We start from the raw sequence: 109,253 nt of genomic DNA, 5'->3' as shown, positions 1-109,253 counted from the left end.
AGGGTAACGAACCGAGGCCCAGGCCGTTGCCTGGCGCAGCCCCCTCCACGATGTCGCGCGACGAACCGCGCCCCGAGCGTCAGAGCCGCCGACCGGCCGCCTCGTGCGCCAGCAGCCAGCGCTTGCGCTCCAGCCCGCCGGCATAGCCTGTCAGCGTCCCGTTTGCGCCGATCACCCGGTGGCAGGGCACGATCACGCCCACGGGATTGGCCCCGTTGGCCAGACCCACCGCCCTCACGGCCCGGGGCGCGCCGATCGCCGTCGCCAACTGGCCATAGGTGCGGGTCTCGCCCGCCGGAATATCGCGCAGGGCCTTCCACACCGCGCGCTGAAACGGCGTGCCGCCGGTCTTCACAGGCAGGCCATCCAATGCGCCCAGATCGCCCGCGAACCAGGCCGCCAGGGCGTCGCGCACCGCTTCGGGCGCCCGCCCCTCCGTCATATCGACCGCGCCGTAGTGGCGGATCAGCAGCCGGCGCAGACGCGCCTCATAATCGTGAAAGTCCAGCGCCCGCACCACGCCGTCCGCGTCGGTGGCGATCAGCACCTCCCCCACCGGCGAGCCGATCCGGTCCAGCGTCAGCCGCATCGGCGGGGCCTCAGGCGGCCTGGTCATCGTACTGTTCCTTCGTCCTGGTCCAGTAAAGCGCGCCATAGGCCCGCCAGGGGCGCCACCGCTCGGCCCGCGCCGTCGTCGTCGCATCGCCTGAGGGCAGACGGTCGCTGGGAGCCGTCTCATGGCTGTCGATCCAGTCGCCGGGCGGTCTCAGACCGGGCCAGGCCGCCAGGGCCGCCCTCAGGGCCGGATCGGCCGACAGGTCGCGGGCGATGGCCTCCGGGTCGGCGGCCAGGTCGAACACCCGCCGCACGCGGGCCAGGACGCCGGGCAGGGCCTTCAACACGCCGATCCGCACCTCGACCGCCGCGCGGCCGGGTCCGCCGGACCGAACCGCGACCGCCCCCTCCGTCCCGTCGATCCCGGCGCGCAGACGCCGGGTCCAGACGCCGTCGACGACCTTTTCATCGTCCACGTCTCGCGCGGCCAGGGCTTGCATCATCGCCGGCCAGTCGTAGGGCGGACGATAGGCCAGCCCCAGCCGGATCGTCCCGCCCGCCTCGGCCTCGCCCCTGCGTCGACGCAGGTCCGACGGCGGGCGGCCGTACAGGGCCAGGAAGGTCTCGTTGAAGCGCCGCACGCTGCCGAACCCCGCCGCCAGGGCGACATCGGCCATCGCCAGATCGGTCTCGTGGATCAACTGCTTGGCCAGCAGCACGCGCCGGGTCTGGGCCACGCTGACGGGGGCGGCGCCCAGATGCTGGCGGAACAGGCGGCGCAACTGGCGTTCCCCCAGGCCCAGGCGCGCGGCCAGCGCCTCGGTGTCCGCCGTGTCCAGCGCCCCCGCCTCGATCAGGGCCAGGGCGCGGCTGACGGTGTTGGCGGTGCCCCGCCAGGCGCCCCCGCGCGGCGCCTCGCCCCGCCAGCCGGCGAAATCGGGCGCCGTCTCGGGCCGGCAGCGCAGACACGCCCTGAGACCCGCCGCCTCTGCCGCCGCCGCCGTGCGGTGAAAGACCACATTCTCCCGCTTGGGCGTGCGCGCCGGGCAGACCGGGCGGCAGTAGACGCCGGTCGAGACGACGCCGGTGAAGAAACGCCCGTCGAACCGGGCGTCCCTGGCCGTCACCGCCCGCCAGCAGGCGTCCTGATCCAAAACCGTATCCATGCGGCCGAGGATGCCCGGCCCGCCCCGCGATGTCTCGCGGTTTTCGGACATGGATTGCGTCTCAGTCCTTCAGGAAGAACAGCGCCTCCACCGTCGTCTCCAGCGCCCGCGCCAGGTCCAGGGCCAGCAGGGTCGATGGAATGAAGACGCCGTTCTCGACCGTGTTGATCGTCTTGCGCGACACCCCGGCCTTGTCGGCCAATCCCTGCTGCGTCAGGCCGGCGGCGGTGCGGACCTCCTTCAGACGCGAGCCCAGTCGGGGATCACCCATCGCGGCCGGCCTCCCGGTCCAGCCAGGCGAAGCGCAGGCCCGCCGAGGCTCCGCCCAGGGCCAGCACATAGGGCAGCGCCATCACCCCATAGTCGGCGCGCCACAGCCCCAGGCCCAGGGCGGCAGTCACGCCCCCCATCAGCACCACGAAGGCCAGGATCATCGACTTCGCCCGCATGACCTGGGTCAGTTCGTCCTCCAGCAGGCGGCGGTTGCGCCGCGCGTGCAGGTCCCACCCCATGACCAGGACCGGGATCAGCCAGCCGTAGAGGACCGGCAGCAGGATCTGCACATAGGCCCCGACATTATGATCCCCGCCCAACACCCGCTGCATTCCGCCCTGCGCCTGGGCCATGAACATCAGCAGCACCAGCGGGAACAGCACCAGCTGTCGCGTCCGCTCGCGTTGAAGCTTTTCGCGGCGGGAGCCGTCGCGACTGGCGGCGACGTCGACGGGCCGACCGGGCCGCCCCCACCAGGCCATCAGCCCGCCCAGCAGCATGAAGGCCAGGCCCATGCCCGCCGCCACACCGGCGACCGTGGCCCGGTCGCCCTCCGCCCCGGTCAGGACGGCGAACCCCGACCCGCCGATCAGTCCGGCGGCGCCGACGGCCGCCAGGGCCAGGCCGCCGAGCCAGCATCGGCTCCGCTCCGCCTTCGCGCGCTGGACCATGTGCGTTTCGTCTTCGATCATTGCAACCTCCTGAAGTCACCCTGAGGTTACATATCACCTATAGGTTACACCCCGTCAAGCGGTTTAGCCTCGCCCCCGACGATCAGCCGCGCGACCGCCCGCACGATGCGCGCCACCTCCACCGCGAAGGCCCAGACCACGACCACCATCAATATGGTCGCCACGCCGCCGGCATGGTCGCCGTCGCGTTCGAACAGCAGGCGCACCCGTTCGAAGAACGCCGTGGCCGTGCCGACCCAGACGACCGGCGACAGGGCCGACCAGAACCAGACCCAAAGCACGCCCCAAGCGGCGGCCAGGCCGAACAGGATGTCCCCCAGGGCCGTCAACCGCACAGAACCGCCCGAGGCTGCGCGCATCAGGTCGAAACCGATGCGGCACACGGCGAACAGGGTGACGGGCCAGTAGGCGGCGGCGACCATCCGACCCAGGATGCGGCCGTAATCGACGCCATCCACCACCCCGGCCAGTTCCTCGGGCCGCAGGGGCCAGGCCTGCAACAGGCCGGTCCACCACAGCAGCACCACGGTCCAGCCGATGGCGCTGGCCACGGCGCGGGCGACGGGCGACATCTGCGCGCCCTTGCGCACCTCGCGCCCCGATTTCGACGGGCGCGCGCGGCCCCGGCCGAACCAGTCCTCCTGCGCGATCTTCCGGCCCCAGCGTTCGGCGTCGAAGTCGCTGGCCAATTCGAACACGCCCAGGTCCTTGACCCGCCATTTGGCGATGAAGTCCGGCTTCTTCTCCTGCCGCTCCAAGATGAAGCCGGCGAGGGTCAGCAGGCCGACCACGGTCACGGCGCCGCTGAACAGGCTGGCGATGGCCTGGCCTATGGCCTGGCCCGGATAGACGTCGCCGACCAGCACCCGCACCGCCAGTCCGACCAGGGTGACGGCGGCCATGACGACCAGGCCGACCTTGGCCCCGAACAGCCACCAGGGATAAAGCGCCGGTCCGATCAGCGCCTGCGGCCCCGGCCGATATCGGGCGGCGACGCTCAGCGGATGGCCCACTTCGCGCAGCAGGGTCTCGACCTCGTCGTCGGTCGCCGGCCGGCCCAGACGCGCCTCCAGCGCCTCCAGCCGCCCCATGATCTCGTCGCGCAGCTCGGCGACGATGTCTTCGCGAACGTCCTTGGGCAGCTGCGCCGCCACGGCGTTCAGATAGCGTTCCATCAGGTCCATCCCGGCCCCTCCTTCCATCGCATTGTTCACAGCATCGTCTCCAGCGATCTCGACAGACCGCGCCACTCGGCCGCCAGCCGCGTCAGCATCGCCTCGCCCTTCGCCGACAAGCGGTAGAACCGCTTCTTTCGCCGATCCTCCTCGCGCCACTCGCTGTCCAGCAACCCCTGGCCTTCAAGCCGGCGCAGCAGCGGATAGAGGGTGCTCTCCTCCATCTCGACGCCCGCCTCACCCAGGGCCACCCGCAGCGAATAGCCGTATTGCTCGCGCCTCAGACTGGCCAGCACGGCCAAGATCAACGACCCCCGCCGCAACTCCAGCCGCAGGCTGTCGAACAGCAATTCCTCTTCGTTCTGGCTCAAGCGTCAGCCTCCGTGCGCCACATAGTGTGTGACGCACAGTGTATGGGACATACTGTGTGTGGGAGTCAAGAGAACCCTGCTCACGATTTCTTCGCCCCCGCCTTGCAACCGTTCCGCGATCAGGGCGAAGTGGGCGCTTTACTCGGGGGGACGGCTTTGGACGTCGATGCGTTCATCGAACGGTGGAGCCAGGCGCGCGGCGGCGCCGAGCGCGCCAACTATCAGATGTTCCTGACCGAACTCTGCGCCTCCTTAGGCCTGCCGCGCCCCGACCCCGCCAGCGACGACACCCGGGCCAACGACTATGTGTTCGAGCGAGGCGTTAAGCGGCGCGAGTCGGAAGGCCTCGCCTCGACCCTGCGCATCGACCTATACAAGCGCGGCTGTTTCATCCTGGAGGCCAAGCAGTCGCGGGCCGACCACCGCGACCACGGCCAGGCTTCGCTGTTCAAGGCTGACGAAACCGCTTCCACCGCCGCGTCCCAGGGCAAGTGGGACGTGCTGATGCGCAACGCCCGGCGTCAGGCCGAGGACTATGTCTTCCGCCTGCCCGCCGACCATCCAGCCCCGCCCTTCATCGTCGTCTGCGACGTCGGCTATGTGCTGGAGATTTACGCCGACTTTTCGGGCAGCGGCCGCGCCTACTCCCACTTTCCCGACCGCAAGGGCTTCCGCATCCGCCTGGAGGATCTGCGCGACGACAGGATCGTCCAACGGCTCAAGGCCATCTGGACCGAGCCGCTTTCGTTGGACCCCACGCGCGAATCCGCCCGCGTCACGCGCCAGATCGCCGAACGTCTCGCCGAGGTCTCCAAACGGCTGGAGAAGAAGCACCCGCCGGAAGAGGTCGCCCATTTCCTGATGCGCTGCATCTTCACCATGTTCGCCGAGGATGTGGACCTGTTGCCGCGCGGCCGCTTCACAGCCCTGCTGAAGGACCAGCTCGACCATCCCGACAGCTTCGCCCCCATGCTTCAGGCTCTGTGGCGCAGCATGGATGCGCCCGACTACGACAACCGCTTCTACGCCGGGTTCGGCCTGCACCTGAAACATTTCAACGGCAGCCTGTTCAAGGACGCGAAGGCCTTTCCGATGGGGCGAGAGGAGATCGGCGAACTGCTGGCCGCCTCCACCCATGACTGGCGCTATGTCGAACCCGCCATCTTCGGCACGCTTGTCGAACAGGCGCTGGAGCCCGGCGAACGCCGCAAACTGGGCGCCCACTACACCCCCCGTTCCTACGTCGAACGCCTCGTCGAGGTCACGGTGATGGAGCCGCTGCGCGACGACTGGAACACAGCCCAGATCAAGGCTGCGGACGCACGCGAGCGCGGCGAAGCCGCGCACTCAAGTAGCGCGGAGCGCGATAGTGCAAATAAGGAGGCCGTCGCCGCCGTCCGTGCCTTCCATCACCAGCTCTGCACCACCCGCGTGCTGGACCCCGCCTGCGGCACCGGCAACTTCCTCTATGTCTCGCTGGAGCTGATGAAGCGGCTGGAGGGCGAGGTGCTGGAGGCCCTGGCCGAACTGGGCGAAACCGAAGGCATCGGTTTCGAAACCGTCGACCCGCACCAGTTCCTGGGCATCGAACTGAACGTCCGCGCCGCCGCCATCGCCGAGCTGGTGCTGTGGATCGGCTATCTGCAACAGCACTACCGCAACCGCGCCGAACACCCGGCCGAACCCATCCTGAAAGCCTTCGGCAACATCGAGCAGAAGGACGCGGTTCTGGAATGGGATGAAGTCGCTGCTTCGGTCGCAGAGCGACCGAATCCGTCGATCCGTCGATCCGTCGATCCGTCGATCCGTCGATCCGTCGATCCGTCGATCCGTCGATCTTACAGCGATTCGCGCAGGCCGGAATGGCCGGGTGCAGAATTTATCGTTGGAAATCCGCCATTTATAGGCGGAAAGGACCTTCGGTCACGCATGGCGCCCGGCTATGCCGAGGCCCTCTGGCGCGCCCATCCGCAAATGAATGAGAGCGCCGACTTCGTCATGTACTGGTGGGATCACGCGGCTGAGCTGCTGACCCGCAAGAAGACGACGCTCCGCCGCTTCGGCTTCGTCACCACCAACTCGATCAGCCAGGTCTTCCAGCGCCGCGTGATGGAGCGGCATCTGAACGCCAAGGCGCCGATCTCGATCATCTTCGCCGTGCCCGATCACCCGTGGACCAAGGCGACCAAGGACAGCGCGGCGGTTCGGATCGCCATGACGGCGGCGCGCGCCGGGGTCCATGAAGGAGAACTGCGCGAAGTGGTGGCCGAGGCGGGATTGGACACCGATGATCCGAAGCTGGTGTTTGCATCCCAAACAGGGAAGATCAATTCTGATTTGACGGTGGGAGTTGATCTGACAAAAGCCGTCCCGCTTACGGCGACGCAAGGCTTGTGTTCTCGCGGCGTGGCATTACACGGCTTAGGGTTTCTCGTACCCCGTAGCGACCTCGCCAGTGTGGGGTATTTGGCCGATCCCGCCCTAGCTACTGTAGTCAAACCCTATCAGAATGGCCGTGACGTGATGGCAAAGTCTCGCGGCCTTTATGTTATTGACTTTCAGGGATTATCCGCCCCGGAGGCACGTCGCAAATTCCCCGCGGCCTTTCAGTGGGTTCTTGAGCGTGTGAAGCCGGAACGCGACGCAAATAACGAGCCCTACCGCCGAGAGCACTGGTGGCTCTTCGGCCGTACCCATCAGGATCTTCGCGATTTTCTTCAAGGAACGGGCCGTTACATCCTGACAGTAGAAACTCAGCGAAACCGTGTGTTCACCTTTGAGGCCGAAGGGGTCCTTTCCGATAACAAATGCGTCTGCATCGGTTTGAACTCCGGTGATGCCCTGGCAACCCTCTCATCTAGGATTCACATAACTTGGGCGACGAATAAGGGGAGTTGGCTTGGTGTCGGAAATGACCCAGTCTACGTTAAGTCTTCTTGCTTCGACCCCTTCCCCTTCCCCGACCCGTCTGAGGCCCTCCGCGCCCGTCTCCGCGACCTCGGCGAGGAACTCGACGCCACGCGCAAGACGGTGCAGGCCGAGCATCCCGACCTGACCCTGACCGGCCTCTACAATGTGCTGGAGAAGGTCCGTGCCGGGACGCCGCTCGATGCGAATGACAAGGACGTTAAGGATCGCGGCCGGGTGCTGATCCTCAAGGATCTGCACGACCAGATCGACCGGGCGACGATGCAGGCCTATGGCTGGGACGATCTGATCCCCCTACTTTCGTCATCTGAGAATGACGAAGGTAAAAAACTAGATGAGATCATTCTGGAACGCCTCGTCGCCCTGAACGCCGAACGCGCGACGGAAGAGGCGGCGGGCCATGTGCGCTGGCTGCGCCCCGACTATCAGATTCCACGCTTCGCCAAGGGCGCCGCCGCCAAATCCGGTCAACTGGACCTGGGCGAGACGGTGGTCGCCATCGACAAGAACCTGCCGGTCTTTCCCAAGGACAAGGGTGAACAGGCCATGGCGATCCACGCCGTCCTGGAGGCGGCGCACCGTCCGATGGACGCCGCCGCCGTGTCGCGCGCCTTCAAGGGCGGCGGCAAGCGGATCGAACAGCGGGTGGTTCAAGCCCTGTCCACCCTGGTCCGCTATGGCTGGATCACCGCCCTGCCGGGCGGAACCTATGCCGCGCGCCGCGCGGCCTGACCGGCGGGAGCAACCCTTGCGGTCGTGCGGCGCTATGGCGGGAGACGCCCGCACCCACTAAGTTCTGTTCATGAACCGTTCTTCGACGCCGAAGCCCGCCGCGGCCAAGACCGCCAAGCCCGTCCACGTGCCCGACCCCGGCGTTCGCGAGGCGGCGACAGCCTTCATCCGCGACACAGGGAAAATGCCGATGTTCGCGCCGGTGTCCGGCCCGCGTCTGACGCCGGAGGAGGCCCCGGCCGCGCCCGCCGACTGGACGCCGCACCGCCCCTCGCGCGAGGGGGCCAAGAAGGGCGGCAAGTTCCGTCTGGAAACCAAATACAGCCCCGCCGGCGACCAGCCCGCCGCCATCGCCGAACTTGTGGCTCAGGCCCAGGCGGGCGACCGGGACCAGGTGCTGCTGGGCGTCACCGGCTCGGGCAAGACCTTCACCATGGCCAAGGTGATCGAACAGACCCAGCGGCCGGCGCTCATCCTTGCGCCCAACAAGACTCTAGCGGCCCAGCTCTATTCCGAATTCAAGGCGTTCTTCCCGGATAACGCAGTCGAATATTTCGTCAGCTATTACGACTATTATCAGCCTGAAGCTTACGTCCCCCGGACCGACACCTATATCGAAAAGGATTCTTCGATCAATGAGCAGATCGACCGGATGCGGCACTCTGCGACGCGGGCTATACTAGAACGCGATGACGTCATTGTTGTGGCGTCGGTCAGCTGCATCTACGGCATCGGGTCGGTCGAGACCTATACGGCGATGACGTTCACGCTGAAGGTCGGGGACCAGATCGACGAGGCGAAACTGCGGGCCGATCTGATCGCGCTGCAGTACAAGCGCAACGACGTGCATTTCGAACGCGGGATGTTCAGGAAGCGCGGGGACGTGATCGAAATCTTCCCCGTCCACCTTGAGGACCGGGCCTGGCGCATCAGCCTGTTCGGGGACGAACTGGAGGCGATCCAGGAGTTCGATCCGCTGACGGGCAAGAAGACCGCCGACCTGAACGAGATCACCGTCTATGCGGCCAGCCACTATGTCACCCCGCGCCCGACGCTGAACCAGGCGACCCAGGGCATCAAGGCGGAACTGAAGGAGACGCTGGACTGGATGGTCGAGAACGGGAAACTGCTGGAGGCCCAGCGGCTGGAGCAACGCACCCGATTCGACCTGGAGATGATGGAGGCCACCGGCTCCTGCGCCGGCATCGAGAACTATTCCCGGTGGCTGACCGGCCGCGCGCCGGGCGAGCCGCCGCCGACCTTCTTCGAATACATCCCCGACAACGCCCTGCTGTTCGTGGACGAGAGCCACGTCACCATCGGCCAGATCAACGGCATGTTCCGGGGCGACTACCGCCGCAAATCCACGCTTGCGGAATACGGCTTCCGCCTGCCCTCCTGCATCGACAACAGACCCCTCAAGTTCGAGGAATGGGACGCCATGCGCCCCCAGACGGTGCACGTCTCGGCCACCCCCGGCCCCTGGGAGATGGAGCGCGCCGGCGGCGTCTTCGTGGAGCAGGTGATCCGCCCCACCGGCCTGATCGACCCGCCGGTGGACATCCGCCCCGTCTCGGGCAAGACCCGCAACCAGGTCGACGACGTCATCGACGAGGTCAAGGCGACGACGGCCAAGGGCTATCGCAGCCTGGTCACGACCCTGACCAAGAAGATGGCCGAGGACCTGACCGAATATATGCATGAACAGGGCGTCCGCGTCCGCTACATGCACTCCGACGTCGACACGCTGGAGCGGATCGAGATCCTGCGCGACCTGCGGCTGGGCGCCTTCGACTGCCTGATCGGCATCAACCTGCTGCGCGAGGGTCTGGACATCCCCGAATGCGGCCTGGTCGCCATCCTGGATGCGGACAAGGAGGGCTTCCTGCGCTCCGAGACCAGCCTGATCCAGACCATCGGCCGCGCCGCCCGCAATGTGGACGGCCGCGTCATCCTGTACGCCGACCGCATGACCGGCAGCATGGAGCGCGCCATCGCCGAGACGGACCGTAGGCGAGAACGGCAGATGGCCTACAACCTCGAACACGGCATCACGCCCGAAAGCGTCAAGCGCGACATCAAGGAAATCCTCGACAGCCCCTATGAGTCCCGCGAACTGGACCGCCTGACCCGTCCGGGCGTGGCCGAGACCGCCAAACCCTTCGTCGGCTCCAACTTCCAGGCCGCCCTGCGCGACCTGGAAGGCCGCATGCGCGAGGCCGCCTCCAACCTGGAATTCGAGGAAGCCGCCCGCCTGCGCGACGAGATCAAGCGCATGAAGCTGATGGACCTGGAGTTCGCCAACGAAGCCCTGACCGGGGCGGGGGAAGAGGTGGACCGGTCAGCGCCGAAGCGGTGGCGTGCGGAAGCGGCGGCGGAGGCGCAGGAGCGGTTCAGGAAGGGGCGGCTGTAGCCAACTTTCCCTTCTCCCCTTGCGGGAGAAGGTGGCCGAGCGAAGCGAGGTCGGATGAGGGGTGTTGCGGTCTTGGCTTCACTTTGCCGCCCCGTAATCCCAACACGCCGCGCCTGCGAGCCACTTCGTAATGGCTATTCAGCGACCAGACGCTTCTCGGAACCTTCCAACTCTTGGATACGACTCTCTATCAGGCTCGACAGTTGGTAAATGTCAGTCAAATCCCCGATTAGATGTCGCGTTTCGCCCTTCTCAGCAAATGTGCCGACATATTTCTTGGTCACGCCATTGAAATGAAGGCGAGCGATGGTTTTCCGATTGTTGTCATCTAGCAATATCGCGCAATAAGACTGCGCATCGCGCATTGCGATACGCCTAGGCTTCACAATTTTCGAGGCGATAGCTTGGACAATATGGAAACCGGACAACTCTTCCTCAGTTGTGACAATTACTTCCGGGTCGCTTGACGAAGCCTCTTCCTCGTCAACCATCGAGGGCCCAGTCGCATTAAGAGCGGTGGACAGTCGGTCGTTGACCTTGTCGCGGATGATCGACGAGAATGTAGAAACAACCATCTTGCCGAAATTCTCGCGCACTTGAGACGTGATGCGCCCCTCGTGAACGCGAGCCGCCATCATCCGTACGAACTCCTCTGACGGCTCGGCCATCTCCTTTTCGAGTTCCTTACGAAGCAGGGACTGGAGCTTTAGAAGACCCGCTTCCTGAACGATTTTGTCGATATCAAACGAGGCTTTGGTGAACTTCTCGACTGTGCGCGCGTCGGTGGGCTTCAACGCGTCCATACTAAATGTGAAAAACGGCTTGTCATCCATCTTGTTGGACGCTTCGACGTCTGAATAGAACTGATAGACGACACCATTTGTCAGAATGGCAAGTCTGGCATCAGTCACTGAAAAATACCGAAACAACTGGCTTGCGTGATTGACATTTAAGGCCACATTGCTCGGCTTACATTCTATAAGAATTCGAACCTTACCTCCGTCACAGATAGCATAATCTACTTTTTCGCCCTTCTTTGTGCCGACATCCGCCGTGTACTCTGGAATAACTTCTGACGGATTGAATACGTCGTACCCAAGAGCTTGTATGAAGGGCATGACCAATGCTGTCTTCGCCGCCTCTTCAGTCAATAAGACTTCGCGATGCTCCATCGTTCGCTTTTGAAGTTCGACGAGTTTTGTTTGGATGTCCAAGGCTTCCCCCCCATTTGGCACCGACAGCTAATCCGCAACCATACAGCGAGTCTAGGGACGTCCAAAAGTTTAGTGAGAGCCAAAGTGTCGTCGGGCGGCCCCGAGTTTGCGACCCCTCATCCGCCTCCTGCGGAGCAACCTTCTCCCGCAAGGGGAGAAGGAACGTGGCGGTGGGGTTGCAATCGAGGCGGATGCGCGAAACAACTCAAGCATGGATGACTGGCTGCATTCTCGCGCCAAGGCGATGCGTCGCGAGCCCGTTCTGTATGAGCGACGGTTGTGGGCGATCTTGCGGGATCGGGGCTTGGCGGGGCTGAAGTTTCGTCGGCAGGTGGTGATGGGGCGGTATATCGCCGACTTCGTCTGTCTGAGGCATCGGCTGATCGTCGAAGCGGACGGGCCGCAGCATGAGGATCGGGTGGAGGACGCCGAGCGGGATGCGTGGTTTCGCGAGCAGGGGTTTCGGGTGCTGCGGTTTCCCAATCAGATGATCGAGAACCATCGAGAGAAGGTGCTGGCGGCGATTGTGGCGGCGACGCGGCAGGGGTTGGTGGGGGATTAGAGGGCTGTCGGTTGGCGGTTGCGCGCCCCCTCATCCGACCTCGCTTCGCTCGGCCACCTTCTCCCGCAAGGGGAGAAGGATCAGGCGTTAAAGCTCATCCAGCGTCTTCTCCCATTCCTCCATCGACACGATCTTGCGCAAGGGCCCCAGGTAGAGGTCGAGGCCCTGGGAGATGCGGCGGTCCTGTTCGCGTTCGATGACGGGGTCGAGGCCGGCGGCGCGGATTTGGTCCTCGAGCGCGGCGATGCGGCGGTCCAGCTGGACGCGGCGGGCCAGTTGGGCGTGGCCCCATTCGTTGTCGGCGCGCTCCAGCTTCTGCTTGGCCTGCCAGTATTGGCCGCGCAGCTCCCAGTCGCTCTTGTCGCTGGTGTTCATGGCGAAGCGGTCCTCGGCCTCGCCCGGATTGGTCAGGATGTCGTAGACCAGTTGCAGGGGCGCGGTCTTTATCGTCAGGCGGGCGGCGCGGCCGGGGCCGTCGCGGTCGGCCAGTTTGCGATAGGTCTCGGCCAGGGCCGCCAGGGCGCGGGCCTGGGCGAAGTCCTGGGCGTGCAGGGCGCGGCCCGAGGCCTGGGCGGCGGCGCGGGCCAGGTCGGCGGGGTCGTGGCCGCCCGTCTCGTCCGGCGGAGGGGCGAGCGTCTCTCGCGCCAGGGCGGCCGCTTCCCGGGGCGACAGGGTCCGGGTGCGCGGATGGCGCGACCAGCCCTGTTTGGTCGCCCGGGCGCGCAGGGCGTCGACGGTGACGCCGTGGCGGGCGGCGACGGTCTTGGCGTCCTGGCCCGACAGATAGTCCTGGCGGACCTGGGCCCAGACTTCGGGCGGCTGGATCTTGTAGGTGCGTTTTGTCATGGCGACAGTATGGGGCCGTCGCCGACCCAGGCCGGTCGATCGGCGAATTTCGCACCTAGAGATTTGATTCTCCATAGGTGGAGATGATGGGTTGGACGCCTCAGCCATCCTATTCGGCCCCGCAGCGACAGCGGGGGCGGCGGGGGCGACGGGGAGCGGGCGACGACCGATCCTGACGCAAGGCCGGCTTACGACCGGGGCCATGAGCCAGGGCATACATCGCAAGATCCGGCCGGACGCCGTCTGGGCCGAGGTTCGCAAGGCGTGGGAGGACGGCGAGACCGCGCGCTCGGTCGCCAAACGCTATGACGTGGGGGTGCACGCCCTGTGGAAGCGGCGCGAGGCGGAGGGCTGGAAACGGCCCGAGCCGACGCTGGGGCCGATCGAGCCGGCGGAAGGGTGGGACCGTCACATCCAGGCGCGGCGCGACGCCTTTTACGCCCAGCTGGAGGACGCGCGGGCGCTGGCGGAATGTCTGGCGGCGGCGATGCGGGACGAGCGGCTGACGGCCGGGCCGAACTGGCATATTCCGTGGCTGTACCACTGGCGGGCGACGCATCTGGGGCCGGAGGCGGCGGAGCGGGACCGGGCGCGGGCGCTGGAGGCGGACCTGCCGTGGGCCGGGCGGTTCTGGGACGCGCAAGGGCGGCTGAAGCCGCTGCCGCAACTGGATCTGGAGATGGCGCGGCTGCATCCCGAGGACTGGCGCGCGGCGGTCGGCCTGCCCGACGGACTGCCCGAGACGGCGACCCGATACGCGCCCTGACGGCGGCGGCGGTTGACTTATCGGCGATAAGCGTCCATTTGCACGGCGTCGCACATTCGCGATCTCCGGCGTCTCCAGCGCGTGTGGGTCCGTTTCGGACCTGTCTGTAGCAGCCGCCGGTTCCTCATATCCATTGGCCGCCCGGACACGCGGGGCGGCGCCCGATCCACCCCGCAGGCCCGCTGTCGCAGGCCCCGTCGGGACTGGCGGTGCGCGGCCCGACGGCGTCATGCCGTGCTCGCTTTCGCATCCGCCGCTACGCGAAAGACATTGCTGTGAGCACCACCTTCGATTCCATGGGCCTGAACAAGGCCCTGCTGCAGGCCCTGGCCTCGACCGGCTATGTGAAGCCGACGCCGATCCAGGAAAAGGCCATCCCCGACGTCATGCTGGGCAAGGACCTGCTGGGCATCGCCCAGACCGGCACCGGCAAGACCGCCGCCTTCGCCCTGCCGATCCTGCACCGGCTGGCCGAGAACCGCACCCCGCCCGCGCCCCGCACCACCCGCGCCCTGATCCTGAGCCCCACGCGCGAGCTGGCGACCCAGATCGGCGACAGCTTCAAGGCCTATGGCGCCCATCTGGGCTTCCGGGTCGCGGTCATCTTCGGCGGCGTGAAATACGGCGCCCAGGAGCGGGCCCTGCAACAGGGTCTGGACATCCTGGTCGCCGCGCCGGGCCGCCTGCTGGACCACATCCAGCAGAAGACGCTGGACCTGTCGTCGACCGAGATCTTCGTGCTGGACGAGGCCGACCAGATGCTGGACCTGGGCTTCATCAAGCCGATCCGCCAGATCGTCAGCCGGATGCCGGCGCGCCGCCAGAACCTGTTCTTCTCGGCCACCATGCCGACCGAGATCGGCAAACTGGCGGGCGAACTGCTGAAGGACCCGGTCAAGGTCCAGGTCACGCCGCAATCGACCACCGTCCAGCGAATCGCCCAGTCGGTCGTCTATATCGAACAGGGCAAGAAGCGCGCCCTGCTGACCGAGATGTTCAGCGACCCGGAATACAAGCGCTGCCTGGTCTTCACCAAGACCAAGCACGGCGCCGACAAGGTCGCGGCCTACCTGGAGACGGGCGGCGTCGAGGCCGGGGCCATCCACGGCAACAAGTCCCAGCCCCAGCGCGAACGCACGCTGGAAGCCTTCAAGAAGGGCAAGCTGCGGGTGCTGGTCGCCACCGACATCGCCGCGCGCGGCATCGACGTGGACGGCGTCTCGCACGTCGTGAACTTCGAACTGCCGCACGTGCCGGAAAGCTATGTCCACCGCATCGGCCGCACCGCGCGGGCGGGCAAGGACGGCACGGCCGTCAGCTTCGTCGCCGGCGACGAGATGAAGCTGCTGCGCGACATCGAAAAGGTCACGCGCCAGAAGATCCCGGCCGCGGATCGCCGCAACGATAAGCAGCTGGCGGCGCTGGACGCCTCCATCATGGCCGCCGGCGTGGCCAAGAAGGCGACCCTGCCGGAACGCGAGGGCGGCGAGCGCAACGACGGCGGTCGCGGGGGTCGCGGTCGTCGGGTTCCACACCGCGACGGCGTGCGCCCGGAAGGCGGCGGCCAGCCGCACCGCCAGCGCCGCAACCGCCCCGGCGGAGAGGCGGCGGCGGCGCGTCCCGAAAAGACCTACAACCCCATGGCCGGCGAAAAGACCACGCCGCGCGAACCTCGCCCGGAAGGCGAGATGAAGCGCCGCCCCCGCCGCCGCCCCTCGAACGGCGGCAAGGGCTACGGCGCCGCCAAGGGCTGATCTAAGTCCTCCCCCGCGATGGAGGAACAAAAAAACGGCGGCGCCTGCGAGGGCGCCGCCGTTCTCATGTCAGGCGTATGCAGACCTTAGAAGTTCCAGGTCGCGCCCAGCGAGAAGCCGACGCCGGAGCCCTTGGCCTCGCCGCGCAGGTTCGAGATGACCAGGCCGTTGCCATAGACGTCGCGCGTGTCGTTGATCGTCGCCGTGTCGATGTCGATGTAGGTCACGGCGCCGTCGAAGGTCATCGAACCCATCGTCTTGGACAGGCCGGCGGCGTAGAGCCAGCGGTCGCCGTCCGGGATGCGGGCGGTGCGGTGATCGTCCGAAGTCGGGGTCGGGTCGTAGCCCAGGCCGGCGCGGAAGGTCATGGACGGATCGATCTTGTAGTCGAAGCCGATCGCTCCGGTGGTGACGTCGTCATAGTCCTGGACGATGGTCGAACGACCGTTCGGGCCATAGGTCACGCGGATGGCGTCGAACTCGCTCCATCCGATCTGGTTGACCTGGGCGTTCAGGGTCAGGCGGTCGTTGACGGCGTAGCGGGCCGAAACGGTGGCGTACCAGGGGGTGTTGAAGCTGGCGACGCCGTCGGCCGACACATTGGCCGCAGCCAGAGCGCCGGTCAGGCCCGAGATGTTCACCGTGCCCTCAAGCTCATGCTCGATCTTGGAGCGGTACGACAGACCCAGGTCCAGTTTGCCGAAGTGCATCTGGGCGCCGGCGTTCCATCCGTAATCCCAGCCATCGCCTTCCAGCTGGTTGCGGCCGTCCGTGGCCGACGGGATCAGCACCAGGGGCGCGACGCCGGCGACGGTCGGCAGGTTCGGCAGGGCCGAGGACAGGGTCGCCTTGGCGTACTGGGCGTCGAAGCCGGCGCCGACGTCCAGCCAGTCCGTAACCTTGGCGGCGACGACCAGGCTGACGTTGGCCGAGCGCAGCTCGGACGTCAGGGCGTCGTAACGGGCGAAGTCGGGCTGCTCGTATTTGGTGGTGAAGTTGTACGGCGCCTGGACGGCCAGGCCGACGTTGAAGCGGTCGCCGATCGGCGTGGAGATGGCGAAGTTAGGCACGATGCCGCTTTCGACCACGTCATGGACGTGCGGGTCGCCAGCTACAACGGTGGAGCCGCTGAGGATCGTGCCGGCCGGGAACGGCGGGGTCGGCGCAGGCAGATTGTAGCCAAGCGTGGAGCCGCGATTGTCGACGTCGGAATCCAGCAGCAGGCCGTGCAGGCCCGTATAGACTTCGCGCTGGGTCCCGGCGATGGCGGCGGGGTTCCACCACAGCGACTGGACGCCCTTGTCGGCGCCGACGCCGGCGTTGGCGCGGCCCTGGCCGCGGGTCGATTGTTCCTGGACGTAGAAGGAGCCGGCCATGGCGGGCGCGGCGACGCCGGCCAGCAGAGCCGTGGACAGCGCAAGGCCGCCCATGCGAGCGAAATTCCTGGGAGTCATATGCCATTCCTAAGTAAGCCCCCGCCATCAAACGCGGCGGTGGGGTGTCGGGGAGAGACGCTGGCGCAGCGCTTTCGGCGAGAAAGCGTTGCGCACATGGCCGCTCTCCGCCTCGATCCGGGCGAAACTGTGTCACGAAAGCTGCACAAGATCACACCCGCGCGAGGTTCCCTAACGGCAAGAAGCCGTCGCCAATCACGGACTTACGCGGCGGAAACCGCGCCGGAAAGCCGACGGGCGGATTTCCATGCCTGCCCGCGCCGCCCCAAGATCGCCTTGTGCATCCGTGATATAAGGGCCATCTGCATCGCGCGCCGGCATTTCGCCATGCCCCAAGCCTGATCGAAGCCCCCATGGAAGTCCCCATGTACGAAACGCCCGAATTGGAAACCGACGTCCTGGTCCGATCCAGCGCCATCCGCATCCACGCGCCCGAGGATTTCGAGGGGATGCGCAAGGCCGGCCGCCTGGTCGCCGAGGCCCTGGACATGATCGCCGCCCATGTGAAGCCGGGCGTGACGACCGGCGCGATCGACGACCTGGTGCGCGAGTTCACCCTGGACAACGGCGGCCTGCCCGCCTGCCTGGGCTACAAGGGCTACGAGAAGACGGTCTGCACCTCGATAAACCACGTCGTCTGCCACGGCATTCCCGGCGACCGGGTGCTGAAGGACGGCGACATCGTCAACATCGACCACACCGTCATCGTCGACGGCTGGCACGGCGATTCCAGCCGCATGTATGCGGTGGGCGAGATCAATGCCCGGGCCAGAAAGCTGATCGACGTGACCTACCAGTCGCTGGAGATCGGGCTGGAGCAGGTCAAGCCCGGCAATACGTTCGGCGACATCGGTTACGCCATCCAGAAGTTCGTCGAGGCCCAGCGCATGAGCGTGGTGCGCGACTTCTGCGGCCACGGCATCGGCCGGGTGTTCCACGACAGCCCCAACGTCCTGCACTACGGCCGTCGCGGCGAGGGCGCGGTGCTGACGCCGGGAATGTTCTTCACCGTCGAGCCGATGGTGAACCTGGGCAAGCCGCAGGTGAAGGTGCTGTCCGACGGCTGGACCGCCGTGACCCGCGACAAGTCCCTGTCGGCCCAGTGCGAACACAGCATCGGCGTGACGGAAGACGGTCTGGAAATCTTCACGGCGTCGCCGGCGGGTCTGTTTAGGCCGAACTGACGGGCGGCGGATGGGGGTTTGCATGAAACAGGCTGCGATCCCGCTGTTTCTTCTCTTCGCCAGTTGCGCGCCAAAGCTCGACCAGGCCGGAACGCTGGTTCAACTGAATACCGGCTACAGCCAGATTCCGATCCCGTCGGAGGAGAGGCCCGCCGCTCAGCTTTCGTCTTATTCCACTAGAGATCTGGCGCTTTGGCTCGCGCCTGAACGCGCTGATGACATCGAGACGGGGTCCGTTTCGTCATCAGCGCCGTTAGGCAATGTCGTGATCGAGCTTGTCGAAATACCGCAAGCGCGCGCGAAAAACGTATGCGAAACAGCATCAAACAGCTTCATCGGGACGGACCAATCGGTTCAAGGCAAGCCGTTGGTCAACGTATTCAGCGGGTATCGCCAAGTCCTCTATCGCACCGCTGATGCAGGCGGCGGCTGTCGCCAAGAGACAGGCGCACCCCTTGGATTTGCAGCGTCATCATCCGACGTCGCTGCAGACATGCTGCGCGCCTATCGAGACGCTGTGCAAGCCCTGCGGGAGAGAGATCGCGTATCGGATCCATCGACAGATTTTCTTTCGCCCAGTCGGATCGTGTCGGCGACGCCTTGCGTGGGCGAAGCGAAATGTCTGTCCTTCAGGCTAGCTCCATCTCAGGCTGCCCCTCATGGTTGGGACATTACATACCGATATGGCCTGTCACGGCGGACCAGCCTAAGCGCCGTATCGCCACCTCCGGCGTTCTAGCTCGGACATGGCGGCACACCCTTGATCATCCTTCTAATTCCGCACAGGTTGCGTTGAGCGGGAGGGATCATGCTTGACGACAAGACGTCCGAAGTCGGGGACAAGCCCAAGCCGCGCCACAGCGGCCATCGCGAGCGGCTGCGCGAACGGGCGGCGAAGGGGGGGTTGGGCGCCCTGCCCGACTACGAGCTGCTGGAGCTGCTGCTTTTCCGCAGCGTGCCGTACAAGGACACCAAGCCGCTGGCCAAGGATCTTTTGGCGCGGTTCGGCGGGCTGGAAGGGATCGGAGCGGCCAGCCATGAAGCCGTCGAGGATCAGGTCGCGCGGTCGCTGGGCTATGTCGCCGGAAAGGCGACGCGGGCGGTGGCGCTGGACCTTCAGCTGATCTTCGACGTGACGCGGCGGATCGCGCGCGAGCCGACGGCGAAACGGCCGGTGATCTCGTCCTGGACGGCGCTCTTGGCCTATGTGCGCGTCGCCTTGCAGCACGAGCCGCGCGAGCAGTTCCGGGTGCTTTACCTGGACAAGAAGAACCAGCTGATCCTGGACGAGGTGCAGAACCGGGGCACGGTCGACCATGCGCCGGTCTATCCGCGCGAGGTGGTGCGGCGCGCGCTGGAGCTGTCGGCCAGCGCCCTGATCCTGGTGCACAACCACCCCTCGGGCGACCCGACCCCCAGCCGCGCCGACGTGGAGATGACGAAACAGGTTGTGCAGGCCGGGCGCGCCCTTAATGTCGAGGTGCACGATCATCTGGTCGTCGGCCGCGACGGGGTGGCCAGCCTGAAGCAGCTGGGACTGATGTGAACGACGCCATTCTGACCACCGGGCGGCTGGTGCTGACGCCCGTGGCCGTGACGGACTTCGACGATCTGGCCGGGCTTTGGGCCGACGAAGCCTTCACCCGGCACATCACCGGCCGCGCCATGACAAGCGAGGAGGTCTGGTTCCGGCTGCTGCGCGACCTGGGCCAGTGGAGCGTGGCGGGATACGGCGGCTGGACGATCCGCCTGGCCGACGGCGGCGCCTATGCGGGCAATGTGTCGATCCTGGATCACCGGCGGCTGATCGATCCGCCCCTGACCGATCCCGAACTGGGCTGGGGCCTGGCGCCCGCCTTCCAGAACCGGGGGATCGCCGCCGAGGCGGTGACGGCCGCCCTGGCCTGGGCCGACGCCCGTCTGCCGGCCGCGCGAACCGTGTGCATGATCGCGCCGCGGAACCTCGCCTCGATCCGGCTGGCCGAACGGGTCGGCTATCGCCCCTATGCGCAGGCGCGATACCGGGACGAGGCCGTGCAGCTGTTCGAACGGCCGCGCGCGGCGTAGCCTGCCATTAAGGTTTATAGGGCAGTCTGGCGGCGAAGGTTGCGAGAGTCCGCCATGCCCATGTCCGTCGAAACGCTGCGCCAGCATCTGGCCGACGCCTTTCCCGGCGCCGAGATCGCCATCGAGGATCTGGCCGGCGACGGCGACCACTATCGCGCGCGCATCGTGTCGAGCGCCTTCGCCGGCCTGGCGCGCGTGCGCCAGCACCAGCTGGTCTATGCGGCGCTGAAGGGAAAGATGGGCGGCGAACTGCACGCCCTGGCTCTGGAGACCTCCGCGCCGTCCGAGGCGGGGCAAGGCTGATGCGCTATCGCCCGTTCGGCGTCTCCGGCTCCGCGATCTCGAACCTGACGCTCAGTTTCGGGGCGGAGGCGCTGGCGCGCGGGCGCGAGGCGGGGCTGGACCTGCTGTATTCGGCGCTGGAGGCGGGGATCAACAGCTATCGGCTGGAGACCGCCGATCCGGTGGCCGCCGAGGTGCTGGGCGAGGCCCTGTCGCACGTGGACCGCAAGCTGGTCTATGTCAGCGTCACCCTGGGGACCGGCGAGGCGCGCGACTTCTCCGCCGAAGGGATGACCGCCGCCATCGACCGGGTGCTGCACTTTTCCGGCCTGGGCTGGATCGACATGGCCGTGCTGCACGAGCCGGGCGAGACGGAGCTGGCGCAGGCGTCGCTGGCGGCGCTGAAGGCGCTGAGGAAGACCGGGCGCATCCGCCTGCTGGGCATCGCCGGCGGCGGGCCGGTGATGGACGCCTATGTCTCCACCGGCGCGTTCGACGCCCTGTTGACGCCGTTCGACATCAACGCCGGCTGGCCGATCCGCAACCGCATCCGCTCGGCGCGCGAGCAGGACATGGCCGTCTTCGCCTACGACTTCTACATCGACCGGCGCACGCGCGCGCCCGACGCCCCGGTGTTCAAGAAGGGGCTTTTCGGCCTGGGCGGCGGCAAGCGCCCCCCCGACACGCCCAAGAAGGACGCCTTCGGCTTCCTGTATCGCACGCCCAACTGGACGGCCGAGGCCATCTGCCTGTCCTACGTCCTGACCGATCCGTCGGTGTCCAGCGTGATCGTGACGCCGACCGGCGCGGACCGGCTGGCGGTGCTGGCCGCCGCGCCCGAGCGGGACATGCCGCCAGGTCTGGCCGCCCAGATCGAGATGGCCCGCGTGACGGCCAACGCCGCCTGACCAGGACGGCCGATCGTCGCGCACGCCTTGACCGCGCGCCTCGCGCTCCCTAGCTGACGGGCTTCACGAAAGGCCCTTCCCGTGACCGACACCGCTCAAGCCGATCCCGTCCACGCCTTCATCGGCGACACCGTCGCCCAGCACGACGTGGTGCTGTTCATGAAGGGCACGCCCGACCAGCCGCGCTGCGGCTTCTCGTCCCTGGCGGTGCAGATCCTGGACCATGTCGGCGCGCCCTTCGTGGGCGTGGACGTGTTGCAGGACGAGGCCCTGCGCGAAGGCATCAAGCGCTTCACCGACTGGCCCACCATTCCCCAGCTCTATGTGAAGGGCGAATTCGTCGGCGGCTCGGACATCATCCGCGAGATGTTCCAGGCCGGCGAGCTTCAGGCCCTGATGGCCGAAAAGGGCGTGCCGCTGGACGGCGGGAGTGCGGGCGAGGCCTGATGGCGCGCAAGACCCTGACCCCGCGCGAGGACCGCGAGGTCTTCGTCCTGCCGCTGGAGGTGCGGCCCGAGCACATCGACGCCAACGGTCACGTCAACAACGTCGTCTATGTCGGCTGGCTGCAGGACGCAGGCACAGCCCACTGGAACGCGCGGTTCGACGCGGCGGCGCGGGCGAAATGGTCCTGGGTCGCGACCCGGCACGAGATCGACTATCTGCGCGGCATCGCGCCGGGGGCTCAAGGCGTCGTCGCCCGGACCTGGGTCGGAGAGCCGCAGGGGCCGCGCTTCAACCGCTATGTCCGCATCGAGGACGCCGAGGGCCGCGTCTGCGCCCAGGGCGTCACCGAATGGGTGCTGGTCGACGCCGGGACCCTGAGGCCCCAGCGCATTCCGCCCGAGATGCTGGGCGTGTTCGAGGTGCCTATTTCAGCGGATTGAGGATGCGGGCGGGCGCGCCCGGCTCCAGCCCCAGGTCGCCGTAGGTCCAGCGCAGTTCCACCCCGTCGGGGACCAGGGCCTTGCACAGGTCCGCCTTGGTGCGGCGCAGGGTGATCTCGGCGGGGGTGTTGTCCGCCACCGCCACCTCGAAGTCCGAGGCCTGGGTGCAGCCGTTGGAATCGACGCGCACCACCAGGGCGCCGTCGGCGAAGCGGGCCTCGCGGATGGCCTCGGCCGGCGGGGCGTCGTTGCGGGTGACGGCGACCGAAACGTTCTCGCCCGCCTCGCTGTCGTAGATGACGCAGGCGGACAGCAGCGGCGCGGCCAGGGCCGCCGCCGCCAATCCCTTGACCAGGCCGCGCATCATTGGCCCGCCGGGGCGGTGACGACGCGCGTGGTCGGCTTCTCGGTCGAGACGATGATGCAGCCCGACAGCAGGGGCGCGGCGATGGCGATGGCGAGAGCAAGACGAAGCATTGGTGTTCCCCATTGAAAGCTTGACCCTTTGTGCCAAGCCGCCCGGCCCGGCACACGTGAATAATCGGCAAGCTGGATGAACAATCGGAAAGGCCGGGGTTGAACCCCTTTGTTCCAGCCATAGGTGATGGGCTCCTTCCCCCACGCCGGACGCCTGTCATGAGCCTGTTGTTCTCCCCCCTGACCGTGGGGCCGCTGACGTTGAAGAACCGGGTGGTGATCGCCCCCATGTGCCAGTATTCGGCCGTCGAGGGCGTTCCCCGACCCTGGCACGTCCAGCATCTGGGCCGCCTGGCCATCTCGGGCGCGGCCGCCGTGATCGTGGAGGCGACCGGGGTCGAGGCGGCGGGCCGGATCACGCCTGACGACACCGGCCTGTGGAACGACGCCCAGGAAGCCGCCTTCGCCGCGATCATCCGCGACATCCGCACCTATAGCGACACGCCGATCGGCGTTCAGCTGGGTCATGCGGGACGCAAGGCCTCGACCAGCGCGCCATGGAAGGGCGGGCGCGCGCTGGGCGGCGACGAAGGCGCCTGGGAGACTTTCGCCCCCTCGGCCCTGCCGTTCAAGGCCGACTGGCACACGCCGACCGAGATGACCGAAGCCGACATGGACCGGGTGGCGCGCGCGTTCGAGGACGCGGCGCGGCGCGCCGACCGGGCCGGCTTCGACCTGGTGGAGCTGCACGCCGCCCACGGCTATCTGCTGAGCGAGTTCCTGTCGCCGCTCTCGAACCGGCGGACCGACGCCTATGGCGGCACGGCCGAGAACCGGGCGCGGTTTCCGCTGCGGGTCGCCAAGGCCCTGCGCGACGCCTGGCCGCGGGAGAAGGCGCTCGGCGCACGGTTCAACGGCTCGGACTGGGTCGAGGGCGGGGTGGCGCTGGAGGATGTGACGGCCTTCGGCCAGGCGCTGCACCAGCTGGGCTACGACTATCTGCACCTGACGTCGGGCGGCAATGTCGCGCGCGCCGAGATTCCGGGCGACCAGCCGGGGTATCAGCTGGCCTTCGCCGCGGCCGTGAAGGCGGCGGTTCCAGACGCGACCGTGATGGCCGTGGGCATGATCTTCGACCCCCGGCAGGCCGAGGACATCGTGGCGTCGGGCCAGGCCGACCTGGTCGCCATCGCCCGGGCGGCGCTGGACGACCCGCACTGGGCGCACCACGCCGCCGCGGCCCTGGGCGAGGCCGAAGATCTGCCGCCCCAGTACGCACGCGCCGGCAAGTCGACCTGGCCGGGATACGGTCGCGGCGCCCAGCGCCGCGCTTGATCCGTCAGGCGGCGGCCGCGAGCTTCGCCGGGTCGGCGTCCCACAGGATGCGGGCGGCGGGCTGGATTTCGGCGTCCGCCGTCCTCTGAGGGCGGCCCAGCAAATAGCCCTGGACTTCGTCGCAGCCCTGATCGCGCAGGAAACTGAGTTGGTCCAGCGTCTCCACCCCCTCGGCCAGGACCGGGATGTGCAGGCTTTCGCCCAGGGCCAGGACGGCGCGGATGATGGCGGCGGATTCCGGCCCGCCGTCCAGCTCGGACATGAAGGAGCGGTCCAACTTGATCTTATCGAACGGAAAGGCCCGCAGGGTCGACAGCGAGGAATAGCCGGTGCCGAAGTCGTCCATCGCGATGGAGACGCCCAGCAGCTTCAGCTGACGCAGCACATGGGTCGTGCGATCCATGTCGGTGATCATGGCCGTCTCGGTGATCTCCAGCTCCAGCCGCGAGGGCGGCAGGCCGGTCTCGACCAGGACCTGGTGCACCAGGCGCGGCAGGTCGACGTGGCCCAGTTGGACCGGCGACAGATTGACCGCGATCTTGTACGGCTCGGCCCAGCCGGCGGCCTCGGCGCAGGCGGAGCGCAGGACCCACTCCCCGATCGGCAGAATCAGGCCGTTCTCCTCGGCCAGGGGAATGAAGTCGGCCGGCGAGATGAAGGTCCCGTCCGGCTGGATCCAGCGCAGCAGAACCTCGTAGCCGGTGATGACGCCGGTATCGACGGCCGCCTGGATCTGCCAGTTCAGGCTGAACTGACCCTGCTCCAGGGCCTCGCGCATCTGCTGGGCCATGCGACGGCGGTTGCGCACCGCCTCGTCCATCTCCTCCTCGTAGAAGCAGACGTCTGTGGCCAGCGAACTCTTGGCCCGGTACATGGCCAGATCCGCATCGTTGATCAGGGCCGAGACATTGTCGGCGTCGTCGGGCCAGACGGCGACCCCGACGCTGAGGCCGCACGAAACCTCGGCATGCTCCAGCGTGACCGGGGCCGTGACGGCGGACCGCAGACGATCCACCAGGCCAAGGGCGCCCTCGCGTTCGTCCACCGTGACGACGGCGACGAATTCGTCCCCGCCCAGCCGGGCCACGAACTCGCCAGGCCTCAGAACGGCGCGCATCCGCTCGGCGATATGGATCAGCAACTGGTCGCCGGCGGCGTGGCCGTGAACGTCGTTGACCTCCTTGAACCGATCCAGGTCCATCGCCAGCAAGGCGACCTTGGCTTCGCCCAGCGGAGCGGCGGTCTGGCGCGTCAGCCATTCCAGGAAGGACGACCGATTGGGCAGGCCCGTCAGGCTGTCGTTGCGCGCCAGATGGGCGATGCGGCGTTCCTGGGCCAAACGGGTGCGCAGGTCGCGCACGGCGTAGATCATCAGATCGGTCTGGACCACGCCGCCGCCGTCGCGGCGCACGGCGATCTCGACCGGAATCTCCAGCCCCCCCAGGCCGGTCAGCCGCGATTGCAGCAGGGAGCCGACTTGAAGATGGGCGGCGTCCGTCATCCAGCGGGCCAGGGGTTCGCCCACCAGTGCGCCGTGCTCGACCCCGACCAGATCGGCGAAGGCCGCGTTGGCGGCCAGGATAACCCCATCCTGTTCGACCACCATGCCGTCGACGCTGCTTTCCAGCAGATGCTCCAGACGGGCCTTGGCCTGGATGCGGAACTGCATGTCCAGGACATAGGTGGCGACGCCGGTGCCCAGCATCATCAGGCCGACGGCGGCGACCGCGAAGGCCAGGACGACATTGGCGCTGTCGGCGCCGACGTGATCGGCCGCGCTCCCCAGGGGGATCACCGTCATGGCGGCCATGCCGGTGAAATGCAGCGCCACGATGCCCAGAACCATCAGGACGACCGGCGCAGCCTTGCCGGAGCGACGGGCCCGGTTGAAGGCCAGGCCGCCGAAGACGACGGCGCCGACGATGGAGGCCGCGACATAAGCCGGCGACCAATGGATGACCGCATCGGTCGCGAATCCGGCCATGCCGGTGTAGTGCATCGCCACCACCGTCAGGCCGAACAGGACGCCGCCCAGCTCGGCGGACCACCGCATAGCCCGCGAAGCGGCCCACAGGGCCAGGCCGCTGCCGGCCATGGCGACGCCCAGGGAGAGGCCCGTCAGCAGGGGTTCGTAGCTGATATCCGTTCCCGGCTGATAGGCGATCATGGCCACAAAATGGGTGCACCAGATCGTCGCCCCCGTGGCCACGGCGCCCATGAAGGACCAAGCCAGGCGCGTACCCTTTTCGGCCGCGCCAAGGCGGCGAAACAGCCTGAAGGTGATGACGGAGCCGATAAGGCAGAGGACGGCGGCGAGCCCGACCAGCCAGAGGTTATGGTCGTCGGTCAGGCAGGTGAAGAAACGCATGAAGGCCACAAAACCGGAAGGAAACAGCCTGGTCGGATAGCTGACGAACTTTAACCAGACGCGCCCTAACAGGCTTAACGAAACCCTAGGCGCTCAGGATCGCGGCAGTTGGTAGGGGTTGTTGACGCTGACCGGCGCGCCGGGCGTCAGGCCCAGTTCCTGGAACGACCACTTCAGCTCCACGCCCTGCTCCAGGTCCTGGCGGCATTTGTCCTCGTCGATGCGGCGCAGGGTGATGACCGCCTGGCCGTTCTGAAGACTGACGATGGGGATCAGGTCGTCCTTCTTGGTGCAGCCGTTCGATGAGACCCAGAAGATGGCCTCGTTGTTGGTGAAGGTCGCGGCGTGGATCGATTCCAGCTGGCCCGGCATGCCGCGCGTGGAGACGGTCGGCTCGGACGTGGCGCAGCCGGACAGGGCCGCGGCGCAAGCCAGGGCGACGATGGCGAAACGTTCGACGATGGAGCCGTTCAACCGACGACCTCCCCAGATCTCCAAGCCCTGTTGGACCGAGAGTGCCCCTGTTCGCCGGCGAAGGGAACAGGGTGAAAGACGAAAGGGCCCCGGACATGTCCAGGGCCCTTCCAACCGGCTTTCAAGAAGCCGATTACGAAGCGTAGTATTCGACGACCAGGTTCGGTTCCATCTTCACGGCGTACGGAACGTCCGTCAGTTCCGGCACGCGGACGTAGCGGACCGAGAACGAACGATCCGACAGTTCCAGATAGTCCGGCACGTCGCGTTCCGACGACTGCTGGGCTTCCAGCACCAGGGCCATGTTGCGCGACTTTTCCTTCACGGTGACGACGTCGTCCGGCTTCACGCGATAGGAGGCGATGTCGACCTTCTTGCCGTTGACCAGCACGTGGCCGTGGCTGACGAACTGGCGGGCGGCCCAGACGGTGGGCACGAACTTGGCGCGGTAGACGATGGCGTCCAGACGCGATTCCAACAGGCCGATCAGGTTTTCCGAGGTGTTGCCCTTGCGGCGGGCGGCCTCGTCATAGGTCTTGGCGAACTGCTTTTCGGTGATGTTGCCGTAATAGCCCTTCAGCTTCTGCTTGGCCTTGAGCTGCAGGCCGAAGTCGGAAACCTTGGACTTGCGGCGCTGGCCGTGCTGGCCGGGACCGTAGGAGCGCTTGTTGACCGGCGACTTGGCGCGGCCCCACAGGTTTTCACCCATGGCCCGGTCGATCTTGTACTTGGCGCTGTGGCGCTTGGACATTCTGTTCTCTTTTCGACGATGCGGCCCGGCATCCCCTGGATTGGGAATGCGATCTCAACGGCGGTCCACGCATCTTCCGTCATGCCGCGCCCGGCCGGCGGACCGTCAGGCGTGGAAGGCGGCGCTTATGGCCAGACGCGACGCCGGAGTCAAGGCGCGCGGCCCGTTAAGCACGATGGGATGGAACGAAGGCCGCGCCGCGTCCTTCTTTCAATCGACACAACCAACCCCTGGCATCTGGACAAGGAGGAGTGGAATGCATCGCGAAGACAAAAGCTTTCAGACCGGCCTGTCCGACCAGGGCTTCGAGACGCTGAAGCGCCGGCTGGTCGATCTGGTCGAACCGCTGACCGACGGCCAGCTGCTGGAGCTGGCCGACGGCATCCACGAAATGCTGCGCCAGCGTCGCAGCGTTCGTCGGCGCCACGCCGAACGGATGCAGGATCGCCTGCCGCCCGGCGTGGACCTGCGCGTCTGATCCCTAGTTCGCGGCGGACCGCGTGGATTGGGCTTCCGAGATGAACATGGCCCGGCCCTCGCGCGTCTGAATCTTGCCCAGGCCCGGGAAGGGGAAATGGTAGGCGTAGATGTGGGCGCCCGAGTTGCGCAACGCCGTCACCTCGTCCAGCCGCGCCTTCTCGCCGGCCGCCTGATGGTCGTCGTAGCCGACGCGCCAGTCGGGATGTTCGACCGACAGGATCCAGTGGTGCATCAGGTCGCCGGTGTAGAGCAGCTGGTTCTGGCCGTCCGCGATCAGATAGGCGACATGGCCCGGCGTGTGGCCGGCGGTGTCCTGGGCCGTCACGCCTGGCGCGACCTCTCCGCCCGGCTGGAAGGCCTGGACCTTGGGCGTCGCGATCCGCACCAGATCGGCCATTTCGGGCTTGGCGCGGATGGAGGCCCACTCGGCCTGGGACATCCGAATGGCGGCGTTGGGGAAGGCCAGGCGCCCGTTGGCGACCAGGCCGCCGATATGATCGGGATGGCCGTGCGAGATCAGCACGTCGGTGACGGCGGCCGGATCGACCCCGGCGGCCCGGAGGCTCTGCATCAGCTGGCCCTCGCCCCCGCCCAGGCCGGTGTCGAACAGCATCGTCCGGTCGCCGTTGCGAACCAGCAGCGGATGGATCTCCAGCATGATCGGATCGGCGGGCTGGCCGGCGGCGGTCAGGGGGGCCGCGACCGCCTGGGGCGTCAGGCCGACGCCGAACACCTTGTTGTCGTTCGGCACGGGGTTCTGTCCGTCGAACAGGGCGATGGCGTCCAGGGCGCCGATCTTGAAGCGATAGACCGGCTTCTCGGCCGGGGCGGCGACCGTCTGGGTCGGGTTGGGCGGGGCCGGTTCGCCCGATTTCCGCTGTTCCGCCGGCTGGCAGGCCGCAAGCGCCAGGCTGGCCAGGGCCGCGCCGGTCATCGTCATCCGCATCTGATCGTCTCCGTTTTGCAGCAGTGGAATCGAAAACGCCCGCCGGAGGTTCCGGCGGGCGCGGTGTCTCTCTCGATCTCGACCCGGCCTTATTTGGCGGCGGCGTAGAGTTCGTTGACCTTGTTCCAGTTCACCACCGACCAGAAGGCCTTCAGGTAATCGACCCGGCGGTTCTGGTACTTCAGATAATAGGCGTGCTCCCAGACGTCGGCGGCCAGGAGGACGGCGCCCTTCTCGTCGGCCACGTCCATCAGCGGATTGTCCTGGTTCGGGGTCGAAGTGACCTTCAGCTTGCCGTCCTGAAGGATCAGCCAGGCCCAGCCCGAGCCGAACTGACCGGCGCCGGCGGCGTCGAAGTCGGCCTTGAACTTGTCCAGCCCGCCCAGGTCGCTGTCGATGGCGGCCAGCAGTTCGGCCGAGGGCTCGCCGGCCTGGTCGGCGGGGGCCAGCAGCTCCCAGAACAGGCTGTGGTTCCAGTGGCCGCCGCCGTTGTTGCGCACGGCCTTGGGCGCCTTGGAGATGTCGGCGAAGAGGTCTTCAAGCGACTTGCCCTGCAGCGAGGGGTCGGCGTCGATGGCCTTGTTCAGATTGTCGACATAGGTCTGGTGATGCTTGTCGTGGTGGAAGGTCATCGTCTCCTTGTCGATGGCCGGCTCCAGCGCGTCATAGGCGTAGGGCAGCGGGGGCAGGGTGAAGGCCATGTCAGTCTCCTGAAGACGGGTTTGTTCCTGAACCCCATTTAGGGGCTATGGCGTCTGACCCAAGCGATTTCATCGCGTTTTTGTTCAGCTTGGCCATTTGCATTGGCCCACAACGCGCGCGATTGTCCAACCGTCAATCGGAGGCTGTCATGTCGCGTATCGGATTTATCGCCATGCTGGCGCTGGCCGTTTCAGCAAGCGGTTGCGCTGGCTTAAAGGCGCTGGACAACGCGGCGGCGGATATGGCGAGTCAAACGCCGACCTGCACCCAAGATCCTGCGATCGGCGCGGACAACTATGGCGGCAAGACCTGCCGCGTCAGTCATACGGTTTGGTCTTCAACGACGACGACCGTCGAGGAGACTGGCAAGGCGACCGTGACGATCCGCACTGTCACGACGCCGTCGGGCACCGCCACCGAGATCGTGCCGACGCCCTGACAAGATCAAGTTAGGCGGCTGGCAAGTTCGCCTTCAGGCAATCGCGAACGGCCCGCTTCACATCGCCCGGCGCATTGGGCTCGTCCACGCCCTCGGCCGCGAAGACGGCGCGCACGGCGGCGTCCAGCCCCTTGGGCAGGGCCTCGACCACCCGCTTCTGACCCTTTTCATGCAGACAAAAGCCCACCTCGCGGCACAGGGCGGAAAACATCGGTTCGTAGGGATCGGAAGCGCTCATGCCGGCCCTGTAGCACCGCTGAGGGCTCAGGTCTTCAAACGTTCGGCGTGAAAGGCGATGTGGTCGGCGATGAAGCTGGCCATGAAGAAATAGGAGTGGTCGTAGCCGGGCTGCATCCGCAGGGTGATCGTCTGGCCTGCGGCGTCGGCGGCGGCCTGCAACAGTTCAGGCTTCAACTGGTCGGTCAGGAAGCTGTCGGCGTCGCCCTGGTCGATCAGGATGTCGTCATACACGCCGCGCGCGGCGCCCGAGGCCAGCAGCAGCGCGGCGTCGTGTTCGGCCCATGCGGCCCGGTCCGGGCCAAGATAGGCGGCGAACGCCTTTTCGCCCCACGGACAGCGGGTCGGCGAACCGATCGGGGCGAAGGCGGAGACGGACTTGAACAGATCGGGGTGGCGCAGCGCCAGGGTCAGGGCGCCGTGTCCGCCCATCGAATGGCCCGAGACGGCGCGGGCGCCGGTGGTCGGGAACGCCGCGTCGATCAGGGCGATCAACTCGTCCGCGACATAGGATTCCATGCGGAAATGCGGCGCCCAGGGCTGTTCCGTCGCATCGACATAGAAGCCGGCGCCCTGGCCGAGATCATAGGCGGGATCGTCGGCGACGCCTTCTCCGCGCGGCGAGGTGTCGGGCGCTGCGACGACGAGGCCATGCTCGGCGGCGGCCCGGTAGGCGCCGGCCTTGGTGGTGAAATTGTCCTCGGTGCAGGTCAGGCCCGACAGCCAGATCAGCACGGGAAACGGCCCCTCTCCGGGCGGCGTAAACACCGACAGGGTCATGGGCGTGCCGGTCACGGCGCTGTCGTGCTTCAGATAGCGCAGGGTTCCGCCGTGGACGACGTGGGTCTTGGTGGTTTGAAGGGTCATGTATTCTTGCCGATCAGAAGGGTCTCGACGCCAATCTCGCGGCTCTTTTCGGCCAGGCGTCGATCAGCCGTCACCAAGGGCGCATCGCCGCCACGCGCCAAGACAAGATAGAGGCAGTCGTAAACAGGGTGGTCGATTCCACCCGAAAGCCTTTGCGCCCGCTCAAGCAAGCGTTCATCGGGGACGAGGTCCATCACATCTTCGAGGACGGCCACGCCCTCCACAGCGGCGTCCAGCGGCACAGCCCCAAGCCGCACATATTTCCACAGGGCATTGGCCACCTCGGTCTGGATCAGACGAGGCGCAGACGCCTCATAACGTTCGCGTGCGGCCAAGGCCGGCGGAGCCAGACGATCGTCCGTAACCAGCCATTTGACCGCAACGCTGGCGTCGAAGACGGCGATGGTCATCGATCCCGATCTTCGCGGATCATCGCCGTCGTATCCAGGACCACGCCGCGCGTACTCTCGCGGATACGCGCGGCCGCCCGCTCGAACCGCTCCTCGGCGAGTTGAACCTCGCGCGCCGCCATGTCCCTGAACTTCTGCTCCAGGGAAATGTTCTGCGCCTTCGCCATCACCTTGAGACGGGCGACGATTCGGTCGTCGAGATCACGGACGAGAACCTGGGCCATGCCGAATGATAGCACAGCGCTATCATTAGACCAATAGACTATCCCGCCCGATGCATGGCGCAGATCTTGTTGCCCGAGGGGTCGCGCAGATAGGCCAGGATCATGGGGCCGAACGGACCCTGGCGCTCGCCCGGCGGGTCTTCGATGGCGCGGCCGCCGGCGGCGACGCCGGCGTCGTGGAAGGCCTGGACCATTTCGGGCGTCTTGGCGTGAAAGCCGATTGTGCCGCCGTTGGCGTGGCAGGCGGGTTCGCCGTCGATGGGCGCGCCGACGGCGAAGGCGCCCAGGCGGGTGCGCCACCAATATCGCCCTAGAGGATCAGGTCCCGAAGCAGGCTCCACGCCCAGCGCACCCAGAGCCGCATCATCAGAATTTGCGCGACGCCTCGATATCGTTGGCGCCGACGACGACGTGGGTGAACATGGCCATCCTCCTTGTGAGGCGGACACGATAGCCATGTCAGTTTTCTTTGGCAACGAACCGTTAGAACACTACAACCGAACGGATGCTTTCGCCCGCGTGCATCAGGTCGAAGGCCTGGTTGATGTCTTCCAGGCCGAAGGTGTGGGTGATCATCGGGTCGATCTCGATCTTGCCGTCCATGTACCAGTCGACGATCTTGGGCGTGTCGGTACGGCCGCGCGCGCCGCCGAAGGCCGAGCCGCGCCAGACGCGGCCCGTGACCAGCTGGAACGGGCGGGTGGCGATCTCCTTGCCGGATTCGGCCACGCCGATGACCACGCTCTCGCCCCAGCCGCGGTGGCAGGCCTCCAGCGCCTGGCGCATGACGACGGTGTTGCCGGTGCAGTCGAAGGTGTAGTCCGCGCCGCCGCCGGTCAGCTCGACCAGATGGGCCACCACGTCCGACACGCCCTTGGGGTTGACGAAATGGGTCATGCCGAAGCGGCGGCCCCACTCCTCCTTGTCGCCATTGATGTCCACGCCGACGATCATGTCGGCGCCGACCATCTTCAGCCCCTGGATGACGTTCAGGCCGATGCCGCCCAGGCCGAAGACGACGCAGTTGGCGCCCGGCTCCACCTTGGCCGTGTTGACCACGGCGCCGACGCCCGTGGTCACGCCGCAGCCGACGTAGCAGGCCTTGTCGAACGGCGCGTCCTTCCTGATCCTGGCCACCGCGATCTCGGGCAGGACGGTGAAGTTCGAGAAGGTGGAGCAGCCCATATAGTGGGCGATGGCCTGACCCTTGTAGCTGAAGCGGCTGGTGCCGTCAGGCATGACGCCCTTGCCCTGGGTGCCGCGAATGGCGGTGCACAGGTTGGTCTTGCGCGACAGGCACGACTTACATTGGCGGCATTCCGGCGTGTACAGCGGGATGACGTGATCGCCGACCGCGACCGAGGTCACGCCCGGCCCGACCTCGACCACCACGCCCGCGCCCTCGTGCCCCAGGATCGAGGGGAAGAGGCCCTCGCTGTCCAGGCCGTCCAGCGTATAGGCGTCGGTGTGGCAGACGCCGGTGGCCTTGATCTCGATCAGCACCTCGCCGGCGCGCGGCCCGTCCAGATCGACCTCGACGATCTCCAGCGGCTTCTTGGCCTCGAAAGCGACGGCGGCGCGGGTTTTCATGGCGGGGGCTCCTGAACGATTCCATCCCCTTCTAGGGCAGGCGCAGGATGGTATGAAGCCGTCATGTCACACAGAAACCTCGTCGTCCTGACCGGCGCCGGCATATCGGCCGAGAGCGGCGTGCCGACGTTTCGGGCGTCGGACGGGCTTTGGTGCGGGCGCCGCGTCGAGGATGTGGCGACGCCGGAGGGCTATGCGGCCGATCCGGCCCTGGTTCAGGACTTCTACAATCAGCGGCGGCGGCAGTTGGCCGAGGTCCAACCCAACGCCGCGCACCGGGCTCTGGCCGAGCTGGCGGCGCGGTGGGCGGGCGGTTTCCTGCTGGTGACGCAGAACGTCGACGATCTGCACGACCGGGCGCATGAAGAGACGCCGCCGGCCGCCGGCTTCGAACTGATCCACATGCACGGCGAGTTGCTGAAGGCGCGCTGCACCCGGTCGGGCGTGGTGACGGGCTGGGCGGGCGACATGACAGCGGATCAGCCGTCGCCCCACCACCCAGACGGCGTCATGCGGCCGCACATCGTCTGGTTCGGGGAGACGCCGCTGCAGATGGAGCGGATCCAGAGGGCTCTGGCGGCCTGCGATCTGTTCGTGTCGATCGGCACGTCGGGCGCGGTCTATCCGGCGGCGGGGTTCGTCCAGGCGGCGCGCCATTCGGGGGCGCGGACGGTGGAGATCAATCTGCAGCCGACGTCGGGCGCGCGCCTGTTCGACGAAGGCGCGTATGGGCCGGCGACCGAAGCCGTGCCGGCGTTCTTCGATACGCTGTAGTCACGAAAACGGCGGCCGCTGCGAAGCGGCCGCCGTTCCAGCCTTCGACGTCGTGGCGATCAGGCCAGGACGACGATGGTCACGCGGCGGTTCTGGGACCGGCCTTCGGGCGTGTCGTTCGAGGCCACCGGCTGTTCCTGGCCGTAGGAGATGGTCGCCATCCGGTTCAGGGCGACGCCCTGGCGGTTCAGGAAGCGACGCACGGCCTCGGCCCGCTGCTGGCCCAGCTCGTCGTTGTGCTGGGGCGTGCCGGTCGAGTCGGTATAGCCCTGGATTTCCAGATAGACGTTGCGGTTCTCGCTTCGCAGGCGCTGGGCGAACTGGGCCAGGCGTTGCTCGGCCTCGGGCGACAGGGCCGCCGCGTCCGTGGGGAATTTCACGGAATCGTCGGACAGCACGACCTGATAGAGGAACTTGCCCTCGGCCAGCTTGTGGGCGTCGTTGGCCCGCTGCAGAGCCTGAGCCGCCGTGCCTTCGACGCCGGTCACGCGGTTGTCGACGACTTGGACCTGATCGCGCACAAAACGATGGCTGGCGCAGCCGCTGGCCGCCAGGCCGAGGGCGATGAGGGCGCCGCCGACGACCGCCGTCCTGAGTTTCGATCTGCTCAAGTTCTGTCTCCTTCTAGCCGGGGGCGCCACGCCCAGTTTCATGCGCCGGATGAAAATGGCGCAGGCTGAAAGGCGGAGTAATGGCGCGTGTTGGGCGGGAAGATGTCAGCTTGACCATAGGGGAAATCGCCGAATCCGCGGATTTTCGTCAGGTCTTGGAACCGCCGGGCGAGATGCGGCGTTGGTCCGCCGACGCCTGGGCCGGAGGGCGGCCCGCCTGATCTCGACGAAATCCGAGACGTTCTCCGGTTGTCTTTCCGATACGCCTCTTTCCTGACGCGCCTGGATGTTTTCAACGGGCCGTCGTGATTTTTTACAGGCGTTTCGTCGCCATGACCATGCGAACGGGGCGGCGCCCCTCATCACGGATCGGCGATTGAGGGCGCCGCGCGCACGGCGATGGGCCTTGGCGGCGACCCCGATCCTGGCGGCGCATCTGGGGCTGGCGCTGCTGATGACCGCGCGCGTGACGCCGACCCCGGACGACCTCTCCCCGCCCGTCGTCAGGGTGGAGCTGGTCGCGCCGACGCCGCCCCCGCCGCCTCCCCCGGCCAGGATCATCGCTCCCGACCCGTCGCCCGAGCCGGACGCGCCGGCCGCCGCCGTCTCCGCGGCGACGCCCGCTCCCGCACCCCAGCGTCGTCCGCCCGCGGCGGCGGCGGCGCGGCCGCGACCGACCCTGTCCAAACGCCCGCCCGAGGTCGAGCCGCTGCGCGTGGCCCCCGCTCCGCCCGGCCCGGCCCTGCCCCTGCTGGGACCGGCCGAGATCGCCGGGGCCATGACGGTCGGCGCCGGGCCGGGCGGCGGGGGCGGTCCTGGCGGGGGCGGCGGATCGGGCGGGATCGGCGCGGGCCCCGGTTCGGGCGGCGGCTCCTGCGACATGGTCCGCTGGGTCCAGGACGCGGTGCGCGACGACCCGGCGGTGCGTCGCGCCGTGATCGAGGCCGCCCAGGACATGAACGCCTCGGGCCGCGCGATCCTGGTGTGGAACGGCGACTGGCTGCAGAGCCGCAACCAGTCGGGCAAGGGTCTGGCCGGCGTTCGCCAGGCCATCGCCTTGGAGGTCGCCTTCGCCCCGGCCGAATGCAAGGCCCAGCGCATGACCGGCCTGGCGGTGCTGAAGCTGGAGGACCGACCCGGCGGGGCGCAGCTGGCCCTGGGCAAGAGCAGTTGGAAATGGTTGGACTTGCTGGGGGCGGGATGAGCCGACGCCTCGCCGTTCGTACGAACCGCTCACGCCTTGCTCACTCGCACCTCTCGCTCACCCTTCGCCTCAGGCCCTCGGCCCGAGCAGGATGATCCCCGCGCCGACGATACAGACCAGACCGCCCAGCACATCCCACCGATCCGGCGCCGTCTTCTCGATCAGGGCCATCCAGACCAGGGAGGCGCAGATATAGACCCCGCCATAGGCCGCGAAGGCCCGGCCCGCCGCCGCGCTGGGGACCAGGGTCAGCAGCCAGGCGAAGGCGATCAGGCACAGGACGCCCGGCGCCAGCCACAGCGGCGAGCGATCCAGCTTCAGCCAAGCCCAGAAGGCGAAACAGCCGCCGATCTCGGCCAGGGCGGCCAGGGGGTAGATCAGGATGGACTTCATAATCAGCGCCCGATTACTCCTTGGCCTTCGCCGCGCGTTCGGCCGCCATCTTGGCCAGCACCCGGCCGCGGCCGCGCGACAGGGCGTGGATGGCGCCGCGCAGGGTGGCGACCTCCTGCTCCGAAAAGGCGGCGCGGCCCAGCATGACGCGCAGGTTCTGGCTCATGGAGCGCTTCTTCTCGGGCGGGAAGAAGAAGCCGCCGTTCTCCAGTTCCTGCTCCAGGTGTTCGTACAGACCGATCAGCAGCGCGTTCGACGCGGGCGGCTCGGTGTCGCGGAAGCGCGGCGGCGGGGCGTCCAGGATCAGGGTGCGCCATTCATAGGCGTTGATCGCCACCGCCTGGGCCAGGTTCAGCGAATGGTGTTTCGGGTCGATCGGAATGGTGACGATGCCGGCGCACAGGGCGATGTCGGTCGTCTCCAGCCCGGCCCGCTCGCCGCCGAACAGCAGGCCGGTCTTCAGGCCCGAGGCGGTGTCGTCATAGAGGACGCGGCCGGCTTCGCGCGGGGTGCGGACCGGCTGGCGCGTCTCGCGCGGGCGGGCGGTGGTGGCGAAGACGGTGTTCAGGTCGGAGATGGCCTCGGCCACGGTCGAGAACACCCGCACCCCGTCCAGCACCCAGTCGGCGCCCGAGGCCGTGGCCCAGGCCCGCTCCTGGGGCCAGCCGTCGCGCGGGCTGACCAGGCGCAGGTCCGACAGGCCGAAGTTGGCCATCACCCGCGCCACGGCGCCGATGTTCTCGGCCATCTGCGACTTGTCGAGGATGACGGCGGGGGGGATCAGGTCGGGCATCGGCGCTGCTATAGGCGAGGCGTGCTAGTGAGCAAGAGGTGAGCCGAGGCGTCGATACGCGCACGACCCGCTCACCCCTCGCTCACTAGCACTATTCACCCCCACCGCTCACCAAAGCCGAAATCAGTCCTCGCCCACCATGGCGATCCAGGGGTCGGCGGTTCCGGCCTCGACCTCGGCGACCTTGACGGCGGGCCAGCCGATGGAGGCGCTGGCCGAGGCGGTCCAGGCGGCGACGATGAAGTCGCGCAGCTCGGCCGCGCCCGCCGCCAGCCGTTCGTTGACGAAGGCCGCGCCGCGCGGGTCGCTGTCACGGAACCCCCCGGCCTTTTCCAACCGATAGAAGGGGATCACCGCACCCAGCGTCGTCTTCAGATAGGCGATGGTGCGCGCCTTGGGATCGAAGCCGTCCAGCTGGGCGGCAGGCATGGCGGCCTCGACGGCGTCCAGACGGGCGACGCGGCCGGTGAACTCGCCCTCGAACAGGGCGTGGGTCTGGCGCGAGTTGGTGAAGCCTTCCGGGTTCGGGAAGTCGCCCCAGCCGTTGTAGTGGATGCTGGCGTGGTGCGGCTGCGATCCGTCGCCGACATAGTGGCCCATGACGCCGATGTCGCGCAGGATCAGGGCCTCGCGGCGAAGCCGGTCGGCGCGGTACCAGGCCTGGCGCTCCATATTGGTCTCGCGCTTCTCGGCGGCGTTCAGCACGCGCCAATAGGCGAAGTCGCGGGCCAGCTGCTGCCAGCCGTCGATCATGGCGTAGGGCAGGTAGCCGGCGTCGTCGACGTCCAGCCCGGCCTTGGTCAGGGCGGCGTCGTATTCGGATTTCAGGCGCGGCAGGTCGTCGATGCTCATGCCGCGCTGGTCGTAGACGCGGCCCTGGTCGTCCAGGTCGATGAAGTGGGCGGTGTCGCGTTCGCGGTCGTGGGGCTGGCCGGCGCCCTTCCAGCGGTCCGGCTCGCGCGCCAGTTCGCCGACGTCGGCGACGGCGTCGGGGGTGCGCAGGAAGCCGGGCAGGTCGTCGGGCAGGGCCCGCATCGCCGCCACCCCGATCAGGCGGTGGCCGGTGTTGCCCCAGGCCGTGACGGTGACGGCGGGCGCGGCGACGGCGAGCGCGGCCAGGGCGGCGATGGCGAGACGTTTCATAAGACTGACCTGAAGGGTGAGATTGCTCGCTCTAAGAGCATGATCGGGAGGGGGTGAAAAGTGCTGGCGAGCAAGGGGTGAGCCGCCGGATCGACGGCCGTGCGAACGCTCACCTCTCGCTCACTGGCACTCCTCACCCGACGCCTTTCAGTCGCCTACCTGCTCGCGCTCGACCGGCGCGGGCGGCCCGGCCTCGTCCTCGTTCAGCAGGCGGCCTTCGCGGCGGGGCTTGATGTAGGGGGCGGGCTGGGGCGTGGGCAGATTGCCGCGCATCAGCTGGCGGCCGGCGGTGACGCCGCCGGTCAGTTGCAGGTCCAGGCGGGCGTCGTCGCGGCGGCGCACGTCGCCGATGGTCTCGGCCGCCTCGTGCTCGTCCAGGCCCAGTTCGATCAGGGCGCGCTCGCCGAACTTCAGGGCGGATTCGAAGGTCTCGCGGATCTGGTAGTCGACCCCCGCCTGGATCAGCCGGATCGAATGGCCCCGGTCGAAGGCGCGGGCCATGATGCGGGTGGTCGGAAACTCGGACTTGACCAGTTCGACGATGCGGTCGGCGGCCTCGGGCTTGTCGACGCAGACCAGGACGATCTCGGCCTGCTCGGCGCCAGAGGCCCTCAGCGTGTCCAGCCGCGTGCCGTCGCCGTAATAGACCTTGAACCCGAACTGGGAGGCGGCCTGGATCATCTCCACGTCGTTCTCGATGATCGACACGTCCACGTCGCGGGCCAGAAGGGGCTGGGACACCACCTGGGCGAAGCGGCCGAAGCCGATGATCAGCACCTGCCCGCGCAGGTCCTTGGCGAAATCGACGCCGTCCGCATCCTCGGCGGACACGACGGGCTTGGGCAGGAGGCGCGCGATCAGCAGCGAGGTCAGGGGCGTCAGCGCCATCGACAGGATGACCACCGCCGACATCATCGCCCCGATGCGCGCGTCGAACAGGCCCGCCGCGACGGCCGCGCCGTACAGGACGAAGGCGAATTCGCCCCCTTGGGCGAACAGGCCCGCGCGCTCGACCGCCTCGTGGCGCGAGGCCTTGAACAGGCGCGCCACCGCATAGATGCCCACACCCTTGACCAGCATGAAGGCCACGACGCCGCCGATCACCAGACGCCAGTCGGCGACGACCACCGACAGGTCCAGCGACATGCCCACCGACAGGAAGAACAGGCCCAGAAGGATGGCGCGGAACGGCTCCACATCCGCTTCGAGCTGATGGCGGAAGGTCGATTCCGACAACAGGACCCCGGCCAGGAAGGCGCCCATGGCCATCGACAGGCCGCCCAGCGACATGGCCCAGGCGGCGCCGACCACGACCAGCAGGGCCGCCGCCGTCATCACCTCGCGTCCGCCATAACGCGCCAACAGGCGGAAGATCGGATTGACCGCATAGCGGCCCGCCAGCAGCACCCCGCCGACCGCCGCGACGGCGAAGCCGATGGTCCGCCATAGCGGCGGCGCATGTTCGGTCGCCTGTCCCGTCACAGAGGCCAGGACGGCGACAATGGCCAGGAGCGGCACGATGGCCAGGTCTTCCAAGAGCAGGATGGAGACCGCCCGCTGGCCCGGCCCGCCCGCGATCTCGCCCCGCTCCTCCAGCATCTGCATGATGACGGCGGTGGAGGACAGGACGAAGCCCATGGCGCCGACGAAGGCGACGGGCGCGGAAAAGCCCGCCAGCATGGCCGTCAGCGTCAGGATCAGGCCGCAGAACAGCACCTGGGCCGCGCCTAGGCCGAAGATTTCCTTTCGCAGGCCCCACAGCCGCTTTGGCCGCATCTCCAGCCCGATGATGAACAGGAAGATGACCACGCCGAACTCGGCGACGTGCAGGATGGTCTCGGGCTCCCGAAAAAGTTTCAGCCCGAACGGGCCGATGGCCAGCCCCGCCGCCAGATAGCCCAGCACCGACCCCAGTCCGACGCGCTTGAACACCGGCACGGCGATGACGCCCGCCGCCAGCAGGGCCGCCGCCGCGCCCAGATCCAGTCCCGCCGTCGCCTCGGCCATCGCGTCCCCTCAAGCTTGATTTCCTATTGTGGGGCGCGCGCGGCGCGATTGCGAGGGACGCCAAAGACACGGCGACGGATCCGGCGACGCCTGGCGTCCTCGGCGCCACAGTTTCGCCCCAGGACCACAGATCACTGTTGTCGGACAAGCAACCGGAGGATGCCATGTCGCGCCTGCCCAGGATCGCCGCCCTGTCGCTGCTCGGCGTCTCGCTCGCCGCCCCGCCCGCCGCCCTTCCGACGGGCGCTCTGGCCCAGCCGATGGACGGCGAGGCGACGCCCGCCGCCTGCCGCCCGCTGGGGTTCGAACTGGCGCCGGCCGCCACGCCGCCGGTGCTTAGGCCCGCCCGCGTCGCGCCGCCCCCTGTCGCACTACCGGGCCCGCCGCCTCCGCCTGCACCGCCTCCTCCGCCCCCGCCGCCCCCGCCTCCGGCCCCGCCCGCGCCGATGCGGCCGCCCCTGGTTCAAAACTCGGCCAGCGGTCCGGTCGCCTTGGACGCGGTCGTCGTCAGCGGCTCGCGGGTCATGCCAGGCATGACGCCGCCGGCGACGGACACCGAACGCTATCCCGACGCGACGCCCAATCCGGTGAAGCGGACCAGCGATCAGCCGATCTCGACCTTCTCCATCGACGTGGACACGGCCTCCTATTCCAATGTGCGGCGCTTCATCGACGAAGGCCGCGCGCCGCCCAGGGACGCGGTGCGGGTCGAGGAGCTGATCAACGCCTTCGACTACGACTACGCCCGGCCGACCAGCCAGACCCGCCCATTCGCGGTCACAACCGCGGTCGCCGCGTCGCCTTGGGCTGAAGGGCGTCAGATCGTGCACATCGGGCTTCAGGGCTACGAGCTGCCGGCGGATCGGCGACGGCCGCTGAACCTGACCTTCCTGGTCGATGTCTCCGGCTCGATGCGGTCGGCCGACAAGCTGGACCTGGCCAAGAAGGCGATGAACCTGGCCATCGACCGGCTGCGGCCCCAGGACACCCTGGCCGTCGCCTATTACGCCGAGGGCGCGGGCACGACCCTGGCGCCCACGCCGGGGGACCAGAAGCTGAAGATGCGGTGCGCCGTGGCCAGCCTGCGCGCCTCGGGCGGCACGGCGGGGGCGGCCGGCATGACCAACGCCTATGACCAGGCCCAGGCCAGCTTCGCCCGCGACAAGGTCAACCGCATCCTGATGTTCACCGACGGCGACTTCAACGTGGGCGTCACCGACGACAAGCGGCTGGAGGACTATGTCGCCGACAAGCGCGGCACGGGAATCTATCTGTCGGTCTATGGCTTCGGGCGCGGCAATTATCAGGACGCGCGGATGCAGACCATCGCCCAGGCGGGCAATGGGGTCGCGGCCTATGTCGGGGACCTGAGGGACGCGCGCCGCCTGTTCGGCCCGGCGTTCGACAAGGGCGCCTTCCCCATCGCCGACGACGTCAAGATCCAGGTCGAGTTCAACCCCGCCCGCGTCGCCGAATGGCGGCTGATCGGCTACGAGACCCGGTTGCTGAACGAAGAGGATTTCACCAACGACCGGGTGGACGCCGGCGAGGTCGGATCGGGCGCCAGCGTCACGGCGCTGTACGAGATCACCCCCGTCGGCGGCCCGACGCAGATCCCCGAGCGGCGCTATCCCGACAACCGCATCGGGGTGGGCGGCGGCGATCCGAACGGCGAGATCGGCTTCATCCAGGTGCGCTACAAACAGCCGGGCCAGAGCCGGTCCGAATTGATCCAGCAACCCCTGGCCAACCGCGCCGCCTCCCCCGTCGGCGCCCAGCCGCCCGAGGCCACGCGCTGGGCCATCGCGGTCGCCGCCTTCGGCCAGAAGCTGCGGGGCGATCCCTGGATGGCCGCCGACTACGGCTGGGACCGGATCGTCGATCAGGCGCAAGGGGCCAGGGGCGAAGACCCCTATGGCGACCGGGCCGAGTTCGTCCAGCTGGTGCGGGCGGCCGCGAGCCTGCCGTCGCCCGGGACGCCCTGACCGGAACCGCCACGCTCGCGGCGGGTTTTCAGCGCGACCTTCACCTCAAAGGAAACCCGCCATGAAGATTCGCGACGTGATGACCAAGGACGTTCACCTGGCCCGTCCCGGCGACACGATCCAGGACGTCGCCGGCCGCATGGCCAGGGGCGGCTTCGGCTTCGTGCCCGTGGCGGACGGCGACCAGCTGATCGGCACGATCACCGACCGCGACATCGTCGTGCGCGCCCTGGCGACCGGCGCCGCCCCCAGCGCGACGGTGGTGGAGTTCATCACCCGCGACGCCCAGACGGTGCTGGACACCGACGATCTGAAGGTCGTGCTGGACCTGATGGGATCCAAGCAGATCCGCCGCGCGCCGGTCGTGGACAAGCACGGCCGCGTGGTCGGCGTGGTGTCGCTGGGCGACCTGTCGACGCGGGTGAAGGAGAAATACGCCGGCGAGACGCTGGAAAGCATCTCGCGTTAAGTTCTGCGTAACCGCGCCCCGACACCGGGCGTCAAGGATCGTCGTTCATCCTGTCCGTTCAGTCGGAGACGGTCATGGCGCGCGCGCAGTTCCAGAAGGGTCAGAAGGTCTGGGTCGAATGCGTCGGCGCCTGGGCCTTCGTCGAACAGGTCCAGCCGGTCTGGGCCAAGGGGTTCGACGAGCCCGTGCGCGTCACCTATGACGTCGGCCTGGGGCGCGAATTCACGGCCGCCGAATTGCGGCTGGCCGCCGACGATCCGACGACGGACCAGGCCCCGGGCGACTGGCGCGTCCTGCGGGCGCGCAACAAGTGGCAGCAGCCCGAGGATTGCCTGCATCATCCCCAGCCCGGCAGCTATCCGGTGGTGGTGACGGATCGGGCTGACTGGGGCGGCTGGCGCGTGCCGGGGGCGGAATACGACCGCGACCCTTGGCGGATCGAGCGCCAGGCCAGGCTGATCGCCGCCGCGCCGAAGCTGATGCAGGTCGCCCAGGCCCTGGCGGATCTGGTGGCGGAAAACCCCGAGGACGCCCCGCCCCCCGTCCTGGCCCTGGCGCGCCAGGCCCGCGACGTCCTGCAAGGGGTGAACCGGGTGCTGGAACCCGCGCCCGAACCCCTGCCCGCCCCCGCCGTTCCGGCCTGAATCCGGCGAAAACGCCCCGCGAAGGGTCGACACGAATCCGCGACGCAGCCTAGATTCCCCTTCTCAGCGGATTGGCCGGGAGGGGCGAGCGTGCGCGACGCGGAGCGGCGGGAACAGGGGCCGGGGCGACGCGCCTCGGACCGCGCCCCGGGCGCGCCGGCCTGGCTGCGCATCGCCGTCCTGGCGCTGGCCCTGCTATCGACAGGCTATGTGCTTCTGGCGTCTCGGGAAATCACCCGACCGACGCGCGAGGCGGGGCGGCTGGCGGCCGAGAACCTGGCGCTGAGCGCCCAGCTTGCGGCCAGCCGGACCCAGGGCCTGCTCCAGATGGCCGACGCCGGCCTGGCCGCGGGGGCCGGCGCCCTGGCCGCGGGCCGCACCCCCGCCGAGGCGGTCGAGGCCGCGCGCCGCGCCGCGCCGCAGGTCGGCTTCGCCCTGGTCGGGCCCGGCGAGGCCGTCGCGGCCAGCGTCGGCGACGGCGCCATGACGGCCGGATCGACGACGACGCCCGCCGGCCGTCTGGAGGCGCGCATCGACCCGCCGCTGGACGACGCCCAGGGGATGCGGATCGTCTCGCCCGCCGGCGTCGTCCTGGCCTCTCCGCGCGCCGCCGAGATCGGCCAGCCGATCCGCGCCCTGATCGGCGCGGACGCCGCCCTGCTGGAAAGCCTGAGCACGCCCGCGCCCCTGTCGATCGCGGGTCGGGACCGACTGGCGGCGGCGGCCCGGGCGGGGGCGGACGGTCCCTATGTCGTGGCGGTGTCGAACGATGCGCCCGCAGCCCTGACGGACGACGCCTGGCTGATCGGCGCGCCCCTGCTGCTGGGCCTGGGGGTGGTGGGCCTGTTCGCCTTCCACGCCCTGCGGCGCAACCGCCAGCACCGCGAGCGCGTGGCCACCGAAAAGCGGTTCCGCATCGCCGTGGAGGCCGCGCGGTGCGGGGTGTGGGAATGGGACCTGGCCAGGAACGAAGTCTCCCTGTCCGACTATATGGCCACCCTGTTGGGCTTCCAGCGCGGCGGGGTCGCCACGGCCGACGAGGTGATCGCCCGCGTCCATCCCCGCTTCCACGAGGATTTTCGCCACGCCCTGCGCCAGGCCGCGGCCTATGGCGCCTTCGAGATCACCTTCCCCGTGCCGGGCGCGAACGGGCGCACGCGCTGGATCGACGCGCGGGGCCAGGCGCGGGGGCCGCGCGGCGACGCCGGCTTCACCGCCATTCTGGGCGTGGCGCTGGATATCACCGAGGCCCGGCGCGCCCGCGCCGCCGCCCAGGCCGCCGAGAGCCGGCTGCGCGACGGGGTGGAGAGCATCTCCGAGGCCTTCGTCCTGTTCGACCGCCAGGGACGGCTGATCCTGTGGAACCAGGCGTTCGGGGACGCCTTCGGTTTCGACCACGGAGTGGTGCGGCGCGGGGCGATGAAGGACGAGTTGAACCGCATCGCCGGCCTGGCGATCAAGGCGGAGCATCCGGCGGCCGGAGGACGGGCGGGCCTGCGCGAGGTCGAACTGCACGACGGGCGCTGGCTGCAGCTGTCCGAACGGTTCACCTCCGAGGGGGGCTCGGTCGTCACCGCCGCCGACATCACCGCCATCAAGCGCCAGGAGGCCGAGCGCCGCCGCGCCGCCGACGACCTGCGCGCCACGATCGACCAGCTGGAATCCAGCCAGGAGAAGCTGTCGCTGCTGGCCCGCAAATACGAGGTCGCCATGACCCGGGCCGAGGCCGCCAACCAGGCCAAGTCCGAATTCCTGGCCAATATGAGCCACGAACTGCGCACGCCGCTGAACGCCATCAACGGCTTTTCGGAGATCATGGCCAGCGAGCTGTTCGGGCCGCTGAACGAGAAATACAAGGGCTACGCCGCCGACATCCTGAAGTCGGGCCAGCATCTGCTCAGCCTGATCAACGACATCCTGGACATGGCCAAGATCGAGGCCGGCAAGATGACCCTGCACTACGAGCCGGTGTCCTTGCGCGAGGTGTGCGAGGACGCGGTGCGCCTGATGCGCGGCAAGGTCCAGGAGGCGGGGCTGAAGATCGCGGTCGAGGCCGGCGACCTGCCCGACATCCAGGCCGACCACCGGGGCGTCAAGCAGGTGATGCTGAACCTGATCTCGAACGCCGTGAAGTTCACGCCCGAGGGCGGCTCCATCGTCGTGTCGCTGAAAGCGTTCGTCGGGGCGGCGGGCGAAGACCGCATCCGCGTCGCCTGCGCCGACACCGGCATCGGCATCGCGCCCCAGGATCTGGAGCGCCTGGCCCGCCCGTTCGAACAGGTCGAGGGCCAGCACTCCAAGACCACCCAGGGCACCGGCCTGGGCCTCGCCCTGACCAAATCCCTGATCGAGATGCACGGCGGCCAGCTGAGCATGGAAAGCCAGCCGGGCGTCGGCACGGTCGTCAGCTTCGACCTGCCGGTCAAACGCCCCGACCAGACGGTGCAGCCGATCCGGGCGGCGTTCGCGGCGTAGGCGTCTGCCTGATGCTAATTTAGCCGGGAAGCGATATCGCTTTTCGACCCGTTGCGGACGCTGGCAACGCCCGCTTAGGAGGATGCGCATTATCGTTGCTTTGCGGAGCCACGGACACCTGAACCATGAACACGCTCAGTATCGTCAATGTTTGGGTCGTCGCAAGCGTGCTTGCATTTGGTGGTTGCAGCGACACCTCCAACCGAAAGCCGCTGAAAATTCTGATGGACGCTAATTACGCGCTTCCAGACCAAGCATGTGAACCCATGACAGCGGACGACGAGCGACGTGCCCAAACTGCACTCCAAGTCATGAGTGATTTTCCCCGCCACGCATCCATCTATAGTGGAGCGATGGACGTTTTCGGACACCCGAAGAACCTCGGGGATCCACTCCGCTACTGCGTCTCCTCCGATTTGAAAGACGAAGTCGTCAGACGGACAACAGCGTCGTCAGCATGGAGCTGGGGGCTACCCGGCCTTAGTCGGCTGGCGCTAGCGAATGAACTAGGCCCCCGTGATCCCAGCATAGTGCGCGACGTGGCCGGAGCAGCCTTTCTTAATCGCCCCATTGAAGAGGGTCCCTTTTCCGACATTCGCCCCAAAGCTCGCTCAGTGTTGGCTAGCTTTGGTGTCGCCGCAGCGCCGTGGAAGGAAGAAGCGCTTTCATCGATGAACGCGAAGGACGCGATGGGAACATCAGCGGCTCAGGTCGCGGGAGCCTCCGGCGATCCTAAGGCGGTCAATCTCGTGGCGGCCTTATTCCGCGAGACGCTCGACAACGTCCCGGCGGAAGGGGCGATACCGGTCGAATCAGGCGAGCGTCTCGTCGAGCTGTCGTTCGCATTGGGGGTCGCAGGTTCGCGCGCTCGCAGCCATGCGGCGTTGCTAGTTGAATTCTTGAACCGTGATGTTTTGAAAGGCTCGCATTTCGGATTGCTGGCGCTTCCACCAGAAGACGTTTGCCGTGTGCTTCAGGTGATCGGCGGCCCAACGGCGATGCAGGCCGTGGAAGGACCAAGGTGCCAATCCTCACCTGCCGCCTGACTTCGATCTTGCGCTAGCCACTCATTGCGGACGCCTGCAAAGTCCGTTGAGGAGGCCCGCAGCAGGCCCTAAACCAACTCCACGCCCATCGCGGTGGCTTCGCCGCCGCCGATGCACAGGGCGGCCATGCCGCGGGTCTTTCCGTGGGCTTTGAGGGCGGAAAGCAGGGTGGTCAGGACGCGGGCGCCGGAGGCGCCTAGCGGGTGGCCCAGGGCGCAGGCGCCGCCGTTGACGTTGATCTTGTCGTGGGGGATGCCGAGTTCCTGCATGGCGATCATCGGCACGATGGCGAAGGCCTCGTTGACCTCCCACAGATCGACGTCGTCGGCGCTCCAGCCCGCCTTCTTCAGCGCCTTCTGCAGGGCGAACACGGGGGCGGTGGTGAACAGGTGCGGCTCGTGGGCGTGGGCCGCCTGGCTGACCACGCGGGCGACCGGCGTCAGGCCCAGGGCCTCGGCGGTGGACTGGCGCATCATGACCAGGGCGGCGGCGCCGTCCGAGATCGAGGCGGCCGAGGCGGCGGTGATCGTGCCGTCCTTGCCGAAGGCGGGCTTCAGATTGGGGATCTTGGAGGGGTCGGACCGCGTCGGCTGTTCGTCGCGGTCGACGGCGACGGGGCCCTTGCGGGTCTTGACCTCGACCGGGGCGATCTCGGCGTCGAAGGCGCCCGTTTCCTGGGCGCGCTTGGCCCGGCCGGCGCTTTCGGTCGCATAGGCGTCCTGCTGCTCGCGGGTGAACTGATAGGCCTTGGCCGTGTCCTCGGCGAACTGACCCATCAGCTTGCCGGGTTCATAGGCGTCCTCCAGCCCGTCCAGATACAGGCTGTCGGAAATGACGTCGTGGCCGATGCGCGCGCCGCCCCGGTGCTTTTGCATCAGATAGGGGGCGTTGGTCATCGATTCCATGCCGCCCGCCACGATGATGTCGGCCGAACCGGCGGCCAGGGCGTCGCGCGCCATCATCGCCGCCTGCATCCCCGAGCCGCACATCTTGTTGATGGTGGTCGCCTCGGTCGAGACGGGCAGGCCCGCCCCCATGCCCGCCTGACGCGCCGGCGCCTGGCCCAGGCCCGCCGGCAGGACGCAGCCCATGATGATCTGCTCGACCTTGGCCGGGTCCAGCCCCGCCCGCTCCAGCGCCGCCTTGACCGCTGCGGCGCCCAGGTCGGTGGCCTTGGCGTCGGACAGCACGCCCTGGAAACCGCCCATCGGCGTGCGGGCGTAGGAGACGATGACGACGGGATCGGCGGACGACATGATGGTTTCCTCTCGTTTGCGGCGACAGATAGCGATCCGCCGCGATCAGGAGAAGTGCAGCCGCCGATACTTGCCCCGGAAATACAGCAGCGGGTCGCGACGCGGCTCGAACCGGGCGCGGGTCACGCGGCCGATGATGACCAGATGGTCGCCGGCCTCGACGATCCGGTCCGTGGCGCATTCGAAACTGGCCAGGGCGCCCGACAGGATGGGGACGCCGGTGTCCCATGTCTCCCAGGCCACGTCCTGGAAGCGGTCGCCCGAGCGGGCGAAGACGCCCGAGGTCGGCTGCTGGCCGATGTGCAGGACGTTGATGGCGAAATGTTCGGCCTGGCGGAAGCTTTCGACGTTGGTGGACGACCGGGCCAGGCAGAACAGGATCAGCGGCGGGTCCAGCGACACCGAGGAGAAGGAGTTGGCGGTCAGGCCGACGGGCTGGCCCGTCTGATCCCGCGTCGTCACCACCGTCACCCCGGTCGCGAAACAGCCCAGGGCGTCGCGCAGGGTGCGGGGGTCGGAGCCGGCCAGGTAATGCAGGGCCTCGCGCGGGGCCTGACGCTCCAGAAAGCCCAGGATTGCGGCGTTCTCGGCCTCGGCCTGGTCCGGGTCGTCGCGCCGGGCCGCCGTCAGCAGCGGCAGGTCCAGGGCCGCCAGCTCGGGCCGGGCTTCGGCGTCCGCGTGGGAGGTCGTATCCGCCGTCACGACCACCAGGCCGCTGGCCAGGGCCGGGCCCGTCACCTGCAGGGCCGGGATCACCGTCGGCAGGCCGGCCTGCGAACAGATCAGGGCGGGCCGGGACGGCAGGTCGGTCAGCAGCCGTCGCAGCGCCGCGGCCTCGTCCTCGCTGGCGGCGGGGACGACCACGACGCGCCGTCCCGCCTCCACCAGGGCGCGCACCGACCGGCGCCAGTCGGCGAACAGCGATTCGGGCGCGCCGATCAGCAGGACGATGGGGTCCTCGGGGTCGCCCCAGCCCTGAACGTCCTGGGCCGCCCTATCCGCCATAGGCGCGCCCGCCGCCGCCGAAGCCGCCGCGCGAGACGACGGTGGTGCGGCTCTGCACCCGCGCCGGGGCCTGGCGGGCGACGTCGCCGTGCTCGCGCGCATTGGTCAGGGTCTTGCCGGTGCGGTAGTCGCGGTAGGCGTATCCGCCGCCATAGCCGTTCGACAGCCGGCCCTCGCGGTCGCGATACAGCGGTCCGCCGCCGCGATAGCCGCCGCCGTTCAGCATCTGGCCGACGATGAAGCCGGTCAGCAGCGGGGTGAAGAAGGAGCCGCCTCCCTGATTGTTCGGCTGGCACTGGGACGGCCCCCACTGGCCCTCGCACTCTTCGCGGGTGGCGTAGCGCGGCGCGGTCTTGGCGGCCTCTTCCCGGGCCTTGGCCAGGGCGGCGTCGCATTCGTTGTCGGGAATGTCGTTGGCGGCCCTGCACTCGTCCAGCGACTGATAGGCCAGGGTCGGTTCGGGCTCGGGCGCGGGGACACGCTGGGGCGAACCGCAGGCGGCCAGCGAGAAGCTGGCGGTCGCCATCAGGCTGCTGACGTGCAGGACGCGCGATCGCTTCAGCCGGCGCATGGTGTCGGTTTTGGCCAGGTTCTGGGGAAGATCGGTCATGGCGGTCACGACGTCATGCAGGCGGCGTTGAGCAGGCCGACGCAGATGGAGATGGAGGCCAGATAGACGGCCGCGGCGATCTCGCCCGCCTCGATGCGGACGACCAGGTTGCGGAAGGCCATGCGGCTGATGGCGACGAAGACGACGATCTGGATCACCCCGGCCAGCAGGGCCCAGGCGGCGAACTCCATCAGGCTGACCGTATGCGACAAGGCCGAGGCCAGCGGCAGGACATAGCCGACCAGGGCGCCGCCCAGCGCAATGGCGGCGGCCGTGTTGCCTTCGCGGATCAACGTATGCTCGTGATAGGGCGTGACCCACTGATAGATCAGCTTGAACGCCAGGGTGAAGGCGCCCGCCAGGACGAAGGCGATCAGGAAGGCGATCGCCCCCTGCTGAAAAATGAACCAGTCGAACATCGGTCTTGCCCCTCGGATTGCGCGCTCAGGCGCGGAACTCGGCCATTTCCAGCGGAATGCCGATCATGATTTCGTGTGTGGTGTCGCCGCCCTCGGGCTGCTGCTCCAGGGCCAGCATCAGTTCGCGACCGCCGCCCAGCTCGCGCGCATAGAGCATGCAGGTCTGGAAGATTTTGGCGTAGGGCGTGGTCGCGGCGCGGTCGTCCCAGATCGTCTCCCACAGGGTGACGGGCGGCTGGATGGCGTCGCTCTCGGCGAACCAGAACCGGGGATAGTCGAGCAGCTCCTCGGCCGCGCCATGAAACACCGGCGCCGACAGGCGGTCGCGCCAGATGCGGCGTTCGCGCTCGCCCGGCGGATAGGCCGAGGTCCAGGGCGTGAACAGGCTGAAGTCGTAGGATTCCAGCCCCGCCTCGTCGTCGCTCATGGCCTGAAGCATGACGTGGTCGTCGGTGTAGAAGCGATGAACGAACTGGCCGCTGTCCAGGCTGACCAGCCCCTGCGCCGAGATGTCGAGCACGTCGCGATCCAAAGCGAAATGGGTCTCGTCGCCCAGCCGGCGCCAGGCCAGCGGATCCAGCGACACGGTCCGGCCCACGGTGATGTTGCGCACCGTCGCCAGCCGATTGGCGGGCGGCGCTTTCTCCGACGATCCGAAAAGCTTCTTGAACATGGGCGACTATCTAGGCCCGATCCGCGCCGACGGCGAGCGAACAGCGACGATGCGACCGAATGAGGCGGTTCATGCCGCGACATTCGGTCCGATCTTGCGCCAAGTCAAGCGTTCATGTTACGTGTTTCATGTAACGACATGCCAGCCGCCGCCCCGCCCCTCTCCTCCGCCGCCAACGACCGCATCCGTGCGTGGCGACAGGCGCGTCGCGAGGCGGGGCTGGTCAAGCTGGAGCTTTGGGTGCCGGCCGCCGCCCGCGACGACGTCAAGGCGGCCGTTCGCGCCATCGTCACCGATTCCACGCGCGGGCCGCAGCTTGCCGGCCGGCCCCGCCAACCTGCTTCCGATGCCATCCCCCCTGGAGACCACCACCAAATGGACGCCGTGATCGAAACCCCCTGGACCGTGCCCGCCATCAAGGCGGCGCTGGACGGGTCCGCCCTGCTGCGCGAGGGCGAAATGAGCCTGCGGGTGCTGGAAGGCGCCGAGCCGGTGCTGCTGGCCACCATGCACGAATACGGCGACCTGCCGGTCTATCTGAGCGTCGGCGGCGCCCAGATCGTCTGTTCGGTGCTGCTGTGGCCCGTGTCGGAACAGGCCGACCGCCACGCCTTCAACGAATTCCTGCTGAAGGCCCAGCGCGTGGTGCCCCTGTCCAACTTCGCCATCACCAATGTCGGCGGCGAAGACGTGTATGAGTTGATGGGCGAACTCTCTTGCAAGACGACGCTTCAGACCATCCTGATCGAACTGCGCACCCTGGCCGAGAATGCGATCGACGCCACCGAACTGCGTGAAACCTTCGGCGCCGACGCCGCCTGATCCCGGAAGACCGACCATGTCCATGCTCAGAAAACTGTCCGCCCTGTTCCGCGGCACGGCCCACGATGCGGCCCAGGGCGTCGTCGACGCCAACGCCCTGAAGATCCTCGACCAGGAAATCCGCGACGCCGACAATGCTCAAGGCAAGGCCAGAGACGATCTCGCCGGCCTGGTGGCGCGCCGCCGCATGGCCGAAAACGAACTTGCATCTTTCAGGGACCAGATCGCCAAATACGAAAGCTCGGCCCGCACCGCCCTGGGCCAGGGCAAGACCGACCTGGCCCGCGAGGTCGCCGGCCGCATCGCCGAGCTGGAGGTCGAGATCACCAGCCGCGGCCCCCTGATCGAGGACATGAAGGCGGCCGAGACGCGCCTGCGCGCCGCCATCTCCGCCACCGACCAGAAGATCGAGACGCTGCGTCGCGAGATCGACATCGTCAAGGTCAACGACTCCGTCCAGCGCGCCCAGACCTCCGTCGCCCTAAACTCGGCCGGCGCCCAGTCGCGCATCGGCTCGGCCGCCGACAGCCTGCAACGCATCAAGCAGCGCCAGGCCATCCAGGAGGAGAAGCTGGCGGCCAACCAAGCGCTGGAGGACCGCCGCACCGGCGCCGACCTGGACGCCAAGCTGCGCGAGGCCGGCATCCTGCCCGGCCATTCGTCGGCCGACGATGTCCTGGCCCGCCTGAGCCAGCCGGAGGTGACGGTGGTCACGCCGCGCATCGGCCAACAGGCGCCCGACAAGGACCCGGCCTGACCCATGGAGCGTCTGCGCCTCGACCCCCGCACCGACTGGGACGCCAAGGCCGAGGAACTCGGCTTCACCTGGCGCCATACCGACGGCCGACCCTATTGGGACGAGACGGCGGCCTACGCCTTCTCCCTGGCCGAGATCGAGGACGGGATCGAGGCGCCGACCGCCGAACTGCACGGCCTGTGCCTGGACCTGGTCGACGAGGCGGTCCAGTCCGAGCGGCTGATGGAGCAGCTGGATATTCCCGAGCCGATGCGGGACTATGTGGCCGACAGCTGGAAGCGGGGCGACCCGTCCCTGTATGGCCGGTTCGACTTCGCCTATGACGGGACGGGGCCGGCCAAGCTCTACGAATACAACGCCGACACCCCGACCAGCATCTATGAGACGGCGGTGTTCCAGTGGCTGTGGCTGGAGGACCGGATCAAGGCCGGCGTCCTGCCCGCCGACGCCGACCAGTTCAACAGCCTGCACGAAAAGCTGGTCGATCGGTTCCGCGCCATCTTCCCCGACGGCGGCTTCGTCCATTTCGCCTCGGACCCGGATTTCGTCGAGGACCGGCAGACGGTGCGCTTCCTGGAGGACCTGGCCCGGCAGGCCGGGCTGGAGCCGCAGTTCGTGGCCATCGAACAGATCGGCCTGAACGAAGACGGCCGGTTCGTGGATCACGAGAACTGGATCATCCAGGCGCTGTTCAAACTGTATCCGTGGGAGCAGATGCTGCGCGACGACTACGCAGCCCCCCTGCCCACCGCCGAGGTCACGGTGCTGGAGCCGGCGTGGAAGAGCCTGCTGTCCAACAAGGCGATCCTGCCCCTGTTATGGGAACGCCATGCGGGCCACCCCAATCTGCTGGAGGCCTATTTCGAGGGCGATCCGGCCGAGAACGCCCTGGGATCGTCCTATGTCCGCAAGCCCCTGTTCTCGCGCGAAGGCGACAACGTCGAACTGATCGACCGGGGTCTGAGCGGGGCCGAGGTGGTCGATGGCGGCTATGGGGAGGGGCGCTGGATCCGCCAGGCGCTGCACGATCCGCCCCTGTTCGACGGCAATCACGCCATCGTCGGATCGTGGGTGGTCGGGGCCGAGCCTGCGGGGATCAGCCTGCGCGAGGACAAGGGTCGGATCACCCGCAACACCTCGCGTTTCGTGCCGCATTTCATCCGCGACTGAGCCGGACGTCGCGCCGGTCGGCGTGGAAAGGGCAACCAAGCCGGGCGACCGTCGTTCTTTCGGCTCGAAACCGGAACGACGAAAAGGCTTCTTTCCATGACCCCTATCCGCCCTGCTCCCCTCCGCATCGGCCTGGCCAGCGGCGCCGCCCTGGCCCTGACCCTCGCCGCCGGGGCCGCCCCGGCCCAGACGCCCGCCACCAATCAGGACCGGCTCGGCGCGGTCGTCGGCGCCCTGTTCGGCGACCGGCTGGGCCTGTCGGCCATGGACCAGGCCTGGCTGCGCGGCGGCCGGCCGCTGCGTGACGGCCAGACCCAGTTCACCGGCCGCGTCGACGCCGGCGTGCGCGCCGGAACCGTGTCCGCCTCGGCCGCCACGCGGTTGCGGGCCGACTACACCGCCCTGGTCGATCTGGAGAACCGCTACGCCGCCGACGGCATCTCCGCCCAGGAGCGCGCCGATCTGAACGCCCGCTACACCGCCTTGACCCAGACGCTGGATTCGGGCGCCGTCGGCTATGGCGAGACCGACGCCGTGGCCGAAGGCCGCGCCGCCTTCGACGCCCGCGTCGATGCGGCCGTGACGGCGCGGCGGCTGACCCGCACCGAGGCCACGCGGCTGAAGGCCGACTATCAGGCCCTGATCCAGGTCGAGAGCCGCTACAAGGCCGATGGCGCGATCAGCGCCGCCGAGCGCGCCGATCTGGACGCGCGCCTGGACGCCCTGGACCTGCGGGTCGGCGACGGCCCGGCGGGCCAGAACGGCTCCGCCGCCCTGCCCGCCCGAACCCGGCTGGCGAATCTGGAGACCAGTCTGGCGACGGCCGAACGCGCCGGCGCCGTCACCCGCGCCGATGCGGCCGACATCCGCGTGGAACTGGGCGATCTGACCCGGCTGGAGGCCGCCTATGGCCGCACGACGCCGTCGTCGGACGACACGGCCTATCTGACGCGCCGCATCGGCGAGCTGGAAAGCCGCGTCCGCCGCTAAGCGGACCCGGCCTGCGCCGCGCCGCTGGCGTGGCGCAGGATGTCCGGGATCAGGGCGAAGGGGGCCGAGCCGTGGTCGGCGCCGGGCGCCTGGGTGAAGACCGCGCCGCCGGGTTTCTCGGCGACCCAGGCGGCGATCCGGCCGCACATGTCGCGGGCCGTCTCCGCCCCGCCGCATCCCACCATCAGCGAAGGCGAGGCGATGTCGGCGGGCGGGGTCGTCCACCACAGGGACGGGCTGACCGCGACCCAGCGGGCGAACAGGGCGGGATCGGCCCGAAGCGTCTCCAGCACGAACAGGCCGCCCAGGGAATGGCCGAACAGGGTGGCGCGCGCCGGGTCGATCGAGGCCGCCCGGGCCAGGATCGGCAGCGCCCGATCCGCGATCAGGCCATGCAGGGCCTCGGCGCCGCCTGACGGAACCAGGGCGTCGGGACCGGGGCGGCGGGTGAAGTCGCGCGCCCGCTGGTCCTGAAGCGGGCCTTCATCCGGCCGATGGCCCAGGCCGGCGACGGCCATCGGAACGACGCCGGTCTTGTCGGTCCGGTGCGACAAGGCCGCGGCGGCCCCGGCCAGGGCGGGGAAGAACCGACCGCCGTCCAAAGCGAGCAACAGGGGCCAGCCGCCCGGCGGCGGCGCTCCCCCTGGCACGGCCAGCATCAGGTCCAGCGTCCGGCCGTCCGGCCCGGACAGCGGACGAACGCGCCAGCCCGGCGCGGTCCAGGGCGTCCAGGCGGAAAGAACGTCGTCGGTCATGAACCCTTCCTAGCCCATCGGCGCGGCCTGTTGTAATGCGACGCATTCCGATGATGGACATTTCCCTTTCCGCCTCCGACGCCGCGCTCCAGGTCCTGGGCCGGCACCGCCGCCTGCGGCTGCGCCGCCAGCTGCTTCTGGCCGGGCTGGCGGTCGCCTGCGGGCTGGCGCTGTGCCTGGACGCCGCGACGGGGCCGTCGGGCCTGTCGGCCTGGCGCATCGTCACCGGCATCGTGCGGCCCGACCTGCTGAGCCCGTCGGAGGCCGCCATCGTCTGGCAGATCCGCCTGCCCTACGCCCTGACGGCGATCCTGGTCGGGGCGGCCCTGGCCCTGTCGGGGGCCGAGATGCAGACGGTGCTGAACAACCCCCTGGCCAGCCCCTTCACCCTGGGCGTCTCGTCGGCGGCGTCGTTCGGCGCGTCCCTGGCCATCGTGCTGGGGTTGGGCCTGCCCTTCATCCCGGCAGACGGGGTGGTGGCGCTGAACGCCTTCGTCTTCGCCTTCGGATCGGTGCTGCTGCTGCAGGCCCTGGCGCGGGCGCGGCGCGGCGGGGTGCAGAGCATCGTCCTGTTCGGCATCGCCCTGGTCTTCGCCTTCAACGCCCTGACCGCCCTGGTCCAGTTCGTCGCCTCGCAGGAGGCGCTGCAACAGCTGGTGTTCTGGACCATGGGGTCGCTGTCGCGGGCCAGCTGGCGCTCGGTCGCGGTGCTGGCGGCGGTCGTCGTCCTGACCCTGCCCTTCTCCTGGGCGGCGGCGCGGGCCTTGACGGCGCTGAGGCTGGGCGAGGACCGGGCGTCGAGCGCGGGGGTCGATGTGGCGCGGTTGAGATTCTTTTCGCTCTTGCGCGCCAGCCTGCTGTCCGCCGCCGCCGTGGCCTTCGTCGGCGTGGTCGGTTTCGTCGGCCTGGTCGGGCCGCACATCGCCCGGCTGCTGGTCGGCGAGGATCACCGCCTCTATCTGCCCGCCAGCGTGCTGAGCGGGGCGCTGTTGATGTCCCTGGCCTCGGCGGCGTCCAAGACCCTGGTTCCGGGCGCGCTTCTGCCGGTCGGGGTGGTGACGGCGGTGATCGGGGTGCCGGCCTTCCTGTTCCTGATCTTCCGCAGCGGGGCGCGGGGATGAGCCTGGTCGTCCAGCATCTGACCGCCCGCTACGGCGACCGCGCCATATTGTCCGACGTGGCCCTGCAGCCGCTGGCGGCGGGCCAGGTCGTGTCCCTGATCGGGCCGAACGGGGCGGGCAAGACCACCCTGATGCGGGCCATCGCCGGGCTGACGCCCGCCTCGGGCCAGGTGTTGCTGGACGGGCTGGACCTGAACCGGATGTCCATCGCCGAGCGGGCCCGGCACGTCGCCTACATGCCCCAGACCCTGCCGCAGGACGTGGCCCTGACGGTGCTGGAGACGGTGATCGCGGCGCTGGAGGCCTCGCCCTCGGCCGCCGGTTCGGCCCGGGCCGAGGTGCGCGCCCTGGCGGCGCTGGAACGGGTGGGGGCGGTCGATCTGGCGCTGAAGCGGCTGGACCGGCTGTCGGGCGGCCAGCGCCAGATCGCCGCCCTGGCCCAGGCGATGGTGCGCCAGCCGCGCGTCCTGCTGCTGGACGAACCGACCAGCGCGCTCGATCTGCGCCATCAGTTGGAGGTGTTCGGCCTGGCCCGCGCCTATGCGCAGGAGAACCAGGCCGTCGTGGCGATGGTGCTGCACGACCTGCAGGCGGCCGCGCGGGTCTCGGACCGGATCGTGGTCCTGGCGAACGGTCGGGTGCAGGTCGAGGGCAGCCCCGCCGAAGCCATCACCCCCGCCGTCCTGGCCGATGTCTGGCAGGTGCGCGCCCGCGTCGAACCCTGCGCGCGCGGCCAGATTCAGGTGCTGGTGGACGCGGTGCTCTGAACCGCAGGCGCCGACGCGCCGTCGGGGCGTCGGCGCATTTGTTTGGTCAGCCCTTGGCTCAGGCCTTTGGCTCAGGGCCGGATCAGGGTGACGGTGTCGCCGGCCGGATCGACCGGGACGGGCGTGCCGGCCGGGGCGTTGCGCGGCAGGCCCCGCGCCTTGTTGGTCACATAGACGGCGTTGGTCGCCGGATCGATGGCGATGGTCTGGGGGAAGGTGCCGGTCTGGAGATTGGCCAGGACGGCGTAGTCGGCGCCGTTCACCACCGTCACCGTGCCCGCCTGGCGGTTGGCGACATAGACCTGATCGTTTCCGGGATTGTAGGCGACGCTGAGCGCGCCCTCGCCGGTCGGCACCTTCCTGATCACCGCGCCGTCGGCGGCGTTCAGGACGGTCAGGTCGCCCGTGCCCTGGCTGGCCACGAACAGGCGGTTCCCGCGCGCGTCGAAGGCGACGTTGGTGGGCTTTTCGCTGCCGGTGGGCCAGGTTCCGGCGGACTGGCCCGTCGACAGGTCGATGACGCCCACGTCGTTGGAGCTCATGCCCGTGACGAACAGGCGGTTGTTCCGGGCGTCCAGCGCTGCGCCGGTCAGGCCGCCGACCGGGGCGGCGATCTTGCGCTCCAGGGTGTTGGTCGCGCCGTCGACGACCCAGATCTGGTTCGGGCGGCTGGCGTCGTTCGCCTCCCCGCCGACGACGGTGACATAGGCCTTGTTGCGCGCCTCGTCGACGATGACCTCGCGGACGTGGGCGGAATCGTCGTCGCCGTCCTTGATGGTGGCGACCAGACGGCCGGTCCTGACATCCACCACCCCGACCGAGCCGGAACGGGTCGCCGTGCCGTAGAGCGTCTGGGTGCGGCTGTTGAAGCCCAGGCCGTAGAGGGGGTTGGCCGAGACGTCGATGGCCTGGCCCGGCGTCAGGTCGGCGCTCAGGCGGGCGATGGCGCCGCGCGTCTCGCCGCGCGGGCCGACGGCGGCGACCAGCAGAGTGCTGTCGGCCGGGTTGAAGACGATCTCGTACAGGCCGCCGGGCTCGACCTTGACCGACTTGACGATGCTGGGCGCGCCGGCGCTGGCCGCCGGCTGGGCGAGGACGGCCGTATGGGCCAGGGCGGGCGCGGCCGTCGCGGCCAGCAGGGCGGCGGCGGCGGCGACGGCGAAACGAACGGAGGTCATCGGCATAGTCCTTCTTCGGTCTTCGGGGGAATGGATCAGGCGGGCGTCAGGTCGGCCCAGTAGTCGCCGCGATAGGGCACGGCCAGGAACTGCCGGTTGATCTGGTCCAGGGTGGCGCGCGGGTTCAGATCGCCGAACAGTTCGGGATGAATCCACTTGGCCAGGACCTCGGTGGCGACGATGTCGATGGGGGAGTTGATCAGCTGATGCGACAGGCCGTGGGCGCGCCCCTGACGCACCGCCTTCAGCGTCGAGATGCCCGCACGGCCCGTGACGCGGCGCAGCCCCGCCTGCGACTGTTCGGCCGTGAAGTCTGGCCCCACGACGAAGCCGCCGGCCTTGGCCAGGTGCGGGCCGCCGGTGGCGATATAGACGTCCGGGTCGCGCTGGATGACATATTCCAGGTTCAGCTTTCCGGTCGGCGCCGTCAGCACGTCCGCGCCGATGTTGCGCCCGCCGACGAAGGCGATGTAGTCGCCGACATTGCCCCGCCCCGGCGAGTTGCAGCAGTCGGGCGTGATCATGGCGTGCGGTTCAAGAAAGACCGTCGGCCGCCGGTCCATCGGCACGGTCGCCACCTTGGCCGAGATGGCGTCCAGGCGGGCCTTCTTGAAGGCGTTGAAGGCGGCGGCCTGTTCGCCGCGGCCGATCAAGGCGCCCAGCAGGGCCAGGCTGCGGGCCTGGTTCTCGAACGGATGGTTGAAGAAGTCGATGAAGGCGACCGGCACGCCCGCCGCCTGAAGCTGGGCCGCCTGTTCGTCGCTGGGACCGGAATCGATCGACACCACCGCCGTCGCCGGATGGGCCGCCAGCACGGCCTCCAGGTTGAAGGGTTCGCCGGAACGGGGAATTTTGGGCAGGGCGGCCAGGGCCGGGAACTTGTCGACGAAGGCCTTGTACATATCCGGGCTGATCCGGTTCACGTCCCCGCCCCAGGCCGACAGCAGCGACACCGGATCGGGATGGATCAGGGCCAGGGCGATCAGGTAACGGCCGTCGTCGATGCTGATCTTCCGGCCCGACGCCAGGGGCTGGACGGGCCGGCCGCGCAGGTCCTTCAGGTCCGAGGCGGACGCCGCCTCGTCGACCGGCCCGCACGCCGCCAGCAGCGACAGGCCGCCCAAGGACAGGCCGGAAAGCCCCAACAGGGCGGACCGGCGCGACAAGACGCAAGGGGGCGAGGCGTTCATGACAGGGGCTCTCCGGGTGCCGGGGCGACGCCCGCCAGGGACAGAAGGGTCGGGATCAGGGAGGCGGCCAGCATTCCGCCATGCCCCTGGCCCGGCATCTGGCCATAGCGGACATCGACCCCCGCCCCCGTCAACTGCGTCGCCAGGTCGCGCGTCGCGCCGACGGGCACGGACGTCCACATCGGATGCAGGTGCGGACGCGACGACCGGCCCTGAGCCTCGTCCTCGCCCACCAGAAGGGTCAGGGTCATGGCCGGGCGCGACGGCCGCGCCAGAAAGGCCGGCGCCTCCTTCAGCACCGCGCCATAGCCCCACCACAGGGACGGGCTGGCCGCGACGAAGGCGTGATAGGCGTCGGGCCGCGTCAGGGCGGCGTGCAGCACGCACAGTCCGCCATAGGAATGGCCCCAGATCAGGCTGCGCGCCGGATCGACGGCGACGCGGCGGGCGACTTCCGGCCCGATGCGGTCGTGCAGCAGGGTCAGGAAGGCGTCGGCCCCGCCGCCCGGCCGCCCGGCGGGATCGACGGCCGGGGCGTCGCCCGACGGGCGCGGCGTATAGTCGAAAGCCCGCGCCAGGACGTCGAACTGGCGGTCGCCTTCGTAGCCGACGGTGACGATCACGGGGGGATCGCCGACGTCCAGCCGCGCCAGCAGGGCCTCGTCGATCCGCGCCAGGGCGGCGTCGCCGTCCAGCAGCCAGGCGACCGGATAGCCGGAAGGCGAGGCGGCCTTCTTGGGCGTGGCGACCCAGATGCGATAGACGCGCGCCCCGTCCTCGGACGTGACCGACAGCCGCTCGAACCGATAATGGACCGAACCGATCTCGGCGATGGTCGGCTCCGATCGCGCGGCCTGGGCCGGCTGGGCCAGGGCGGGAGCCGCGGCCAGGACCGCCAGGTCGCAGACGGCGACGAGCAGGGTGCGGCGCATCAGAAGCTGTAGCTCACGCCGATCCAGCCCCGGCGGCCGTCGCCCTGGAAGTCGTAGTCGGCGACGTCGATCGCCTCGTCGCCCAGATTGTAGACGCCGGCCTTGACGCTGACGGCCGGGGTCACGCGCCAGTTCGCGCCGATGTCGACGGTGGTGTAGCTGGGGTAGCGGCGACCCACCTGGGTCGCGCCGTTCAAGATCGGCTGGCCGTTCGAACCGACGCGCAGGCCCGCGTTCAGCTCCTCGCCGTGGTAGTTGACGGCGCCCCACAGGTTCAGCCGGTCGCTGGCGTCGTAGTCGGCGCGGATGTTGGCCATGTGCTCGGGCGTGCGCGACAGCGGCAGGCCCTTGTAGGTCCCCGACTTCTGTTCGGAGTCGGTGTAGGTGTAGCCCGCCTTCAGCCCCAGCCGGCTGTCGGGCCGCCAGCGGGCCGACAGTTCCACGCCCTGCAGATCGGCGTCCTGAAGATTGTACCAATAGTAGAGGCGGTAGTTGGGGTTCTCGCTCCAGCGCGCGATGGTTCCATCCTGATTGTAGACCAGGGCGCTGTCGATCTTGTCCTTGAAGGCGGTGCGGAAGACGGTGGCGCTGGCCGACAGGGTCGTGGACGGGTTCCACAGCACGCTGATCTCGTAGTTGGTGCTGGTTTCCGGCTCGATGTCCGGGTCGCCGAGGATGACGCCGCAGGTGCCGTTCGGCCCGACCGAGCAGGTCGCCCCGCCGGTCGTGTAGGCGTAGCCTTCGGCCACCTGGCGCAGTTCGGGCGCGCGGAAGCCGGTCGAGACGCCGCCCTTGATCGTCCAGGCCTCGGCCGGGGTCCAGACCGCATACAGGCGCGGGCTCCAGTGCGAACCGTAGCGTTCGTGATCGTCGAAACGCAGGCCGGCGGTCAGGGCGAAACGCTCGTTCAGGCGCCATTCGTCCTCGACGAACAGGGCGCGCTGCCACACGGTGAAGGTTCCCGGCTGGGTCGCGCTGACGCCGGGGTTCAGGTCGACCAGCCTGTTCTCGACATACTGGCCGCCCACGACCAGCTGATGATCGCCCAGCGGCGACCCCTCCAGCGGGATGTTGAACAGGGCGTCATAGACGGTGTTGGTCAGTTCGGGCGCGCGCGCGTCCTGGACGAAGGCGCCGGCGCGGCGAGTGAAGGTCTCGCGCTGGGTCTGTTCGCGCAGCACCGAAAGGGCGCTGGTCCCCCAGTCCCAGCGACCGTTCCAGCCCAGGGACGCGGCCGTGCGTTCGTTGGTGTTGTAGTTGGAGGCGGCCGTGGCGGCCAGGGTCGCGCCGGCGGTGTTCTCGCGCTTCACCTCGGTCCGGTCGACCTGCAGCAGCACCTCGTGGTCCGCATTGGGGGTCCAGGCCAGGCGGCCGGTCAGGTTCCAGTCCTCGCCGCCGTTGACGCCGCCCAGGATGTGATCCTCGTCGCGCGTGTAGCTGCGGCCCCAAATCTGGGCGCCCAGGACGCCGTCCACCAGCGGCCCGGCCAGATAGCCCTGGGCCTGGCGCCAGTCGCCCGAGGCGCCGTCCTCCTGGGCCACGTAGTCGCCGCCGATGGAGCCGCCCCAGCGGGCGGGCACCTTCTTGGTGATGATGTTGATCACGCCGCCGATGGCGTCGGAGCCGTACAGGGACGACATCGGCCCGCGCACCACCTCGATCCGCTCGATGGCGCCCGACGGCGGGGTGAAGCTCTGCTCGAAACCGGCGTTGCCGTTGACCCGGCTGTCGCGCGTCGACTGGCGCTTTCCGTCCACCAGGATCAGGGTGTAGCTGCCCGGCAGTCCGCGAATGAAGATGTCCTGATTGTTCGACGCGCCGCTGACCGAAACGCCCTCGACGTCGCGCAGCGCATCGGTCAGGTCGGCGTTCGGCCGATTGGCCAGCGTCTCGGCCGTCACCACCGAGATCGAGGCCGGCGCCTCGACCACCCGCTGCGCCCGCGTCGAGGCGGTGACGACGACATCCTCGAGGGCGGCCGGTTGCTGCGCCTGAGCCTGATCCTGGCCCTGGCCCTGGCCCTGACCCTGACTTTGGGCGAAGGCCGCGACGGGGACGAGGGCGAAGACGGTGGCGAGGAGCAGACGGCGGCGCATGACATATCCCTGAAAACCAGCCGCTCGTAATGCGACTGGTTCTCAAAAGCAAGACGCCATATCGTCCTAGGCGAGGAGGCTTCGAAGGGAAGCCGGCGAACCTGCGCGCCTCATCGCGTTTGCGAAGGCTTTGGCCTATACAGCGACCCCGCTCCCGCCTTCGGCCCGCCTCAACACATGTCGCTCGATCAATCCCGCAGACTCTCCATCGCGCCCATGATGGATTGGACCGACCGGCATTGCCGGGCGTTTCATCGTGCGCTGACGGGGCGGGCGCTGCTGTACACGGAGATGGTGACGGCGCCGGCGGTGGTGCATGGGGACCGGGAACGGCTGCTGGGGTTCGACGGGCTGGAGCATCCGGTGGCGTTGCAACTGGGCGGGTCCGATCCGGCGCAACTCGCCGAGGCCGCCCGGATCGGCGAGGCCTTCGGCTATGACGAGATCAATCTGAATGTCGGCTGTCCGTCCGACCGGGTCCAGTCGGGACGGTTCGGGGCCTGTCTGATGCGCGAGCCGGAACTTGTGGCTGAATGCATGGCGGCGATCCGCGAGGCCGTCGCCGCGCCCGCCACCGTCAAATGCCGCATCGGGGTGGACGACCAGGACCCGGAGGTCAGCCTGTTCGCCACGGCGGACGCCTGCGCCGCCGTCGGGATCAGGGTCTTCATCGTCCATGCGCGCAAGGCCTGGCTACAGGGCCTGTCGCCCAAGGAGAACCGCGACGTGCCGCCGCTCGACTATGGGCTGGTGCGCCGATTGAAGCGCGAGCGGCCGCATCTGAACGTGTCGATCAATGGGGGGATCGCGTCTCTGGACGCGGCCGAGGCCCTGCTGGCCGAGGCCGACGGCGTGCGGCTGGACGGGGTCATGCTGGGCCGCGCGGCCTATCACGAGCCGGCCATCCTGGGTCAGGCGGACCGGCGGCTGTTCGGCGAAGCGGTCGCCGACATCGACGCCTTGCAGGCGATCGAACGGTATCGCCCCTATATGGCCGCACGCCTGGCCGAGGGCGTCGCCCTGTCGGCGATGACGCGGCACATGCTGGGTCTGATGCACGGCCGGCCGGGCGCCCGGGCCTTCCGGCGCATCCTGACGGTCGAGGCGATCCGGCCGGGCGCGGGGCTGGAGGTGCTGGACCGGGCCGTCGAGGCCGTGCGCGAGGCCGAGGCGCGGCGCGACCGGGCCGCCTAGAGCCGTCGGAAGGGCCGAGATCAGGGCGGGATCGACGGAAGAAAAGGTCCCGCCGGTCGTCCAGATCGGCCTTAATCTCCGATTCGAGGGGCCCAATGCGCGTGCCGAGCCCGCGTGACCGGCCGCGCGATCCGGTAAAATCCCGTATTGTTTTCAATCATCTAGCACGGAAACAAACGGTAACACGGCGCGCGTTCGGGCCGTTCGCCGCTTTCTCGCCACAAGTTAACGCGACAAAGTGCGCGCCGGCGGCGTTGGGAGCCGGCGCTTCCTGAGCCAAGCCTATGATCGGCGCGTCCGCTGCTCTCGCCATGTTTTGGACCGCCCTGTCGTCGATGACGAACGGGCCCGTCCCCTACGATGTCGCTGTCGCGGCGGATCAGGTCAGGGTTGAAACCCCTGCCGAAACGATCAGTTCCGAAGCCGAAGAAACGGCGTTGAACGCCGAACAGACCGAGTTGATGGCCAGCGATCCCGACTGGCGCGCCTCGGCCCGTCTCTACCACGCCGGCGGCGGCGGGGCGACGGGCAACGATTCCCTGGGCTGCCGCCCGATCGCCATGCGCACGGTCGCGGTCGATCCGCGCGTCATTCCGCGCCGGACCAAGCTGTTCATCCGCGAGACCGTGGGGATGCGCCTGGCCGACGGCACCGTGCACGACGGCTATTGGTATGCGTCCGACACCGGCGGCGCCATCAAGGGCCAGAAGATCGACCTCTACACCGGCCACGGCCGCGGCTCGATGAACCAGGCGCGCCGCCTGAACATGCGCACCCTGACCATCGTGGACGCCGGCGATTTCGACGGCTGCCCCCCGGCCTGGACCACCGCCTCCAACTGATCCCGCCCGCCATGAAAAACGCCGGCCGACCTGAACGGTCAGCCGGCGTTTTCGTGTCTGATCGCGAACGGCCTCAATCCAGCTCCGACACCTCCAGCGTCGACTGGACCATGCCGTCAGCGTAGGTGCCGACCCAGATATCGTAGCGGCCGCTCTGCGGATTGGTGATCGTGACCTTGGGGTCCACGCCGCCGCCGCTGTCGTCGTCGCAATAGAAGCGGCCGTTCGGGGTGTTGATCAACAGGGTGGTGTCCTCCGACGCGCGCACGCGGAAGGTCAGGTCGGCGTCTCCAGGTTCGAAGAAGATCTGGATGTCGGGCGCGGCGCTGACCTTGCCTTCGCAGCCGGGCTTGGCGGCCGAGGCCGGGATGGAGCCGCCGGCCAGGATGGACTTGGTCCAGGGGTCGGGCGTAAAGCCGCCGCTCAGATTGACCTTGCCGTAGTTGGGCTCCAGTTCGGTGTTCGGCGCCTCGGTCGAGGCGCTGCTGGACCCGCCCAGTTCGCTGATCTGCAGCGTCGACTGGACCATGTCGTCATCGTACGTGCCGACCCAGATGTCGTAACGGCCGCTTTGCGGGTCGGAGATCAGGACCTTGGGGTTCAGCCCGCCGCCGCTGTCGTCGTCGCAATACCATTGGCCGTCGGGGCCGTTGATCAGCAGCGTCGTATCCTCGCTGGCCGTGGCCATCACCGTCAAGTCCAGCGTCCCGGCCTGATAGTCCAGCCGCAGGTCCGGCGCGGCGCTGACCTTGCCCTCGCAGCCCGAACGCGCGGCCGAGGTGGGGACCGATCCGCCGGCCAGGATCGACTTGGTCCAGGGATCGGGGGTGAAACCCGTCTCCAGCCGCACCGAGCCATAGTTGGGGTCCAGGGTGAAGTCGGGCTTGGCCGCGCCCTTCTGGGCCAGGCTGACGCCGGGCGCCAGCAGGACGCACGCGGCGGCGATGGCGGCGATGGATTTCATGGGGCTCCCTCCAGCAGCGACGAACCGCCGCACGGAGCACCTTAATTGTTTTCGGATAACGGCGCAGCTTGAAATCGAGACCGGCGATTCAGAACCGACGGCGCCCCGTCACGGTCTCGAAGAACAGGCGGAAATCGCCCATCAGGCTCCACAGCGGATATTTGAACGTCGCCGGCCGGTTCTTCTCGAAGAAGAAATGCCCCACCCAGGCGAAACCGTAGCCGACCAGAGGCATGGCCAGCAGCCACCACGGGTTCCGCGTCGCCAGGAAGACGGCGAAGACCAGGATCACCAGACCCGTCCCGACCACATGGATGCGCCGGCACGTCCGGTTGGAATGTTCGTGGATGTAATAGGGATAGAAGGCCTCGAACGAGGCGTATCGACCCTCGGGTGCGCTTGGCGTGCTCATGACCCGAGGGTGCGCCTGGACGGGGCCGGTGGCAAGCACGCCATGGTCCGCGCCCGTCAGCCCGCCTTCAGGTTCTCCACCACCGCCCTCAGCCTGGCCGGCAGCGGCTTGGGCCGGCGGGTTTCGGCGTCGACATAGACGTGGACGAAATGGCCGATGGCGGCGGGAACGTCGACGCTGCGTTTGAACACGGCGAAGCCGTAGCTGACGCTGGAGGTGCCGATGCGGTCGACCTTGATCCCCACCTCGATCACGTCAGGGAACTTCAGCGACGAGGTGTAGCGGCAGCCCGAATCGACCACCAGGCCGATGGATTCGTTCAGCGCATCGGCGATCAGCAGATGGGCGTTCACCGCCGAATCCACGAACTCGTAGAATTTGGCGTTGTTGATATGGCCGTACTGGTCGTTGTCGGCCCAGCGCGTGGAGACCATGTGATAGGCCTTGTAGGTCGCGCGTTCGGCCAGCGGGCCTTCATCCCTCTTGGGCATCGGTCGTCTTCTCCCTGGCGACGTCTGGTCGGTCGCTCTCGACCTCGAACGCTCTCGCTTGGACGACCTTGCGTCAAGCGTCTATCGATAGGGCTTCGATCACGAACGCGCTGACCGACAGCGCCCAGGGGCCAGTCCGATGAGCCTTGAAACCCGCGCCGCCGTCCTGTCCCGCATGGGCTCTGCCCTTCCCTATGCGGACAGCCGCCCCCTGTCGGTCCAGACCGTGACCCCGGACGCGCCCGGCCCCGGCGAGGTGCTGGTCGCGATCAAGGCCGCCGGCCTGTGCCACTCGGACCTTTCCGTCGTCAATGGCGACCGCCGCCGCCCCCTGCCGATGGCCCTGGGCCACGAGGCCGCCGGGGTGGTCGAGGCGCTGGGGGACGGCGTCGACGACCTCGCCATCGGCGACCACGTCGTCATGGTCTTCATGCCGTCCTGCGGCCATTGCGACCCGTGCGCCGGGGGCCGTCCGGCCCTGTGCGAGCCGGGCGCCGCCGCCAACGGCCGGGGCGAGCTGCTGTCCGGCGCCCGCCGCATCTTCCGCGAGGGTCGGCCGGTCAATCATCACCTGGGCTGTTCCGCCTTCGCCGCCCACGCCGTCGTCTCGCGCCGGTCCTTGGTGAAGATCGACCCCGACCTGGCGTTCGAGGAGGCGGCCCTGTTCGGCTGCGCGGTCCTGACCGGGGTCGGCGCCGTGGTGAACACCGCCGGCGTCAAGGCCGGCCAGAGCGTCGTCGTCGTCGGCCTGGGCGGCGTCGGCCTGGCCAGCGTCCTGGGCGCCCTGGCCTCGGGCGCCGGCCCCGTGATCGCCGTCGATCTGTCCGAAGACAAACTGGCCCTGGCCCGCACCCTCGGCCCCGTCCAGACGGTCAACGGCGCCGCCCCCGATGCGGTGGATCAGGTCCGCGCCCTGACGAACGGCGGCGCCGACTTCGCCTTCGAGATGGCCGGCTCGGTCCGGGCGCTGGAGGCCGCCTGGACGATGACCCGGCGCGGCGGAACCACCGTCACCGCCGGCCTGCCCCCGGCGGACGCGGCCCTGGCCGTCAACGTCGTCTCCCTGGTCGGCGAGGAGCGCACCCTGAAGGGCTCCTACATCGGAACCTGCGTCCCCAGCCGCGACATCCCCCGCTACGTCGCCCTGTATCGCCAGGGCCGCCTGCCGGTGGACCGTCTGATGAGCGGCGTCATCGCGCTTGACGACATCAACGCGGGCTTCGACCGCCTTCACGCGGGCGAGGTGGTGCGGCTGATCGTCCGGCCGTGACGCCTTATCGGCGCCGTTGGAAAAAGGGCGTCACAACGACCACGGCGAGGTCACAGCGAACACGACGGAGGCGCGCCGGTTCGTAACGTCCCTATGGCCTGCGGCGGCGAAGCCGCAGATCGACCCACCGCCTGAACAGAGGAACCGGAAGCCCACGCGCGTCCGGTCCCGTCGTGTCCTTCGTGGCCTCGTCGCGCCCGTTGTGATGAACGCCCTTTAACGGCCCGCCCTGGGCGGCGCGTTCTTCACATACTGGTCCAGCCAGCGGGTCATTTCCCACAGGGTGTGGCCCACCGATTCCCGCGCGCGGTAGCCGTGCGCCTCCAGCGGCAGGGTGACGTAGCGCGCCGTCGCCCCCAGCCCCTTCAGCGCCGCATAGAAGCGCTCGGACTGGATGGGGAAGGTGCCCGAGTTGTCGTCCGCCTCGCCGTGGATCAGCAGGATCGGCTCGTTCAGCTTGTCGGCATAGGTGAAGGGCGACATCTCGGTATAGACCTCGGTCGCCTCCCAATAGTTCCTCTGCTCGGACTGGAAGCCGAACGGCGTCAGCGTGCGGTTATAGGCGCCCGACCGCGCGATCCCCGTGCGGAACAGATCGGTGTGCGCCAGCAGGTTGGCCGTCATGAAGGCGCCGTAGCTGTGGCCGCCCACGGCGATCCGGTCGCGGTCCGCCACCCCCATCCGCACCACCGCATCGACCGCCGCCTGGGCGTCGGCCGTCAGCTGCTCGACATAGGTGTCGTTCGGCTCGGCCCCGTCCTTGCCGATGATGGGCATGGAGGGGTTGTCGAAGATCGTATAGCCCTGGGTCAGCAGGAACAGGTGGCTGGACCCGCCCGGCCGCACGAAGCGGTTCTGCACGTCCACCGTCTGGCCCGCCACCGCCGCATCGGTGAACTCGGCCGGATAGGCCCACATCAGCATGGGCAGCGGCCCGTCGCGATCCTTGTCGTAGCCGGCCGGCAGATACAGCGTCCCCGACAGCTTGACCCCGTCCGCCCGCTCGTAGGTCACGAGCTGGCGCGTCGCCCCGGCCAGTTGCGGCGCCGGATCGGGGAAGTTCGTCAGGCGCGTCGTCTGGCCCGTCGCCAGGTCGCGGATCTGAAGGTTGGGCGGGTCCAGCCGCGTCTCGCGCTGCGTCACCACCCGCTTGCCGTCCGCATCCAGGAAGCCGACCACCGCCTCGTAATCCGTATCGGCCGAGGTCCACAGGCGTTCGCTGCGGCCGGTCGCCGGGTCCATCGCGGCCAGGAAGGGGAATTCGCCCTGCGGCGTCGCCCCGGCCCCGGACATCAGGATCTTGCCGTCGGGGGTGAAGCGGATGGTCGAACGCCCCGCCGCGTTCGGCTGCGTCACCGGCTGGCCGGGGTTGTCGTAGCGCGCCTGATAATTCCGCTCCAGCAGCACCCGGCCCTGGCCCGGATTGGACGGATCGACCGTGAAGCGCGTCTCGTGGCGGGTGTTGAACCAGCGGCTGTTGACGATGGCCAGGTCGTCCTTGCCCCAGACGATCCCGGCGTAACGCTCCTTCAGGTCGATCAGCTTGACCGGCTCGGCCGTGAAGGGCGCGGCCTGCATGAACACCCGGTCCCTGAACTCGGCCTCGCGCCGGATATCGCCCCCGTCCAGCGCCTCGACCCAGGTCAGGGTGGCCGGCGCATCGGCGCGCCAGCCCACCGAACGCGGCCCCGGCGCCACGGCGTCGAAGGCGGTGGGCACGTCGTCCCTCAGCGGCAGGTCGGCGACCGTCCGCACCACCCGCCCGTCCAGGTCCGTCACCGTGATTTCGGTGGGGAACAGGTCGTCCGGCACCGCATAGCTATAGGGCCGTTTGGCGATCTCGTTCAGGATGTATTTCCCGTCCGGCGACACCGAGGCGTCCAGATAGACCGCCGGCGCCCCGATCGTCCGCGCCCGGCCGTTCAGCGGAACCAGCGTCAGCTGGCTGGTGAAATAATGGTCGAACAGGGCCTCGTCGCCGGGGTTCGACAGCAGATCTTGGTAGGTCCGCACCGGCGCGACCCGCCCGGCCGTCTCCTCGATGTTCGGCCCCGTCGGCGCCGCCGTCACGTCCGGCGCCGGACCGCGTCCCGCCGGCACCGCCTCGACCAGCAGGCCCGAACTGTCGGGCAGCCACTCATAGCCCGTCCCGCCCGTCATATTGACCACCGGCTCGGTCAGCTTCCTGGCCCGCGCCGAGGTCACGTCCACGACCCACAGCTCCAGCCCCGTCGGCCGATCCATCACGAAGGCCAGCGACTTGGCGTCCGGCGAGAACCGCGGCGCCGTGAACCGCGCGCCGTCGGGCAAGGCCACGACGCGAGGCTGTCCCCCATCCACCGCCTGAAGGCTCAGCCCTGTCAGCCAGGCCACCCGGCTCTCGGCCGGTCCGTTGTTCCGGGGGTTGATCCGCGCCCCCGCCAGCCGCAGCATCGGCTCGGCCAGGGCCTTGATGCTGGGCAGGTTCGACCGATCCATCAGCACCAGGGTCCGGCGATCCGGGCTCAGCATCGGCGACGGCGTCGGCTTGGCGTCCAGTATGTCCGCGATCGGCTGGGGCGGCTGCTGATAGACCATCGGCCCTGCAGCCGGCGCCGCGTTCTGGGCTAACGCCGCCCCTGCGGTCGAAGCCAACAGCACCGCCGCCAGAACAAGCCCGGCCCCACGCACACGCATCATCATCGTCATTATCCCCACAGGTTTCGGCCAGCCTAGCGGCAAGGCGAAGCCCGCAGCAACCCCTCGAAGAGTTATAATATTACATAGCCAATCAAACCGTCACCGTCCCATATGCCGGTTCGATCCCTCGCACCGTCTCCAGCCGCAGGAAATAGGGGCCGGGGCGCAGCAATAGGGTCGCGTTCGCCTGCCCCGGCTCCAGCAGCAGATGATCCGCCGGAATGGCCGCCCCCTCGCCCATGTGCAGGGCCTGCAGCAGGGCTGGCCCCTCGAAGGCCGGAACCGCAACCTCGACCGCCGTCCGCGCCGGATCGGCCGCCAGCCAGCCGGGCCGACCCGCCACCGTCGGCAGACGCGGATGGAAGACGCTGATGTCGATCCGGCCGTCGAACAGGCGATTGGCGAATGCCCGCCCGTCCCTGGACACCGCGATCGGTCGCGTCGGGGCGAACCGCGCTAGCACGGCCGCCGTCTCCGGCGTATCGGCCTCGGGTCGGGTGGCCGGCCAATTGCTCGACTGATCGATGGTCAGGGGATCGATCCCCGTCGCCGCCTTCAACTGTCCGGCGAACCACAGCCCCCCGGCGCCTTCGACTTCTGTCGCGTGCATATAGCCGCACTGGACGAGGACCCGCGCCTCGGGGCGCGGCTTCAGCACGGTTTCGATCAGGTTTTGCGCCTGGGCGATTTCCCTCGCGGTCGTCCGCGCGTCAATGGCGGAGTCGGCGGGCGCCCTCTGGTCCGCTCTCTGCTCATAATCGGCGAAGACATAGCCCAGGGTCGCCGCTTCGCGCACCGTCTCGGCATAGACGGGATCAGCCGTGTAATAGCCCGACCGCGAGTTCAAGGGCGCGCCGGCGCGATAGCCGCCCATCCCACCGAAGGTCTCGGCCGCGAAGGTGTCGAAGCCCAGCGGCCGCAGCGCCCGCATGACCCGCGCCGCGAAACCGCGATGGCCCGAGATATTGTGCGCCTCGCTCAGGATAACGACCTGTTTGTCCGCCGCCGCCCGGACGATGACCTCCAGCGCATCCTCGGCCTCGGCTCCGGCCAGATCGGGCAGGAGAGCGTCCGCAGGCCGGGTTCGCTCGTCCAACCCGATGGCGATCGCCTCGTCTCCGACAAAGGCGGCGAACCAGGGCAGATAGTATTTTGCGCTCTCGTCGCCGGCTTCGAACTGCGCCTTCAAATCCAGATAGAAGGGCAGATAACGCCCCTCGGCCTGATACTGGTCGACCGCCGTCAGCGGCGTCTGCGCGCGCGCCGCCCGTCCCGCCATCGCGGCCGTCGCCGCCAGCGAAAGTCCCAGAAACCGTCTCGTCAGCATACACCGCCCCACACAACCCTGAGGTGACATCTCGACAGTTTGCGTCAGGGCCGTCAACCCGTCAGCAGCGCCTCCACCTCATGCCGCTCCGGCGCGGACGGTTGCGCCCCCGGCCGGGTCGCCGCCACGGCCCCCGCCGCGCAGGCGAACCTCAGCGCCTCGGCCGGGTCCATCCCTTCCAGCAGGGCCACGACGATCGCCGCCACGAAGGCGTCGCCCGCCCCCGTCGCATCCACGGCCTCGACGGCGGGCGGGGTCGCCCAGGCCATTTCGACGCCGCGCTGATAGAGGGCCGCCCCCTGGCGCCCTTGGTCACGACCACCCGGCCGCCGCCCCGGTGCAGGCCGTCGCCATAGAAGGCGGCCTCGGTCTCGTTGACCACGATCAGGTCGGCGCGGCGCAGCAACCGCTCCGACACCGGCCGGGCGGGCGCCAGATTGGCGCAGACGAAGCCGGTCGCCCGGCCGACCGCCGCCTCCACCGTCTCGACGGGCAGCTCCAGCTGCACGATCAGCGCCCCCTCGATCCGCTGCGGCAGCTGTTCGGGCGTGACCCCGTGATTGGCCCCCGCCGCCACCACGATCTGGTTTTCGCCCGACGGATCGACAGCGATCAGGGCCACGCCCGTCGGCGCCGCCACATCGACCTCCACCCCCGACAGATCGACGCCCATCTCCTCCATCAGGGCCAGGGCCTCGCCGGCCATGGCGTCGTTGCCGACCCGGCCGATCAGACAGACCTCGGCCCCCAGCTTCTCCGCCGCCAGCGCCTGGTTGGCGCCCTTGCCGCCGGGATGGCGCGCCAGGGTCGCCCCCGTCACCGTCTCGCCGGGCGCAGGCAGCTGCGGCGCCGTGGCGACCAGGTCCAGGTTTATCGAGCCGACGACGGTGATCCTCATGCCCCCGTCCCTCGCGCCTGATCCTTCAACGTCTCGACGATCAGGTCGAACACCCCTTGCGCGTCCGCCGCCACGGCCCAGCGGTGGCGCGCCGTCGCCGGATCGACCCGGAACTCCACCGCCGTATGGCCCCGCGTCAGGTCCGACGCCGTCTCCACCTCGATCCGGCACGGCCGGGTCTGGAACAGTTCGGGCCGGATCAGCCAGGCGATGGGACAGGGATCGTGCAGGGGGGCGCCCCAGTCCGACGTGGGCCAGCCGACGATCTCGCGCTCGACCCTTTGCGAGAACCGCAGCATCGACGCCGTGGCGCGCGCCGCCGCGCTGTCGACGGCTTCGACGGCGGCGATCCGCGCCTCGGTCGCGCGCACCTGATGGGTGACGTCCAGGCCGAAGGCGACCACGTCGCAGCCCGATCCGAACACCACCGCCGCCGCGTCCGGGTCGGCCCAGACGTTGAACTCGGCCGAAGGCGTCACGTTGCCCCCTTCGCTGCGCGCCCCGCCCATGACCACGACCTGCCCCAGCCGTTCGGCCAGCCGCCGTTCGCGCCGCATGGCCAGGGCCAGATTGGTCATCGGCCCCAGGACGGCCATGGCCACCGACCCTTCGGGCCGGCGCATGACCAGGTCCACGATGGCGTTGGCCGCCGGCCCGTCGCCGACGATGCCCGTCGGCTCGAACGGCTCCAGGTCGCCCAGTCCCTCGGCCCCGTGAAAGGCGCCCGCCCCCGCCGGCGGCCGTTTCAGCGGCCGTTCCGCCCCGCCGAACACCGGCGCGTCCTCGCGCCCGGCGATCTGGCGTACGATCAGCGCATTGCGCTGGGTCAGGCGGCCGGGGACGTTGCCCGCGACCGTGGTTACGGCCAGCACCTCCAGCTCGGACGCGGCGAAGGCCAGGAACAGCGCCACGGCGTCGTCCACGCCGGGGTCGCAATCGATGATCAGGGACTGGGCAGGCACCACCCATGACTAGGTGCGCCCGCGCCGCGCGGCAAGCCGCAACCGCGCCCCTTTCGCGGCCGCGACCGGCGGGGGAGCCAACGTCCGTTCCAAGCGTTGCCGTCGTCATGAGCGCCGCCGCCCGTCTTTTGGATCTTCGCCGCGAGCGGGCCTATGTCGCCGATCTGGGCCGGGCCTTCGCCGGGGCTCTGGTGTTCAGCATTCCGCTGCTGATGACGATGGAGATGTGGGAGCAGGGCGTGATCATGAACCGCTGGCGGCTGCTGGCCTTCATCCTCGCCGGCCTGCCGCTGCTGTACGGCCTGTCCTATTACGCCGGTTTCTCGAAGCGGCGCGGCCTGGTCAACGACGCGCTGGACACGGCCGTCGCCCTGGCGGTCGGCTTCGTCACCGCTTCGGCCCTTCTGATCCTGTTCGGCGTGGTCGAATGGAACGCGCCCCCGCGCGAGGCCCTGGGCATGGTCGCGCTCCAGGCCGTCCCCGGCGCCATGGGCGCGCTTCTGGCGCGGCGTCAGCTCAGCGGCGACGGCGGGGGCGACACGGACGAGGAGGAGGCGTCCTATGTCGGCGAGCTGTTCCTGATGGCGGCGGGCGCCCTGTTCTTCGCCCTGAACGTCGCCCCGACCGAGGAGATGATCCTGATCGCCTACAAGGCGGAGCCGGCGCATGCTCTGGCCCTGGTCGCGGTGTCGATCCTGCTGCTGCACCTGATCGTGTTCAAGGCGGGCTTCGCCGGCCAGGAAGAGGCCGACCGTCCCGCCGCCGCCTTCCTGCATTTCACCCTGCCCGGCTACGCCATCGCCCTGGGGATCAGCCTGTTCGCCCTGTTCGTCTTCGGGCGGATCGACGGCCATTCGGTCGCGGGCGTGGTCCAGACCGTGATCGTCCTGGGCTTTCCCGCCGCCATCGGCGCCGCCGCCGCCCGCCTCCTGGTCTGACCGCCATGCCCCCCAGCAAGACAGCCCGCGCCAAGTCCCACGCCCCGCGACCGATCCTGCAATGGCTCATGGCCGGGGTCGGCGCCGCCGTCACCCTGGCCGCGGTGGCCGTGGTGGTGTGGGAGGCCTGCCAGCCCCCGGCCCCGCCCGCCCTCAGCGCCCGCATCGTCGCGGTCCAGTCCACCGCAACCGGCCAGGCGGCGACCGTGCGGGTCCAGAACGACGGCGACGACACGGCCGCCGCCGTCGACATCGAGGGGGTGCTGGGCGACCAGACGGCCACGGCGACCCTGGACTACGTCCCCGGCCACGGCCACGCCGTCGCCTATCTGCGCTTCGACGCCGATCCGCGCGCGGCGTCCGTCTCGGTCAAGGGCTGGTCGGCGCCCTGAGCCTGGGTTATGCTGGGCGCGTTCTCCGGGGGGTCGCAATCGAGCGGCTGAGATAGAGGTTTCTCCTCTGACCCGTCGAACCTGATCCGGGTCATGCCGGCGAAGGGATGAGTAACGCTTTCGGTCCTCGAGCCACAGGACCCTCGCGCCCGACGTCGGCGGACCTCTTTTGCACAGAGGCCGCCATGAACATCGCCGTCACCCCGCCCGCCGAACCGCACGAACCCAATGTCGATCTCGCCCTCAAGGACGCCCGCGAGCAGGTGATGAAGGAGACCGGCGCCATCCCGACCGGCGAACGGGCGGGATCGAAGAAGGTCTATGTGGCGGGCGAACTCTATCCCGACATCCGCGTCCCCTTCCGCGAGGTCGCCGTCCACCCCAGCGCCAACGAGCCGCCGGTGACGATCTATGACAGCTCAGGCCCCTACACCGACCCGACCGTGACCATCGACATCGCCCGCGGCCTGCCGAAGGTGAAGTCGTCGTGGCAGCTGGATCGCGGCGACATCGCCCCCGTGGCGAACCCGCGCGAGGTCAAGCCCGAGGACAACGGCCACGCCAGCGGCAGACACCTCGCCCCCCGCTTCGACGTCTCGAACCACAAGGTCTTCAAGGGCGTCCCCGGCCGCCCCGTCACCCAGTACGAATACGCCCGCGCCGGGATCATCACGCCCGAGATGGAATATGTCGCGATCCGGGAGAACCTCAGGCGCCGGAACCCTGCCAGCGTAGGCGCTCAAGGAGCGAGCGACCGCGTCGCGAGCGTTAGCGCCGAGCGGGATGGCGAGAGCTTCGGGGCGAGCATCCCCGACTACGTCACCCCCGAATTCGTCCGCGATGAAATCGCGAGGGGAAGAGCCATCATCCCGCACAACATCAACCACCCCGAGGTCGAGCCGATGATCATCGGCCGCAACTTCCTGGTGAAGATCAACGCCAACATCGGCAATTCCGCCGTCCTCTCCTCGGTGGACGACGAGGTCGACAAGCTGGTCTGGGCCACCCGCTGGGGCGCCGACAACGTCATGGACCTGTCGACGGGCCGCAACATCCACAACATCCGCGACTGGATCATCAGGAACTCCAGCGTCCCCATCGGCACCGTCCCCATCTATCAGGCGTTGGAGAAGGTGGGCGGCATAGCCGAGGACCTGACGTGGGAGGTGTTCCGCGACACCCTGATCGAACAGGCGGAACAGGGCGTCGACTATTTCACCATCCACGCGGGGGTGCGCCTGCCCTTCGTGCCGCTGACGGCGAACCGCGTCACCGGCATCGTCTCGCGCGGCGGCTCCATCATGGCCAAATGGTGCCTGGCGCACCACAAGGAGAGCTTCCTCTACGAGCATTTCGAGGACATCTGCGACATCATGCGGGCCTATGACGTCAGCTTCAGCCTGGGCGACGGCCTGCGCCCCGGCTCGATCGCCGACGCCAACGACGCGGCCCAGTTCGCCGAGCTGCGCACCCTGGGCGAGCTGACCAAGATCGCCTGGGCCAAGGGCTGCCAGGTCATGATCGAGGGCCCCGGCCACGTGCCGATGCACAAGATCAAGCAGAACATGGACGAGCAGCTGAAGCACTGCCACGAGGCGCCCTTCTATACGCTGGGGCCGCTGACCACCGACATCGCGCCGGGCTACGACCACATCACATCGGCCATCGGCGCGGCCATGATCGGCTGGTTTGGCACGGCCATGCTCTGCTACGTCACGCCAAAGGAGCATCTGGGCCTGCCCGACCGTCAGGACGTCAAGGACGGCGTCATCACCTACAAGATCGCCGCCCACGCCGCCGACCTGGCCAAGGGCCACCCCGCCGCCCGCCTGCATGACGACGCCCTGTCCCGCGCCCGGTTCGAGTTCCGCTGGGAGGACCAGTTCAACCTGGGCCTGGACCCCGAAACCGCCCGCAAATACCACGACGCCACCCTGCCCAAGGAGGCCCACAAGACCGCCCACTTCTGCTCCATGTGCGGCCCCAAGTTCTGCTCGATGAAGATCAGCCAGGACATCCGCCGCGACGCCCAGGCTCAGAACGACGCGGGCGGCTCGCTGGCCGAAGCGGAGGCCGGGATGGCGGAGATGAGCGCGAAGTTCCGGGCAGGTGGGGGCGTGGTGGAGGTGAAGGTGTGATCTGCCTTGACGCGCAACCCTAAGCAGGCACGATAGGCGCTCACGGGGAGGCTCAGTTGACCACTAAAACCATTTTCTTCGCGTTTGCTGGTGCCGACCCGTTGATTTCGTCCACGATCGTTTCAGCATGCAAAAAAGCATCTTCGGACAATGCACATTTTGTGCCGTGGAAGGCTCGTGATCTATCGGGACAACCAATAGACCGTGGCGTAGCAAGTTGGGTAGAAGAAGCGGATGTTGTTTTTGCGGATATATCGTTCGTTAACCACAACGTCACGTTTGAGATTGCCTACGCAATCGCGCTGGGTAAGCCAGTCTATCTAGTCCGCTACATATCTAGCAATTGGTCAGATGTCGAAGCTATAGGTCTGCTTCACAATGTCGGACACTCTTCTTATAGCGACGAACAGTCACTTGTTAAAATACTTAAAAATGCTGAGGCTAAGGCCTCTGGCTGGCCACGACCTAAGAAAAACTACGCTCAACCACTTTATTTCGTGCAGCCGTCTTTAAGTGAAGACTCGCTAATCAATCTCTCCAGCGCAATTAAGAAGCGGGCGAGGCTCAGGTTTCGGACCTTCAACCCGAAAGAAGTTGATCGGCTAACGGCGTCAGAGGCTCATTCTCAGGTTGCAGCTTCATTTGGAGTGATTGCGACTTGGCATTCTGAACACATCCCCCACGCGGAGCGGCAGAACCAACGGGCTGCTTTCGTTATTGGCTTAGCGCGCGGCTTCGACATCCCGTTCCGGCTCATCGCTGCCAACCACCTCCGACTACCCCTAGACCTAGACGAAATATCTACGCGGGTATCCGAGAATTCGGACATTGGCAGCCTCGTTATGAGTCTCAAGGAGGAGATTGATACAAGCTCGTTAGAGTACGCCGCATTTGAACCCGCCCCGTCGGGACTTCTTTCTCAGGTTTATTGTGGAGACCCCGCAGCGGAGAACGAAATGGGCGTTCTCAGTGATTACTTTCTAGAAACTGAAGAATACGCAGCTACAATCCGGGGAGATGTAAACGTCCTTTCTGGGAGAAAGGGCAGTGGAAAAACGGCCGTTTTCATCAGATCTAGGGACAGAATTAGATCTGACAAGAACAATATCGTTGTTGACCTGCAACCCGAGGGATATCAACTTCTAAAACTCAAAGAATTTGCTCTCTCTGCTTTATCACCCGGAACGCGGAAGGAGTTTTTGGCCACATTCTGGGAGTATATTTTCTGGCTCGAAATTGCATACAAAATCCTCGAGAAAGACAAGATGCGAGCCAGCAGAGATAGCGACCTCCTAATACGCTACGAGCGCCTGGAATCGCTATTCAACGCTAGGGTTGACACCGGCTCGGGCGACTTCTCAGAGCGCTTACGTCGCCTGACTGATCGTATTGTTGATCGATTCAAGGAAAAGGTAGGGGGCGATGTCAATGTGCTTGATTCCTCACAGACCCTGTCCATCGTTTATGGTTCAGAAATTGGCCCAATTCGCGCGGAGATATTCTCTTATCTAAAGCTTAAAGGAACGGTTGCTTTTCTATTCGACAATATTGATCGAATCTGGAGTCCAGGGGGATTTACGGAAGATGACGCCACGATAATCGTCGGCCTTATTGAATCCCTTCAAGAAATTTCCAGGCGATTCGACAGGCAAGGAATTCCATTTCAGTGGGCAGTATTCATCAGAAGCGACATCCAGGAATTTGTTATCGCTCAGATGGCGGATTACGGAAAATTGGCAACAAGATCTGTTGAGTGGAGCGACCGGGACTTGTTGTGGCGCATGTTTACGCGCCGTCTAATGAACGAAGTCGATGATCGTACACTCCCTGTTGAGGCCGTATGGTCATCAATCAGCGTTGGACGAGTTCAGGGTAAGACCACTCGCGACTTTCTGCTGGATTCATCGCTAATGCGGCCCCGATATTTGATCCGTCTATTTGAGACCGCCAGACAACGTGCACTTGCGTTTGACCGCGAACAAATTGATGAAACAGATTACGAATCCGGACTTGAGGAACTAGGATGGCAAGTTCTAGAAGACTTTGACCGGGAACTAGCTGACATTGTTCCCGATGCCCAGGATTTACTGTTTCAGTTGTCTGGGTTTGGCGATGCCATATCATTGGAAACCCTGAAAGAAGCAGTTTTAAATAAAGTAGTCAAACCTGAGCTAGTTGACCCAACTATTGATGTTTTGATTTGGACGGGCTGCATCGGTGTCAAAAACTCACGAGGCAACACCTTTATTTCGGAAGCCGGATTTAAGCGCCCATTTATGCGGGCATTGATGGCCCGCGAATCTGGTAAGGCCATCGTCTTTCATCCAACCTTGGCAGCTGTCCTAGCCGACTAGCGAACGCAGGTAATGCCCACCCTCGTGCTCCTCGCCGGGCCGAATGGGACAGGAAAGACCACCTTCATCAACGGCTTCCTGCGGGCCGAGGCCTTCTAGTTCGTCAATCCCGACGAGGTGGCGCGCGGCGTGACCGGTTCAAGCCCGGCCCGCGACCTCGCCGCCGGGCGGCTGGTGATTGAGCGGCTTGCAGCGCTGGTCGAAGCGCGCTCGGACATCGTGCTGAAAACCACCCTCCCTACCCGCTCCCACGCCGCCCGGCTGGAAGGGTCATCTCGTCACCGCCGACGATGCGCCGCGCGCCCGAGAAAAAAGCGGGCCTAAAGCGCTCTTTCCTTTCGTCATCCTCCGGCAAGCCGCGCAGCGGCGCAGACCGGGGGACCCAGCGGCGCGCGGGAGCGCGACCCTGTCGCGAACTCGGCATCCGACATTGTGCGGCGGACGCATCGCCTTCGGCGCCTCCCCTGGTCCAAGCTTCGCTTGGCCAGAGGATGACGGTGGGTCCCCCGGTTTCGCTGCGCGAGCCGGAGGATAACGAAAGAGGCAAACGCGGCCTCCGCCATCCTATTTCCGTCGCTGCGACCGTTGAATTCCCTCGTCTTTCCGGCGCCGAAGGACAATCGACCTGACGCCCCTTCCGGGCCGCCCATAATGCCCCGGCCCCGCGTCCGGGGCGGATCGGCGTCGGAGGGGCGTATGGAGCGGGATGAGGATGGCGGGCCGGGCCGGGCGTTCGGCGTCGAGGCGTCGGGCGGGGACGGCGACCGGCCCTATGCCTATTGGGACGGCCGCGTGACCGACGCGGACTTCGTCGACCGCCCGGAGGAGGCCCAGCCCCTCTACGACGGGCGGCCGGGGCGCGATCCCTATGACCGGGGCGGCGGCTATCGCCGCGTGTCGGAGGCGGTCTGGGACCGGGCGCGGAACGACTATCTGGACGGGGACGCCGCCGAGACGGTGTGCGCCCGCCACGGCCTGGCCCTGTCCACCTTCCGCCAGCGCGCCAGGGCCGGGGGCTGGCGCCGCATCGACCGGCCCGATCCCGAGCCGGTCGATCTGGAGGCCGAGGCGGCGGCGGGCCTGCCGGACTACGCCGAGATGGCGCGCCACGCCCTGGTGCGGCTGAACCGCGCCGTCCTGGGCGGCCGGGCGGCCGAGGCCGCCGGCTGGATGCGGCTGCACATCCGCCTGTCGGACCTGGCCCGCGCCGCCGATGCGACGCCGCCTCCCAGCCCGCCCCCGAGCCCCGACCCGAGCCCCGTCCCGGCGACGCCCGACCCCGAACCGGCGTCCCGCCCGCCCGCCGAGCCCGCCAAGACCGGCAAGACCCCCGCCCCCGAGGCCCTCGCGGCGGCCAAGGCGCGCACCGTCCACACCCTGGTCCGCGCCGTGACCGCCCTGAACCCGCGCGACCCGACCAGCCGCCGCCTGATCGAAAAGAGCCTGGAGGTGCTCGACGCCCTGGACCGGCCGCCGATTTCACACGATTCACACCATTCGGACGGTGTTTTTCCCGACGCGGGGTCCGAAACCCCCGATCCGCCGCTTGATCCGCCCTTGGCCCCGCCCTGACGCGCCGTCGAAGGGGGCTTGAACCCGCCGCCGACCGGTCCATTCCGTCGTCATGACCGCCGATCTTCAGTCCAGACCCCAGATCGCCGTCCGCTGCGCCGCGACGGGGGCCGGCGCCGTGGGCGCAGGCGCGGTCGCAACCCCGGCTTCAGGGTCGCTGATGCGCGTCCGCGACAGGTTCGCGCTCGCGCGCCGGGGGATGACGAAAGGCGAAGACTAGGCTTCCGACGCGATCTGTCTCAGCGCCTGTTCGAAGGCTTCCGGCGGCTGGCCGCCCGAGATCAGATATTTCCCCTCGACCACCACGGCGGGGACCGAGCTGATCCCGCGCGACCGCCACAGGTCCTCGGCGGCCCGCACCGCCTGGGCGTAGCGGCCCGAGGCCAGGATCTCGGCCGCCTCGGCCCGGTCCAGGCCCGCCGCCTCGGCCGCCTGGGTCAGGACGCCGGCGTCGGCGATGTTCCTGTTCTCGGTGAAATGGGCGGCGAACAGGGCCTGTTTCAGCGCCTTCTGCTTCTCGGGCGCCGTCTCCTGGGCCCAGTGCAGCAGGCGGTGGGCGTCGAAGGTGTTCCAGATGCGGCTGTCCGGCCCCATCCGCATGTCGAAGCCGACGGCGCCCGCCCGCTCGCGGATCATGGCCTGGTTGGCGGCGGACTGCTGGGGGGTCGATCCGTATTTGCGGCCGATATGGTCGACGATGTTCTCGCCCTCGGGCGCCATCCGGGGGTTCAGTTCGAACGGCTGGAAGACGATGTCGGCGGCGATCCCCTCGGGCTTCAGCCGCTCCAGCGCCGTCTCCAGCCCGCCGAGGCCGACGACGCACCAGGGGCAGACGACGTCGGAGACGAAATCGATCTTCAGGGTCTTGGGCGGGGCGGCGTCGGTCATGTCGGGCTTTCGGAACAGCGGGCGTCGCCTCGCATATGGGAAGGGGCCGCCCGGACGCCAGCCCGGCGAGAACGCCGCACCAACCCCCATAGGTTGTGTATTGTATCCGACAGACACGGCCCCGCCTGGACGGCTAGGGTTCATCTCGAGGGAGGGGGTCCATTGCGCATCTACGAGTTCCATTTCTTCGACGCGGCCGACCGCCGGCCGGTGCTCGACTTCTTCGACGGCGACGACGACGAGACGGCGATCAAGGCCGCCCGCGCACAACTGCTGCGTCACGCCTCGTGCCAGGGGGTCGAGGTGCACGAGGCCGCCCGGCTGGTCGCGCGGGTGGATCGCGACTGCACGGTTCCGTACAGACGCCGGTAATCCCTGGCTTTTTCCCCAGGATCGCGCACTAAATACAGCTACGCTGTGTCGGCTTCCGACAGACGGAAGGAACAGATCGCCTTATGCGCGAACCCATGCGCATCCTCCCGCCGGGAAACCGGCTGATCCAGGGTCTCGTTTCCGAAGACCGCGACGCCCTTCTCGGGATCGCCACGCCCGTCGAGTTCGACCTGGGCCATGTGTTCAACGAGCCGGACGACCCGGTCGAGCAGTTGCACTTCATCGACAGCGGCTTCTGCTCCTCGGTGGCCGTGCTGGAGGATGGGCGGACGGTGGAGACCGTGATGATCGGGCGCGAGGGCGTCCTGGGCGTGGTCGCCTCGGTCGTGCCCCACCACACCCACACCCGCAGCGTGGCCCAGATGGCGGGCAGGGCGCGGCGCGTGGACGCGGGCCGCTTCCGCGCCCTGTCGGCCCAACGGCCGGGCGTTCGCGACGCCGTGGCGACCTATATGGCGCGGCTGCAGGGCGAGCTGGAGCAGTCGGCCGCGTGCAACGCCCTGCACCATGCGGGCCAGCGGTTCGCCAAATGGCTGCTGCGCTGCCACGACCGGGTCGAGGGCGACACGCTGAACCTGACGCAGGAGTATCTGGCCTCGATGCTGGGCTCGCAGCGGACCACGGTGAACGAGGCGGCGCAGGGGCTGCAGAAGGCCGGGGCCATCGCCTATTCGCGCGGCCGCATCACCGTCCTGGACCGCAGCGCCCTGGAGCGCGCCGCCTGCGAGTGCTATCGCCGCGGCGACGACTGACGCCGTCAGGTCTGGGCGGCCGGCAGCTCCAGCACCGCCTTCAGCCCGCCCATGTCGCTGTCCGCCAGGGTCAGCCGGCCGCCATAGGCGCGCGTCAGGTCCTCGACGATGGACAGGCCCAGGCCCGAGCCCGGCGCGCTCTCGTCCAGCCGGGCGCCGCGCTGCATGACCGTGTCGCGCTGATCGGCGGGCAGGCCCGGGCCGTCGTCCTCGACCACCAGGATCATCTGCCCCAGGCCGCTGCCCCCGGCCGAGACGCGCACCCGCCGCCGGGCGAACTTGGCCGCGTTCTCGATCAGATTGCCCAGGATCTCCTGCAGGTCCTGGCGCTCGCCCAGGAAGGCCAGGTCGTCGGGGGCGCGCCAGTCGATCTCGACCCCCTTGGCGCGGAACACCTGTTCGATCATGACGGCCAGTTCGTCCAGCACCTCGGGCACCGGCGTCGTCTCGCCCAGGCCGTGGGCGGCGCGGGCGGCGGCGCGGGCGCGGCGCAGGTGGTGATCGACCTGGCCCTGCATCACCCGGGTCTGGCGCCGCACCAGTTCGGGCAGGTCGCCTTCGGCCGTTCCCGCCTCGGCCAGCATGACCGAGATCGGCGTCTTCAACGCATGGGCCAGGTTGCCGACGTGGGTGCGCTGGCGCTCCACCACCTCCTGGTTATGGTCCAGCAGGCGGTTGACCTGTTCGGCCAGGGGCTGGATCTCCAGCGGATAGGACCGGCCGATCCGGGCCGACCTGCCCTTGCGCACGTCCGCGATCTCGTCGCGCAGGTCGAACAGGGGGCGCAGGCCGATCCGCACCTGGATGAAGACCGCCGACACCAGCCCCAGCCCCAGGATCATGAGGGCGATCCAGGCGACATGGGCGAACTGGCGCGTGTCGGCGTCCACCTCGGACCGGTCCACCGCGGCGATGAAGATGATCGGGTGCTCGTGCCGGGGGATGGACTTCATGCTGGCGGCGACGCGCAAGGGTTCGCGCGTCTGGGCGTCGTCCTTGGGGCCGGTCGTGTTGAAGGTGATGACGTCCCCGAACGCCGCATCCAGCCGCCGGGGCAGGTCCTCCGGCAGGGCCAGGTCGTAACGCCACAGCGAGGTGGAGCGCGCCAGGCTGACCCGCTGTCCGTCCGGCCGCACCTCCAGGATCTGCCAGTATTTGCCCGACAGCAGGCGCAGGGTGCGGGCGTCCTGAATCTGGGGGACCACGTCGCCGGGCGGGGTGCGGCTGGCGGCGACCACGATCTCGTCGATGGTCTCGTTCAGCATGGCGCCCAGACGGCGCAGGGCCGATTCCTGGAAGGCCTGGGTCAGGACCAGGGCCGCGACCACCAGGGCCACCAGGATCCAGGCCGAGGCCAGCCAGATCAGTCGGCGCGTCAGCGACCGTCCCGGCCGCCCGAACCAGCGGCCCCAGTCGGGGCCCTTGGCGGCCGGCGCCCCGGTCACGCGGCTTCGGATTCGCCCGCCAGCGGGGTCAGCCGGTATCCCAGGCCGCGCACGGTCTCGATCCGGTCCGACCCCACCTTCTTGCGCACCCGGCCGATGAAGACCTCGATGGTGTTGGAATCGCGGTCGAAGTCCTGGTCGTACAGGTGTTCGACCAGTTCGGTGCGGCTGATGACGCGGCCCTGATGCATCATCATGTAGTGCAGCAGCCGGTATTCCAGCGACGTCAGCCGCAGCGGCTCGCCGTTGACGCTGGCCCGCGCGGCCCGGGGATCGAGCCTGAGGCCCCCGCACGACAGGGTCGCCGAGGCGATGCCCGCCGAGCGGCGCAACAGCGCCCGCAGCCGCGCCAGCAGCTCCTCGGTATGGAATGGCTTGGTCAGATAGTCGTCGGCCCCGGCGTCGAAGCCCGCCACCTTGTCCGACCAGGCGCCGCGCGCCGTCAGGATCAGGACCGGCGTGGTCTTGCCCTCGCGCCGCCAGCGTTCCAGCACCGACACGCCGTCGATCTTGGGCAGGCCCAGATCCAGCACGATCACGTCATAGGGTTCGTTCTCGCCCAGATAATGGGCTTCCTCGCCGTCCGGCGCGTGATCGACCGCATAGCCCGCGTCGCCCAGCGCCGCCTTCAGCTGGCGCGACAGGTCCACGTCGTCCTCGACCAGAAGCACGCGCATCAGTTGGGCCTGCGTCGTTGAGTATTGTCGTTCGAGCCGCCTTGGCGGGCCTGGCCGGTCTGGCCGTCCACCACCACCTCGCGCACGCGGCCGTCGCGTTCGACCAGGACGGAATAGTTGCCGTCGCGGCGCGGCTGGGTGTCGATGGGACGTCCGCGTCCGGCCTCGCCGCCACGGCGGCGCGCCTCGTCGGGACTGACGCGGGGGCCGCGTTCCTGCGACTGTTGCGCTTGGTCGCGAGACTGGGCGACCGCCTCGGCGGCGAGGACGGGAGCGAGGGCCAAGGCCAGGGCCGAGGTCAGGGCCAGGGCCGGGGCGGCGATGAGGCTGGCGGGTTTGCGGAACATGGCGACCGATCTAGCCCCCTTCATCTGAACGGGCGCTGAATGCCCTTTATAGTCCAAGCCTCGCCGCCATCCAAACGCACCTGTCGGCGAAGTCATGCAGATGAACGCCGCCTGAGCGCGGCCGTTCAGATCGGGCTCAGGCCGGGCGTGGTCTTGTATGCCCAACGCCGGCCGATCCCGACCGGCGGCGCCTACCAAGGAGATCGTCATGCGCAAGCTTATCGCCCCCGCCCTCATCCTGGCCGCCGTCTCCGTCGCGGCCCCCTCGCTCGCCCAATCCAATCACCGTCCGGCCCCGGCGCATCAGGGCGCCCAGCACGCGGGCTACGGGTCCTGGCAGTCCGTCAACGCCCGCCAGGCCAACCTGGATCGCCGCATCGACCAGGGCGTCCGCTCGGGCCAGATCAGCCGCCGCGAAGCGACCCGGCTGCGCGGCGAGTTCGACAGCCTGCTGCGGCTGGAGGCCAGCTACCGCCGCGGCGGCCTGACGGCCTGGGAACGGGCCGATCTGGATCGTCGCTTCGACCGCCTGTCGGCCCAGATCCGCGCCGAGCGCCGCGACCGCGACCACCGTCGCGGCTGAGCCTTCTCTCCGGCTTCGGGCCGGATGGGGCGCGGTCGATCCGACCGCGCCCTTTCGGTCGTCCGCAGGCCTCAGACGACCAGCAGCGGGGCGGTCTGGAACATCACGCCCACGCCGGCGACGACGGCCCCCGCCACCCCCATCCGCAGGCCGAACAGCCGCGTCTCGTCCGACGGCGGCCGGCGCAGGCCGCGAGCCGCGGACAGGCCGGCCAGGGCCACGGCCGCCAGGCACGCCAGGCTGAAGACCAGGCCCGCGGCCCGCCCGCCCGCCGCGTCGCGCCAGGCCACGTCCGCGACGCTGGCCAGAACATAAAGGCCCAGGAAATGGACCGCCCAGATCGTCAGCCCGCCCAGCGCCGTCAGCCAGAACCTCATGACATCACGCCGGGAAACAGCCGCACAAGCAGGGTCGTGACCCCGCCCTGAAGCGCGGTGAAGGCCAGGAACAGGGCGATCAGCTCGAAGGTCGCGGGGCGTTCGGGCGACAGATGGCCGAACAGCCAGCGCAGCAGGGCGAACGGCCCCATCAGCAGGCAGATGCCCACGAACAGCCCCTGCCAGGCCAGAAGGGCGAAAACCGTGGCGCCCTGGCTGGAGGCGTCGGGACGCAGGCCCGAATCCCACCAGGCCCAGGCCTCGGCCGCCCAGGCCCCGCCCGCGGCCACGGCGGCGACCAGCATCAATCCCGCCGCGATCATCGGACTGCGCGGACGATCCAGCTTCAGCGCGCCCTGCCCGGCCCACCCGCCCAGGCCGGCCACGGCCAGGAGCCCCAGCGTCAACGGCAGCGACGCCAGGTCGGGCGGCGCCTGCCAGAGGTCGGGCCGCCGGCTCCACAGGAAGACGTAGGAGAAGCACGCCATCGCCGCGACCATCCCGCCCACGATCAGGGTGATGACCATGGCCCACCAGCCGTGGCTGGACGGTCCCGACACATAGGTCGGCAGGCGCACCCCGCCCCCGACGTCGACCGTCGCGTTCGCATTGGGCCGGTCCAGCCGCCAGGCCCATTCCCAGATGCAGTAGATCGCCAGGAGGCCGCTGACGACCGCGATCAGATAGGCCTGAACCGTCAGGATCAGGAAGAAGCCGGCGGTGAAGACGGCCGCCCACACGTACCAGCTGGAGGGCCTGGGGATGCGCAGCACATATTGCGGCTCGGCGTTGACCGGGCTGGTGACGATGGTCTCCCGCTCGCCGCGCGGCGCCCCCGGCATGAAGTAGCGGCCGGCGACCACGTCCCGCTCCAGGTCCTTCTGGTCCCAGAGCGGATAAAGGCTCCTGATCACCGGCGTCGACCGCAGCGAATACCGACCGGCCGCGAGCCACTCCAGCCCCGGCCCATTGAACACATTGCCGGCCTCGCGCGCCCCGAACGGGCGGAAGTTGCGGATCATGTCCACGACCCACAGCAGGACCGCCAGGCCGAACAGGAACGACCCGATCGTGGAGATCATGTTGGGCAGGTCCCAGCCCCGGTCGGGCAGATAGGTGTAGACCCGGCGCGGCATCCCCATCAGCCCGGTCAGGTGCATCGGCAGGAAGGTCACGTTGTGGCCGACGAACATCAGCCAGAAGATCCACCTGCCCCAGCGTTCGGACAGCGGCCGCGCGCTGGACATCGGCAGCCAGTAGTAGATGGCCGCGAACAGCGGAAAGACCATGCCGCCGATCAGGACGTAGTGCAGGTGGGCGACGATGAAATAGCTGTCGTGGGCCTGCCAGTCGAAGGGGACCATGGCCACCATCACCCCGGTCAGGCCGCCCATGACGAAGATCACCAGCCCCCCGACCGCGAACAGGCCGGGCGTGTTGAACCGCATCCTGCCCGCCGCCAGGGTGGCGATCCAGGCGAACACCTGCACCCCCGCCGGCACGCTGACGGCCATCGAGGCGGCGCTGAAATAGTTGATCGAGATCTGGGGCATGCCGGTGGTGAACATGTGGTGCGCCCAGACGCCGAAGCTGATGAAGCCGGTCGCCAGCATGGCCAGGACCACCAGCCGGTATCCGACCAGTTTCGTCTGGGCCACCGCCGGGATCAGGGTCGACATGGCGCCGGCCGCCGGCAGGAAGATGATGTAGACCTCCGGGTGGCCGAAGAACCAGAACAGGTGCTGCCACAGCATGGGGTCGCCCCCCTTGGCCGGATCGAAGAAGGGCCAGCCCAGCGCCCGCTCCATCTCCAGCAGCAGGGTCGACAGGATCACCGAAGGGAAGGCGATCACGATCATGCAGGCGAAGATCAGCATGGCCCAGGCGAAGATCGGCAGCTTGTCCAAGGACATGCCGGGCGCCCGGGTCTTCAGGACGCCGACGATGATCTCGATGGCGCCGGCGATGGCCGATATCTCGATGAAGCCGATGCCCAGCAGCCAGAAATCGGCGTTGATCCCCGGCGAATAGGTCATGCCGGTCAGGGGCGGATACATGAACCAGCCGCCGTTCGGGGCCAGGCCGAAGAACAGCGAGCAGAAAAAGGCCAGCCCCCCGACCAGATAGGCCCAGAAGGCGTAGGCCGACAGGCGCGGAAACGGCAGGTCGCGCGCGCCCAGCATCTGCGGCAAAAGCAGCACGCCCAGCGCCTCGACCGCCGGCACGGCGAACAGAAACATCATCACCGTGCCGTGCATGGTGAAGATCTGGTTGTAGGTCTCCTGCGCCAGGAAGCCCGTCATCGGCAGGGCCAGCTGGGTCCGCATCAGCAACGCCAGAACCCCGGCCAGCACGAAGAACAGCATGGCCGCGCCGACGTAATAGACGCCGACGTAGTTGTTGTTGATCGCGGTGATCCATTCCCACGGCTTGCGCGGGCCGCACCAGACCTCCTCCAGCTGCTCCAGCTCGCCCTCGGGCCGGGGCTCGGTGGTCGGAAAGCGTTTGTAGAGTTCGGTGTCGAACCCGGTTTCCGAACTCATTTCAGGCTTTCCAGATAGGCGGCGACGGCGCGCAGATCCTGACCCGCCAGCACCGGATAGGCGGGCATCCGGTTGCCGGGCTTGATGGCCTGGCTGTCGGAAATCCAACCGGCCATCGTGCCCTGATTGTTCGGCAGGATGCCCGCGCCCAGGGTCTGGCGCGACCCGACGTGGGTCAGGTCGGGACCGGCCAGGCCGTTGGCCTCGGTCCCGCGAATGGTGTGGCAGGCCGCGCAGCCCGAGGCGGCGAAGACGTCGCGTCCGCGCGCGATCAGGTCGGGCGTCTCCTGCGCCGAGACTGCCGGCCGGGCGCCCCCGCCTGGCGGTCGCGCCAGGCGGCGAACCGGGTCGGCTCATGTGCGACGACCACCAGCCCCATCAGCGCATGGGGCCCGCCGCAGTATTCGGCGCACTGGCCGCCATAGGTCCCCGGCCGATCCGCCTGCAGCCGCATGAAGTTGCGCCGGCCCGGGATCATGTCGGTCTTGCCGCCCAGGCGCGGGACCCAGAAGCTGTGGATCACGTCGGCGCTTTCCAGCTCGAACACCACCGGACGGCCGACGGGGATGTGCACCTCGTTGGCGTCCTGAAGGATCTCGCGCCCCTGGTCGTCCAGATAGGCGACGCGCCACCACCACATCTCGCCGGTGACGCGCACGCGCATCTCGCCGGGCCGGGGCGCATCGGCGATCCGGGCGGTGGTGTTCAGGCCATAGATCAGCAACCCCGTCAGCACCACGACGGGAAAGGCCAGGCCCGCCGTCCAGACCAGCCGCTCGCCGCCGACGCGCCGCTTCCATTTGCGCGGGCCGAACAGGGCCACGCTCAGGGCGGCCAGCACGATCGCCATGACCACCACGGACATGACGAACAGCACCCAGGCCACGGTGTGGATGGGGGCCGCGAACGGTCCGGCCGGATCGAGCACGGGCGGGGGCCAGCCGGCGATGCCGGGCGTCGCTTCAGTCGTCATCGAGCGAATACAGATAGGCCGCGACGTCGCGGGCTTGGTCGTGGGACAGGGGCATGGGCGGCATGGCGGTCTGGGGGTCCAGGGAAGGGGCGTCGATCAACCAGCGGATCAGGACGTCGGGCTGGTTGGGCAGGCGGCCGGCGATCATCGGCCGGGCGCCGAAGCCGGCCAGGTCGGAGGCGCTGCGCCCCCGGGGCCAGGCGACGTCGGGTATGCTGTGACAGGCGGCGCATCCGACCTGGTTCACCACGGCCAGCCCCCTGGCGGCGTCGCCCTGGGCCACCGGGCGCGGCAGATCGGCCTTGTCCACGCAACCCGCCAGCAGGCAAACGGCCGCCAGTACGGGCAGGCGCGTGATAGACGGCCCCCTCGTGCTTCGGCGCGCCTGCGTCGATCGTCTCATCCCGCCCCCAAAAGCTCGACCACACAATCCGCCATCCCCGCCGTGGTTCCCGGGTGCGACACGCCGTCCAGCGCCGCGGCCGGAACCTTCGCCATAGAGACGGGTTCGATGGGCGTGCGCCCGCCCCTCTCCCTCATCGGTCTGTCGTTCGGCCTGGCGGCGCTGGCCGGCTGCGACTCCACGCGCGGCCATACAGACGCGGCCTTCAGCGCCGACGGCCGGACCATCGCCATGAGCGGCGGCGCGGGCGGGGCGGCCAACGCCTGCTTCACCTGCCACGGACTGCAGGGACAGGGCGACGGGGTTTCGGCGCCCCGCCTGGCCGGCCTGGACGTCGGCTATCTGCAGAAGCAGATGGAGGACTACGCCTCGGGCCTGCGCCCCGACGACCAGATGACGCGCATCGCCAAGGCGCTGAACCAGACGGATCGCCGCGCCGTCGCCGCCTGGTACGCCGGCCTGCCCGCCTCGCCGCCCAATACGCCGCCTTCCGACGCGCCGCCCGCGCCGACGCCGGACGTCTATCTGACCGGCGATCCGTCGCGCGGGATCGTGGCCTGCGCCGCCTGTCACGGGGCGAACGGCGAAGGCGCGGGTCGCGGCGGCAATCCCCCGATCGCCGGCCAGCCCGCCGCCTATACGCTGGAGCAGATCGATCGCTGGAAATCGGGCGAGCGCCGCAACGACCCGCGCGGCGTCATGGCCGCCGCCGTCAGATCGCTTTCGGACCCAGAAGCCCGCGCCATAGCCCTTTGGCTGTCGACACGGCCCGCCGCTCAAGCGCCCGCCAGCGCCGCTGCCAGCGAGTCCGCTTCCGTGGACGCAGCGGCACGACCGGCAGCATCGCGTGAAACACGTCGTCCCGATCGATCAGATGGTGCTTGAGCGCCGCCCCCGCGTGGATCGGGATCATCAGCAGCAACGTCAGCACCATGCCCCAGTGCATCCATTCCGCCGCCGCCTCGATCGCCCATAGCTGGGTGTTCGACAAATCCTGAAACGGCAGCAAGGGCCAGGGGATCAGGCCGACCACCTCCAGATGGCGGGTGCGGTCCGTCGCCGAGATCATCGCCCAGCCCGTCAGCGGCAGGCCGAACAGGCAGATGTAGAAGACATAATGGGTGACGTGCGCCGCCCAGCTCTCCCAGCCCGGCTTGTCCGCGTCATTGACCAGGTCCGGCGCCATCAGCCGCCACGAAAGCCGCCCGATCACCAGCACCAGCATCAGCACCCCGACCGCGAAATGCACGTCATAGGCCCCGACCATGGCCGTGCCGACCGGCTGACGCCCCATCCAGAACCCCCAGCCGATCTGGAACGCCACCAGAGCGGCCATGGTCCAGTGAAAGCCGATGGCGACCGGGGAATAGCGCCCCTCGTCATGATGGCCCGCCGCCCATTCCAGGGCCTGCTGGAACAGCCGGGCGATCACGCCGCAACCTCGCGCGTCGGCCCCAGCATCCGCCCCAGCACCGCCAGGGCCGCGAACAGATAGAGCGCCGCCGCCGGCGCCCACATGATCAGGCCGGCCGCCTGCTGATCCTCCAGCGGCGTCATCCCCCAGGTCAGGGTGGTGTGGAAATGCGGCGCATAGACCGCCTGGCCGGCGAAGGTCAGGATCGCGCCCAGCAGGCCCATGGCCAGCATGGCGGCCAGCAGGCCCACCACCGCCGCCGGCGCCGAGGCCCGCCGCACCGTCGTCCAGAACCAGACGGCCGCGCCCAGCAGGCTGAGCTGCATCGCCCAATAGACCGCATCGTTCGACAAGGCCGCAGCATAGAGGCCCGGCGCGTGCCAGGCCCACAGCACCGCCGCCTGCGCCGCCGTCGCCAGGACCAGGCCGCCGCCTGCGCGCCGTCGCGCCGGCCCGACCGGCGCCGCCCAGGCCAGCAGGGGCGCGGCCACGCCGACCAGCAGGACATGATGCACGGTGCGGGCCGAGAACAGCGCCGAGCTGAGGGCGCACAGGGGCGAAACCAAACTGATCGCCAGAACCCCCGTCGCCGCCAGGCCGAACAGGCGCCGTCGCCCCTCCAGCCGCATCGCGATCACGGCCGAGGCCACGACCAGCACGCCCAGCAGCATCGGATCCAGGTTCCAGCGCCAGTCCCCGGCCAGGGGCGCCGGGCCGCAATAGGGCGTCCAGATCGGACCAGCATCCATGATCAACCCCTCGCCCGGACGGGCGTCCGCTCAAGCTACGCCTTGGCGAAAACCCTCCAGACCCGTCCGGTTCCGCCGCCGCGTGTCCGGGCGGGTGCGACACGACGTCTGGAACCGATCGCAGGCTTGGCGCACATCACCGATTCCCCGTCGTTGGCGACCCCGGCAGGACTCCAACCTGCGACCTCGGCTTTAGGAAAGCCTTGCTCTATGCGGCTGAGCTACGGGGCCATGGGCGATGACCTAGCGGCTCGCGCGCGGTTCGGGAAGCGGCGGCGGGGAAAAAACGGACGGGTTCCGCGGCGCCGGCGAACGGCGTTGTGGTTAAGGCGGCTTAACCTACCAGATGTCGCGGTGAACAAAGGGCGAATCGGGGCGAGTCAGCGATTCGGTCCCGATTCGTTTCGCGCTTGTTCCGCAAGCCCGGCTTGGCCGTTAACCGGGCGTGCAGGGGCGGCGTCAGAACAGGATCAGGTCGCCGGGATCGGCGGTCGGGGCGCGGTCCCCGGCGGGGCGCAGACGCGCGGCGAGATCGGCCAGCGCAACAGGATCGACGGCCTGGTCGGGGTCCGCCCCCTGACCGAGCGCGCGCAGCACGGCCGCCAGGGAGTCGAGGTTCTGGTTCAGGGCGTCCAGCCCCTGGGCCTGGATCAGGGCGGCGGGCCGGTCGGCGGCGGGGGCGTGGCGGACCAGCCGGGCGACCAGGGCTTCGACGGCCTCAACCTCGGCGCGGGCGCGGACCAGCTCGTCGGCGACGGCGGCCAGCAGTCGGGCCTGGTCGGGCGCGAGGGCCATTCTCAGAACAGCTCCAGCGCGCCGATCTCGGCGGGCGGGGCGACCGCGACGGGACGGGGGGCGACGGTGTCGGCGACGGCCCGTTGCAGCGCCCGGCCGCTGACCGGCCAGTAATGCAGGCGACGGCCGCCCTCGCCGCGCAGACTGCCGCCCACGACTGCAATGCCCTCGTCGCGCAGGAAGCGTTCGGCGAAGTCGGCGTTGGCGCGGCCGACGTCGCGCAGGGCGTCGAACATCCGTCCGCCGCCGAACAGCTTGGCCTCCAGCCGCTCGCGCCGGCCGCCGGCCTTGAGCAGGTCGTTGATCAGCAGCTCCATCGCATAGGCGCCGTAGCGGCGGCCCGCGTCGGTTCCCGCCCCCGTCCCCTCCGGCAGCAGGAAATGGTTCATGCCCCCCACCCCGGCCTGCGGATCGCGCAGGCACATGGCCACGCAGGAGCCCAGGATGGTGCTGAGGACGACATCGGGATCGGACGTGACGACATGTTCGCCCTGGCCGACGTGAACGCGCTTTTCCGCGCCGTCCCTCAGGGCGGCGAAGCTCATGTCAGGGGTCCGAACACGGCTTCCATCTTGCCCTTCAACTGGGCGACCGTGAAGGGTTTGACCAGATAGTTGTTGACCCCGAACTGGACCGCGCGCTGCACCAGTTCGCGGTCCGCGCGGCCGGTCAGCATGATGAAGGCGGTCTTGGACGTGGGCGGATGGGCGCGCACGGCCCGCAGCAGGCCCAGGCCGTCCAGGTTCGGCATGTTGTAGTCGGAAATGATCAGGTGGGCAGGCTTCACCACCACTTCGCGCAGGGCGATCTCGCCATCCGAGGCCTCGCGGATTTCGCGCACGCCGAGCTGCTGGAGGCTGGTGCGGACCAGCGAGCGCATGGTCATCTGATCGTCGACGACCAGGCAGTGGATGGCGGCGGCGGCGGGCATGGGACGCTCCCGGTCAGGCGACTGATCGTGCGGCCGGGTCGGCGCACAGTTCGAGAATGGCGGGGGCCAGGCGATGCAGCGGCAGTTGCCGCTCCACCGCACCTAGTTCGAAGGCGGCCTTGGGCATGCCGTAGACGACGCACGACGCCTCGTCCTGGCCCAGGGTGCGGCCGCCAGCCTGGCGCATGGCCAGCAGACCCCTGGCGCCGTCACGGCCCATGCCGGTCAGGATGACCCCCGTCATCGGGCGCTTCAGCCGCACGACGGAGTCGAACATCACATCGACCGAGGGGCGGTGGCCGTTGACCGGCTCGCCGGCCGTCAGGCGACAGCGCGGGACGACGCCGGGCGAGACCTCCAGGTGGGTCGCCCCGCCGGGGGCCAGATAGACATGGCCGGGCCTCAGCGGCGCCCCGTCCACGGCCTCGCTCACGCTCGGGGCGCAGACGCGGTCCAAACGGGCGGCGAAGCTGGCGGTGAAGGTCGCCGGCATGTGCTGGGTAACGACGGTGGCGGGACAGTCGGCGGGAAAGCCGCCCAGCACGGTCAGCAGGGCCTCGACCCCGCCGGTGGACGAGCCGATGGCCAGGACGTGGTCGGACGCGGGGCGATAGGCCTGGGGCGCCTTCGCGGCGGCGGGCGCGTCGCCGCGGGCGCGGACGCGCGAACGGGCGGCGGTCTTCACCTTGCCGATCAGCTCCTGGAAGGCGCCGACGCTGGCGAGCGCCGGCTTGGCCACCGCGTCCACCGCGCCGATCTCCAGCGCCGCCAGGGTCACGTCGGTCCCGGCCGCCGTCAGGGTCGAGACCATGACCACCGGCATGGGCCGCAGACGCATGATCTTTTCCAGGAACTCCAGCCCGTTCATATTGGGCATTTCGACGTCGAGGGTGACGACGTCGGGGTTCAGGGCCTTGATGGCAGCGCGCGCCTCGATGGGATCGGCGGCCGTCCCCACGACCTCGATCTCGGGGTCGGCCCTCAGGGCGGCCGAGATCAGGCCGCGCATGGTCAGGCTGTCGTCGACCACCAGGACGCGCACGGGGGTCATGCGGCCCCCAGGCGATAGGCGGTCAGGCCGGCGGTGCGCAGCTGGGCGGCGGCCGGGCCGGAAACGCGCTCGGAATGGCCGATGTAGAGGGTGGCGCCAGGCGTCATCAGGGGAATGAACCGCTTCCACACCCGCTCCTGGGTCGCGTCGTCGAAATAGATGACCACGTTGCGGCAGAAGACGACGTCGAACCGGCCCTTCATCGGCCAGTCGCCGATCAGGTTCAGTTCGCGAAAGGCGACCAGACGTTGCAGTTGGGGTCCGGCGGTCCACTGGCCGCGATCCGCGCGGTCGAAGTATTTGCGCCACAGGGCTGGGGGCGCAGGCTCCAGCGCCTCTTCGGAATAGGTCCCGTCGCGGCCCTGGGCGACCATGTTGGGGTCGATGTCGGTGGCCAGGATGCGCACGTCCAGATCCGCCGCTTCGGGCAGGACAGACAGGACGGTCAGGGCCATCGAATAGGGCTCCTGCCCGTTCGAGCAGGCGGCCGACCACAGACGCACGCGCCCGCCGGCGCGGGCGCGCGCGGCCAGGGCGGGCATCACCCGGTCGCGCAGGTCGTCGAAATGATGCGGCTCGCGGTAGAAGCGGGTGACGTTCGTCGTCAGGGCCGCCGTCATCTTCTGGCGCTCGTCCACGCCGTCCACGCCCTGAACCAGGGCGCAGTATTCGCGGAAGCTGTTCAGGCCCAGGGTGCGCAGGCGCTTGGCCAGACGCGAATAGACCAGGGCGGCCTTGCCCTCGTTCAGGGCGATGCCGGCGTGGGCGTGCAGCATTTCGGCGATGTGGCGGAAATCATCGGCTGTGAAGACGAATTCGCCTTCGACGAGGGATCCGCGGCCCGCGACGGCGGTCATGCGGCTTCGGCCTCGACCTGCGGCAGGATGTGGTCCAGTTCGATCAGGCTGATCATGCGCCCGTCGATGGAGAAGATGCCCTTGACGAAGGTCTTCACGCTTTCGCTGGCCACGTCGGGCGTGGGCTGCACGGCGGCGGCGCTCATCTGCAGGATGTCGGACACGGCGTCGACAAGCAGCCCCACCATCCGGCCCCCGATATGGGCGACCATGATGACGTGCCGCGCCGTCGGCTCGGAGGTTTGCAGACCGAACCGCGCGCCCAGGTCGATGATGGGCAGGACGGCGCCGCGCAGATTGATGACCCCCTTCATATAGCCGGGCGAGCGCGGCAGGGGCGTCGCGGGCGTCCAACCCCTGATCTCGCGCACCGACATGATGTCGACGCAGAATTCCTGGGCGCCGATGCGGAAGGCGATCAGTTCGCGCTGGGTGTCTTCGGCTTCGTTCATGGTTTAGCTCGCAAGCTTGAGGTCGGGGCGGGCCGCCTTGCGGCGCATGTCGCTGACAAGGACGTCGACGTCGAGGATCAGGGCCACGCGGCCGTCGCCCAGGATGGTGGCGGCGGCGACGCCTTCGACCTGCCGATAGTTGGTCTCCAGGCTCTTGATCACGACCTGGCGCTGGCCCTGGATGGCGTCGAACAGCAGGGCCGCCTGCTGGCCGCCCTCGGTCTCGACCACCACGGCGACGCCGCCGGTCGGGTCGATGGCGGTCTCGCTGAAACCCATCGTCAGGGCCACGTCGATCAGCGGCAGGAAGCGGTCGCGGAACCGGATGACCGGATCGACCCCCCCCACGCGATGCAGGTCGATGGCCTGGGGAGTCAGGCTCTCGACGATGGCCGGCAGCGGCGCGATCAGCGTCTGCCCGGCGGCGGCGACCACCATGCCGTCCATCACCGCCAGGGTCAGCGGCAGGCTGAGGGTGAAGGTCGATCCCTCGCCCGGAACCGAGCCGATGGCGATGCGGCCCCCCAGGGCCTGGATCGAGCGTTTGACCACGTCCATGCCGACGCCCCGGCCCGAGATGTCGGACACCGCAGCGGCGGTGGAGAAACCCGGCAGGAAGATCAGATTATCGATCTGCTCGTCGGCCAGCACGGCGTCGGCCGCGATCAGACCCTTGTCCACGGCGATCTTTCGTACGCGCTCGCGATCGATGCCCCGGCCGTCGTCGGCGATCTCGATGACGATGCGGCCCGAACGGTGCAGGGCGGCCAGGCGCACGGTCCCCTCGGCCGGCTTGCCTGCGGCGATCCGTTCATCGGGCGTCTCCAACCCGTGGTCGATGGCGTTGCGCAGCATATGGGTGATGGGTTCGGCCAGGCGTTCGACCACCGTCTTGTCGACCTCGGTGTCCTCGCCCGCCGTGACCAGACGGACCTGTTTGGCGGTCATGTCGGCGACCTCGCGCACAAGGCGCGGCATCCGCTGGAACACCGACTTCACCGGCTGGGCGCGGATGGCCATGACGCTGTCCTGGATCTCGCGCGTCAGAAGCTCCAGATCCTCCAGGCCCAGGGCGACGCCGGAGGACCGGGCCAGGCCGCTTTCCAGCACGCGCTGGGACAGCATGGCCTGCTGGATCACCAGTTCGCCCACGACGTTGATCAGACGATCCACCCGGTCCAGATCGACGCGGATCGTCACCGGCGCGGCGACGGGGGGCGCAGCGACGGCGGGCGGGGCGACGGGGGGCGGGGCGACGGGGGGCGGGGCGGGAGACGCGGCGACGGGCGCGGGCGTCTGGAGGGGCGGCGTCTGGAACGGCGGGGCGGCGGACGGTTCGGGCGTGGCGGCGACTTCGGCGACGGCGCTGGAGGCGCGGGCCAGCAGGGCGGCGATGTCCAGTTCGTCTTCGGCGGCAGAAACCTCGGCGAGGGCCAGGGCCGGTTCCGACGCGCCGCCCAGCGGGCTGATCGTCAGTTCGCAGTCGCTTTCGACGAAATCGAACACCTCGCGCACGGCGGCCTCCTCCACCGGGGCCGCCAGGTCGACGGTCCAGGTCAGACAGCCTTCCTCGACCGCCAGGGCGTCCAGGGTCGGCACGGCGCTGTCGTCCAGCACGACCTCGAGCGGACCCAGCCGTCCCAGTTCGCGCAGCAGAAGGCCGGTCTCGTTGGCGTTGGCGTACATCCGGCCCGTCGGCCTGAACACGACGCGCCAGCCGGTCGGCGCGGCGTCCACAGGTGCGGGCGCGACGGCCTCGTCCAGCGCCATGTCGAAGGCCATGGGGGTGAAGCCGAAATCGTCGTCCTCGTCCTCCATGGCGGGCGGCGCCTCGCCGCCGTGCGTCAGGGCTTCCAGTTCGGCGACCAAGGCGGCCGAGCGCGCCTCGTCCACCGGCGGAATCAGGCCCTGGGCGGCCTGGATGTGGTCGGCCAGCAGGTCGGAGGCGCGCAGCAGGGTCTTGACCGTGACGGCGTCGCAGGGTTTGCGGCCCGCGCGCAGTTCGTCCATCAAGGTCTCGAACACATGGGCGAACCGGACCAGGGCCTCCAGCCCGAACGCCCCCGCCCCGCCCTTGACCGAATGGACGGCGCGGAAGACGGCGTTGATCGTCTCCATGTCGGTCTGGCCCTGTTCCAGCAGCATCAGCTTGGCTTCCAGGTCCGCGAGCAGTTCGTCGCACTCCTGGAAGAAGGTGGCTTTGATGGATTCGAAGGCGTCCATGCGACGGGTCCGGCGGGCTTTGGCGGTCAGGCGGCGACGCGGCGAACGGCGTCGACCAGCTTTGCGGGGTCGAAGGGTTTGACGATCCAGCCGGTGGCCCCGGCGGCGCGCGCGCGCGCCTTCTTGTCCGCGTCGCTTTCGGTGGTCAGGACCAGGACAGGCGTGGCGCGATGGTTCGGATCGGCGCGCACGCCCTCGATCACGCCGAAGCCGTCCATGCGCGGCATGTTGATGTCGGTGATGACGACGTCGGCGCCGCGCGCGGCCAGGGTCTCCAGTCCCTCCACCCCGTCCACGGCCTGGATGACGGTAAAGCCCGCATCTTCCAGCGCCAGCAGGAGCATGTCGCGCATGGTGCGCGAATCGTCGATCGTCAGAACGGTCTTGGTCACGCCGCAGCCCCCTCGGTGATCCGCCCGGGCGCGCCGAAGGCCGCCCATTGTTCGCGCCAAGCCTGCGACACAGAACCTAACCTCAGGTTGACGCCATCGGCGTCCCAGGTGCGGGCGGCCGCCAGCAGGACCTGCAGGCACAGCCCCCCCAGCCGCTGGACGCCGGACGCATCCAGCATCAGGTCCCGGCCCCGGCGGGCCAGGAGTTCGGCCTTCAGCGGCGCGGCCGCCTTCAGGTCCAGTATGTCGGGCAGGATCAGGGTCTCGGCCATCAGAACTCCTCCCATCCGTCTTCTATGGGAGCGGGTTGCGGCTTCAGGGCGGCGCCGCCGCGACCCAGGGTCCTCAGGGCCGCGACCATGCGATGGGTCGGACGGGAGGCCGATGCGGGGGCGGCAGGCGCACGTGCGGCGACATGGGCGGCGGCGGGGGCTGCCGGCTGGCCCGCGCCGACGCGGAACCGGGCGACCGAGGCCTCGAGGCCTTCCGCCTCCTGGGCCAGGGAGTGGCTGGCGGCGGTCGACTGTTCGACCATCGCGGCGTTCTGCTGCGTCACCTGGTCCATCTGGTTCACCGCCGTATTGACCTGGGCCAGGCCCACGGCCTGTTCCTGGGCCGACGCGGCGATTTCGGCGACGAGGCTGTCGATCTCGGCCACCCGGTCCACGATCCGCCGAAGGGCCTCGCCGGTCTCGCCCACCAGTTTGACGCCAGCGCCGACCTGGCCGGTCGAGGCCGAGATCAGGGTCTTGATCTCCTTGGCCGCCTCGGCCGAGCGCTGGGCCAGGGCGCGCACCTCGGAGGCGACCACGGCGAAGCCGCGGCCGGCGTCCCCGGCGCGGGCCGCCTCGACCCCCGCGTTCAGGGCCAGCAGATTGGTCTGGAAGGCGATCTCGTCGATGACGCCGATGATCTGGCCGATCTGGGACGAGGAGGTCTCGATGGCCGTCATGGCCGACACGGCGTCGCGAACCACCACGCCGCTCTTTTCGGCGTCGCCGCGCGCGGCCTGGACCACGTCGGAGGCCTGGCGCGCGCCCATGGCGGTCTTGTTCACCGTGGCGGTGATCTGATCCAGGGCGGCGGCGGTCTCTTCCAGGCTGGCGGCCTGCTGCTCCGTGCGCCGCGACAGGTCGTCGGCCGCCTGACTGATCTCGCCCGCGCCCGAGCGGATGCCCGCCACATTGGCCGCCACCACCGCCACCGCCTGCTGAAGCTGGGCGATCGCGGCGTTGAAGTCGGCCTTCAACTGCGCGGCCTTGGGCGCGAACTCCGCCTCGATCCGATGCGTCAGGTCGCCATTGGCCATGGCCGAAAGCCCTTGAGCCAAGGCCTGGATCGCCACGCGGTCCGCCTCGGCCTCGCGCGCCTTTTCCGCCTCGCTGGCGGCGCGCTCCTGCTCGCTCGACGAACGCTGGGCGGCGGCCTCCTGCTCGACCCGAAGCTTGTCGACGGCGGCGTCGCGGAAGGCGACGATGGCCTGGCCCATCTTGCCGAACTCGTCCTTGCGGTCGGCCCCGACGATCTGGATGGCCGTGTCGCCGGCCATCAGCCTCTGCATATGGCCGATCATGACGAAGATCGGGCGGACGATGGCGCGGGTGGTCACGAAGCCGACGGCGAGAGCCATCACAAGGGCGGCGGCCAGCCCGACGAAGACGCCGATCAGGGCGGTGCGCGACGCGCTCTCCTGCGCCTCGCGCGCGGCTTCGAGGGCGACCGCGTTGGAGGCCTTGATCTCGTCCACGGCGGCTTCCAGCGCGCCCATGTGGACGTCGGCGGCGCCCGCACGGCCGACCATCCCGACGGCTTCGGCGGCGCGTCCCGCGCGCATCAGTTCGGCGCTGCCCTGCGCGACGTCCCTGTACCAGACGGCGTTCGCCGCGATCGCCTTGTCGATCGGCGCGGCGCGGTCGGCGGGCAGATCGGCCTTCAGCGCCTGCATCGCCTCCAGGAATTTGGCGCGGTGTGCGTCGACCCGCTCGATATAATAGGGATCCTGCGACAGCAGATAGCCGCGCAGGGCGTTCTCCTGGCGGGCGATGTAGAATTCGGCCGTGGCGGTGTCGCGGTTGGCCTTGTTCTCGACGCTGCGCCGATCGCCGGCGGCCTCCAGCCGCATCACGCTGGACAGGACCACCACGCCCATCACGGCGATGGCCGCGAGCACCAGGCCGAAGGCCACGAACAGCTTTCGGCCGACCGGCATGTTCTCGATAAACTTCAACTCGCATCCCCCGATTGGCGCGTCATTCAGAGCGAATAGGCCACGGCCCCGAAACGCCGGCGGGCCGCGGTCGCTGACGGCGGGATTATGCGTCCCAAGGATGAGGCGATGATTAATGCGATCGGCGAAGCCGACGGCCGCCGTCCGAAACGCGAAAAGACACGGCGAGAAGAAGCGTCTCGGCGCCGCTTGAGCCGACGGGGAATCGTCGCCACCTTAGCCCGGTCATGAGCGACCGCTCCGCAGGCCTGGCTCCCTCCCGCGTCACCGCGGTCCTGGGGCCCACCAACACCGGCAAGACCCATCTGGCGGTCGAGCGGATGCTGGGTCACGCCTCGGGCATGATCGGCCTGCCGCTGCGGCTTCTGGCGCGCGAAATCTACGAGCGGATCGTGCGCCAGCGCGGGGCCTCAGCGGTCGCCCTGATCACCGGCGAGGAGAAGATCGTCCCGCCTCGCCCCCACTATTTCGTCTGCACCGTCGAGGCCATGCCGCTGGAGCGGTCGGTCGAGTTCCTGGCCATCGACGAGATCCAGCTGGTCGCCGACCCCGAACGCGGCCACGTCTTCACCCAGCGGCTGCTGCACGCGCGCGGCCGGTTCGAGACAATGTTCCTGGGCGCCGGGACCATGGAGCCGCTGATCCGCCGCCTTGTCCCGGACGTGGAGATCGTGACGCGGGATCGGCTGTCCACCCTGTCCTACGCCGGGTCCAAGAAGCTGACGCGCCTGCCCCGCCGCAGCGCCATCGTCGCCTTCTCGACCGAGCGGGTCTACGCCATCGCCGAACTGATCCGGCGCCAGAGGGGCGGGGCGGCCGTGGTGATGGGCAGTCTGTCGCCGCGCACCCGCAACGCCCAGGTGGCCCTGTATCAGTCGGGCGAGGTGGACTTCCTGGTCGCCACCGACGCCATCGGCATGGGGCTGAACATGGACGTGGACCATGTCGCCTTCGCGGGCCTTCGCAAGTTCGACGGGCGGCGGACCCGCTGGCTGCACGCCCACGAGATCGGCCAGATCGCCGGGCGGGCCGGCCGCCACCTGCGCGACGGAACCTTCGGCGTCACGGCCGAGGCGGAGGATCTGGACCCCGATCTGGTCGAACAGGTGGTCGAACACCGTTTCGATCCGGTCGAGGCGGCGGAGTGGAGGAACGCCCGGCTGGACTTCGACACCCTGCCCGACCTGTTGCGGTCCTTGACGGTGACGCCCCAGCGTTCGGGACTGAGCCTGACCGCCGAGGCGCTGGACGAGACCCTGCTGCGCCGCCTGATCAAGGACGAGGCGATCGCCCGGATCGGCCGGTCGCGCGGGGCGGTGATGCGGCTGTGGGAAGCCTGCCAGCTGCCCGACTTCCAGAAGACGACGCTGGACGAGCACGCGCGCCTGGCCAAGGACGTCTTCACCGCCCTGACCGGAAAGCGCGGACGGCTGGCCGACGACTGGATGGCGCCGCGCTTCGCCGAGGTCGATCGCGACGACGGCCAGATCGACCAGTTGTCGGCGCGGCTGTCGGCGGTGCGCACCCTGTCCTACATCGCCAACCGTCCCGACTGGGTCCACGACGCCAAGGGCTGGCGCGACAAGACCCGCGCGCTGGAGGACCGGCTGTCGGACGTGCTGCACGAACGTTTGACCGCGCGCTTCGTCGACCGCCGGACGACGGCCCTGATGCGCGCCCTGAACGTGCGCGAGGACGCCTTTGCGGGCGTGGCGGACGACGGCGAGGTCACGGTCGAGGGTCAGGTCGTCGGCCAGCTGGAGGGCGTGCGCTTCCAGATGGAGAAGGGATCGTCGGCGCTGGAGGACCGCACCCTGCGCCAGGCCGCCGTGCGCGCCGTGACGCCCGAGATCAACCGGCGGCTGGGGCGGCTGGCGGCCGAGGCGGACGACGCCTTTTCGGTCGCGCCGGACGGGGCGGTGCTGTGGCGCGGCGTGCTGACGGCGCAGATCATGGCCACGCCGCAGGGCGCCGATCCCTTCTCGCCGTCCGTCCGGCTGCTGGGCGAACTGGGGCCGACGCCGGCGCGCGAGCGGGCCAGGCGGCGCATCGAGGCCTGGCTGGCGACCGAGGCCGGCCGGGCGCTGCGCGATCTGCGTCGCCTGCGCCAGGCGGTGGAGACCGGCGCCCTGAAGGGCCTGCCGCGCGGGATCGCCTTCCGCCTGATCGAGGCCGGGGGCCTGATCGACCGGCGCGAGGTGGAGCGCGACCTGGCGGCGCTCAGCCAGGTCGAGCGGCGCACGCTGAAGACCTTCGCCATCCGCGTCGGCGTCCATTCGGTGTGGCTGCCGGGCCTGCAGAAGCCCCGCGCGCGGCATTTCGCCCAAGCCTTCGTCGCCGCCCCCCTGATCCCGGCCACGCCCGATCCGATTTCCGCGCCGGCCGAACCGCCCTCGGCGCGCCTGTTGGCGGCGCACGGCCTGCGCCAGGCGGGGCGCTGGCTGATCTCCGTCGATGCGCTGGAGAAGATGGCCGCGCTGCGCGGGGCCAGTCACGGCCGGCTGTCCGAAGAGGCCCTGACCGATCTGGGCTGGAGCGCCGATCAGGCGAAACAGATCGTCGCCGCCCTGAAGACCGAGCGCGCCCGCCGGCCCGACAGGCCGGGCGCGGCGCCCCGGCCGGTGAAGGATTCGCCCTTCGCGGCCCTGGCCGTGCTGACGGCGCCGCCCGCCCGCGCCAAACGCCGCCGCTCCCGCCGAAAGGCGAAGGTTTGAGCGAGGACGCCTGCCGCATCGACATCTGGCTGTGGCGCGCGCGGTTCGTGAAGACGCGGGGACTGGCCGCCGATCTGGTCGAACGCGGCGCGGTGCGGTTGACGCATCATGGGCGCGAGACGCGGCTGGACAAGGCCAGCCGCTGCGTTCACGTCGGCGACCTGCTGACCTTCGCCCGGGACGGGCGCGTCACCAGCCTGCGCGTGGAAGCCTTGGGAGACAGGCGCGGACCCGCCGAGGAGGCCCGCGCCCTCTACGCCCTTACGTCTTGAGGGCGCGATCTGCGCGAAAGCGCGACAGCCCTACTTTTGAATCACGAACTCGCCTTCGATGTGCAGCTTCACCTCGTCGGACACGGCCGGCAGGGCGTAGTTGATGCCGAAGTCCGAACGCTTGATGGTGGCTTCACCGTCGAAGCCGGCCTTGTAGGCGCCCATGACCGTTCCGGCGGCGTTGAACTCGACCTCGATGGTGACGGGCTTGGTCACGCCCTTCAGCGTCAGGTCGCCGACCACGGTCGCCTCGTTGGGGTCGGACGGATCGACCGTGACCGAACGCGACACGAAGGTCGCCGTGGGGTGGTTGGCGGTGTCGAAGAAGTCGGCCGTCTGCAGGTGACGCTTCAGCGCCTCGTCGTTCGGCGCCACGTCGGTCAGCGGGATGGTGGCCGTCAGGGTCGAGGCCGACGGATTGGCCGGGTCCAGCTTCAGCTGGGCCTTCACGTTCACGAACTGGCCCGTATAGGTCGACAGGCCGAAGTGATCGACCGACCAGGTGATCTTGCCGTGGCTGGATTCCAGTTCGTAGTCGCCGGCGGTGACTTCGGCCGGGTTCTTGGTCAGGGCGGCCTGGGCGACCACGGCCCCGCCGGCGGCGAGGCTGAGGGCCAGGGCGCCGGCCAGGGCGTATTTCATGAAGGGCGTGCGCATGGGATGTCCTTTGAAGGAAGATAGATATGCAATCAACACAGTTGCGATTAAGCCTGACGGTTGTCAAGTCTCGACACGGCGAGTTTGAGAACGTCTCTCGGCTTAAGCCCCGCTGTTGACAGTTGGTTGCGTGGCCGCCATGTCGCAGGCCTCCCGCCCACAGTTCGACGCCCGCTCTTCGCCCAATGACCTACATCGTCACCGACGCCTGCGTGAAATGTAAGTTCATGGACTGCGTCGAGGTGTGTCCGGTGGACTGCTTCTACGAAGGCGAGAACTTCCTGGTCATCGCGCCCGACGAATGCATCGACTGCGGCGTGTGCGAGCCGGAATGCCCGGTCGACGCCATCGTGCCCGACACCGAGGACGAGCCGGACGGCAAGTGGCTGCAGATCAACGCCGAATACGCCAAGGTCTGGCCCAACATCACCGTCAAGGGCACGCCCCCCGCCGATCGCGAACAGTACGAACGCGAGACCGGGAAATACGAGAAATACTTCAGCCCCAAACCGGGCAAGGGGTCCTGAACCCCGGCCACGCCGCGACCAAGCCTTGCCGCAAGTCCACGTCCGCCTTGTGGACGTTTTGAAATTCCGCAGATTTGTGATAGGTTCTGTTTCATTGGATCGGGCGGTCCGCGAAACCTTCGCGCCGCCCGTGTTTGCGACAGAATCCCGCCCATGGACGGGATCGGCCAGAGGTTTGGTGATCCGTTTCCGCATTTGACGCCCAGCATTGTCCGACCGACGGCGCGATCCGGCGGGCGAGACCCTGTTGGCGTTCGACGCGCCTTCGCTTCGCCCGTCCCTGACCGGGAAAGGACGAATATGACGAGCAAGACTGGTCTGGAGTTCAAGGTTGGCGACGCGGTCGTCTATCCCGCGCACGGCGTCGGCAAGGTGGCGGCGATCGAGACGCAGGAAGTCGCCGGCATGTCGCTGGAAGTCTATGTCGTGACCTTCGACCACGAGAAGATGACCCTGCGCGTCCCGACCAAGAAGGCCGTGACGGCGGGCCTGCGCTCGCTGGCCGCCGACGATGTCGTGACCAAGGCCCTGACCACGCTGAAGGGCCGCGCCCGCATCAAGCGCACCATGTGGTCGCGCCGCGCCCAGGAATACGAGGCCAAGATCAACTCGGGCGACCTGATCTCCATCGCCGAGGTGGTCCGCGACCTGCACCGCGCCGACACCCAGCCGGAACAGTCCTATTCGGAGCGCCAGCTCTATGAATCGGCCCTGGACCGCATGGCGCGCGAAGTCGCCGCCGCCAACAAGATCGACAAGGACGCCGCCGTCGAACTGCTGGCCAAGTCCCTAAGCGCCAAGAAGCCGATCCCGACCGCCGAAGCGGCCTGAGGTCGAGGCGAAACCGACGAAAGGCCCCGGAGCGATCCGGGGCCTTTTCGTTTGACCGACATCAAGGCGCGACCGGCGCCGTTCTGGCTCCCTGCCTACCGAAGGAGCCGATCATGACCGACGCCGCCGAAGCCCAGGACCAGCCGCTGGGGTTTCATCACATCCGTCTGGAACTGGCGCGCGAGCCCGGCCATCCCCAAGGCGACGCCGAGATCGGCTACGACATCCTGGCGCCGCTGGACGACGAACGCCGGCTGAACGCCGCCATCTGGCGCGCGGCGCCCGAGCGGTGCCGCGTCAGGCGGTTTTTCCACGGGGCGACCATGACCTTCGGGCGGCTGCGCCACGCCGCTCCCGACCGCTGGTTCCTGGATTTCGAGCCGGGGCAGGCCGACGATGTTCGCGGCTTCCGCCTGGCGGACGAGCGGTTCCGGGTCGGCGAATATGTCAGCCTGACCCAGGGCGCCGACACCCAGACCTATGTCGTCGCCCGGGCCGAACCCGTCTAATCCTCCTGGGCCTCAGAAATACTGGGCGTTCGCCGGGCACTGGGCGCTGAGGCGGCGCGCGGTGATGCTGGCGGGAATATAGGGGGTGCCGCGCACCAGCTGGGCGCCGCCGCGGAAGCTGAAGCTGGTGTCGGCATAGGTCCCGTTCAGGCGCACGGCGATGCGGCGGCCCTTGCGGTCCTGGCAGGTCCCCTCGAACCGGGCGTTGCCGTTCCCGACCGCGCGCGTCGGATAGGTGCAGCGCCACCTGTTGGTCGACAGGCCGCCGAAGAAGCGATTGATCTCGCTGGGACGCACGCACCGCTGTTCGGTGTCGCGCTGGCCCAGGGCGCTGGTGGTGTATTCCCAATAGCCGGGCAGGACTTCGGACTGGGCGGGGGTCTGGGCGGGCGCCAGGGCCGGGGCGGCCAGCATGACGCCGCCGGCCATCACCGGGGCCAGGACGGCGAGCGCCCTCTTGGGCAGGCGGTCGATCAGCGACGGACGGGACATGGCGGCCTTCTGTTCAGCGGAGGTGTTCATGATATGGGTCATAGCGAGGCGATTTGAACGAGGCCTGAACGGCGATGTTCCCCGGATTGCGCCCCATCGACGAAGGATCGGCCGTTCCGGTCCAGACTCGACTTGACGCCGAACCGCCTCTTCCCTTATACGGCCCCTCTCGCGCGGGCTGGTTCCCGCGCGCAACTGTTTCATGCGTCTGCTCCCACGGTTGGGGGCGAACGCCGCACCTTAAGGATCTGACGATGTCGCGTCGTTGCGAACTCACCGGTATCGGCCCGATGGTCGGCCATAACGTGAGCCACTCGAACATCAAGACCAAGCGCCGCTTCCTGCCGTCGCTGAAGACGGTCAAGGTCACTTCGGACGCCTTGGGCCAGACCTTCAGCCTGCGCATCTCGAACGCCGCCCTGCGCACCCTGGACTTCAAGGGCGGCCTGGACGCCTTCATCGTCAAGGCCCGCGACGAGCAGCTGTCGATCGCCGCCCAGCGCATCAAGCGCCAGGTTCGCGCCAAGCTGGCTGAGCAGGCCGCCGCCTAAGCTGCGACGCTATTCTTATTCTGGAAAGGCCGGTGGAAACGCCGGCCTTTTTCTTTGCGCGCCGTCCTGGCCGCGCTAGCCTTGTCGCCAGACCGAAGGGGAAAGTCCGATGCGCATCAAGGCCCTGTTCGCCGCCGCCAGCCTCACGGCCCTGACCGCCCTGACGGCTTGCGCGACCGCGCCCCGGCCGCCGGCCCCGACGGCGCGCGAATCGACCGGCTTCACCCTGGCCACCGACCAGCCGCTCACGCCTGAACAGAGGGCGATGCGGTTCGACAAGGCCGATCTGGCGATCAGGATCATTCCCGCCGACAAGGCCATCGACGCCGTCGCCGTGCTGGACTTCACCGCGACGGCCCCGCTGGACCGGCTGGCGGTCGAGCTGGATACGCTTTTGACCATCTCCTCGGTGAAGGTGGACGGGGTCGAGGTTCCCGCCGACCGCTGGTCCAACCCGGAGGGGCGGCTGACGGTCGCCCTGCCCCGCCCGCTGGCGGCCGGACAGAAGACCGCCCTGCGCATCGCCTACGCCGGCCAGCCGCGCGTGGCGCCCCGCGCCCCATGGGACGGCGGCTTCGTCTGGTCCACGGCGCCGACGGGCGAACCCTGGATCGCCACGGCCGTCCAGGGCGAGGGCTGCGACATCTTCTGGCCCTGCATCGACAGCCCGCACGGCGAGCCGGGCCGGGTCGACCTGCACATCACCGTGCCGTCCGACCTGTCGGCGCCGTCCAACGGCCGTTTCCTGGGCAAGGTCGATCACGGCGACGGCTGGACCACCTGGAACTGGTCGGCGAAATCGCCCAACACCTACGCTATCGCCCTGAACGTCGGTCCCTATGAAGAGGTCGCGGGCGAATATCGCAGCCGCTTCGGCAACACGATCCCCATGGCCTACTGGCATCTGAAGTCGGACGCGCCGGAACAGGTCCAGGCCCTGTTCGCCCAGTTCCCGAAAATGCTGGACTTCTTCGAGGCCACAGTCGGCCCCTATCCCTTCGGCGACGAGAAGATGGGGGTGGTGGAGACGCCGCACCTGGG

Annotated in this window: 113 protein-coding genes, 1 tRNA gene, 2 pseudogenes and 1 riboswitch (1 of these 117 running past the window's edge); of the genes and pseudogenes, 48 read left to right on the top strand and 68 right to left on the bottom strand. The window is 68.6% G+C overall.

Features of this window, described 5'->3' with window-relative positions; genetic code table 11:
* Positions 1-79: 79 nt before the first annotated feature.
* The 6 genes from AC0L6G_RS15690 to AC0L6G_RS15665 are packed head-to-tail and all read right to left on the bottom strand — an operon-like array spanning position 80 to position 4,232.
* Entirely contained in the window at positions 80-616 is a 537-nt protein-coding gene (locus tag AC0L6G_RS15690) for a methylated-DNA--[protein]-cysteine S-methyltransferase (protein WP_473252607.1), read from the bottom strand.
* Positions 600-1,772, bottom strand: a complete 1,173-nt coding sequence (locus AC0L6G_RS15685; protein ID WP_473252606.1) for a bifunctional transcriptional activator/DNA repair enzyme AdaA — start codon at positions 1,770-1,772, stop codon at positions 600-602. The genes AC0L6G_RS15690 and AC0L6G_RS15685 overlap by 17 nt, the downstream gene beginning before the upstream one ends.
* 10 nt (positions 1,773-1,782) lie before the next feature.
* Positions 1,783-1,992 (bottom strand): helix-turn-helix transcriptional regulator, encoded by a 210-nt coding sequence (locus tag AC0L6G_RS15680; RefSeq protein WP_293827412.1) that lies wholly within the window; start codon positions 1,990-1,992, stop codon positions 1,783-1,785.
* Complete coding sequence (locus tag AC0L6G_RS15675) at positions 1,985-2,686, bottom strand: hypothetical protein (protein ID WP_293827410.1); 702 nt, start codon at positions 2,684-2,686, stop codon at positions 1,985-1,987. Before AC0L6G_RS15675 ends, AC0L6G_RS15680 begins: the two co-directional genes overlap by 8 nt.
* A 44-nt stretch (positions 2,687-2,730) precedes the next feature.
* Positions 2,731-3,870 (bottom strand): HAAS signaling domain-containing protein, encoded by a 1,140-nt coding sequence (locus AC0L6G_RS15670; protein ID WP_293827409.1) that lies wholly within the window; start codon positions 3,868-3,870, stop codon positions 2,731-2,733.
* A 26-nt stretch (positions 3,871-3,896) separates the two neighbouring features.
* Positions 3,897-4,232, bottom strand: coding sequence for a PadR family transcriptional regulator (locus tag AC0L6G_RS15665; RefSeq protein WP_293827407.1), 336 nt, complete (start codon positions 4,230-4,232; stop codon positions 3,897-3,899).
* A 156-nt stretch (positions 4,233-4,388) separates the two neighbouring features.
* Here AC0L6G_RS15665 and AC0L6G_RS15660 point away from each other — a divergent pair, with 156 nt between their 5' ends.
* Together AC0L6G_RS15660 and uvrB are read left to right on the top strand one after the other, a co-directional pair.
* Positions 4,389-7,892: a class I SAM-dependent DNA methyltransferase gene (locus tag AC0L6G_RS15660; RefSeq protein WP_473252605.1), complete on the top strand. Its 3,504-nt coding sequence runs from the start codon at positions 4,389-4,391 to the stop codon at positions 7,890-7,892.
* A gap of 184 nt (positions 7,893-8,076) precedes the next feature.
* The gene (uvrB, locus tag AC0L6G_RS15655; protein WP_473253270.1) at positions 8,077-10,305 is read left to right on the top strand and encodes an excinuclease ABC subunit UvrB; all 2,229 of its coding nucleotides are present in this window, start codon (positions 8,077-8,079) and stop codon (positions 10,303-10,305) included.
* A 134-nt stretch (positions 10,306-10,439) separates the two neighbouring features.
* Here the strand turns inward: uvrB and AC0L6G_RS15650 are convergent, their stop codons facing one another.
* Positions 10,440-11,519: a type I restriction endonuclease gene (locus AC0L6G_RS15650; protein ID WP_473252604.1), complete on the bottom strand. Its 1,080-nt coding sequence runs from the start codon at positions 11,517-11,519 to the stop codon at positions 10,440-10,442.
* 211 nt (positions 11,520-11,730) lie between these two features.
* Between AC0L6G_RS15650 and AC0L6G_RS15645 the strand changes: the two genes are divergently transcribed.
* The gene (locus AC0L6G_RS15645) at positions 11,731-12,081 is read left to right on the top strand and encodes an endonuclease domain-containing protein (RefSeq protein ID WP_473253268.1); all 351 of its coding nucleotides are present in this window, start codon (positions 11,731-11,733) and stop codon (positions 12,079-12,081) included.
* A gap of 87 nt (positions 12,082-12,168) precedes the next feature.
* Here AC0L6G_RS15645 and AC0L6G_RS15640 read toward each other — a convergent pair whose 3' ends face one another.
* Positions 12,169-12,927 carry a hypothetical protein gene (locus AC0L6G_RS15640; RefSeq protein WP_473252603.1) on the bottom strand — a complete coding sequence of 253 codons (759 nt, stop codon included), beginning with the start codon at positions 12,925-12,927 and terminating at the stop codon, positions 12,169-12,171.
* A 202-nt stretch (positions 12,928-13,129) separates the two neighbouring features.
* Between AC0L6G_RS15640 and AC0L6G_RS15635 the strand changes: the two genes are divergently transcribed.
* Both AC0L6G_RS15635 and AC0L6G_RS15630 read left to right on the top strand, forming a co-directional pair.
* A complete protein-coding gene (locus AC0L6G_RS15635; protein WP_473252602.1) occupies positions 13,130-13,693 on the top strand; it encodes a hypothetical protein in 564 nt (187 codons plus the stop codon).
* A 296-nt stretch (positions 13,694-13,989) separates the two neighbouring features.
* Positions 13,990-15,447: a DEAD/DEAH box helicase gene (locus AC0L6G_RS15630; protein WP_473253266.1), complete on the top strand. Its 1,458-nt coding sequence runs from the start codon at positions 13,990-13,992 to the stop codon at positions 15,445-15,447.
* Between the two features lie 86 nt (positions 15,448-15,533).
* Here AC0L6G_RS15630 and AC0L6G_RS15625 read toward each other — a convergent pair whose 3' ends face one another.
* Positions 15,534-16,877 carry an OmpP1/FadL family transporter gene (locus AC0L6G_RS15625; RefSeq protein WP_473252601.1) on the bottom strand — a complete coding sequence of 448 codons (1,344 nt, stop codon included), beginning with the start codon at positions 16,875-16,877 and terminating at the stop codon, positions 15,534-15,536.
* 389 nt (positions 16,878-17,266) lie between these two features.
* Here AC0L6G_RS15625 and map point away from each other — a divergent pair, with 389 nt between their 5' ends.
* The 8 genes from map to AC0L6G_RS15585 all read left to right on the top strand — a co-directional run bounded on the left by map (position 17,267) and on the right by AC0L6G_RS15585 (position 22,229).
* A complete protein-coding gene (map, locus tag AC0L6G_RS15620) occupies positions 17,267-18,085 on the top strand; it encodes a type I methionyl aminopeptidase (RefSeq protein WP_473253264.1) in 819 nt (272 codons plus the stop codon).
* 22 nt (positions 18,086-18,107) lie between these two features.
* Positions 18,108-18,824 carry a hypothetical protein gene (locus AC0L6G_RS15615; protein ID WP_293827390.1) on the top strand — a complete coding sequence of 239 codons (717 nt, stop codon included), beginning with the start codon at positions 18,108-18,110 and terminating at the stop codon, positions 18,822-18,824.
* 69 nt (positions 18,825-18,893) lie between these two features.
* A complete protein-coding gene (gene radC / locus AC0L6G_RS15610) occupies positions 18,894-19,631 on the top strand; it encodes a RadC family protein (protein WP_473252600.1) in 738 nt (245 codons plus the stop codon).
* Positions 19,628-20,152, top strand: coding sequence for a GNAT family N-acetyltransferase (locus AC0L6G_RS15605; RefSeq protein WP_291539004.1), 525 nt, complete (start codon positions 19,628-19,630; stop codon positions 20,150-20,152). The genes radC and AC0L6G_RS15605 overlap by 4 nt, the downstream gene beginning before the upstream one ends.
* A 54-nt stretch (positions 20,153-20,206) precedes the next feature.
* Positions 20,207-20,455 (top strand): BolA family protein, encoded by a 249-nt coding sequence (locus AC0L6G_RS15600; protein ID WP_291539002.1) that lies wholly within the window; start codon positions 20,207-20,209, stop codon positions 20,453-20,455.
* On the top strand, positions 20,455-21,342 hold the full coding sequence (locus AC0L6G_RS15595; protein WP_293828418.1) for an aldo/keto reductase: 888 nt from the start codon (positions 20,455-20,457) through the stop codon (positions 21,340-21,342). Before AC0L6G_RS15600 ends, AC0L6G_RS15595 begins: the two co-directional genes overlap by 1 nt.
* A gap of 81 nt (positions 21,343-21,423) precedes the next feature.
* Positions 21,424-21,789, top strand: coding sequence for a Grx4 family monothiol glutaredoxin (gene grxD / locus AC0L6G_RS15590; protein ID WP_291538998.1), 366 nt, complete (start codon positions 21,424-21,426; stop codon positions 21,787-21,789).
* Entirely contained in the window at positions 21,789-22,229 is a 441-nt protein-coding gene (locus AC0L6G_RS15585; RefSeq protein WP_293828417.1) for an acyl-CoA thioesterase, read from the top strand. Before grxD ends, AC0L6G_RS15585 begins: the two co-directional genes overlap by 1 nt.
* On the opposite strand, the gene AC0L6G_RS15580 is transcribed toward AC0L6G_RS15585, so the two are convergent.
* Positions 22,213-22,596 carry a hypothetical protein gene (locus AC0L6G_RS15580; RefSeq protein WP_291538992.1) on the bottom strand — a complete coding sequence of 128 codons (384 nt, stop codon included), beginning with the start codon at positions 22,594-22,596 and terminating at the stop codon, positions 22,213-22,215. The genes AC0L6G_RS15585 and AC0L6G_RS15580 overlap by 17 nt on opposite strands.
* 269 nt (positions 22,597-22,865) lie before the next feature.
* Between AC0L6G_RS15580 and AC0L6G_RS15575 the strand changes: the two genes are divergently transcribed.
* Positions 22,866-23,981 (top strand): NADH:flavin oxidoreductase/NADH oxidase, encoded by a 1,116-nt coding sequence (locus AC0L6G_RS15575; protein WP_293828415.1) that lies wholly within the window; start codon positions 22,866-22,868, stop codon positions 23,979-23,981.
* A gap of 4 nt (positions 23,982-23,985) precedes the next feature.
* Here AC0L6G_RS15575 and AC0L6G_RS15570 read toward each other — a convergent pair whose 3' ends face one another.
* The 3 genes from AC0L6G_RS15570 to rpsD all read right to left on the bottom strand — a co-directional run bounded on the left by AC0L6G_RS15570 (position 23,986) and on the right by rpsD (position 27,574).
* On the bottom strand, positions 23,986-26,349 hold the full coding sequence (locus tag AC0L6G_RS15570) for a bifunctional diguanylate cyclase/phosphodiesterase (RefSeq protein ID WP_293828413.1): 2,364 nt from the start codon (positions 26,347-26,349) through the stop codon (positions 23,986-23,988).
* Positions 26,350-26,442: 93 nt separating this feature from the next.
* Positions 26,443-26,823, bottom strand: coding sequence for a hypothetical protein (locus AC0L6G_RS15565; RefSeq protein WP_291538985.1), 381 nt, complete (start codon positions 26,821-26,823; stop codon positions 26,443-26,445).
* A gap of 133 nt (positions 26,824-26,956) precedes the next feature.
* Positions 26,957-27,574, bottom strand: a complete 618-nt coding sequence (gene rpsD, locus AC0L6G_RS15560; protein ID WP_293828411.1) for a 30S ribosomal protein S4 — start codon at positions 27,572-27,574, stop codon at positions 26,957-26,959.
* A 256-nt stretch (positions 27,575-27,830) separates the two neighbouring features.
* On the opposite strand from rpsD, the gene AC0L6G_RS15555 reads away from it, so the two are divergent.
* Positions 27,831-28,052 carry a hypothetical protein gene (locus AC0L6G_RS15555; RefSeq protein WP_291538983.1) on the top strand — a complete coding sequence of 74 codons (222 nt, stop codon included), beginning with the start codon at positions 27,831-27,833 and terminating at the stop codon, positions 28,050-28,052.
* Between the two features lie 3 nt (positions 28,053-28,055).
* Here the strand turns inward: AC0L6G_RS15555 and AC0L6G_RS15550 are convergent, their stop codons facing one another.
* Entirely contained in the window at positions 28,056-29,000 is a 945-nt protein-coding gene (locus AC0L6G_RS15550) for an MBL fold metallo-hydrolase (protein ID WP_473252599.1), read from the bottom strand.
* An 89-nt stretch (positions 29,001-29,089) separates the two neighbouring features.
* Entirely contained in the window at positions 29,090-29,701 is a 612-nt protein-coding gene (locus AC0L6G_RS15545) for a superoxide dismutase (protein WP_291538978.1), read from the bottom strand.
* Between the two features lie 149 nt (positions 29,702-29,850).
* Here AC0L6G_RS15545 and AC0L6G_RS15540 point away from each other — a divergent pair, with 149 nt between their 5' ends.
* Positions 29,851-30,141, top strand: coding sequence for a hypothetical protein (locus tag AC0L6G_RS15540; RefSeq protein ID WP_293828690.1), 291 nt, complete (start codon positions 29,851-29,853; stop codon positions 30,139-30,141).
* A 10-nt stretch (positions 30,142-30,151) separates the two neighbouring features.
* Here the strand turns inward: AC0L6G_RS15540 and AC0L6G_RS15535 are convergent, their stop codons facing one another.
* The 6 genes from AC0L6G_RS15535 to AC0L6G_RS15510 form a co-directional block, all read right to left on the bottom strand.
* Positions 30,152-30,379: a hypothetical protein gene (locus AC0L6G_RS15535; RefSeq protein WP_293828688.1), complete on the bottom strand. Its 228-nt coding sequence runs from the start codon at positions 30,377-30,379 to the stop codon at positions 30,152-30,154.
* 26 nt (positions 30,380-30,405) lie between these two features.
* Entirely contained in the window at positions 30,406-31,245 is an 840-nt protein-coding gene (gene fghA, locus AC0L6G_RS15530) for an S-formylglutathione hydrolase (protein ID WP_293828686.1), read from the bottom strand.
* A complete protein-coding gene (locus AC0L6G_RS15525) occupies positions 31,242-31,655 on the bottom strand; it encodes a type II toxin-antitoxin system VapC family toxin (RefSeq protein WP_293828684.1) in 414 nt (137 codons plus the stop codon). Before AC0L6G_RS15525 ends, fghA begins: the two co-directional genes overlap by 4 nt.
* Positions 31,652-31,879 (bottom strand): FitA-like ribbon-helix-helix domain-containing protein, encoded by a 228-nt coding sequence (locus AC0L6G_RS15520; RefSeq protein ID WP_291538969.1) that lies wholly within the window; start codon positions 31,877-31,879, stop codon positions 31,652-31,654. The genes AC0L6G_RS15525 and AC0L6G_RS15520 overlap by 4 nt, the downstream gene beginning before the upstream one ends.
* 38 nt (positions 31,880-31,917) lie before the next feature.
* Positions 31,918-32,220: a VOC family protein gene (locus tag AC0L6G_RS15515; RefSeq protein WP_473252598.1), complete on the bottom strand. Its 303-nt coding sequence runs from the start codon at positions 32,218-32,220 to the stop codon at positions 31,918-31,920.
* A 142-nt stretch (positions 32,221-32,362) separates the two neighbouring features.
* A complete protein-coding gene (locus tag AC0L6G_RS15510; RefSeq protein WP_293828681.1) occupies positions 32,363-33,469 on the bottom strand; it encodes an S-(hydroxymethyl)glutathione dehydrogenase/class III alcohol dehydrogenase in 1,107 nt (368 codons plus the stop codon).
* Between the two features lie 63 nt (positions 33,470-33,532).
* On the opposite strand from AC0L6G_RS15510, the gene AC0L6G_RS15505 reads away from it, so the two are divergent.
* Entirely contained in the window at positions 33,533-34,243 is a 711-nt protein-coding gene (locus AC0L6G_RS15505) for an NAD-dependent deacylase (RefSeq protein ID WP_293828680.1), read from the top strand.
* A 59-nt stretch (positions 34,244-34,302) separates the two neighbouring features.
* Here AC0L6G_RS15505 and AC0L6G_RS15500 read toward each other — a convergent pair whose 3' ends face one another.
* Positions 34,303-34,854 (bottom strand): OmpA family protein, encoded by a 552-nt coding sequence (locus AC0L6G_RS15500; protein WP_291538959.1) that lies wholly within the window; start codon positions 34,852-34,854, stop codon positions 34,303-34,305.
* 406 nt (positions 34,855-35,260) lie between these two features.
* Between AC0L6G_RS15500 and AC0L6G_RS15495 the strand changes: the two genes are divergently transcribed.
* Complete coding sequence (locus AC0L6G_RS15495; RefSeq protein WP_473252597.1) at positions 35,261-36,058, top strand: hypothetical protein; 798 nt, start codon at positions 35,261-35,263, stop codon at positions 36,056-36,058.
* 69 nt (positions 36,059-36,127) lie between these two features.
* On the opposite strand, the gene AC0L6G_RS15490 is transcribed toward AC0L6G_RS15495, so the two are convergent.
* The 4 genes from AC0L6G_RS15490 to AC0L6G_RS15475 all read right to left on the bottom strand — a co-directional run bounded on the left by AC0L6G_RS15490 (position 36,128) and on the right by AC0L6G_RS15475 (position 40,394).
* Entirely contained in the window at positions 36,128-36,451 is a 324-nt protein-coding gene (locus AC0L6G_RS15490) for a YnfA family protein (protein WP_293828857.1), read from the bottom strand.
* Positions 36,452-36,464: 13 nt separating this feature from the next.
* Positions 36,465-37,244 carry an RNA methyltransferase gene (locus AC0L6G_RS15485; RefSeq protein ID WP_293828855.1) on the bottom strand — a complete coding sequence of 260 codons (780 nt, stop codon included), beginning with the start codon at positions 37,242-37,244 and terminating at the stop codon, positions 36,465-36,467.
* Positions 37,245-37,367: 123 nt separating this feature from the next.
* On the bottom strand, positions 37,368-38,387 hold the full coding sequence (locus AC0L6G_RS15480) for a phospholipase C/P1 nuclease family protein (RefSeq protein ID WP_293828853.1): 1,020 nt from the start codon (positions 38,385-38,387) through the stop codon (positions 37,368-37,370).
* 147 nt (positions 38,388-38,534) lie between these two features.
* The gene (locus tag AC0L6G_RS15475) at positions 38,535-40,394 is read right to left on the bottom strand and encodes a monovalent cation:proton antiporter-2 (CPA2) family protein (protein WP_473252596.1); all 1,860 of its coding nucleotides are present in this window, start codon (positions 40,392-40,394) and stop codon (positions 38,535-38,537) included.
* Positions 40,395-40,558: 164 nt separating this feature from the next.
* Here AC0L6G_RS15475 and AC0L6G_RS15470 point away from each other — a divergent pair, with 164 nt between their 5' ends.
* The 5 genes from AC0L6G_RS15470 (at position 40,559) to AC0L6G_RS15450 (ending at position 47,013) form a co-directional block, all read left to right on the top strand.
* A complete protein-coding gene (locus AC0L6G_RS15470) occupies positions 40,559-42,379 on the top strand; it encodes a vWA domain-containing protein (protein ID WP_473252595.1) in 1,821 nt (606 codons plus the stop codon).
* Positions 42,380-42,440: 61 nt separating this feature from the next.
* On the top strand, positions 42,441-42,848 hold the full coding sequence (locus tag AC0L6G_RS15465; RefSeq protein ID WP_291538937.1) for a CBS domain-containing protein: 408 nt from the start codon (positions 42,441-42,443) through the stop codon (positions 42,846-42,848).
* Positions 42,849-42,922: 74 nt separating this feature from the next.
* On the top strand, positions 42,923-43,492 hold the full coding sequence (locus tag AC0L6G_RS15460) for a hypothetical protein (protein ID WP_473252594.1): 570 nt from the start codon (positions 42,923-42,925) through the stop codon (positions 43,490-43,492).
* A gap of 90 nt (positions 43,493-43,582) precedes the next feature.
* Complete coding sequence (locus tag AC0L6G_RS15455; protein ID WP_473252593.1) at positions 43,583-45,967, top strand: PAS domain-containing sensor histidine kinase; 2,385 nt, start codon at positions 43,583-43,585, stop codon at positions 45,965-45,967.
* Between the two features lie 125 nt (positions 45,968-46,092).
* The gene (locus tag AC0L6G_RS15450) at positions 46,093-47,013 is read left to right on the top strand and encodes a hypothetical protein (protein WP_473252592.1); all 921 of its coding nucleotides are present in this window, start codon (positions 46,093-46,095) and stop codon (positions 47,011-47,013) included.
* 68 nt (positions 47,014-47,081) lie between these two features.
* Here the strand turns inward: AC0L6G_RS15450 and AC0L6G_RS15445 are convergent, their stop codons facing one another.
* The 5 genes from AC0L6G_RS15445 to AC0L6G_RS15425 are packed head-to-tail and all read right to left on the bottom strand — an operon-like array spanning position 47,082 to position 50,976.
* On the bottom strand, positions 47,082-48,269 hold the full coding sequence (locus AC0L6G_RS15445) for an acetyl-CoA C-acyltransferase (RefSeq protein WP_473252591.1): 1,188 nt from the start codon (positions 48,267-48,269) through the stop codon (positions 47,082-47,084).
* A gap of 45 nt (positions 48,270-48,314) precedes the next feature.
* Positions 48,315-49,274: a flavin reductase family protein gene (locus AC0L6G_RS15440; RefSeq protein ID WP_293826292.1), complete on the bottom strand. Its 960-nt coding sequence runs from the start codon at positions 49,272-49,274 to the stop codon at positions 48,315-48,317.
* The gene (locus AC0L6G_RS15435) at positions 49,264-49,884 is read right to left on the bottom strand and encodes a DUF1190 domain-containing protein (RefSeq protein WP_293826290.1); all 621 of its coding nucleotides are present in this window, start codon (positions 49,882-49,884) and stop codon (positions 49,264-49,266) included. Before AC0L6G_RS15435 ends, AC0L6G_RS15440 begins: the two co-directional genes overlap by 11 nt.
* A gap of 5 nt (positions 49,885-49,889) precedes the next feature.
* The gene (locus tag AC0L6G_RS15430; RefSeq protein WP_293826288.1) at positions 49,890-50,303 is read right to left on the bottom strand and encodes a DUF350 domain-containing protein; all 414 of its coding nucleotides are present in this window, start codon (positions 50,301-50,303) and stop codon (positions 49,890-49,892) included.
* A gap of 25 nt (positions 50,304-50,328) precedes the next feature.
* Entirely contained in the window at positions 50,329-50,976 is a 648-nt protein-coding gene (locus AC0L6G_RS15425) for a YjfK family protein (protein ID WP_293826285.1), read from the bottom strand.
* 138 nt (positions 50,977-51,114) lie between these two features.
* Between AC0L6G_RS15425 and AC0L6G_RS15420 the strand changes: the two genes are divergently transcribed.
* The 4 genes from AC0L6G_RS15420 to AC0L6G_RS15405 all read left to right on the top strand — a co-directional run bounded on the left by AC0L6G_RS15420 (position 51,115) and on the right by AC0L6G_RS15405 (position 54,715).
* Positions 51,115-51,798 (top strand): YjfI family protein, encoded by a 684-nt coding sequence (locus AC0L6G_RS15420; protein WP_293826283.1) that lies wholly within the window; start codon positions 51,115-51,117, stop codon positions 51,796-51,798.
* A gap of 16 nt (positions 51,799-51,814) precedes the next feature.
* Positions 51,815-52,555, top strand: a complete 741-nt coding sequence (locus AC0L6G_RS15415) for a PspA/IM30 family protein (RefSeq protein ID WP_293826281.1) — start codon at positions 51,815-51,817, stop codon at positions 52,553-52,555.
* Between the two features lie 3 nt (positions 52,556-52,558).
* Positions 52,559-53,725, top strand: a complete 1,167-nt coding sequence (locus AC0L6G_RS15410; protein WP_293826278.1) for a glutathionylspermidine synthase family protein — start codon at positions 52,559-52,561, stop codon at positions 53,723-53,725.
* A gap of 96 nt (positions 53,726-53,821) precedes the next feature.
* Complete coding sequence (locus tag AC0L6G_RS15405) at positions 53,822-54,715, top strand: hypothetical protein (protein ID WP_293826275.1); 894 nt, start codon at positions 53,822-53,824, stop codon at positions 54,713-54,715.
* On the opposite strand, the gene AC0L6G_RS15400 is transcribed toward AC0L6G_RS15405, so the two are convergent.
* Positions 54,712-55,470, bottom strand: coding sequence for an alpha/beta hydrolase (locus AC0L6G_RS15400; RefSeq protein WP_293826272.1), 759 nt, complete (start codon positions 55,468-55,470; stop codon positions 54,712-54,714). The two genes, AC0L6G_RS15405 and AC0L6G_RS15400, sit on opposite strands and share 4 nt — an antisense overlap.
* Positions 55,471-55,520: 50 nt before the next feature.
* Here AC0L6G_RS15400 and AC0L6G_RS15395 point away from each other — a divergent pair, with 50 nt between their 5' ends.
* Positions 55,521-56,591 carry a FecCD family ABC transporter permease gene (locus AC0L6G_RS15395; protein WP_291539770.1) on the top strand — a complete coding sequence of 357 codons (1,071 nt, stop codon included), beginning with the start codon at positions 55,521-55,523 and terminating at the stop codon, positions 56,589-56,591.
* Positions 56,588-57,358, top strand: a complete 771-nt coding sequence (locus AC0L6G_RS15390; protein ID WP_293826270.1) for an ABC transporter ATP-binding protein — start codon at positions 56,588-56,590, stop codon at positions 57,356-57,358. The genes AC0L6G_RS15395 and AC0L6G_RS15390 overlap by 4 nt, the downstream gene beginning before the upstream one ends.
* Positions 57,359-57,429: 71 nt before the next feature.
* On the opposite strand, the gene AC0L6G_RS15385 is transcribed toward AC0L6G_RS15390, so the two are convergent.
* Genes AC0L6G_RS15385 through AC0L6G_RS15370 form a run of 4 tightly spaced genes read right to left on the bottom strand, consistent with a single transcriptional unit; the run spans position 57,430 to position 62,754 of the window.
* Complete coding sequence (locus tag AC0L6G_RS15385; protein ID WP_293826268.1) at positions 57,430-58,536, bottom strand: YncE family protein; 1,107 nt, start codon at positions 58,534-58,536, stop codon at positions 57,430-57,432.
* Positions 58,537-58,571: 35 nt separating this feature from the next.
* On the bottom strand, positions 58,572-59,726 hold the full coding sequence (locus tag AC0L6G_RS15380) for an ABC transporter substrate-binding protein (RefSeq protein ID WP_293826267.1): 1,155 nt from the start codon (positions 59,724-59,726) through the stop codon (positions 58,572-58,574).
* Positions 59,723-60,658: an alpha/beta hydrolase gene (locus AC0L6G_RS15375; RefSeq protein ID WP_293826265.1), complete on the bottom strand. Its 936-nt coding sequence runs from the start codon at positions 60,656-60,658 to the stop codon at positions 59,723-59,725. The genes AC0L6G_RS15380 and AC0L6G_RS15375 overlap by 4 nt, the downstream gene beginning before the upstream one ends.
* The gene (locus AC0L6G_RS15370; RefSeq protein ID WP_473252589.1) at positions 60,658-62,754 is read right to left on the bottom strand and encodes a TonB-dependent receptor domain-containing protein; all 2,097 of its coding nucleotides are present in this window, start codon (positions 62,752-62,754) and stop codon (positions 60,658-60,660) included. Before AC0L6G_RS15370 ends, AC0L6G_RS15375 begins: the two co-directional genes overlap by 1 nt.
* Before the next feature lie 177 nt (positions 62,755-62,931).
* Between AC0L6G_RS15370 and dusA the strand changes: the two genes are divergently transcribed.
* Positions 62,932-63,948 carry a tRNA dihydrouridine(20/20a) synthase DusA gene (gene dusA, locus AC0L6G_RS15365; RefSeq protein WP_291539758.1) on the top strand — a complete coding sequence of 339 codons (1,017 nt, stop codon included), beginning with the start codon at positions 62,932-62,934 and terminating at the stop codon, positions 63,946-63,948.
* 335 nt (positions 63,949-64,283) lie between these two features.
* On the top strand, positions 64,284-64,790 hold the full coding sequence (locus tag AC0L6G_RS15360; protein ID WP_473252587.1) for a 3D domain-containing protein: 507 nt from the start codon (positions 64,284-64,286) through the stop codon (positions 64,788-64,790).
* Positions 64,791-64,863: 73 nt separating this feature from the next.
* On the opposite strand, the gene AC0L6G_RS15355 is transcribed toward AC0L6G_RS15360, so the two are convergent.
* From AC0L6G_RS15355 to AC0L6G_RS15345, 3 genes are all read right to left on the bottom strand, one after another.
* The gene (locus AC0L6G_RS15355; RefSeq protein ID WP_473252585.1) at positions 64,864-65,754 is read right to left on the bottom strand and encodes a hypothetical protein; all 891 of its coding nucleotides are present in this window, start codon (positions 65,752-65,754) and stop codon (positions 64,864-64,866) included.
* Positions 65,755-65,842: 88 nt separating this feature from the next.
* The gene (locus AC0L6G_RS15350; protein WP_293828331.1) at positions 65,843-66,166 is read right to left on the bottom strand and encodes an Mpo1-like protein; all 324 of its coding nucleotides are present in this window, start codon (positions 66,164-66,166) and stop codon (positions 65,843-65,845) included.
* Between the two features lie 56 nt (positions 66,167-66,222).
* A complete protein-coding gene (locus AC0L6G_RS15345) occupies positions 66,223-66,657 on the bottom strand; it encodes an acyl-CoA thioesterase (RefSeq protein WP_473252583.1) in 435 nt (144 codons plus the stop codon).
* Between the two features lie 139 nt (positions 66,658-66,796).
* Here AC0L6G_RS15345 and AC0L6G_RS15340 point away from each other — a divergent pair, with 139 nt between their 5' ends.
* Complete coding sequence (locus tag AC0L6G_RS15340; RefSeq protein WP_473252581.1) at positions 66,797-67,927, top strand: zinc-dependent alcohol dehydrogenase family protein; 1,131 nt, start codon at positions 66,797-66,799, stop codon at positions 67,925-67,927.
* Between the two features lie 216 nt (positions 67,928-68,143).
* Here AC0L6G_RS15340 and AC0L6G_RS15335 read toward each other — a convergent pair whose 3' ends face one another.
* From AC0L6G_RS15335 to AC0L6G_RS15315, 5 genes and pseudogenes are all read right to left on the bottom strand, one after another.
* Entirely contained in the window at positions 68,144-70,609 is a 2,466-nt protein-coding gene (locus AC0L6G_RS15335) for a S9 family peptidase (RefSeq protein WP_293828336.1), read from the bottom strand.
* An 88-nt stretch (positions 70,610-70,697) separates the two neighbouring features.
* Positions 70,698-71,933, bottom strand: a complete 1,236-nt coding sequence (locus AC0L6G_RS15330) for a hypothetical protein (protein WP_293828338.1) — start codon at positions 71,931-71,933, stop codon at positions 70,698-70,700.
* A 53-nt stretch (positions 71,934-71,986) separates the two neighbouring features.
* On the bottom strand, positions 71,987-72,202 hold the full coding sequence (locus tag AC0L6G_RS15325) for a PfkB family carbohydrate kinase (protein ID WP_473252579.1): 216 nt from the start codon (positions 72,200-72,202) through the stop codon (positions 71,987-71,989).
* Between the two features lie 146 nt (positions 72,203-72,348).
* Positions 72,349-72,831, bottom strand: a pseudogene (locus AC0L6G_RS15320) (PfkB family carbohydrate kinase); the annotation flags it as partial.
* Positions 72,828-73,793: a nucleoside hydrolase gene (locus AC0L6G_RS15315; protein WP_293828341.1), complete on the bottom strand. Its 966-nt coding sequence runs from the start codon at positions 73,791-73,793 to the stop codon at positions 72,828-72,830. The pseudogene AC0L6G_RS15320 and the gene AC0L6G_RS15315, both read right to left, overlap by 4 nt.
* 107 nt (positions 73,794-73,900) lie before the next feature.
* Between AC0L6G_RS15315 and AC0L6G_RS15310 the strand changes: the two genes are divergently transcribed.
* From AC0L6G_RS15310 to AC0L6G_RS15290, 5 genes are all read left to right on the top strand, one after another.
* Entirely contained in the window at positions 73,901-74,731 is an 831-nt protein-coding gene (locus tag AC0L6G_RS15310; protein ID WP_293828343.1) for a TIGR02587 family membrane protein, read from the top strand.
* Between the two features lie 5 nt (positions 74,732-74,736).
* Entirely contained in the window at positions 74,737-75,123 is a 387-nt protein-coding gene (locus AC0L6G_RS15305) for a hypothetical protein (protein WP_291539742.1), read from the top strand.
* A gap of 16 nt (positions 75,124-75,139) precedes the next feature.
* A riboswitch (TPP riboswitch) is annotated at positions 75,140-75,249 on the top strand.
* 140 nt (positions 75,250-75,389) lie between these two features.
* Positions 75,390-77,261: a phosphomethylpyrimidine synthase ThiC gene (gene thiC, locus AC0L6G_RS15300; protein ID WP_473253263.1), complete on the top strand. Its 1,872-nt coding sequence runs from the start codon at positions 75,390-75,392 to the stop codon at positions 77,259-77,261.
* A 56-nt stretch (positions 77,262-77,317) separates the two neighbouring features.
* Positions 77,318-79,615 carry a P-loop ATPase, Sll1717 family gene (locus AC0L6G_RS15295; protein ID WP_473252576.1) on the top strand — a complete coding sequence of 766 codons (2,298 nt, stop codon included), beginning with the start codon at positions 77,318-77,320 and terminating at the stop codon, positions 79,613-79,615.
* A gap of 696 nt (positions 79,616-80,311) precedes the next feature.
* Positions 80,312-81,187, top strand: coding sequence for a hypothetical protein (locus AC0L6G_RS15290; protein WP_473252575.1), 876 nt, complete (start codon positions 80,312-80,314; stop codon positions 81,185-81,187).
* A gap of 216 nt (positions 81,188-81,403) precedes the next feature.
* On the opposite strand, the gene AC0L6G_RS15285 is transcribed toward AC0L6G_RS15290, so the two are convergent.
* Positions 81,404-82,075 (bottom strand): DsbA family oxidoreductase, encoded by a 672-nt coding sequence (locus AC0L6G_RS15285; protein WP_473252574.1) that lies wholly within the window; start codon positions 82,073-82,075, stop codon positions 81,404-81,406.
* Between the two features lie 162 nt (positions 82,076-82,237).
* Between AC0L6G_RS15285 and AC0L6G_RS15280 the strand changes: the two genes are divergently transcribed.
* Positions 82,238-82,447, top strand: a complete 210-nt coding sequence (locus tag AC0L6G_RS15280; protein ID WP_291538369.1) for a hypothetical protein — start codon at positions 82,238-82,240, stop codon at positions 82,445-82,447.
* Positions 82,448-82,530: 83 nt separating this feature from the next.
* On the top strand, positions 82,531-83,220 hold the full coding sequence (locus AC0L6G_RS15275; protein ID WP_291538371.1) for a Crp/Fnr family transcriptional regulator: 690 nt from the start codon (positions 82,531-82,533) through the stop codon (positions 83,218-83,220).
* A 5-nt stretch (positions 83,221-83,225) separates the two neighbouring features.
* Here the strand turns inward: AC0L6G_RS15275 and AC0L6G_RS15270 are convergent, their stop codons facing one another.
* The 3 genes from AC0L6G_RS15270 to AC0L6G_RS15260 are packed head-to-tail and all read right to left on the bottom strand — an operon-like array spanning position 83,226 to position 85,689.
* The gene (locus AC0L6G_RS15270) at positions 83,226-84,665 is read right to left on the bottom strand and encodes a sensor histidine kinase (protein WP_473252572.1); all 1,440 of its coding nucleotides are present in this window, start codon (positions 84,663-84,665) and stop codon (positions 83,226-83,228) included.
* Entirely contained in the window at positions 84,662-85,342 is a 681-nt protein-coding gene (locus AC0L6G_RS15265; protein ID WP_291538375.1) for a response regulator transcription factor, read from the bottom strand. The genes AC0L6G_RS15270 and AC0L6G_RS15265 overlap by 4 nt, the downstream gene beginning before the upstream one ends.
* The gene (locus tag AC0L6G_RS15260) at positions 85,342-85,689 is read right to left on the bottom strand and encodes a hypothetical protein (RefSeq protein WP_291538378.1); all 348 of its coding nucleotides are present in this window, start codon (positions 85,687-85,689) and stop codon (positions 85,342-85,344) included. Before AC0L6G_RS15260 ends, AC0L6G_RS15265 begins: the two co-directional genes overlap by 1 nt.
* 208 nt (positions 85,690-85,897) lie before the next feature.
* Here AC0L6G_RS15260 and AC0L6G_RS15255 point away from each other — a divergent pair, with 208 nt between their 5' ends.
* Positions 85,898-86,272, top strand: a complete 375-nt coding sequence (locus AC0L6G_RS15255) for an invasion associated locus B family protein (protein WP_291538380.1) — start codon at positions 85,898-85,900, stop codon at positions 86,270-86,272.
* Positions 86,273-86,343: 71 nt separating this feature from the next.
* Here AC0L6G_RS15255 and AC0L6G_RS15250 read toward each other — a convergent pair whose 3' ends face one another.
* Genes AC0L6G_RS15250 through AC0L6G_RS15230 form a run of 5 tightly spaced genes read right to left on the bottom strand, consistent with a single transcriptional unit; the run spans position 86,344 to position 90,475 of the window.
* A complete protein-coding gene (locus AC0L6G_RS15250) occupies positions 86,344-86,649 on the bottom strand; it encodes a hypothetical protein (RefSeq protein WP_291538383.1) in 306 nt (101 codons plus the stop codon).
* Positions 86,646-89,192: a cbb3-type cytochrome c oxidase subunit I gene (locus tag AC0L6G_RS15245; RefSeq protein ID WP_473252569.1), complete on the bottom strand. Its 2,547-nt coding sequence runs from the start codon at positions 89,190-89,192 to the stop codon at positions 86,646-86,648. The genes AC0L6G_RS15250 and AC0L6G_RS15245 overlap by 4 nt, the downstream gene beginning before the upstream one ends.
* Positions 89,189-89,410, bottom strand: coding sequence for a c-type cytochrome (locus AC0L6G_RS15240; protein WP_473253262.1), 222 nt, complete (start codon positions 89,408-89,410; stop codon positions 89,189-89,191). The genes AC0L6G_RS15245 and AC0L6G_RS15240 overlap by 4 nt, the downstream gene beginning before the upstream one ends.
* 53 nt (positions 89,411-89,463) lie before the next feature.
* The gene (coxB, locus tag AC0L6G_RS15235; protein WP_473252568.1) at positions 89,464-90,165 is read right to left on the bottom strand and encodes a cytochrome c oxidase subunit II; all 702 of its coding nucleotides are present in this window, start codon (positions 90,163-90,165) and stop codon (positions 89,464-89,466) included.
* A complete protein-coding gene (locus tag AC0L6G_RS15230) occupies positions 90,155-90,475 on the bottom strand; it encodes a c-type cytochrome (RefSeq protein WP_293827050.1) in 321 nt (106 codons plus the stop codon). The genes coxB and AC0L6G_RS15230 overlap by 11 nt, the downstream gene beginning before the upstream one ends.
* Before the next feature lie 201 nt (positions 90,476-90,676).
* On the opposite strand from AC0L6G_RS15230, the pseudogene AC0L6G_RS15225 reads away from it, so the two are divergent.
* Positions 90,677-91,273: pseudogene (locus AC0L6G_RS15225) on the top strand (c-type cytochrome); the annotation flags it as partial.
* Positions 91,274-91,280: 7 nt separating this feature from the next.
* Here AC0L6G_RS15225 and AC0L6G_RS15220 read toward each other — a convergent pair.
* From AC0L6G_RS15220 to AC0L6G_RS15160, 13 genes are all read right to left on the bottom strand, one after another.
* The gene (locus tag AC0L6G_RS15220) at positions 91,281-92,000 is read right to left on the bottom strand and encodes a cytochrome b (protein WP_293827049.1); all 720 of its coding nucleotides are present in this window, start codon (positions 91,998-92,000) and stop codon (positions 91,281-91,283) included.
* Complete coding sequence (locus AC0L6G_RS15215) at positions 91,997-92,731, bottom strand: cytochrome c oxidase assembly protein (protein ID WP_293827047.1); 735 nt, start codon at positions 92,729-92,731, stop codon at positions 91,997-91,999. Before AC0L6G_RS15215 ends, AC0L6G_RS15220 begins: the two co-directional genes overlap by 4 nt.
* 154 nt (positions 92,732-92,885) lie before the next feature.
* Positions 92,886-92,962: transfer RNA gene (locus AC0L6G_RS15210), tRNA-Arg, on the bottom strand.
* Between the two features lie 228 nt (positions 92,963-93,190).
* A complete protein-coding gene (locus AC0L6G_RS15205; RefSeq protein ID WP_473252567.1) occupies positions 93,191-93,526 on the bottom strand; it encodes a hypothetical protein in 336 nt (111 codons plus the stop codon).
* Between the two features lie 2 nt (positions 93,527-93,528).
* Complete coding sequence (locus AC0L6G_RS15200) at positions 93,529-94,071, bottom strand: chemotaxis protein CheD (protein ID WP_473252566.1); 543 nt, start codon at positions 94,069-94,071, stop codon at positions 93,529-93,531.
* Positions 94,068-94,457, bottom strand: a complete 390-nt coding sequence (locus AC0L6G_RS15195) for a response regulator (protein WP_291538402.1) — start codon at positions 94,455-94,457, stop codon at positions 94,068-94,070. Before AC0L6G_RS15195 ends, AC0L6G_RS15200 begins: the two co-directional genes overlap by 4 nt.
* Positions 94,458-94,470: 13 nt before the next feature.
* Entirely contained in the window at positions 94,471-95,508 is a 1,038-nt protein-coding gene (locus AC0L6G_RS15190; RefSeq protein ID WP_473252565.1) for a protein-glutamate methylesterase/protein-glutamine glutaminase, read from the bottom strand.
* Positions 95,505-96,365: a CheR family methyltransferase gene (locus tag AC0L6G_RS15185; protein ID WP_473252564.1), complete on the bottom strand. Its 861-nt coding sequence runs from the start codon at positions 96,363-96,365 to the stop codon at positions 95,505-95,507. The genes AC0L6G_RS15190 and AC0L6G_RS15185 overlap by 4 nt, the downstream gene beginning before the upstream one ends.
* The gene (locus tag AC0L6G_RS15180; RefSeq protein WP_293828837.1) at positions 96,362-96,817 is read right to left on the bottom strand and encodes a chemotaxis protein CheW; all 456 of its coding nucleotides are present in this window, start codon (positions 96,815-96,817) and stop codon (positions 96,362-96,364) included. The genes AC0L6G_RS15185 and AC0L6G_RS15180 overlap by 4 nt, the downstream gene beginning before the upstream one ends.
* Positions 96,818-96,820: 3 nt before the next feature.
* Positions 96,821-99,040, bottom strand: coding sequence for a chemotaxis protein CheA (locus tag AC0L6G_RS15175; protein ID WP_473252563.1), 2,220 nt, complete (start codon positions 99,038-99,040; stop codon positions 96,821-96,823).
* Between the two features lie 26 nt (positions 99,041-99,066).
* Positions 99,067-99,432: a response regulator gene (locus tag AC0L6G_RS15170; protein ID WP_473252562.1), complete on the bottom strand. Its 366-nt coding sequence runs from the start codon at positions 99,430-99,432 to the stop codon at positions 99,067-99,069.
* Entirely contained in the window at positions 99,429-99,704 is a 276-nt protein-coding gene (locus tag AC0L6G_RS15165) for an STAS domain-containing protein (protein WP_291538418.1), read from the bottom strand. Before AC0L6G_RS15165 ends, AC0L6G_RS15170 begins: the two co-directional genes overlap by 4 nt.
* A complete protein-coding gene (locus AC0L6G_RS15160; RefSeq protein WP_473253261.1) occupies positions 99,704-101,641 on the bottom strand; it encodes a methyl-accepting chemotaxis protein in 1,938 nt (645 codons plus the stop codon). The genes AC0L6G_RS15165 and AC0L6G_RS15160 overlap by 1 nt, the downstream gene beginning before the upstream one ends.
* Before the next feature lie 245 nt (positions 101,642-101,886).
* On the opposite strand from AC0L6G_RS15160, the gene AC0L6G_RS15155 reads away from it, so the two are divergent.
* Entirely contained in the window at positions 101,887-104,373 is a 2,487-nt protein-coding gene (locus tag AC0L6G_RS15155) for a helicase-related protein (RefSeq protein ID WP_293825292.1), read from the top strand.
* The gene (locus AC0L6G_RS15150; RefSeq protein ID WP_291538422.1) at positions 104,370-104,645 is read left to right on the top strand and encodes an RNA-binding S4 domain-containing protein; all 276 of its coding nucleotides are present in this window, start codon (positions 104,370-104,372) and stop codon (positions 104,643-104,645) included. The genes AC0L6G_RS15155 and AC0L6G_RS15150 overlap by 4 nt, the downstream gene beginning before the upstream one ends.
* Before the next feature lie 30 nt (positions 104,646-104,675).
* Here AC0L6G_RS15150 and AC0L6G_RS15145 read toward each other — a convergent pair whose 3' ends face one another.
* Positions 104,676-105,302, bottom strand: coding sequence for a YceI family protein (locus AC0L6G_RS15145; protein WP_473252558.1), 627 nt, complete (start codon positions 105,300-105,302; stop codon positions 104,676-104,678).
* A 185-nt stretch (positions 105,303-105,487) separates the two neighbouring features.
* Between AC0L6G_RS15145 and fdxA the strand changes: the two genes are divergently transcribed.
* The 3 genes from fdxA to AC0L6G_RS15130 all read left to right on the top strand — a co-directional run bounded on the left by fdxA (position 105,488) and on the right by AC0L6G_RS15130 (position 107,169).
* Positions 105,488-105,829 carry a ferredoxin FdxA gene (gene fdxA / locus AC0L6G_RS15140; protein ID WP_291538428.1) on the top strand — a complete coding sequence of 114 codons (342 nt, stop codon included), beginning with the start codon at positions 105,488-105,490 and terminating at the stop codon, positions 105,827-105,829.
* A 300-nt stretch (positions 105,830-106,129) separates the two neighbouring features.
* A complete protein-coding gene (locus AC0L6G_RS15135; RefSeq protein WP_055753908.1) occupies positions 106,130-106,660 on the top strand; it encodes a CarD family transcriptional regulator in 531 nt (176 codons plus the stop codon).
* A 113-nt stretch (positions 106,661-106,773) separates the two neighbouring features.
* Complete coding sequence (locus AC0L6G_RS15130) at positions 106,774-107,169, top strand: hypothetical protein (protein WP_291538444.1); 396 nt, start codon at positions 106,774-106,776, stop codon at positions 107,167-107,169.
* Positions 107,170-107,181: 12 nt separating this feature from the next.
* Here the strand turns inward: AC0L6G_RS15130 and AC0L6G_RS15125 are convergent, their stop codons facing one another.
* A complete protein-coding gene (locus AC0L6G_RS15125) occupies positions 107,182-107,691 on the bottom strand; it encodes a DUF3617 domain-containing protein (protein ID WP_293825284.1) in 510 nt (169 codons plus the stop codon).
* 224 nt (positions 107,692-107,915) lie between these two features.
* On the opposite strand from AC0L6G_RS15125, the gene rpmB reads away from it, so the two are divergent.
* A complete protein-coding gene (gene rpmB / locus AC0L6G_RS15120; RefSeq protein ID WP_291538448.1) occupies positions 107,916-108,212 on the top strand; it encodes a 50S ribosomal protein L28 in 297 nt (98 codons plus the stop codon).
* 109 nt (positions 108,213-108,321) lie between these two features.
* Positions 108,322-109,253, top strand: the 5' portion of a protein-coding gene (locus AC0L6G_RS15115; protein WP_293825282.1) for a M1 family metallopeptidase. 805 nt of this gene lie beyond the right edge of the window; only the first 932 of its 1,737 coding nucleotides appear in the window; it begins with the start codon at positions 108,322-108,324; its stop codon lies off the right edge, out of view.

It is taken from the genome of Brevundimonas sp. D3-1P, from assembly GCF_055809335.1.
The sequence above is the reverse complement of the archived record's forward strand: the minus strand, read 5'-3'. Positions and strand labels throughout refer to the sequence as shown.

Excerpts from the sequence above, each read along its gene's own strand:
- AC0L6G_RS15690 (WP_473252607.1), bottom strand. The coding sequence starts at position 616 with ATGACCAGGCCGCCTGAGGCCCCGCCGATGCGGCTGACGCTGGACCGG.
- AC0L6G_RS15685 (WP_473252606.1), bottom strand. The coding sequence starts at position 1,772 with ATGTCCGAAAACCGCGAGACATCGCGGGGCGGGCCGGGCATCCTCGGC.
- AC0L6G_RS15680 (WP_293827412.1), bottom strand. The coding sequence starts at position 1,992 with ATGGGTGATCCCCGACTGGGCTCGCGTCTGAAGGAGGTCCGCACCGCC.
- AC0L6G_RS15675 (WP_293827410.1), bottom strand. The coding sequence starts at position 2,686 with ATGATCGAAGACGAAACGCACATGGTCCAGCGCGCGAAGGCGGAGCGG.
- AC0L6G_RS15670 (WP_293827409.1), bottom strand. The coding sequence starts at position 3,870 with ATGGACCTGATGGAACGCTATCTGAACGCCGTGGCGGCGCAGCTGCCC.
- uvrB (WP_473253270.1), top strand. The coding sequence starts at position 8,077 with ATGCCGATGTTCGCGCCGGTGTCCGGCCCGCGTCTGACGCCGGAGGAG.
- AC0L6G_RS15645 (WP_473253268.1), top strand. The coding sequence starts at position 11,731 with ATGGATGACTGGCTGCATTCTCGCGCCAAGGCGATGCGTCGCGAGCCC.
- AC0L6G_RS15640 (WP_473252603.1), bottom strand. The coding sequence starts at position 12,927 with ATGACAAAACGCACCTACAAGATCCAGCCGCCCGAAGTCTGGGCCCAG.
- AC0L6G_RS15635 (WP_473252602.1), top strand. The coding sequence starts at position 13,130 with ATGAGCCAGGGCATACATCGCAAGATCCGGCCGGACGCCGTCTGGGCC.
- AC0L6G_RS15630 (WP_473253266.1), top strand. The coding sequence starts at position 13,990 with ATGGGCCTGAACAAGGCCCTGCTGCAGGCCCTGGCCTCGACCGGCTAT.
- AC0L6G_RS15625 (WP_473252601.1), bottom strand. The coding sequence starts at position 16,877 with ATGGGCGGCCTTGCGCTGTCCACGGCTCTGCTGGCCGGCGTCGCCGCG.
- map (WP_473253264.1), top strand. The coding sequence starts at position 17,267 with ATGTACGAAACGCCCGAATTGGAAACCGACGTCCTGGTCCGATCCAGC.
- AC0L6G_RS15615 (WP_293827390.1), top strand. The coding sequence starts at position 18,108 with ATGAAACAGGCTGCGATCCCGCTGTTTCTTCTCTTCGCCAGTTGCGCG.
- radC (WP_473252600.1), top strand. The coding sequence starts at position 18,894 with ATGCTTGACGACAAGACGTCCGAAGTCGGGGACAAGCCCAAGCCGCGC.
- AC0L6G_RS15600 (WP_291539002.1), top strand. The coding sequence starts at position 20,207 with ATGCCCATGTCCGTCGAAACGCTGCGCCAGCATCTGGCCGACGCCTTT.
- AC0L6G_RS15595 (WP_293828418.1), top strand. The coding sequence starts at position 20,455 with ATGCGCTATCGCCCGTTCGGCGTCTCCGGCTCCGCGATCTCGAACCTG.
- AC0L6G_RS15585 (WP_293828417.1), top strand. The coding sequence starts at position 21,789 with ATGGCGCGCAAGACCCTGACCCCGCGCGAGGACCGCGAGGTCTTCGTC.
- AC0L6G_RS15580 (WP_291538992.1), bottom strand. The coding sequence starts at position 22,596 with ATGATGCGCGGCCTGGTCAAGGGATTGGCGGCGGCGGCCCTGGCCGCG.
- AC0L6G_RS15575 (WP_293828415.1), top strand. The coding sequence starts at position 22,866 with ATGAGCCTGTTGTTCTCCCCCCTGACCGTGGGGCCGCTGACGTTGAAG.
- AC0L6G_RS15570 (WP_293828413.1), bottom strand. The coding sequence starts at position 26,349 with ATGCGTTTCTTCACCTGCCTGACCGACGACCATAACCTCTGGCTGGTC.
- rpsD (WP_293828411.1), bottom strand. The coding sequence starts at position 27,574 with ATGTCCAAGCGCCACAGCGCCAAGTACAAGATCGACCGGGCCATGGGT.
- AC0L6G_RS15555 (WP_291538983.1), top strand. The coding sequence starts at position 27,831 with ATGCATCGCGAAGACAAAAGCTTTCAGACCGGCCTGTCCGACCAGGGC.
- AC0L6G_RS15550 (WP_473252599.1), bottom strand. The coding sequence starts at position 29,000 with ATGCGGATGACGATGACCGGCGCGGCCCTGGCCAGCCTGGCGCTTGCG.
- AC0L6G_RS15545 (WP_291538978.1), bottom strand. The coding sequence starts at position 29,701 with ATGGCCTTCACCCTGCCCCCGCTGCCCTACGCCTATGACGCGCTGGAG.
- AC0L6G_RS15540 (WP_293828690.1), top strand. The coding sequence starts at position 29,851 with ATGTCGCGTATCGGATTTATCGCCATGCTGGCGCTGGCCGTTTCAGCA.
- AC0L6G_RS15535 (WP_293828688.1), bottom strand. The coding sequence starts at position 30,379 with ATGAGCGCTTCCGATCCCTACGAACCGATGTTTTCCGCCCTGTGCCGC.
- fghA (WP_293828686.1), bottom strand. The coding sequence starts at position 31,245 with ATGACCCTTCAAACCACCAAGACCCACGTCGTCCACGGCGGAACCCTG.
- AC0L6G_RS15525 (WP_293828684.1), bottom strand. The coding sequence starts at position 31,655 with ATGACCATCGCCGTCTTCGACGCCAGCGTTGCGGTCAAATGGCTGGTT.
- AC0L6G_RS15520 (WP_291538969.1), bottom strand. The coding sequence starts at position 31,879 with ATGGCCCAGGTTCTCGTCCGTGATCTCGACGACCGAATCGTCGCCCGT.
- AC0L6G_RS15510 (WP_293828681.1), bottom strand. The coding sequence starts at position 33,469 with ATGAAAACCCGCGCCGCCGTCGCTTTCGAGGCCAAGAAGCCGCTGGAG.
- AC0L6G_RS15505 (WP_293828680.1), top strand. The coding sequence starts at position 33,533 with ATGTCACACAGAAACCTCGTCGTCCTGACCGGCGCCGGCATATCGGCC.
- AC0L6G_RS15490 (WP_293828857.1), bottom strand. The coding sequence starts at position 36,451 with ATGAAGTCCATCCTGATCTACCCCCTGGCCGCCCTGGCCGAGATCGGC.
- AC0L6G_RS15485 (WP_293828855.1), bottom strand. The coding sequence starts at position 37,244 with ATGCCCGACCTGATCCCCCCCGCCGTCATCCTCGACAAGTCGCAGATG.
- AC0L6G_RS15480 (WP_293828853.1), bottom strand. The coding sequence starts at position 38,387 with ATGAAACGTCTCGCCATCGCCGCCCTGGCCGCGCTCGCCGTCGCCGCG.
- AC0L6G_RS15475 (WP_473252596.1), bottom strand. The coding sequence starts at position 40,394 with ATGGCCGAGGCGACGGCGGGACTGGATCTGGGCGCGGCGGCGGCCCTG.
- AC0L6G_RS15470 (WP_473252595.1), top strand. The coding sequence starts at position 40,559 with ATGTCGCGCCTGCCCAGGATCGCCGCCCTGTCGCTGCTCGGCGTCTCG.
- AC0L6G_RS15465 (WP_291538937.1), top strand. The coding sequence starts at position 42,441 with ATGAAGATTCGCGACGTGATGACCAAGGACGTTCACCTGGCCCGTCCC.
- AC0L6G_RS15460 (WP_473252594.1), top strand. The coding sequence starts at position 42,923 with ATGGCGCGCGCGCAGTTCCAGAAGGGTCAGAAGGTCTGGGTCGAATGC.
- AC0L6G_RS15450 (WP_473252592.1), top strand. The coding sequence starts at position 46,093 with ATGAACACGCTCAGTATCGTCAATGTTTGGGTCGTCGCAAGCGTGCTT.
- AC0L6G_RS15445 (WP_473252591.1), bottom strand. The coding sequence starts at position 48,269 with ATGTCGTCCGCCGATCCCGTCGTCATCGTCTCCTACGCCCGCACGCCG.
- AC0L6G_RS15440 (WP_293826292.1), bottom strand. The coding sequence starts at position 49,274 with ATGGCGGATAGGGCGGCCCAGGACGTTCAGGGCTGGGGCGACCCCGAG.
- AC0L6G_RS15435 (WP_293826290.1), bottom strand. The coding sequence starts at position 49,884 with ATGACCGATCTTCCCCAGAACCTGGCCAAAACCGACACCATGCGCCGG.
- AC0L6G_RS15430 (WP_293826288.1), bottom strand. The coding sequence starts at position 50,303 with ATGTTCGACTGGTTCATTTTTCAGCAGGGGGCGATCGCCTTCCTGATC.
- AC0L6G_RS15425 (WP_293826285.1), bottom strand. The coding sequence starts at position 50,976 with ATGTTCAAGAAGCTTTTCGGATCGTCGGAGAAAGCGCCGCCCGCCAAT.
- AC0L6G_RS15420 (WP_293826283.1), top strand. The coding sequence starts at position 51,115 with ATGCCAGCCGCCGCCCCGCCCCTCTCCTCCGCCGCCAACGACCGCATC.
- AC0L6G_RS15415 (WP_293826281.1), top strand. The coding sequence starts at position 51,815 with ATGTCCATGCTCAGAAAACTGTCCGCCCTGTTCCGCGGCACGGCCCAC.
- AC0L6G_RS15410 (WP_293826278.1), top strand. The coding sequence starts at position 52,559 with ATGGAGCGTCTGCGCCTCGACCCCCGCACCGACTGGGACGCCAAGGCC.
- AC0L6G_RS15405 (WP_293826275.1), top strand. The coding sequence starts at position 53,822 with ATGACCCCTATCCGCCCTGCTCCCCTCCGCATCGGCCTGGCCAGCGGC.
- AC0L6G_RS15400 (WP_293826272.1), bottom strand. The coding sequence starts at position 55,470 with ATGACCGACGACGTTCTTTCCGCCTGGACGCCCTGGACCGCGCCGGGC.
- AC0L6G_RS15395 (WP_291539770.1), top strand. The coding sequence starts at position 55,521 with ATGATGGACATTTCCCTTTCCGCCTCCGACGCCGCGCTCCAGGTCCTG.
- AC0L6G_RS15390 (WP_293826270.1), top strand. The coding sequence starts at position 56,588 with ATGAGCCTGGTCGTCCAGCATCTGACCGCCCGCTACGGCGACCGCGCC.
- AC0L6G_RS15385 (WP_293826268.1), bottom strand. The coding sequence starts at position 58,536 with ATGACCTCCGTTCGTTTCGCCGTCGCCGCCGCCGCCGCCCTGCTGGCC.
- AC0L6G_RS15380 (WP_293826267.1), bottom strand. The coding sequence starts at position 59,726 with ATGAACGCCTCGCCCCCTTGCGTCTTGTCGCGCCGGTCCGCCCTGTTG.
- AC0L6G_RS15375 (WP_293826265.1), bottom strand. The coding sequence starts at position 60,658 with ATGCGCCGCACCCTGCTCGTCGCCGTCTGCGACCTGGCGGTCCTGGCC.
- AC0L6G_RS15370 (WP_473252589.1), bottom strand. The coding sequence starts at position 62,754 with ATGCGCCGCCGTCTGCTCCTCGCCACCGTCTTCGCCCTCGTCCCCGTC.
- dusA (WP_291539758.1), top strand. The coding sequence starts at position 62,932 with ATGTCGCTCGATCAATCCCGCAGACTCTCCATCGCGCCCATGATGGAT.
- AC0L6G_RS15360 (WP_473252587.1), top strand. The coding sequence starts at position 64,284 with ATGACGAACGGGCCCGTCCCCTACGATGTCGCTGTCGCGGCGGATCAG.
- AC0L6G_RS15355 (WP_473252585.1), bottom strand. The coding sequence starts at position 65,754 with ATGAAATCCATCGCCGCCATCGCCGCCGCGTGCGTCCTGCTGGCGCCC.
- AC0L6G_RS15350 (WP_293828331.1), bottom strand. The coding sequence starts at position 66,166 with ATGAGCACGCCAAGCGCACCCGAGGGTCGATACGCCTCGTTCGAGGCC.
- AC0L6G_RS15345 (WP_473252583.1), bottom strand. The coding sequence starts at position 66,657 with ATGCCCAAGAGGGATGAAGGCCCGCTGGCCGAACGCGCGACCTACAAG.
- AC0L6G_RS15340 (WP_473252581.1), top strand. The coding sequence starts at position 66,797 with ATGAGCCTTGAAACCCGCGCCGCCGTCCTGTCCCGCATGGGCTCTGCC.
- AC0L6G_RS15335 (WP_293828336.1), bottom strand. The coding sequence starts at position 70,609 with ATGATGATGCGTGTGCGTGGGGCCGGGCTTGTTCTGGCGGCGGTGCTG.
- AC0L6G_RS15330 (WP_293828338.1), bottom strand. The coding sequence starts at position 71,933 with ATGCTGACGAGACGGTTTCTGGGACTTTCGCTGGCGGCGACGGCCGCG.
- AC0L6G_RS15325 (WP_473252579.1), bottom strand. The coding sequence starts at position 72,202 with ATGGCCTGGGCGACCCCGCCCGCCGTCGAGGCCGTGGATGCGACGGGG.
- AC0L6G_RS15310 (WP_293828343.1), top strand. The coding sequence starts at position 73,901 with ATGAGCGCCGCCGCCCGTCTTTTGGATCTTCGCCGCGAGCGGGCCTAT.
- AC0L6G_RS15305 (WP_291539742.1), top strand. The coding sequence starts at position 74,737 with ATGCCCCCCAGCAAGACAGCCCGCGCCAAGTCCCACGCCCCGCGACCG.
- thiC (WP_473253263.1), top strand. The coding sequence starts at position 75,390 with ATGAAGGAGACCGGCGCCATCCCGACCGGCGAACGGGCGGGATCGAAG.
- AC0L6G_RS15290 (WP_473252575.1), top strand. The coding sequence starts at position 80,312 with ATGGAGCGGGATGAGGATGGCGGGCCGGGCCGGGCGTTCGGCGTCGAG.
- AC0L6G_RS15285 (WP_473252574.1), bottom strand. The coding sequence starts at position 82,075 with ATGACCGACGCCGCCCCGCCCAAGACCCTGAAGATCGATTTCGTCTCC.
- AC0L6G_RS15275 (WP_291538371.1), top strand. The coding sequence starts at position 82,531 with ATGCGCGAACCCATGCGCATCCTCCCGCCGGGAAACCGGCTGATCCAG.
- AC0L6G_RS15265 (WP_291538375.1), bottom strand. The coding sequence starts at position 85,342 with ATGCGCGTGCTTCTGGTCGAGGACGACGTGGACCTGTCGCGCCAGCTG.
- AC0L6G_RS15260 (WP_291538378.1), bottom strand. The coding sequence starts at position 85,689 with ATGTTCCGCAAACCCGCCAGCCTCATCGCCGCCCCGGCCCTGGCCCTG.
- AC0L6G_RS15255 (WP_291538380.1), top strand. The coding sequence starts at position 85,898 with ATGCGCAAGCTTATCGCCCCCGCCCTCATCCTGGCCGCCGTCTCCGTC.
- AC0L6G_RS15250 (WP_291538383.1), bottom strand. The coding sequence starts at position 86,649 with ATGAGGTTCTGGCTGACGGCGCTGGGCGGGCTGACGATCTGGGCGGTC.
- AC0L6G_RS15245 (WP_473252569.1), bottom strand. The coding sequence starts at position 89,192 with ATGAGTTCGGAAACCGGGTTCGACACCGAACTCTACAAACGCTTTCCG.
- coxB (WP_473252568.1), bottom strand. The coding sequence starts at position 90,165 with ATGACGACTGAAGCGACGCCCGGCATCGCCGGCTGGCCCCCGCCCGTG.
- AC0L6G_RS15215 (WP_293827047.1), bottom strand. The coding sequence starts at position 92,731 with ATGGATGCTGGTCCGATCTGGACGCCCTATTGCGGCCCGGCGCCCCTG.
- AC0L6G_RS15205 (WP_473252567.1), bottom strand. The coding sequence starts at position 93,526 with ATGGCCCTCGCGCCCGACCAGGCCCGACTGCTGGCCGCCGTCGCCGAC.
- AC0L6G_RS15200 (WP_473252566.1), bottom strand. The coding sequence starts at position 94,071 with ATGAGCTTCGCCGCCCTGAGGGACGGCGCGGAAAAGCGCGTTCACGTC.
- AC0L6G_RS15195 (WP_291538402.1), bottom strand. The coding sequence starts at position 94,457 with ATGCCCGCCGCCGCCGCCATCCACTGCCTGGTCGTCGACGATCAGATG.
- AC0L6G_RS15190 (WP_473252565.1), bottom strand. The coding sequence starts at position 95,508 with ATGACCCCCGTGCGCGTCCTGGTGGTCGACGACAGCCTGACCATGCGC.
- AC0L6G_RS15185 (WP_473252564.1), bottom strand. The coding sequence starts at position 96,365 with ATGACCGCCGTCGCGGGCCGCGGATCCCTCGTCGAAGGCGAATTCGTC.
- AC0L6G_RS15180 (WP_293828837.1), bottom strand. The coding sequence starts at position 96,817 with ATGAACGAAGCCGAAGACACCCAGCGCGAACTGATCGCCTTCCGCATC.
- AC0L6G_RS15175 (WP_473252563.1), bottom strand. The coding sequence starts at position 99,040 with ATGGACGCCTTCGAATCCATCAAAGCCACCTTCTTCCAGGAGTGCGAC.
- AC0L6G_RS15165 (WP_291538418.1), bottom strand. The coding sequence starts at position 99,704 with ATGGCCGAGACCCTGATCCTGCCCGACATACTGGACCTGAAGGCGGCC.
- AC0L6G_RS15160 (WP_473253261.1), bottom strand. The coding sequence starts at position 101,641 with ATGCCGGTCGGCCGAAAGCTGTTCGTGGCCTTCGGCCTGGTGCTCGCG.
- AC0L6G_RS15155 (WP_293825292.1), top strand. The coding sequence starts at position 101,887 with ATGAGCGACCGCTCCGCAGGCCTGGCTCCCTCCCGCGTCACCGCGGTC.
- AC0L6G_RS15145 (WP_473252558.1), bottom strand. The coding sequence starts at position 105,302 with ATGCGCACGCCCTTCATGAAATACGCCCTGGCCGGCGCCCTGGCCCTC.
- fdxA (WP_291538428.1), top strand. The coding sequence starts at position 105,488 with ATGACCTACATCGTCACCGACGCCTGCGTGAAATGTAAGTTCATGGAC.
- AC0L6G_RS15135 (WP_055753908.1), top strand. The coding sequence starts at position 106,130 with ATGACGAGCAAGACTGGTCTGGAGTTCAAGGTTGGCGACGCGGTCGTC.
- AC0L6G_RS15130 (WP_291538444.1), top strand. The coding sequence starts at position 106,774 with ATGACCGACGCCGCCGAAGCCCAGGACCAGCCGCTGGGGTTTCATCAC.
- AC0L6G_RS15125 (WP_293825284.1), bottom strand. The coding sequence starts at position 107,691 with ATGAACACCTCCGCTGAACAGAAGGCCGCCATGTCCCGTCCGTCGCTG.
- rpmB (WP_291538448.1), top strand. The coding sequence starts at position 107,916 with ATGTCGCGTCGTTGCGAACTCACCGGTATCGGCCCGATGGTCGGCCAT.